Here is a 115,343-nt window from a genome sequence, read left to right as displayed (position 1 = left end):
GAAGCCTTCAAAACGCTGCTTGCCCTGGAGCAAGCGGCCCAACAAAGCGGACTTGAACACAAGCTGTACGAGATCATTAAGCTCCGGGCATCCCAGATCAACGGCTGCTCCTACTGCGTGGATATGCATTCCAAGGATCTGCTCTCCATGGGCGAAAGCGTGGATCGCCTCCTCCTGCTGCCGATGTGGCGGGAAGTCCCGATATATTCAGACGAGGAACGGGCCGTCATCGAATTGACGGAGTGCGTGACCAAGCTATCCGAGGCCGGTGTTCCTACAGAGATATACGAACGCGTGCGCAAGCATTTTGACGAGAAGCAATTCGTCGATCTGGTCATGGCGATCACAACGATTAATGCCTGGAACCGGATCGGTGTCGCTACTGGTCTGTTCCCGGGCTGTTTTGATTAAACAGCTGCAATTTATCCGGATTCACCACAAGAAATATCTGACTGATGCGGGATAAGTCGGGTTCCCACTCTACCGTCAGCACCATGGAGACCCTGCCGTCCCGCTTCAGCAATAAGCCGGGCTCTCCGTTTACGGAGACAGGCTCAAAGCCTTCCCGAAACGAGCCTTTGGCAGATAACCCCTCAAAGAAAGCACGTACCCGTTCCACGCCCAGTATCGGATTGATGGCTGCCCTCGCTTTGCCGCCCCCATCCGATAGCAGCGTAACCTCTTCCTTCAGAAATGACAGCAGCGGCTTAAAATTCCCCATATCGGACGCCCGCAGGAATGCTTCAACGAAGCGTTCCTGTGTTTCCGTCCGGGCGTTTTCTCCCTTAGGCCTCTCAGTGGCCTGTCCCATTTTCTGCTTGGCTCGGCTGAAGGTCTTGCGACAGCTGATCTCCGTCTTTCCAAGCATCTCCGCTATGACCTGATATTCAAGCCCCAGCGTATCCTTGGCGATATAAATGGCACGTTCCAGCGGCGTTAACCGTTGAAGCAGCACCAGGTAGGCATAACCAATCGTTTCGCGGCGTTCCGCAGGATCGGACCGCGTCAGCATGTCATAGTCCGGCATCGGCTCCGGCAGCCAAGGACCGGTATACGTTTCGCGCTGGCGTCTGGACGATTTCAACAGATTGATGCAGCGGTTCGTTGTCATTTTGGCCAAATATGCCTTCTCGTTCAGTACTTCTCCCCGATCCATCTGCACGAATTGGGAGAAAACATCCTGCACAATGTCCTCTGCATCCGCCACACTCCCCAGCATCCGATAGGCCAGGCTGAACATCATCGGCTTGTATTCGGTATAGATTTGATCCAATAACATCAGGCACACCTTCTTATTCTGTATATTCTCTAGCATGAAAGCTACACCACTTATAAGACAAACGGGATATACCACCTGTGACATCATGAAGACGTTATTGTCTACTCTACCCCATATGCCAAGATTTCCGTAAGGGTCAGTTGAAAGGAGAATTCAAAGGGTCAGTGGACATTAAATTCGTTATCCAATGTGTAGATTATGTCAACGTTCGATAAATCTATCGACATTTGGGTAATTTTTAAATAACATTGGAATGGCCTAACTACTGCGATAAAAGGTTTAAGAGATTAGAAAGTAGGTAAAACATGAAAAAGTCCACCCCTTTACGTCGCGTCGAACTCGGTTATTTTCTGCTGATTGCTCTCGCCATGGTCCAGCAGTTGTTCATATTCTGGAACATCTATGTAAACCAAAGTTTTACTTTCACGGAATTCCTGTTCAGCGTCGGTACACTGGGCGCCTTATTGATCGGCTTCTTTCTTCCGGTAGGCGTTTCGACGGTTACGGTGTTTGTGTATTTGGTCACTTATTTCGTATGGTTGTCCACTCTGGCCCCGGTCAATGCACTCACACTCTCCTGGATTCTGCTGCTGCCCGCCAATACCACCATTGCTATCTTCATCAAGCTGGCTCTGGTACGAAGCCGAAGGTTCATAAGGCGTCTCGAGCAATTGAGGAAAACCAACCCGGATATCGACATCGACACCTCTCTTGGCAGCAAGGATGCTTTCGAAGATACGCTGGTGAAACAAGCCAATCTGGCCAATCGCTATTCGGATCAGTACAGCTTCTGCATCATGATGTTTAAGCTCGATTTTCTCCCTCTGACCAGGGAGTCTGTCGGATCACACCGTTTTGCCAAGCTAATTATGGAGTTGTCGAGCACGATTCAGAAGCAGATTCGTTATGAGGACTATAAATTCTCCATTGGAGAAGGACGCTTTATCATTCTGTGCCCGCTCACCAAGCCGGAATATCTCAAAAGCCTTATGGAGCGTATCAAAGTCGCCATGATGAACGTCCCCTTCCGTGACAAGAAAGGCATGTCCCTCAAGCTTGTGGTCCGCGCCGGCGGCCTCGTATTTCAGAAGGAGCAATTTAGCCGATACGAAAATATCGATGACGTCATCTCTGCATTAGAACGGAATACCGAAACCGACCTTATCGGGGAATATATTTAACTAAGTTAAGTTACCATCATCAATCAAAAGGAGGCTTTCAGCCGATGTCGTATACCAACTGGTTTATCCCTCTGTGCATCGGGGTCAGCATCGTGTTCTCCATAGCCATCATTATTCTGACGATTGCCACCTTAAGCTTCCGTTCGAAGGTCAAAAGAAAATACGATCGGGGGAAGTTCAGTGACTGACTTTTTCCTGGTCATCTCCATTATCAGTATATGGATTGCCGTACTGGAATCGATCATTATTATGGCCGGGGCCATCGTGTTCATTCATAAACAAAGCCAGCAGAAGCTGGTGAATCCGAGCAATCTGGAGGATTTTCCTACCGTGTCGGTCATGGTGCCCGCGCATAACGAGGAATTGGTCATCCAGGCAACAATAGAGCACATTCTGCAGATGAATTACCCGCATCACAAAATGCAGGTGATTGTCATCGCCGACAATTGCAAGGATCATACGGCCGAGCGCTTAAGGGCGCTGAAAGCCAATGAACGTTACCGCGACCGCGACTTTCTTATTCTGGAGAGAACCGGAACCGGCGGCAAATCGGGTGCCCTGAACGATGCGCTCAAGCAGGCAACAGGCGAATGGATCTGTGTCTATGACGCGGATGCCGCACCTGAGAAAAACGCGCTGTTGTTCCTGACGCAGAAGGCAATGGAGCAGCCTGAACGCTACGGGGCTGTCTTCGGTCGCAACAAGGCCCGAAACCGTGGACAGAATTTTCTGTCCCGCTGCATCAATCTGGAGCTGGTGACCATACAGCGTGTACATCATACCGGACTATGGCAGCTATTTAAGCTGGGCACCATTCCGGGCACGAACTTTATCGTGAAAACCGCGCTTATTCAGGACATCGGCGGATGGGATGAGCATGCGATCACGGAAGATACCGCGATCTCGTTCGAGATCCTGACGAGAGGGCAGCTTATTGCGCTAGCTCCGCAAGCCGAAGCTTATCAGCAGGAGCCCGAGGATCTGAAGGTCTACATGAAACAGCGCGAACGCTGGGCTAAGGGGAACTACAGCGTCGTCACGGATAACCTTCATCATCTGTTTGACCGGACAAGCTGGCGCATCAAGCTGCATGTGCTGTATTACGCCGCCAGTTACTTCTGGTTTATGATTGCCATTATCATCTCGGATATTATATTTGTCGCCAACATCGTGTATCAGATCATCGCCCTGTTTAACCCGGCCGTCGTCTCCCCTTTCCGGTTTGAAGGCGATGTGTATATGTATCTCATCATTGCTTGGGCCTTAATGTATTACATTTACGTCCTGCAGATTAACCTGGCGCTCGCAACGGACATCGGTCAGAGCCACACACGCAACTTCATTCTCTCATGCGTGTCGTACTTCACCTACGCCCAGCTGTTCCTCGTCATATCCATTAAGGCCTTCTACTCCTTGATCGTAGATAAAATCACGGGCAGGGAATCCAAGTGGTACAAGACAGAGCGGTTTGGGTAGAGGCACCCTCAGGCAACTGTGTTTAATACAAAGAAGGGGTCACCATGACATGGCGATCCCTTCTTTGTATTATTATGCTCACCATACTGTGTAAAGTCGTTACACAGTCACGGCAGTTTACTATTCTCTCAGCTTCTTCTGCTCATGACGAAGTTTTTCAGGTGTCACGTCATTTCCGTCGGGATCCACGATGCTTAATCCCGAAAAGGTGCTTAGCACCTGTCCGCGAATTTCACGCAGATAGTCCGTGCGCAAAACTTGCTGTTCGGCTTTTTCCGCGGCAGTAAGTACACCCTCCCGCTGTTTTTTAGCCAGTTCGTTAATCCGGGTTAAGCTTTTGATCATGATATCCCTCTTTTCCATTTGATTTTCATTTATCTTAATTTAAAGATATAACAATATAAGATATTTGTCAACCCCGCCAACTTTCACTTCCAAAAGGCTCAATTTGTGATTTTTTCCCTACCCAAAGCCTCTTCATTTCCTTAAACTTGGTGTTTAAGGTTTATTTATTTACAAATCGTGGTTATTGTTAGTATTGAAACCTTTGTGTTCGCAGCATAATAAAAAAACAGGTCCTCATCCCTTAGGAAAAATTACTTATGCCTTTCCGGCAGAACATGAAATATAATAGAGGAACTTAACTTAATCAACTGGGGGAACATCTATGAAATCTCAGCTCAACAACCCAGCTTCAACGGGGAAAAATGATCGTTTTTCCTCTGCTGGATTTATTCTGGCCGCGATCGGGAGCTCTGTCGGCCTCGGAAACATGTGGAAGTTTCCTTACATTACGGGAGAACACGGCGGCGCAGCTTTCTTCCTGCTCTTTATTATCTGTCTCATCGTGATCGGTCTGCCCGTCCTGTTGGCCGAGCTTGCCATCGGACGAGCCGGCCGCGGGAGTGCTGCAACTTCCTTCGTTAAAGCAGGCGGACCGAAAGTCTTCGGTCATCTTGGATTGCTCCAGGTCATTGCACCGTTTCTCATTCTGACTTTCTATGTTATTGTGGCAGGCTGGACGCTACATTATGCGGTCATGTCGTTTAGCGGCAATCTGTACAACAATACCGATTTCGGTGGTCAATTTACTACGTTTACGGAAGGCTACATGCCGATTATATGGCAATTCGCCGCTATTATAATTACCGGATTGGTTGTAGCTAAAGGAATCTCCGGAGGGATCGAAAAATTCAACAAGGTTCTGATTCCGGGACTGATCATTCTGTTGATCGTGTTAATGATCCGTGCGGTAACCTTGCCAGGAGCCGGCGAGGGTGTATCCTTCTTCTTGAAACCTGACTTCTCGAAGCTGAGCCCGGAAGGGGCGCTGGTCGCGTTGGGACATGCCTTCTTCTCCCTCTCGCTGGGGATGGGGATTCTGCTGACCTACGGCGCTTATGTGGATAAGCGGCAATCTCTGGGGCCAGCAACTCTGGCCATCGGCGCTGGAGACCTGATTTATGCGTTTATTGCCGGGCTTATTATATTCCCGACAACCGCTTCCTTCGGGATTGAGCCCAATGCCGGACCTTCTCTTGTCTTCATTGCCTTGCCGGCTGCCTTCTCGGCCATGCCGCTGGGTTCTTTTTTCGGGGGATTGTTCTTCATTCTTCTAGCCATCGCGGCATTAACCTCCTCCGTCTCACTACTGGAGGTCCCAACCTCGTATGTCATGGACCGCTGGCATTGGGGACGTACAAAAGCCGTAATCGTCATTAGCGCGCTGGTTATGCTGATCGGTCTACCTTCGGCGTTGTCATTCGGTATCGTACCTGGCCTTTCCGATATCGGCGGCAAAAACTTCTTCGATTGGCTGGATTTCATCACATCCAATATTCTGCTTCCGGTCGGGGGTCTGATCACCACTCTCTTTGCAGGATACTTCTGGAAGAAGGCGGCAGATGCCGCTGGCCTGAAAGCCGGCTGGTTCCGGGTATGGCTGTTCATGCTTCGTTATATCGCGCCAGTACTCGTATTTTTGGTGCTGCTTCATACCACGGGTGTGATCAAGTTCGATTAATTGTAGCAAAGGCAAAGGCAATCTCATCGTCACACGGGACGAATGGGGTTGCCTTTTTTATCCGGATTTAAGAATTGGGAATATTCCGAAACAAGACTCTACTTGACGTAGATGAAACCTATACATACTATGGAATAGCCTTTTATACATAATGTTTTTTTATAGTCATGTTTTGAAAGAGGCACCATCCGCTGTTTTTTTCTCGAATTTTTACTTAAGTCTCTTGTTTCCGAGTTTTTGCGCTCCCGCATCACCATCTAGAAAAATTTCAGTAAAAAGGGTTGAGCAAGTAATGAGTTTTGAGTATGTATTTGGTGTTGGATTGACCTTCATTCAATGCCTCCTACTGTTCTTCTGGGCATACTGGATGATCATCAGTCTCTTTGGCTTTGGAAAACCAAAGAGACTCAAGGAATATAAACCTTTGAAAAGATTTCTTCTCATGATTCCTGCGCACAACGAAGAAGCGGTTATCGGACACCTTGTCGAGAATCTTCATAAAATGGACTACCCGAGGGAGCTCTATGAAGTGTGCGTTATTGCTGATGGATGTAAGGATAAAACAAGTGAAATCGCTAGAAAACTTGGTGCTACCGTTATTGAACATACCTACCTGCCAGGAGACCAAAAGGGGAAGCCTTATGGAATCAAATACGCCATTGAGCAGTATGGAGATAGGTTAATCGATGATTTTGACGGTATCGCCTTCTTCGATGCCGACAACCTGGTCTCGTTGAACTATTTAAGGGAAATGAATAACCACTTGTTGAACGGGGATCAGTTAATACAATGTTACCTGGATTCTAAAAATCCCAATGACAACTGGGTGACAATAGGTTACTCTGTAAGCTACATTTTCATGAACCGCTCTTGGCAGCTGGCTAAGTCCAGATTAGGCTTAGGAAACGCGATCGGTGGAACTGGGTTCTGCGTAGACACGACTCTGTTCAAAACCATCGGTTGGACCGCTCGTTCCTTAACAGAAGACCTTGAGTTTACGATGCAGTGTTTGCTTGAAGGTGTACCAGCTAAATGGTGTCACTTTGCGCGCGTGTACGACGAGAAGCCGGAAAGTTTCAAATCTTCCTGCATTCAACGTCTCCGATGGGCAAGAGGGCATTGGGATGTTTGCTTTAAATACGCTCACAGATTAATTTGGAGATTCATTAGCAAGCTAGACTTCAAAGCTTTTGATGGTTTTATGTACCTTATTAATCCTGGCAAGATTGTTTTAAGTGCTGCAACAGGTCTCCTTATTTTCATGTCCATGGCTACCGACTTATTAGAGGCTCATCATTTGATTCCTTGGCAAGTTTGGATTCTATGCTTGTTATTCCAATTCGTCTACGTAGGATACGCACAGTTTCTCGATTCGAAAAATAAAGTAAGTCTCTTCCGGAGCTATGTATACCTGTACTTCTTCAATCTAACTTATGTACCCCTTTTCCTTTGGTCACTCATTACAATGAAGAACGTAAATTGGAATCCTACAAAGCATACAAGAGCTATTCATTTGAGCGATATTGAAGTAGAAGACTAGAGTGGAATTATTTAGACGTAACTACTATTTATTTCGGCTATTTCGCCAACAGCTGCTATTTCCCGAGAAATAATGACATATGATTTAGACGAAAGCTTGAGATTTATATGGATAGTTCTGCAAAACAAAATAGTTTACGCGCAATTAAGTGGATAGTATAACCTACAGTCGTTTAATTCCTTTCAACCCTCTAGTTGATATGTCAATATATAAAATAATTTCAAATGTTATATCAGATTCCAGCGATCTCCACATCAGGTCTAATCCATCATTCATTCAGAAGAAGTACATACAAACCATGCACTCATCTATTCATGAGCGCATGGTTTGTATTTGTTCTTCCCCAAATCCGGTTCGATTCCGTGCTCGATCACGCATCGTCTTCGAAATCAAAATTCAATTCCGCGATATGGCGGTATCAGGTGGATTACGTTCGATCTTGCTATCCATGCGTATGTGGCTGCGCGTCACCGCACAGAAGTTTGCTGGTTTATTTCTTTACAGGCCCGGTAGAAGCTCCAACCACCAATTCCGCCGGCAATCTTTTCTCAACTGCTACATCATCATGATTCATGATGCCCAGCACCGTCTCAATGGCCAGCCTCCCCATCTCTTCCTCGTTCTGCCGCATATGAGTAAACAAATAGCCCTCCCCGATATTTAACTGCGGACTGTCGAAGCACACGATGGATACATCCTCCGGCACCCGCAGACCGAGGCGTTCTGCCGCAACCTTGGCGAGCAAAGCAATGTTATATTCGATTGCAAAAAAAGCGGTAATCGACGGATGATCCTGCAAGTGCTGCATGATCCGCTGAATTTCCCGTTCAATATTGCTTTCATGAAAGGCATTGGGCAAAGTGGCCGTTACGTCACTGATCCAAATTTCCTTATCAAACGCGATGCCCCGGGCGGCATGAGCCTGCACGAACCCTTCAATCCGTTCTTCAACCGCTGTCGTATCTCTCGGCGGAGGAGACAGCAGAGAAATATGACGGTGACCCAAATCGAATAAATGCTCCACCGCCTGCACGGCTGCCCCAAGATTATCTGTACTAATGGAAGCCGCTGCGACTCCCTTCAGCTTGCGATCAATCAGGACAAGCGGGAAACGGGCAATGACCATCTTTAATATTTCAGCATTGAAATATTCCCCCTGAGCGGGAAATACGATGAGTCCGTTCACGCCGAGATTACGCAGCTTCTGAATGGATAATTCCTCATTATCCTGGTCTCCAAACGTTCTGCGCAGCACCAGGAAGCAATCATTCTCCCTCGAATACTGCTCCATGCTATAGACCAGGCGTGTTCCGTAGCTTGAAGAAAAGTCCGTAATGACAAGACCGATCATCTTCTCCCGGCTGGCCGCTGCAGCATCTGTGCTCTCTGAGGAAAGAGGTTCCCTGTGTACCACAGGCTCATCCGGATCAGCTACAAATGATCCCTTGCCGGGCTTGCGTACAATCACGCCTTCGGCCGCCAGCAGATCCAATGCTTTTTTGCTTGTGATTCGACTAACTCCGTATTCATCCGCGAGTTCCTTCTCCGAAGGGACTTTATCGCCTATCCGAAAAATATGGATTGAGATCTTTCGCTTCATCTCATTAAAAATTTGTTCATACATCGGCTTCGTGGAAGCTGCATCTTTCAAATTGATATCCCTCCAACGGTACTCCAAAACCTGCTAATTTACATAACAATATAACATGATATATTTAAATTGTCCATGTTGAACGGATACCGCTTACAAATTAAATGCAATCTGAACATTCCCAACCATGACAAGACAGCGCCGCAGGATGGTCTTTCGCCGGAAAGACTCATACTAGAGGCGCTGTCTCTGTCGACTACCTATTTCATTTGCCGGTACTGGATGTACCCGCTCAAGCAGAGCACGCTAATAAGCCTGACCGGCTGAGCTGTTCTATTCCTTCACGGCCCCCAGAACGATTCCGTGGATTAAGTAACGCTGCAGAAACGGATAGATGAGCAGAATTGGAATCATGGAAACCAGAATTTTGGCTGAGTTCAGGGTCGTGTTGGAAATTTTATTGAACTGCTGCAGCTGTTCGACCGAGAGATTCTGCATCTGGTCGCGTGTCAGACTGAGCTGCTGCAGATAGGTTTGAAGCGGTATTTTTTCGCTGTCATTGATCAGGATGATTCCGTCAAAGAAGTTGTTCCAGTGACCGACGATGACAAACAGGGTAATGGTTGCCAGACTGGGCATGGAGATCGGGATGAAGATCTTGAGCAGAATTTTCAGCGGACCGGCACCGTCAATGAATGCGGCCTCCTCCAGCTCCTTCGGAATTCCCTTGAAGAAGTTCATCAGGAGAATTACGTTGAAGACAGGAACCGCACCCGGCAGAACCAGCGCCCAGATGCTGTTGATCAACCCCAGCTTGCTGATCACCATATACCAGGGAACGATCCCGCCGCTGAAGAGCATCGTAAACACGATAATCCACATGTATTTGTTTCTCGATCGGAACTGCGTGACGCTCCGCGACAACGGATAGGCCATGAGGATGGTCAGAATCATGTTGATCGCTCCCCCAAGCAGCACCCGTTCCACGGATATTAGAAACGCCTTCCAAAACTTCGTGTCATTCAGTATCTGCCCGTAGGATGAGAAGTTCAGCTCTACTGGAAAAAAGTAGACCCGGCCAGCATTAACAGCCGTGCTGCTGCTGACGGACACCATAATCGTATTGACGATGGGGGCCAGCGACACAAATGTAATCAGAACGAGCGCGAGCATAATCATCAGGCGGGATAGCCTTGAGCCCAGCGTTTTGGATTGAATCATGCTAACCCTCCTAGAAAATCCTGTACCCCGCATACCTCGAGGCCAGCCTGTAGGATATAACGATCAGAATAAAGCTGATGACCGATTTCATCAGTCCGATCGCCGTTGCGAACGAATACTGCATATTGATCAGACCCATGCGGTACACAAACGTATCGATAATATCACCCGTCTCATATACCAGCGGATTATACAGGTTGAACACCTGGTCAAATCCCGCATTCAGTACATTGCCGAGACTCAGCGTGCCCAGCAGGATGATTGTCGGAAACATGCCCGGCAGTGTGATATTCAGCGTCTGCTTCCAGCGGCTCGCGCCGTCCATTGCGGCGGATTCATACAAAGCCGGGTTAATCGCCGTCCATTCAGCCAAATACACAATCGTCCCGTAGCCGAATTCCTTCCAGGTATCCGTCACGATGAGCAGCGGCCTGAACCAGTCGTTGCTTGCCAGAAACATGATCCGATCCAGCCCCAGAAACTCAAGGAAATTGTTAATCATGCCGTCAAAGGAAAAGATCATGGTCAGCATCGTACCCAGGACCACCCATGACATAAAATGCGGCAAATACACAATGGTTTGAATCGTGCTTTTGAAGAGCTTCAGACGCACCTCATTAAGCAGCAGGGCGAACACGATCGGTACAATCAATCCGAGAACAATCTTCCCGACCGCGATGACCAGCGTATTCACAAAAATCTGTTTGGCATCCGGCAGTTGAAACATATACGTGAAATTGTCGAGCCCTGCCCATGCGGAACCGAATATCCCTTTTGCGGGGATGAACTTTTGAAAAGCCATGACCACCCCGAACATCGGCACAATCGAGAAAATGAACAGCATGACCATGCCGGGCAGCAGCATCGCATGATAGGTCATTTCGTCAAAGGTTCTTCGTTTCTTTTTCTTCCGGTATCGTACTTCCCGCTCTGGATTGACGGTTGTTTCCACTTGCGCCATCGTCCGCTCCACCTCCATCATGTCCCTGTTAGGACAGGCCTTATCGAATAAAAAGCCCGGGCGGATGACCACCATCAGCCCTCCGCGCCAAGGCCCATGCTTTCCTTATCTGCTGCTCATCTGGTTGACCTCTTCCGTAATCTCATCGCCCCCGGTACGCTTCCAGGTGTCCACGAACTTATCGAATTCATCCACGGGGGCTTGGCCCATGATGATTTTCAATATGGTCTCCTCTTCGAGCTTTTGGAGGTTGGCCCACTTCAACTTCATCATCTCGGTAGTTCCATAGAAGCCTGCAGGAATCACTTCCAGATTCGGATTGTTCGCTTCGCGCTGACCTTCGATACGGGAGAGGTATTCGCCATAGGTGTTCACATCGACGGCATTGCCTTTCTCCTTAAACTCCTGATACGCCTTGAAGGACACAACCCGGTCCTCCTGAACGGCCGAAGCATCCCCGGATTGATCCGCCTTCATCAGATCGTCGTAATAACGCTTCAACACGTCGTCATAATCCACTTGCATCGGAATTTGCGTCGGATCATTGTTCCAACGGCTAGCATCGGTCAGCATCTCGTCCGGATGCTCTTTCTTGTAGTTGATTGCATCATCCGTTAAGGAGTACAGGAAATCCGTTGTCAGATTGACCGACTTCATGATCGCTTCGGGATGGGCAAAATCCTTCTTCACCACAACGATGCCGCCGCCCACCGGATCCTGACGAATCGTCTTGAATTTGCCGTTCTCGTCTACCGGTGCCGATACGGCAACCCAGACAGCATCGGGATCTTGCTTGATCGAGTCCTTGTAGTTGGTGTAGCCGATCCACCATGGGTTAAACAGCATGCCTACCTGCCCGTTGATCACAAGCGCTTCCTTCTCTTCATTCGTTCGGACGGCGAACTGTTTATCAATCAAACCTTCCTTGTACATGGCGCTCAGCTCCGTCAGCGCCTGCTTCATCTCAGGCTGAACCGATCCATATACGACCTGGCCGTCCTTCTCGATCCAGTTCATCGGAAAGGCTCTATGCGCAGCGAAAACCGGCGTAAAGTTCATGGCATTGGAATCCATCACCATTCCAACCGTTTTACCTGTTCCCGAGACGTCCTTCTCTACGAATGTTCTGGCGAGGTTCCATACATCCTCGACGGATTCCGGCATCTTCGCGCCGACTTTATCCACCCAGTCCTTCCGAACCCACAACAGCTGGTGCTGGTTGCCGATGTTCGTCATCGGAAGGCCCATGATTTTCCCGTCGACCTTCACCTGGTTCAGCAACAAGTCGCCATAGGAAGCATAGATATTCTTGACCCCGTCGGATGCGGTTTTTTCGTACACCTCCGTCATATCGGCAATCAGGTCATTATCCACGAGCTGGTTGAAAATATCGCGGCTGACCAGCATAACGTCCGGCAGATCGCCCGTTGTCATCGATAACGAGAGCTTCTGATCCATATCATCCGTCTCCCAAGCCACCTTGGCTTTCACATTCACCCGGTCCTCCACGTATCGGGTAGCCAAATTGTCCTCAATCGTATCGCCTGGTGGCAGGTTGTTTACATGATTGGTATTCCGGCCGATCGTAAATTCCACCGGCGTCTCATATTTTCCGTAAGGCTCATAATCCTGCTCTGAAATTTCCGGCTGCGCGTTATCACTATTGCCCCCGCCACAGCCGCTGAATACGACCATCATCATGCAGCCGAGCAGCAGAGAAGCCATCTTTCTGCGTTTGTTCATCCTGTCATCCCCTTTTTTCTCGTTTTGGTTGATAATCAAATTGTATGCGGTTTCAAAATTGGCGTAAATGCAACATTTTTTGGATATGTATCACTTTTTTCATGACCTTCTTTGTCTCCACTTCAAACTACAAAAAAAAGCGGCTGCCTCAGCACACCGCTTTCATTACCAATGCTATGGACGGAATAACATACGCTGTTCAGGAGGCTGGAATGACCATCGATACTTCCGTTCCGCTGCCTGACTCACTATGAATATCGAGTCCGTAATCCTGTCCGTAATACAGCTTGATCCGGTCATTCACGTTCCGAACGCCGCAGCCCCCGCTCTCTCCGGCCAGCAGCCTCGCCGCCTGCACGGGAGTCATGCCCACCCCGTTATCGCTGACGATTAGTTTAATTCCCTCTTCGACCTGGCTGACCCCAATGTGGATCTGGTAATCTGCCCCTCCTGCCTCCACAAATCCGTGCTTGATGGCATTCTCCACAATCGGCTGCAGAATAAAATGGATGACCTCGGTATGTAATACTCTCTCATCAATATGATAATCCACGTCAAACCGGCCATCATTCATAATAAGCTGCAAATCCAGGTAAGCCTTGATGTGCTGCACCTCATCCTTGATCGTTGCCATATGCCTCCCCTGATTCAGCGTCGTTCTATAGAACCGGGCCAATGCCGATACCATATAACTCGTTTCGATATCCGCCTTCTTCTCGGCCCTCCACCGGATAAAGGAGAGAGTGTTGTATAGGAAGTGCGGATTAATCTGATTGATCAGCTTGTTATATTCGCTTTCCCTCTTGGCGATTTCGGCTTGATACACCTGGGAGATGAGGCTGTTGATCCGTTTCAGCATTTTGCCGATGCCGTTGGTCAGCTCACCGAATTCATCCCTGGACGAGCTTTGGATAATGACATCCAGATTGTTCTGCTCCACCTTGTCAACCTTGTTCTTGATATGGATAATTCGGCGTGTAAAGTTGTTGGAGATCACATAAATGAGCAGGAAGGTAATGATCAAGCTGAGGATAATGACAAACAACGTAATTTGAAATATACCAAGTGCGTTGGCGTACGCATTCGTGTTCAGCAAATGGTAGTGAACCGTCCAGCCATTGTTAGCGAGTGATCGGCTTAGGCTTAGCCCGCTCGGCTCCCCATCCTCCAAACCGGCAGATGCAGCCGGCGTCTTGCTTTCCTTGAATATCACCCGCTGCTCAGCATCCTCGATATGAACCGCCACATGCTCCGACAGCTTGTCCAGGTCTGCAAAGATACTGTCATGCTGAATGGAAATGACCATGAAATTACTGTCCTTCGGATTGCTGATCAGCTCCTGAACGAGATAAAGCTTCTCCCCGTCCACAATCCAGCGCCTGCCCCGAAATCCATCGTACCAAGATTTGCTCTTAAGATCCCCGATCGGCAAAATATTATCGCGAATCCCCAGCAGCTCTCCGGATGTATAAAAGGTAATGGCCTCAATATCATCATCCATTAGCCGAATGTTTGAGATCAATGGCTCCAGAATGTCCCGGAAATCCAGGTACATGTTAAAATAGTTCTCTTCATAGTCCTTAATGAAGATTTGCGATAACTCCCGGTTTAGTACCATGAACTCGCTCAGCGTATTGTACCGGTTGATCTTATAGTCCATTATGTTGGCCACCTGTTCCAGGCTGGCTTCTGCTTCGCTCCGTAATTCCTTCATCTGAATGCGGTAGGACTGAATGAAGGAGAGCAGTCCTAGCAATAGAATCGGAATGAGTGCAATGATGAGATGGGACAACAGCAGCTTGTTGCGGAACCGGATATCATTGAACTTGTTCTTGATCCATCCGATCATGGAGCACCCCGCACTCTCTGTATTGTAAGGGACTTACGCCGAACTTGCTCTTGAACAGCTTGGCAAAATAAGAGTGGTTGTCGATGCCAACCGCTCCTGCAATATCATTGACTTTCATATTCGAGTGTTTCAGCAGATGGCTTGCCCTCCGCAGGCGGTAGTCGGTCAAATACTTCGAGAAGTTCTCCCCGGTCTCTTTCTTGAACAAAATACTCAAATACCCCGGGGACAGATATACATCGTGGGCTGCATCCGACAACGAAATGTCCCGCTGATGATGATCCTTCACATAATCCTTGACCTGCCGGATGACCTTGGATTCCACCGTCTCCTGCTCAAGATCCCCACCATAAGGACTGATCTGCGTAATATCCTCCATCACCTCAAGGAACTCTTCCCTGACAAGCGGCTTCAGTAAGTAATTTACCACGCCCAGTCGGATGGCGCTGCGGGCATACTCAAATTCGTCATACCCGCTGCAGATGACAATTTTTAAATCCTGCTGCGTCTTTCGGGCTTGCTTGCTCAGTTCCAGTCCGTCCATCAGCGGCATTCTGACATCGGTGATGAGGATATCAATGGCGTTCTGAACCAGAATCCGTTCTGCGCTCATTCCGTTCTCGGCTTCCAGTACTTGAAAGGGAAAGCGGTACTGAGAGATCAAATCCTTAATGCCTTCTCTTTGAGTGGACTCATCGTCAACAACAAGAACATTAAACATCATGAAATCTCCTTTGCTTGTGAAAGTATAGGGCTGATATAGGAAAATATAGGTTGTTATAAATGGTATGCCTGTTATGTCGTAGTATATCACAGATTCAAGAAAGGGCTTTCAAAATCATGTTGAAGCCTTTGTAGCCGCTATGCCTTTTGATAACTTCGAATATGCATGATCACCACGACCATTGCCAATCCTATACTCATATTCTTAATTCTGCGGGGAGGGAAATGAGTTGGAGCGTTTTGACCCGGAACTCGTCTTTTTTGAATCGGATGCGTTGGAATATCCACTTGGGAAGAAGCTGCATGCTCGGTTTGAGGAGTTAGGCACCCCCATTAAAATGACGACTTCCCACAATAGGGTAACCGGCATTCCTGGGGAGACGGAAACCGAAAAATACCGCAACGCCAAGAGAACCCTCGTCGTCGGAATCCGCAAAACGTTGGATTTTGATACCTCCAAGCCGTCTGCGGAATATGCCATCCCTCTTACGACCGGATGCGCCGGTCACTGCCATTACTGCTACCTGCAAACGACGATGAGTTCGAAACCCTATGTGCGGATTTATGTGAACCTGGATCAAATCCTGGATAAGGCAAAGGCCTATATCGCAGATCGGGCCCCGGAGATTACGCGTTTCGAAGCTGCTTGCACGGGGGATCCCGTATCGCTTGAGCATTTGACCGGAGCACTGGCCTATTACATTGAATTTATGGCCAAGCAGGAATATGGCCGACTGCGGTTCGTGACGAAGTTCGCCAACATCGATTCCCTGCTAAATATCAATCACGGCGGTCATACCAGGGTACGCTTCTCCATCAATTCCGATTATGTGATCCGTTATTTCGAGCCGGGTACCTCTTCCTTCGAAGAACGGATTGAAGCCGCGGGCAAAATTGCCGAAGCCGGATATCCGTTAGGTTTCATCATTGCCCCGATCGTCAAATATGACGGATGGCAAGAGGGATACTGGCATTTGTTAGAGAAGCTTCATGAGCGATTGAGCCATGTAGAGGTAAATGATCTGACATTCGAACTCATTCAACACCGGTTTACCAAGACGGCCAAAAACACCATTTTGAAGCGATACCCTAAAACCAAGCTAGACATGGATGAGGAGGATCGGCAGTTAAAGTGGGGAAGGTACGGAAAATTCAAATATGTCTATAAGGCAGAAACCGTCGAGGAATTCCAGCAGTTGTTTGAGAAGGGAATCAAAGAATATTTCCCTCGCGCGGAAATTGCTTATTTTGTTTAATTGCAGAGGCTTGTGGGGTATCGGGTGGAGGCTTTTATGTCCTTCAAAAACATAACGGACACCTCACGGTGCCCGTTATTCGTATGCTCTGTATCTATTCCATCTACTTTTCATCAGAGGGTCTCGATCTCTTCGGTTTTGTGATTATGATCGTACATCCAGACCTTAATCTCATCGATATCCATCGGCTTTCCGTAATAATAACCTTGCATGACGTGGCAGCCAAGTCCGGTCAAAAAGTCGATATGCTCCTTGTTCTCGACACCTTCCGCAATTACATCCAGATTCAAATTCTCTGCCATAAGAACGATGGCGTTGACAATGGCGCGTTTGCTGGGCGTGTCCAAATCTTTTGTGAACTGGCGGTCCAGCTTTAAAGCATCAATCGGAATCCGGTCCAATAGCCCAATCGAGGAATAACCGGTTCCGAAATCATCCATGGAGACCTTAACCCCCAAGGACCTGATATTCCCAAGCTGGCGGATAATATCATTCACATCATGCAGCACCATGGACTCTGCTATCTCCAGTTCTAACAAGCGAGGTTCCAGATTCGCCTGATCCAGAACGTTTTGAATAAGCTCCAGCAGATTGTCACCGTGAAATAAACGAATCGATAAATTAACCGAAACCGGCTGGACAATCCCTCTCTCCTGCCAAATTCTGCACTGTTTGCATGCTTCCTCAAGCGTCCATCGGGTCATTGGTATAATCAGCCCCGTCTCTTCGGCAATCGGAATGAATTCAAGTGGCGATATCACGCCTAATCTGGGATGCTTCCAGCGGAGCAGCGCCTCGAATCCGACCAAGCGATCACTTTGCACATTCCATTTGGGCTGATATACAATGAAGAACTCCTTCAGCTCAAACGCTCGTTGCAGGTCCTTCTCCAATTCCATTTTGCGAACCTCTTGAAGACCCATCTCCTCGTCATAGAGGCATTGCTGATTCTTGCCCAGTCCCTTCGCTTTATACATAGCGGTATCCGCATTCTTCAGCAGCGTTATACGGTCAGAGCTATGGACGGAACCGATGCTGATTCCGATACTTGCTGTCACATACAACTCGTTACCGTCGATATAGTACACGTTTTTTATTTGTTGGAGTATATCATTAGCTAAATGCTGCGCATACACCGGGTCGCTTTGCTTCAGAATAACCAGAAATTCGTCCCCGCCAATCCGGAATACCTGCTGGCTGCTTCGAATGAACTGACGCAGTCGCTTGCCTACTTCCTGGACCAGCAAATCCCCAACATTATGACCCAGCGTATCGTTGATCGCCTTAAATTGGTCCAAATCCAGAAACAGGATCGTAATCTTCTCTGTCTCGGCATTCGTCTCAAAGAATCGGTTCATTTCATTGCGGTTAGGCAATCCCGTGATCGTATCCTGATAGGCCAGCTTTTCCAGCACATGCCGATCAAAGAACATCGCCCCCCAAGAAACCAGCAGGATAGCAAAAATCGTGACCGTCACACCATACAATAGAAGAAAATCGACAGACTGCGGCGGCTGTGTGATCATACCGGCATGCGCCTCAAACCGTGCAGCTTTCATGCCTGTATAATGCATCCCGCATACGGCAAATCCCATGACAACCGCCGAGCCCCACTTGAGAAAGCTGGACTTGGGATGATTCCGAAAACGGAGAAACAATAATAAAGCCGCATAGGAAGCAACCAATGCAATGATGGCGGACAGAACCCAAATGCCGGGATCATAACTAATTTCGGCATGGATGACCATGGCTTCCATTCCCATGTAATGCATGGTGACGATGCCGCTTCCCATAATGAAGCCGCCAATGGCGATTTTGGACCAGTTAATGTTTTTGGGCATCGTGATATAAAACGCAATGAAGGAGGAAACCACGCTGACGAGCATCGACATGATGGTCAGAAAGACATCGTATCTCACATTCATATTCATGTGCATGGCCAACATGCCGACAAAATGCATGGACCAAATGCCGCTTCCCATGACCATTGCACCGCCGATAAGCCAAAAAAACTTGGATTTGCCGTTCGCATCCGAAATTTTGGACGTAATATTTAAAGCCGAGTATGAAGCAAGTATAGCAATCGCAATTGAAAGCCCCACAATATAATAGTTATAATGGCCGTCCATCTGAGCTGTACACACCCCTTTTGTGAGTAATTCTTAAGTCCTATGAAGATCATACGTTTCCTAGCGAATAACGTTTCCATTAATTGACGGTGACTCGCCTTCGGTGCATATCGGAAAAAGAGCAATCCTTATTTTCACGGCTTCCCAGCCCTGTGCACCCTATCCATATTATATCTATAGTAACTATTCAATTTCTCGACAAACACAGAAAGGGTTCGAACCGCCCGAATTTTAATGAGTCTAAAGAACTAAAAAAGCTACAGACCCTTATTAGGTCAGCAGCTTTATTTTGTCTGTCCTCAAGGTGTAATTACCTTCGATTTCCCATTCAAGTACTTCTCGCCCCATTCACAGATTTGGTCAAGGATCGGTTGCAGCGAAACGCCCATTTCACTCAGCTCGTACACGACCTTAGGCGGCACTTGATTAAAGACCGTTCGCGTGATAATCCCATCCTCCTCCAGCTCCCGCAGCGTCTGGGTTAACATTTTCTGCGTAATATCCGGCATCTGCTTCTTAATTTCACTCGTTCGCTTGGGTCCATAACTTAAGTGGCACAGCACAATGACCTTCCACTTGCCGCCGATTACATCCATAGTTGCCTCAGACGGAATATTGTATTGTCGCTCCCCATTCATAAGGTCTTCTCTCCTTTTCGAACGTAAGTCGCATATGACGGATAACAGGCACCTTGGGGTACTAATGATACTTTTAGGTACCTATAGAACCATTAAGTGCGTACTTCCTTTCCGTCATTATATGTTACATAATCCCCTTATACCAGAGCTTCAGCATAAAAATTGGAGGTGAAATGGCATGCAGCGTATATACATTGCCGGAGGTTATGGCGTAATCGGGAGTGCCGTTGCCCGGCATATCCGAACGATCAATCAAGATGCCGAGATTATACTCGCCGGAAGGCATCCCGAGAAGGGGAGCTTACTAGTACAAGAGCTAGGAAACGCCCGTACCGCTTTTTTAGATATCCGCCAGGGTCTGTCTCCAACAGAGCTGGATCAAGCCGACCTTATTGTTTCTACCATCCAGGATCCGGCCGACCTCCTCATGCAAGAGGCCCTTGCAAAAGGAATTGCACATATCGGGATCACCAAGCTTGCCGACGAACTGACACCTATTCTATTCGCCATGCAAAGCCATCCCCCTCAAGCACCGATTGTGCCTCTGGGACATTCGCAAGCGGGAATCCTGACCTTGGTCGCGTATCAGGAGGCGAAGTGTTTCCGCAGCATCCAATCGATCGGCTTGGCGGGTCACTATGATGAACGCGATCCGATGGGGCCTATGACGCTGGAGGAAACCGAGGGGTTTATCAACCGTGCCCTCATCCGGGAAAACGGGATATGGAAGTGGGTTGAGGCTACGAAGTATCCGAGAAGCATAAGTCTTTCAAACGGTTCCCGGGTAGAAGGTCATCCCATGAGTTTATTGGATGTTCCAAGCCTCGCTGCAGTTACGGGAGCGCCTAATATTCGATTCGACTTCGCCATCCATGACTCTATCGGAACACGGGCTGGAGGCAAGGCCTCCCAAGACCTCTACATTGATCTTGAAGGTGTTCTTCTTGACGGCGGTTCCGCGAAACGGAGAATCACGTTGACCGATCCGAAGGGACAGGCGCATTTTACGGCTCTCGGTATTCTACTGTCCATTGAGCGCATTATGGGCTGGGACGGCTCACCTCCTGCTCCCGCAGGCTTCTATCTACCTGAAACGCTGGTTCCTCTTGAAACTGCAATGACACGTATTGAACAATTTGGCATTCAAATTCGAAGAGAAGAAAGAGACGGTGAGCCCTCATGAAGGTATTAACGGTTGCTACGCATCCACGCGAAAATTCCTTTACATTTGCAGTTACCGAGAAGTTTGTACAAGGGCTTAGGGACTCCGGGCATGAAGCGGAAATTCTGGACCTCCACCGCATCGGTTTCGATCCGGTCCTGCGGGAGGCAGACGAACCTGATTGGTCTAATCCTACCAAGATCTATTCTCCTGAAGTTGAAGCCGAAATCGCACGAATGAAGGAGCACGACGCGCTGGCCTATATCTTCCCGGTGTGGTGGTACGGAATCCCGGCCATGCTGAAAGGCTATATCGACCGTGTCTGGAATTATGGCTTCGCTTACGGCGGCGGCTCAAAGCTTCATCACCAACAGGTATTATGGCTGGCGCTCGCGGGAGCTTCGGAAGATCATTTTGCCAAGAGGGGCTATGATCAGATGTTATCCCTTTCCCTCAATATTGGAATGGCCGACTACTCCGGAATCAAGAATTCCCGTGTGGAATTCTTCTATGATACGTTGGAGGGTAGACCGGAGCATATGCAGAGTTTGCTCGAGCGTGCTTATCAGCTGGGATTGCATTATGCGGACTCTGGAGTAAGCGTGAAATGACTGATTCTTTAAGAGGAAGCGTCTTGAATATACGATAGGAATAAATCGACCTCGAAGGAGGTCGATTTATTCCTGCATGCAGCCTACGAAGAAAAGAACAGACATGGAGAGGCTGAACGTTATCCTTCCATTTCGCTGCGTGCAGATCGCCCAGGGCCACCATGTTTCCAAATTTTGAAACATTTCAATCCATTTTTCCGTACATATATACAATGAAAAAATAACGGACAGAGAGGAGTGCCGTCGATGATGCCGCAAGGAACGTCTTTTGGCGGAGGATTTGATTTTATGTTTACGCTGGTTCCCATCTTGATTGGAATTGTATTCGTGATTGTGATTGTGGGCTTCATCTCTAATGGCGCCCGTTATGTTAAGAACGCCAAGTCACCTCGCACGTCCGAGTTTGCCCGGGTTGTCTCCAAACGCATGGACGTCCGTCACCACTCTAATCATCACAACGGGGATAACGGCATGATGCATTCCAACAATTCATCCCGAACGTATTATTACATCACCCTCGAATTTGATAATGGAGACCGGAAAGAATTCCTCGATGTCAAAAATCTATATGGCCTTGTTGTGGAGGGAGACACCGGCTATGCCGCCATTCAGGGCGATTGGATCGTCGCTTTTGAGCGGGATGTACAGCCGCAGTCGTAATAACTAGACGCCATACGGCATATGGCGAAAATAGATGCAGCACGTACTCATAATATTGCATTGCATGGTCCCTTATGAACAGAACAGCCTTAGTCCGCGATGAATCCTGGACTAAGGCTGTTGTTGGATTGGCTTGAAAGATTAACACAGACGCTTACGAATTACGCATTGCTGCTCGTTTCGATGGGTTCATTCACTTCGGTCAGTTCAACAACGGCTTCACTCTTCAACGTATTGCCGATGGTGCAGGCGCGTTCTACGACAGATTTCAGCTTCTCCTTGTACGCTGCCTCCAGGGTTGGCGGCAGCGAGACAAACACGTTGAAGTGCGAGAATTTATTACTTTTATCTTCTGCCTTTACCGATGAAACTTCAATATGAATAGAGGATTTATCATAATCCACGCCGTCGTAATCCATTATTTTTTGGAGAGATATGGACACACATAGCGCCAAGGACGCTTCCAGCAGCTCTCTCGGAGATAAGCCGCCCTCCAGATTCGGGCCGTGGTTGCCTGCGATCTGAAACCCTGCCTCATTGAATATCCGATCCTGACCCTCTACGATTTTTAACGTTGTCATGTTCTTAGCCTCTTTTCTTCTATTCTTCGTTTCAGTATGAACGGCTCTCATCGACCAGATGGCAAGCTACCTTCTGGTTGGGCCGAACTTCTCTTAAAGCCGGAACTTCTGCCTTACAGACATCCGTTGCATAGGGACAGCGCGTATGAAAAACACAGCCGCTCGGCGGCGATAAGGGGGACGGGATTTCCCCCCGCAGCATAATCCGATCCTTTAATCGGCTGCGGGTAAAGTCGGGCACCGCCGAGAACAGCGCCTTCGTATAGGGATGCAGGGGCTCATGGAATAGATCATCCGTTAAAGCTTCTTCCACGATTTTTCCGAGATACATAATGCCGATCCGATCGGAAATATACCGAACCACGCTGATATCATGCGTAATAAATAATAGCGTTAATTTCAATTCCCGCTGCAGACGCTTGAGCATGTTCAAAATTTGCGACTGAATGGAGACGTCCAGTGCCGAGACCGGCTCGTCGCATACGATAATCTTCGGATTCATGATAAGCGCGCGCGCCAAGCCCAAACGCTGGCGCTGACCGCCCGAGAATTCATGGGGAAAACGGAAATAATGCTCCGGCTGCAGGCCCACGGTTTTCAAGATGTGAAAGACTTTTTCCTGACGCTCTGCCTTGTCTCCCATTTTATGAATAATCAGGGGCTCCTCCAGAATTCGGCCGATTCTTTTTCTCGGGTTAAGCGAAGAGAACGGATCTTGAAAAACAAGCTGTACGTCCTTGCGGAATTTCCGGATTTCCTCCCTCGACATCGTAGCCAAATCCCGGTCCCGGTATAGAACCTGACCTTGGCTTGTCGGGGTTAATCCTAAGATCGTACGCCCTGTGGTGGTTTTACCGGAACCGGATTCTCCAACAAGTCCGTATGTCTCCCCCTCTCTTAATTGAAAAGAAACATCCGTTACGGCTTTCACATATCCCTTGGCGCCCCATAACTTACCGAAAGATCCGTACACCGGAAACTGCTTGTGAAGGGAGCTCACTTTTAAAATCGAATGATCAGCTGCTTGTTCCAACGGTTTTCTCCCTCCCTTCCGGCTCACTTATGGCCTCGTAATGCCAGCACTTCACTCGATGGTCTGTATGAGCCGTTCGCATTGGCGGCTCTGAGCTACGGCATAACTCATCGGCATAAGGACATCGTGTAGAAAAGCCGCAGCCCTGAGGAATATCCGTCAGAGACGGCACCGTTCCCTCAATGACATGGAGTTCATCGCTTCTATCCCCTTCCAGCTTGGGGATGGATTGGATCAGCCCCTGCGTATATGGATGGAGCGGCTTATGAAACAGCTGTTCCGTGGGAGCTTCCTCCACGATTTGTCCTAAGTACATCACCTTCACACCTGTACAAATTTCCGATACGACACCCAGATCATGCGTTATGAACAGCACGCCCATACCCATTTTGCGATTCAAGTCGGCAATCAGCTCCAAAATCTGTGCCTGAATCGTTACATCGAGCGCGGTTGTCGGTTCATCCGCAATCAAGAGGTTGGGCTCACAGGAGAGCGCCATGGCAATCATCGCACGCTGCTGCATTCCTCCCGACAGCTGATGGGGATATTCATCCACCCTCACTTCCGGAGATGGAATACCCGTCATCCGTAGAATCTCGATGGCTTGCTGACGGGCCTCCTTCTTGGACTTCTTCTGATGGAGACGTATCGCTTCCCCGATTTGATTACCAATCGTATACACGGGACTTAGGGACGTAAGCGGGTCCTGAAAAACCATGGAGATTTTGTTGCCGCGGACCGCCCGTAATTTAGAAGGCGAGAGAGACAGCAAGTCCTGCTTCTCAAATAGAATCTCTCCCTCGTACTCGATCGCATCCGTATGATCCAGCAGCCTTATGATCGATTGGGACATTACGCTCTTTCCGCTGCCGGATTCTCCGACAATGCCGATGATGTCGCCTTTATTCATGGAAAAACTGACTCCGTTGACGGACGTCACTTTCCCCCGCTCGGTATGAAAATGCGTTTTTAGATTTTTCACTTCCAATAGAGGCTCGTTATTCATGAAAATACCTCCAGCATTATATTCATGACTTTCTCAACTTTTGCTTCACGCGGGGATCAAGCCAATCACGCAGTCCGTCGCCCAGCAAATTCAAGCTGAGGACAGACAGAACAAGCGTTGCTCCTGGAAATACAACCATCCACCATGCCTTGTAAATAACAAGCTTGCTCGCCTGCAGAATGTTCCCCCAGCTAGCTTCAGGAGCAGGAATGCCCGCTCCGAGAAAACTTAGCGCGGCCTCGGATATAATAGCTTCAGCAAACACAAAGGTAGCCTGTACCAGTAGGGGAGAGAGGGTGTTCGGCACGATGTGCTGCCATATGATGCGCGTGGAGTTTGCCCCCTGGACATGCATCGCCTCGATGTAGGTTTGCTCGCGTACCACCAGCGCGGCCGAGCGAACGACCCGGGCAATATTCGGCGTGAACACGATGGTCAGCGCCGTGATAACATTGATGGCTGATGCGCCGAGCGCAGCCATTAAGGCAATGGCTAGCAAGATACCCGGAATCGCAATCAACCCGTCACAAATGCGCATGAGAATATGATCCAACGTTTTGTAATACGTGGCATAAACGCCGATAATGAGTCCCAGAGCTGAGGACAGCAGCGCTACCGCGAGACCTACGCTAATCGACACTCTGGCCCCGTACAGAAGCCTCGTTAACAAATCCCGGCCAAATTCGTCGGTGCCCAGCCAGTGCTCAGCCCCCGGCGGCGTTAAACGGTCTACCACCTTCATGTCATACGGGCCGTAGGATGTAAATAAAGGCCCTAGCATGGCCAGCATCACCAGAACGATAAAGATGGTCGCTCCGATCAACAGCCCATAGTTCGACCTCAGTCGGCGATATCCTAGCGCACGCTGCTCTTTTTTCAGCTTTTTACTGACTTGAGCGACGTATTCTTTCTCCTGAACAGTTGCCATCAAATAACACCTCTTTTATTTGCGTTCCAAACGAACACGCGGATCAACCGCACCATATAGCAAGTCGATGATCAAGTTGATAGTGACATACATAAGTGTGACGACAAGCACCACGCCTTGGATCACCGCAAAATCTCTTCTGGCAATGGAATTCAAGATCAATTGACCCAATCCGGGAATATTGAATATCGCCTCCACGACCACAGCCCCTGTCACCAACGTGCCGAATGTTTGTCCAATAACCGTCAGGATAGGCAGAAATGCGCTGCGGAATGCATGCTTAAACAGCACCTTCATTTCATGTAAACCTTTGGATCTGGCCGTCTTGATGAAATTCAAATTCAGCACTTCCAGCATGGACGAACGGGTCATCCGCGTAATCAGGGCAGCTTGTATGGTTCCAAGCGAAATACCTGGAAGGATTAGATACTTCATATGTTCCCAAAGCCCGCTGCTGAGCGGCTCATATCCAGCCACTGGCAGCCACTGCAGCTTGACACCAACAAACAGCATAAGGAACAATCCCAGCAAAAAACTGGGCAAGGCCATGCCCAGCAAGGACATCCCCATCAGCGTATAATCTGCGATGGACCCTCGCTTGTAAGCAGCGATAATCCCGAAGGGAATCGCCAGGATAATCGCGATAACCTGCGCCAGAATGGCCAACGAAAGCGTCGGGGTAACATGCTCCGCAATGGCTTCGCTAACCGGCTGATTCATGAAGATCGAATCCCCCAGATCCCCCTTGAATACGTTCGCTACCCAGCTTGTATACTGTTCGAGGATCGGGCGATCCAAGCCAAGGTCCTGATTCAGCTTCTGTATTTCCTCCTGCGACGCCTCCATGCCCAATATCGCCGCCGCCGGATCCCCCGGCGTAATGTGGATGATCAGAAAAATAGCGATGGTGACAACGGCCAGTACGGGAATCAGCGACAAAAGTCTTTTCGTAATATAAGCCAGCACTTCAAATCCCTCATTTGTACATGGTCTATGAATCCAACTTCAAAAAAGGAAGGTGTTTTCGAAGTTACTTCGGTAACTTGTAACACCCTCCATATACGCCTTACTTCGCTACTTTCGCATTCCAGACCACCGGCGCTTCAAACAGCTCGAAACCTTCAAGCTTCTTTGTTGTGGCGACGACGCCATTATAATGGCCGATCACGGTGGAGGATGCAAATTCGTACAGGAAGCCCTGCAGCTTCTCCCATTCCTGCTTGGCGGCTTCCGGCGTGGCTGCGCCGCGAATATCGATCAGCGCCTGCTTGACCGTTTCATTGTCGAGCCCGGCCCAATCCGGATTGACGGCCAGCAGCTGCGGCGGCGTGATCTGATAGCCCGTGCTCGCAACGAAAATATCCCACTTGGAACGGTCGTTCTTCGTTTCCAGGAACGTCGGGAAATCGAAGTTCTCCACTTTGACATTCATGCCGATCTGACGAAGCTGCTCCTGAATGACCAATGTGGCCGTGTACATCTCGTTGTAATCCTTGGTCGTCAGCAGCGTGATTTCTTCACCGTTATACCCTGCTTCTTGCAGCAGCTGCTTGGCCTTCTCCGGGTTCGACTGGTTGTAATACTCCGCTCCGGCTTCGGTCGACCATTGGACTTGGTTCGTATTCAGGTAACCCGGCGCCAAGGAGTATAAATCCGGCTTGGCGAAGCTCGCCAACATGATCTCCTCATTATTAAACGCGGCAAGAATGGCCTGGCGAATCTTAACGTCCTTTAACAATCCCTCGCTGGTATTGAAAAACGCGGTCAGGGCACCACCAGGAAACGAGAGCAAACTGATGTTCTTGTCGGCAGCAAGCTCGTCATAGCTTTCGATCGGGATGCTGTCTGCCACATCATACTGTCCGGTCTTAACGCCTGCAATGCGCGTGGAGTGGTCGGTGACAAAATGGAAGTACAGATTTTTGGTGGGAGCTTCTTTTCGCCCGTCAAATCCGCTCGGCTCCGTATCCACCAATTGATGATAATCGTCATTTCGCACCAAATGTATGTACTGATCCTGTTTCCATTCCTGGAATTTATAAGGTCCTGTACCGATGTACTCCTTGATTCCGTCAGCCGGCGCCGCGTCTACAATCTCTTTTGGCATGATGGAAGGGAACTGCGCTTGCGATGCAATAAGAATCAAAACATCTGATGTAGGCGCCTCTACGGTCAGCTTCACAGTATACGTATCGACGGCTTCGAATTTAGCATTCGTCAGCAGCACCTTCGCACGGGACGAAGTCACCAGCCAGCGGTTCATCGAGGCTACAACATCCTCGGAAGTCATCTCTTTCCCGTTGTGGAATTTCACGCCTTGGCGAAGGGCGAACGTATACGTTAAACCATCCTCACTTCGTTCGACGAACTCTGCCAGAGCTGGTACGGGTTCATATTTTGCATTCAGTGTGTACAGCTGCTCGAAGATATTGCCTGCCGTATCCAGCGCAACCGCCGATACCGTCAAGGCTGTATCCAACGTAGGCGGCTGAGCCGTAAGAGCGATGTTCAGCTCGTCTTTATACTTTTTTTGTTCCGCTTGCTTCTCACTTCCTTTGATTTCAGCGTTGCCCTCTGCCGCCTGATCGGAACCGTTGCCGCATGCCGCGATCAACATCATCAGCACGATCGACGATAAGAGTAAACCTAGCTTTCTGGCTTTCATTGTAATCCCCCCATGTAATAGACATATGCATATGAAATGTATGCATCATGCTCTGTCAAAAACTCGCGAAACGAACGCACCCCTAAAATCTAAGTTATCTGGTAGGTTTAATAAGTTATGCAAATACTAATGGATTCGAAACAGGCTGTCAATGCAATAATTGATCGTGCTAGAATTAATTTCCTATTAAGAGGAACCCGCTGCGGCAGACCTTTACTCGTTAACTAAAAAAGCCCTGGTTCCGTCTCGAACCAAGGCTTTTTCGCTTATTCAATTGCTGGGAAACTTCGCAAAATCTTTTCCTTGCGTCCCCTCATATACCATTGCCCCCACGGATGGAGTTTATCAAGCTTCCCGCTACAAGCATGGAATAGCTTGATATAACGCCCCATTTCTCGCAGCTTCATGAAATACGGAATTTCTCGAAGCCACTTATCCTCCAGATGATGCTCCAGACGGTATCCTTCTAGAAACGGGGTCAGAAACTGATCCGGCTCCGCATCTGCCCCTTCGGTTAAACCCGAGAAAAACGCGGCGACCGCAATATCATCAATGAACCATGAATACCGGCTTGCATCAAAATCAATCAGACACAACGTATCCCCATTTACAAAAAAATTTCCGTAATGAAAATCCGCATGGATCAGTCCATAAGCGTCCGCAGCAATCGGAAGCTCCGAAATATAATGGAGCAAAACCTCGTAACGACGAGTGACGCCTTTCTCGGTTAGCGGTAAATCGATATGCCGAACCTTTCCCGCCTCATCCGACCAATCAGGACGTCTTGTAACGGGATCCAGATGGGTGTACCCTTTGGTGATGCGGTGCATGGAGCCCATGAATTGGCCCATTCGCTTGTATAAGCGCTCATTGGCATCGTTCTCTCCGACCGGACGCCCCTTGGCCTCCTCGTAACACACCGCCGTAAATTCACGGTCCTCCATCCGGATACGTTCCGTCAGATTCCCTTCCACTGAATAAAGCGGTCTCGAAACGCATACTCCCTTACTTCCAAGAAACTCGACCCACTGCACCTCGCCCTCAATTTTCGCATATGGTTTATGGGACTCATCAGTTATGCGCACATAAACGATCCTGGCATCAAGTCGATACGAGCGGATAAGGCTATGTTCGGAAACATGCGTCTGTACCTTATCCCGCTCCAAGAGTCCGAACTTGTTTGCAGCAACGGCCATAAGTTGGTCCCGTTGTTCCATTGCAGTGCCTCCCTTCATCATCCGGATGATCGAGCATGTACTGAGCATTGATTTCTGCATATGGATAGCCGGCTCCTGCATTTAATCACTACTACAAGAATCGAGATTTATCTTATTTCTCGATCCATGTATAATTGTTATAACAGTTGAATAATATAATAAAGGAGGCAGACTTTATATGAGCAGGGTGAACGAAATGGAACGGAAAGTCACTAAGTTCGGCAACAGCCTGGGAATTACAATGACGGATGCCCTCAAACAGATTGGTCTAGAACTAGGCGATACGGTACAAATTGATGTTAATCAAACAGATGGAGAGATCATCATTAAAAAAGCTAACAAAGTCTCCCTACCTGATGGCATCAGCCCTGATTTCTTAGATACTTTGTCTGAAATCATGAGCGAATACGACCAGACCTTAAAAGGGTTAAAAGATCGATGAGCCCTATACGTTATCTAACCTCTCAAGAGGTTATCGCCATTAACGTCGCTATGATACAGAAATATAGCGTCGGCGAGCATATCGGTGTAAAGAATCCGCATTTACTTGAGTCGGCCCTCCATCGGCCTCAATCGTCAGCTTTTGGAGAAGACGCCTATTTATCCATCTGGGAAAAGTCAGCTGCATTATTTGAATCACTGGGACAAAATCACCCATTTCAAAACGCCAATAAAAGAACCGCCTTCACGGCTCTTCTCCTGTTTTTACGCTATAACGGTTATCGATTTATCATGGAACAAAAACAAGCAGAGGATTTTACGGTCGATATGGTAAATCATAAATTCACCTTTCAAGAGCTTACGTCCCTCATCAAGGAATATTCCATTGAAATAACGTAATAAAAAGCGACCATTTACGGGTCGCTTTTTCTGCTGATGTATATGAACGCGGAACGGCCGATTTCCTGCATAGAGAAGCTGGAGCTGCTGTTCGACCACTTCATTTCCCTGCTGTCCCTCCAAAAAAAACATCCTGGTGGTCGAGCCGGATCTCGCGCCCGAGCAACAGCTGGCGATCCTCAAGCAGATCCTGCTCAATTATTTGCGAGCCTAAGGCTTTGGCCAAATAAAAAGAGTACGCAGTATCATGACTGCACACTCTTTTTTTGTTATAACCAAACCTACAGTCCCAGCTTCTGCCCCCGCTCCAAGCGCTGGATCTGCTGCTCGCCTGTTACCGCCAGCTCACTGAACTGATGGATCGTCTCACGCATCCGCGGGAGCGCCTCCTGCTTGTAAGTGCTGATGGAATCAAGTGCCGACAGCACATCCGTGAATGCTTGCTTCAAGGTATCGACGGAGATACTCGTTTCCAGCGACTGCTTGTGGATCGCTGCACCTTGATCCTTCAGCATTTTGGAGGTAGCGCTGATCAGATTGTTCGTGGTTTCGTTCAGCAGCTCGATTTTCTTCAGGACAATCTTCTGGTTGTACAGGGCACTAGCCACCGTGACCGAGATTTTCAGCGCCGTTACCGTTACGTTTCTCGCCCGATCTACGCCGCGAATTAATTCTTTGTTGTTCCGAATGACCACTTCAATGGCCATGATTCCCTGCTGGTTCACGACCAGCATCTGCTGCAGGTCCATCACGCGCTGGCGCAGCGGAAACAACACCTCTTCGGTGATAAACCGGATTTTATCCTCCGACTCCTGCCGTATTTTGGCCGCCTCGACCTGGGATTCGATCTCTGCGTCCATAAGCATCCCCAGCTGAATTTCCTTTTGCAGCTTTTTGGTCAGCTCGCGGAGGGTTTGCTGTTCAATCTCCAGCGTGGTGTTGTCATTCTTTAATACGGTTTTTCCTTTCTCCAGGGAAATAATGATATCTGAAATGACGGCGTCCGCCTTTTGAAACTTGGCAAAATATCGGCGCAGCGGGTTAAATACCATGCCCAGCAGCCCGCTCTTCGCAAAATCCACAACGCTCGGGTCCAAATCCTTCAGCTGCAGCTGCAGCTCCGTTAACCCTTTGGCCACTTGACCGCCTTCATCCCCGGTTTTCGATAATCTTCCCACCTGAACCTGCAGGAGCGCATTCTTCTCCGAGGAGGATCTCATCGAGCTGATGCCAAAGCTCTCAATGGATTGCAGCACCTGTCTTCGCTTCTCGAGCGATTCGATATCCAGCTCCATGATGGCCTGCACATTGTTAACCGCCAGCTCCTTCAACTGCGTAACTTCTTCCGGCTCTGGCTTCACCTGCTCTTCAATCGCCGTCTTAATCTCTTCGGGACTAATGACTTCCATCGTAAATGACAATATAACCCCTCCTACAAGTTTCTTGTGTGAACCACTTCGTTATATGTGAAAAACGCTTGTAATGCTGCTACATCTGCACATTCAGCAGCTGGCCGATTTTGTATACGACATCGTCGGTATCCGCGTTGATGCTGGCTGCTTCATTGATGCTGGATATGCTCTGGAGCGCCTGAATGTTGGCATTATAGCCGATCGTGTATACTGGGATTTTATACGCTTTGATCAGTTCCCGGATGTCATCCAGGGAGTGCCCAACGTTCGTCTCCCCGTCACTCAGCACAAAAATCAGAGGTTTCACGTCCGGATTCGCCGCCATCTCGTCCTGAAGCATCTTCATTGCCACCACAATGCCGTCAAAGGTCGCGGTATTCCCGCTGGCTTCAAGGCTGTTGATCGCCCCGACAAACATCGACTGCTGATTCAAGTCGTACTTGCCGATCGGAAGGTTGATCGTAACGTCCGTGGAATACGACACGAAGCCGATGCTGTTGTCCCGGCCCAAATATTTCTGCCCCGTCAACAGCGATTCCTTGAGGCGGTTTAACGGCTCGCCGTCCATGCTTCCCGACACGTCCGCTACAAACACAGCCGCAACCGGCTTGTTGCCATCTTTTTTCTCTTTCCAAAGCTTCTGCGCAGAAGGCAGCAGACTGCTGTCGACAACTTCAAGCTCGGATTGATAATCGTTAAGACCATTGAACCCTTTTTTGTCGGCTAACTTCTGGTATTTGTTCTGCTCAACAAACGCCGCGAATTTCTTAATGATGTCCAGCTTCTCCTTCGGCACTTTCCCGAGCGCATACAAAGGACTGTCGTGCCTTACGCCAAACGGGGTAAAGACGTAACCGCTCTTCATGTCCGCCGCGTTGACATAGGTCTGATACTCCAGGACAAAGGCATCCAGCATGCCGGACTTCGCCGCATCGCGCATCTGGATCGTGGTCGAAGCCGTGAAAGGGACGTTCGCCTGGAATTTCTCGAAGCCCTGTACCGCTTTTTCGCTAAGCAGATCGGAGCTGTCAAACGTTTCAAGGGCCGTGATCAGGAAGTTTAGACCCGTGGAGCTCGCAAAAGGATCTGTGTAACCCATCGCCAATTCGTTATTCGATATCGCATCCGTCAGCGTCTTGACGTTCAAGGAGCCGTACTTCTCCACCAGTTCATCGTATTTGGCCTTTCGGGTGACAACGCCGGTCACGTTCCCCGTGAGGCGCTTGGATACAAGCTCGGCCTTGACACCATATTCCTTGACCATCTCCCCCCACAGCTCATTAGAAGGCGTAAAAGCGTCCGGCACGTACTTTCCGGATGTTATGTAATCGGTTGCGGTTCCCGACGCGATATTACGGATCTTCACCGATACCGGCTTGCCGTTCACTACCGGCTTGGAGTTGTTGAACTCCTCTGCCACTTCATTCAACCAACCGTCAATGCCAGGCCCTGCCTTCTCGGGCGAGGAGAAGATCTCAACATACAAGTCCGTCGTATTCTCGACCGAGATCGGAAACTTGGATATATCGGGCAGGGAGTCGGCTACGGCAACCGGGTCCAGATCAACTTGACCTTTTATGGGATCCGCCGTCGTGACCACAATGTCCTTGTAGATTTTGTTGATTTTCTTAGCCGCGCCTTCCGAATCGACCTCAGACTGGCTCTTGCCCAGATTGGAGGTTAACGTGATCCCCGCATACACCAGAACAAACACGACCACTGCAATGGCCACTAATACGACAAAGGCACTCCCTTTGCTTCGCATAATCATCTCCCTCTCTTATTGCTTATATAGTTTGGTTTGCTTGATTAACGTATCGATTTCCTTCATGCATGGCATCTCCTCCACATCCCGGTAATCGGTGCTGCCAAGCAAGGAAATCTCCAGCAGCAGTTTATCGAGCTTGAGCATGATTTCTTCATTCGCTTCCAGATAACCGGTCACGTAAGCCAGATACTCTTGGTATAAGGCTGTTTTTTTCTGCGCCACCTTGCTGGATAGCTGGGATGCTTTGGGCTGATCGGCCATGCGGTTGAAATCGGATGCGGCGAAGACGCCCAGCTTGTTCAGAATCCCTCGGATATTGAGATAGAACAGCTTCTCAACCTCATCGATGACCGCCATGAATTTCTTGTAACTGAGCTCCGTTTGCTCAAAACGCTGACCCAGGACGTCCAGCAGCGCGTTTCTCTTTTTCTCAATTCGTTCCAATTGGTCCAGGGCAAGGGCGATATCATTCTTCAGCACTTTCACGTTGCGATAATGATGAAGCGCGTCTATATAATCCTCACGGGTCTGAATCGTTTGGATCGCCTTCACAGCCGGAGGCTTGAATAACAAAACATAACTGCCATAAAAGAGCACAAGAACACTAACAATCCATACGGTAATGACCGATGCCGACTGGAAGGCGCTATCGCCGCCAATATGGAATCCGAGCAGCCCGGGCGAAACCAGCACAATATTTACGATCGCGATAACCGCCATAAGCAGGAGCAGCTTTACGGATTTCGAGACATTCAAGAATTAACACCTCCCTTACTCCTATAGAGCGATGACTGATTCGACTTATAACCGCCTTTTAAAATATCCGTAAAACATAGGTAAATAAAGGATATAACACATACTACGTCTCATTTCGAAGTTAGATGCATTTTCCTCACGCGATTGGCCTGCCGATTCACAATTCATTCCATTTGGTATCAGATAACTCGCCTTGCTAATATGATACGGGCATGATCGTCCCGTGTCTGGAAAGCCATGGTGGAACGCAGAGAATTGTTGTAAGAATAGAGGCGCCAAGCCGAGGCAAGCAAGATCATAGAGGTAGGGTAACTATTTGAACCTCTCATCACTAAAGTGACGAGATTCCTAAGTACAGGGTTCTATCGAACCCTAATTAATTAGGCTATCCCCGTAATTTCCTACGGTTACTGCACAACGACTCACTACAACTGTGCAGACAGAAGTCTTTTTCCTTCATGGAGGATATTCTTACTTGCATTCCAATCTCGATCGTGATGAGAATGGCACACTGGGCAAGTCCATTCACGAAGCTTCAGGTTTTTAACTTCTTTGTTCTTAAACCCACAACAAGAGCATAGCTGTGAAGATGCGAACGTTTTGCATACAGGGACCACTGTGCGTCCATACCATTTCGCCTTGTACTCTAACATCGTTCTGAATTGCGTCCAAGATACTTCGCTAATTGCCTTAGCTAGTTTGCCGTTTTGCAGCATATTCTTTACTTGCAAGTCTTCAATCGCAATGTTGTCGTGGTTTTTGACAATATGCGTTGAAATCTTATGTAAGTAATCTGCTCTCGAATTGGCAATACGTTCATGGATTCTAGCTACCTTAAGCTTTTGCTTCTGATAGTTTCTCGATTCAGCAAGAGGTCGCTTTTGTATCAATGCTACTTCTTTCCTTCTTGATAGAATACGTTGTTCTTTAGCTAGTTTTGCTTCTAGCGCTCGAAAGAACTTAGGGTTTGGGAAGTTTTCCCCATTAGTCAGAACGGCAAATTCCTTCAATCCCACATCGATTCCAACTGAAGAGTTCGTCTCAGCCAATGCTTCCACTTCTACTTCTGCACGTATAGACACAAAATACTTACCCGTGGGGTTGCATCTGACTGTAGCATTCAAGATACGCCCTTCTATTTCTCTGGATTTTGCAAATTTAACTAAACCTAACTTTGGAAGTTTGATTTTGTTGTCTATTATAGCGATGTTGTTGTTGGTGAAGTTGGTTTGATAAGACTGAACAGGGCTCTTCTTGCTCTTGAATCTTGGAGCATCATTCTGCTTTTTGAAGAATCGAGAATACGAGTCTGCTAAATTCTTTAGTGCGTTCTGCAAAGAGAACTTATCGGGTTCTATGAGCCAATCCAGCTCCTTCTTAAGTTTGGTTAGTTCGGCTGAACATGTTCCGTAAGTAAGTCCCTTGCCCGTCTCTTTGTAAGTTGTATTCCACTTCCCCAGAAAGTGATTGAACACAAAGCGACTACAGCCAATCGTCTTAGAAATGAGGACAGCTTGTTCTGTGGTAGGATAAATGCGGAACTTGTACGCCTTATGTACTAGCATGGATATCACTTCACTTTCTGGTTTTGTATATACTGTCTAATTTGAGATTCTGTATTTTCGCTAACTGTTGCTACAAAGTAAGATGGGTTCCAAAGATTCCCTCCCCAAAGCTTCTTCTTTAGCTGAGGAAACTCTTTAAACAACAATCTTGCGGATACTCCCTTCAATGCTTTAATGATAGAAGGGATAGCGCGTTGTGGTGAGCATTCGACCAACAAGTGAACATGATCACTGTCACTTTTGATCTCAACTATTTCAAAGTTGTTGTCTGATGCTATCTGACAAAGCATCTCTTTAAGTCTTTTGTCTACACCGTTAAGCAACACCTTATGGCGATATTTCACACACCATACGATATGATACTGGATTGAGTATACGTAACCTCGTCCATGTTTAATTTCAGACATATATTACCACCTCTTGTTTTAGAGTAACATATGTCATTGCAAAAAAAACCATATTTTTATGTTTCATAGGCGTAAATGTTAATTAAACACCAAACATATGTCGGACAATCGAAGTATCATATGACACGCTTTGCCCGAAGCTTTCTAACGCACGGCTAATTTGCGAAAGCTGGCTCATCAAAATTACATAAATAATCCAATGGTTCTGCGACAAAAGAAACAAAAAAAGTCCTTCAGTGAAAGCCTGAAAGACTTCTATTTTTTAAGAGAAGAGCTCGATGTCTGGGTTCAAGACCCAGCCGAACTATTGATCATCCGAATCGACCGCTGATGTAATCCTGCGTACGGCAATCCGCGGTGGGCAAGGAATGCATACTTGCTATCTGTTAGGCGGATGAGTAAGGAAAAAAAGATAATGCTGTTCGTATGACGGTAAAAAGAGCCGCTGGAATCCTCCAGGGCTCTTCTTATTGATATTCCGTCGGATATTACTTCACTTGATTCAACAGATTGAGCACAGCCTGTGCGCTTTCAGCACGGGTGGTCTTGGCATTCGGCGTAAACGTGCTGTTGGCATGTCCCTTCATCAAGCCAAGGGACAAGGCTTCCTTCACCTCTTGGACTGCCCATGGAGAAATTTGCCCCTTATCCTTCAGATCCGGTGCTTCCGCCGAAGTGGTGGCATTCCCCTTGGCCCCGTATGCACGGTAGAGCATGACGGCCAGCTCTTCACGGGTGATAGCTGTGTTCGGTGCGAATGTATCCTTGCCTCTGCCGTTCACCAGCCCGTGCTGATGAGCTGCCGCAACCGCGGAAGCATACCAAACGTCGCTGTCCACATCCGTGAAGGTCGTGTCTTGCGTACTTTCAAGTCCCAAGGCCCGAACGAGCATAGCGGCAAATTGTGCACGTGTCAGTGGCTGATGTGGACTAAATTTCGTATCGCTGGTGCCATTTACAATATGCTTAGCGGAAAGCTCTTTTACCGCTTGCTCGGCCCAATGGCCGGTAAGGTCCACAAACGATTTATCATATTCCAATGCAGCATATGTGCTGAATTGGCTGACTTCGGCCGTCAGCAGCCCGTTTACCAGCTTGCCGCCAACATATTTCAGTTGGCCTTGATCTGAGATATGGTAGATACCGGCCAGCTTGCCGTGAATGGCGCTGTCGACTGCAAATCCAATCGTTACGGGTGCTATGAAACGCTCCAGCTTATATGCCTTGCCGTCTTTCGTACGGACGGAAAGCTGGAAATCATACATCTTGCTGCCTTGCTTCAGCTTAGTCTTCTGGGAAGCAGCTGCTTTGGCTATAAGAGAGGCAGCCGTCTGCGATCCAACCTCTTCCAGCTTAAACGAGATAACCGCATCCTTAGCCTGATCGGCCGGTACGAGCTGGCGCAGCGCTTTGAGCAGCGCGGATGGAAGCTGTACCATCACGCCGCCCTGCTTCAGCGCAAGCGGCTTCTCTCCCAGGATGTCCCCTGCCGTCAGCGGCAAGAGAACTTCGATATCCTCGGCACCCAGCTGAACCGTTACTTTCTCTTGTCCGCTGCGCAGCGACTCTTCGTTGATGATCCGCTGACCCTGATTTGGCTTCGTTCCCGGATCGGTCGACGGATTGCCGCCTCCCCCGCCTCCGTTTCCATTTCCATTTCCACTGCCAGGGTTGCTGCCGTTGCCACCGTCATCGATCTTAGCTTTCATTTTAATTACAACGGCCGTTAGAGGCTCAAGCGTAATCGAGCCGGAGGTTAACGTAAATCCGGACTTCGCCTTAACGCCGGTCGTGCCCGCTTCGTCGTTATCAACCACCACCGTGCCGGAGGTTAGATCCTCGCTAAGCGTCAACGATCTCGACTGGTTATCGGCATTAACGAATACATAATAAGTGCCGGTTCCGTCCGTGGCTTTATTTTTATAAGCAATAACCAGATCCTGCACTTTCACCTCGGGAATCTGCAGCAGGGTCACATTCGAATTCACTATGCACTGATCGCCAAGGCGGAAGGCGTCGGACGATTTTCTTAACTCGATCAATCCGGTCGTATATTCCTTCGTCTTGTTGTTCTCCGGATACTTGGTTTCATCCGTTGCCTTTTCCCAATCAAACATGTTGATGGCATCGGAGGAGTCGTAGGAGTCGTGGATGAAATAACCGAAACGGTTTCCCGCCTCGTCCTCTAATTCGTGATATTTTTGCTCGGGCACACCCTGACCCAGCCATTGCTTAGTCCGCCCGTATTCCTGTCCTGCATGGAGGAAAGCCGTTCCTTGCGAAGTCAAAGTAATCAGGTTGCCCAGACGAATGCGTTTATGAATCTCCAGATCATTCGTTGCTATCGAAGGGTCCTTCTTGATGGACTGCGCAATGATGTCGTACAGCGGCAGATTGTCATGGGCTTCAATGTATTGAACGATGTCGCCCGGGTCATCTTCCTTCGTGTTGCTAGGCTGGGCCTTGATATTGTTGAAAATCGTTTGGATGTCGCGTGCGCCGCCCGTAATGAATCTAGGCTCACCTTCATTGCCGAAGCCGGATTTCAGCTCGTTGCGGAACTCATCCGAGAAGACGCCGACGTCGTCCGTCTTATCCATCCAATTCTGGTCTGCCCCCTTGCCTGCCAGGGAAGGATCCGACAGATGTCCGCCGAAGGTGACCCAGCCCTCGCCGATAAACAGAGCGTTCGGGTTAATGGAGGCTGCGGCATCATAGGCGTTCTGTACAGCCTCATACGTGGCGTCGCCCATCATGTCCCAGCGCATGCCGTCGATTTTGTATTCGTCGAACCAGTATTTCACGGAGTCTACCATCAGCTTCTCGGCCATCTTATGGTTGGTTGCCAGGTTGTTGCCGAAGCCGCCGATGAAATTGCCGTTGGCGTCCTGGAAGGCATAATAGTTTGGCACGATATCATTCAGGAAGTCTGCCTTGGCCATATGGGTGTACACCACGTCCAATACGACGCCCATGTCCGCCTCGTGAATGGCGTTAATCATCGCTTTCAGTTCCTTGATTCGCAATTCCGGATCCGTAGGATCCTCAGAGTAAGCACCATCAGGCGAGAAATAACTGTGCGGATCATATCCCCAGTTGTACTCATTGTCTTTTGCCGAATATTCCAGCTCCCTGTTCTTCATGGCAGCTTCGTCCCCGTAATACCACGCCATCACGGGCAGCAGCTGAACATGGGTAACGCCTAGGGACTTGATGTATTCGAGCTTCTCTTTGAATGCGTCGTAGGATCCCCAAGTCGCGTTATGCAGATCGTTCTCAATTGTCGGATCCGACGTAAAATCCCGGACGTGAATCTCCCAGATGATGGCGTCTTCCCGCTGCTCATAACCAGGAATGTCCGCAAAACAGAAGCCGGCAGGATCCGTTTGACTCAAGTCGACGATAGCCGCTTTGCCGACGGTATCACCGTCCGGTCCTGCTTCACCTTTGGTGTTCACTCTGAATTGCGCCATGGATTTGGCATATGGATCCAGCACGGCTTTCGTCACACCGTTGTTGGTCACTTCGTATTGATAAAAATATCCTCTAAAATCTTGGATCCCGAGGTCCCCCGGCTTCAATTGAACCGACCATACCCCTTTATCACCTTTTTGCAGGGTTACATTGCCGATCAACTGCGTTGCATCATCCTTGCTGTACACATTCGCGGTGACCTCGGTTGCCGTCGGTGCCCACAGCTTGAGTTCGGCCCCACCGGACTGATAAGTCGCCCCGAGATCATCGCCGTCGTACGCGTATATCTCATCCAGCATTCTCCAGCCGGTCGAAGCCGATACGGTTTTTCCGGCGTAGGTTACCTTAAGCGGAGTCTGATCCAACTGGAATAATGCCGACACTTCGATGGTAGTGTTTCCGACAATCTTCACGTCTTGAATGGTAACCGTATTGTCGTCCTTATCCTTGATCTGCAGCTCATTCTTCAGCGTATCCGCTTCCAAACCATCGGTCATCGTAAATCCGAGCTGGAGCTTTCCGGGAGACAATACCTCTGCCGAGACTAACCCCGTAGGCACCTCCCCATGCGGGGATGTATAGACAGTATTGTCGCCTTCTTTAATGAACAGATGCTGGTATCGGTCTACCAGGGTAAAACCTTTGTCGCCGCCGTCTTTCCCGGCATCTCCCTTGGACGGATCCAGCACGAGTAAATTAATCTTCTGAGCCTCCGGCTTCATCAGTACGTCCACGTAAGCGCCGTAACGGTCGGTTTGGCCTGGAGGGAACATGGTGGCTCCTGTCGGCCAGTCTTTCGAAGGCGCAGCGACATCATCACCCCATATCCACAAACCGTACGGATCGTAGTTCTGATCCTGTCTTTGATAGTGGATACGCACGGTATCTGCCGGCAGGTCAACAGGCTCAAAGCTATATACCGTATCGGAGCCTTCCTTGAGCCATACTTCGTTCATGTCCGGCGAGGTTAAGGCAAATTTTTTGTCGCCGCCGTCTTTGTTGCCGCTAATGCGGTCGACAACGACGATCCCGACTTTTTGGGCGCCGTCCTTGAGCGGAATGTCGACGAAGGCGCCGTAGCCGTCCTGCTGCCCGCTCGGGAATGGCGTTGCCCCTGTCGGCCAGTTGGCTGACGGAACTGCAACTTCATCAAAAATCCACAGACCAATGCTGCCGTAATTCACGTCTGCCCGGTTGTAATGGACGCGCAGATGGTTAGCGGGAACCGGCGTTCCCGGATCTGCAGGCACCGTGAAACGAGCGGCAACACCATGATCGTTCGCATTATAGCTGAATGTAACCTTCACATCTTGCGGCAGCTGAAGCGCTTCCCGATTAGCGGGGTGAACCGCGCTTGCCGCATCGCTGCCCAAAGCGATTTGATACTCATGATCCCCTTCGTACACGTCGGCTGTCACCGTGTATACATTGTCATAATCGGAATCCTGCATAATTAATCTTGCATCCGCAGGCGACCAGTCGGCCGCTTCACCAATACCCGACTGGAAGCTGCCGATCACTCTTGGAAGCTTATCCGCTTCAATCGGAACGTAGTATGTAGAATCCGCAATCCGGTGGGTCCCGTGGTTGTAATAAAAAGTAACCTGAGAGTCCTGAGCGAGCGTTATTAGAATGTTGCCATCCTTGCTCGCTCCGCTTGGATTGGAATAATTGGCGGAACCGTAATTCTCATCCCACTTACCGTCAATCGCGATCTTGTACTCGTACGATCCCGCGGGCAAGTGGCCGGTAAAGCTGTATTCTCCGTTCCCCATATTCTTCATAGTTGTCGCGGCGGCGGCCGGGTCCCAATCTCCGCTATGGCCTAGTTCGGATTGCAGAGTCCCTACCAGCGTAACCTGGCTTGGCACGTTATTGGCATCGGCCGTTGATGGCGGAATGCCGAGCATGGAGAAAATCAGCGAAAAAATCATGATGATGGACCACGTTCGTTTGCTTAAAACAGTCATTCTCATGAACAAATAACCTCCTTCGGTTCTTGGATTAGGTGCAGTTGATGCTATTTTAATGCCAATCATTGCGCAAACGCTTGCATAAACAAGTTTGAGCTTCCATCAAGTAAAGTACGACAATAACTGACAATGGTTAGAGAAATGGTTCGAAATATAGAATGAAACAAAGATAGATGAAAGCGATTACAATGGGAGCGTTTGCATTCTTTATTGTAGTATCGAGGTTCCTTGCCGTCAACCACATTTTGGCCTGTTTTCAAGAACTATTTTGCGGCTCAAGTGAGACTCTCACCAGCAGATTTAGCTCTAACAAATAAAGGGAATCAACCATCGGAATGACTGATTCCCTTCCATGCGCGTTTCATCCGTTTAAGGTGTTACGTTGTTTCTAGTAAAATGAATTGGAAGCATACTTTCGCAAACTAATGATTGATTTCCCACGACGATTCCCATAACATTAAACATTATAATGATATAATGTTTAATGTTCGCAAAATCATGGATGCAGGGGGATTTCATATGAAATTTCGTTTTGAGGGCGCTGTTACGGATGTCATGCCCGGCATTCAGCTGCTGCTGGATGAGGTTGGCGTAGAGCTTGGGGAGGACGGAGTCCCCGTAGAGGTAGCCTTGTCGGATGGAGATCTGGAGGTCGGCAGGGACCGGACTCACGCCTATATTCGTTACGGACGAAAACATCAATTTTTCCGGGGACTCGGCTTGCTGGTTCAACATAGCCGCCAAAGCGATACGTTCCACCTTCACGAACGTCAGCAATTTGACCAGATCGGCCCGATGTTCGACCTGTCCCGCAACGCCGTGCTGACCGTGGACAGCTTCAAGCTCATGCTGAACAAGATGGCCCTGATGGGGATGAACAGCGTGATGTTATACATGGAGGATACCTACCAGATCGAAGGCGAGCCGTATTTCGGTTATATGCGCGGTCGCTATACACAAGCAGAACTGAAAGAAATAGACGATTATGCCGACCAATTCGGCATCGAGGCTTTTCCGAGCATCCAAACCTTGGCGCATCTGGAGGAGTTTCTGAAGTGGGAGCCCATCAAGCATTACCGTGATACCAAAGGGGCCCTTCTTGTCGGCAGCGAGCAGACAGATTCCCTGATTGAACGGATGATCGAGGCTGCCAGCGCTCCGTTCCGCAGCAACAAGATTCATATCGGGATGGACGAAGCGGAGGAGCTTGGACGGGGAAAATATTTGGATCACAACGGTTATGTGAGCCGTTTCGACATCATGATCACCCATCTGGACAAAGTCCTGGCTGCCGTCCGCAAACGCGGCCTGAAGCCGATGATGTGGAGCGACATGTTCCTGAAGCTCGCTGCCGGCGGAGGCGGCGATGCGGCGTATTACGACAAGGACACCTCGATTCCGGAGGATATGGCCCGCCGCATCCCGAAGGATGTAGACATGGTGTACTGGGACTACACCCACATGAAGCCGGAGGACTATAAGAAGCTGATTGCCAATCACCGTCCGCTGGGGTGCAACCTCGTGTTTGCAGGAGCCGTCTGGATTTTCAACACATTTGGCGTCAACTACGGTTTGTCCCTGAACGCTTCGGATGTTGCGCTTCAAGTGTGCAAGCAGGAGGGAATCCGCGAGGTATACGCCACGATGTGGGGCGATGACGGCAACGAAGGAAATCCGTTCGCGGCGCTGCTCGGTCTGCAGCTCTATGCCGAGCATGCCTACTCGGAACAGAAGCCGTCCCCGGCTCAGTTGGCGGAACGGGTTAAATTCTGTACGGGCATCGATATGGATACGTTCCTCCTGCTGAAGGACCTGGACGAAATCCCCGGCCAGGAGCCGAACAACGCCAAGCAGAGCAACCCGTCGAAATTCTTGCTGTATCAGGACGTGCTCCTCGGGATGTTCGACAAACAGATCGAAGGCCTGGACCTCTCGAACCACTATGCCGAGCTGGAGCAAAACCTGCGTGCGAAGCGCGATAGCAGCGCCGAGCTGGACTATCTGTTCGATATGCCGGAGAAGCTGAGCGCCGTCCTCAAACGCAAGAGCGAGATTGGCATTCTGCTGAAGAAAGCCTATGACACCAAGGACACCGATACCTTAAAACATATGGCCAGGGTCGTGCTCCCTGCCATTTCCAAAGCCGTTCAAGAACTGCGCATTGCCCACCGCACGCAGTGGCACCGGATGTTTAAGCCCTTCGGCTGGGAGGTCATCGACATCCGCTATGGCGGCGTCATTACTCGCCTGGATACCGCATCGTTCCGCATTCTGGAATACGTTGAGGGACGTACGGCAAGCATTGAAGAGCTTGAGCAGGAACGGCTGGTGTTCAGCACGACCAACCGCGACAACCACAAAGGGGTCGGCTGGTGCAGTCATTATTACCGCATGGCTTCGCCGAACGTGTTCTACCATGTGTTGAATCCTTTTTAAGGGTCCCAGCTACCGGAATCTGCTGATACCTGTCACCAACATATATGAAAAAGCCCCGATGCCGGGGCTTTTTTGCATAATCGCTAAGGCTTATATGATTCGCTCTAATCCACGCTTATGATCCGTTACTTTGCACTTCCTCGTACCAGGCTAGCACATCCCGGCTAAGCCGTTCCACGATCTCGGGGTAATGGTCCGCCAGGTTGGAGCGCTCCCTGGGATCCTTGGACAGATCGGACAGATGAACCTGATCCGGAACCACGCGGTCAAAATCGAGTTTCCCGTTCAGCACCAGCTTCCAATTCCCTTCCCGGACAGCCAGTTGGCCTTGATACTCCCAGAACAATTGCTTATGCGGCGACGGCTCGCCCATTCGTAGCATCCCCTTCAGGCTGCTTCCATCCAGTGCAACGCCTTGAAGCGGTCCCGCCGCCGGATCGACGCCCGCCAGATCCAGAAAGGTCGGTACGATGTCCATCATGGCCGCCACCTCATCACGTACTTGTCCGCCCTCTAATCCGTTCGGCCAGCTTAGTATGGCAGGTTCGCGGATTCCGCCTTCAAACAGACTTGCTTTATGCCCGCGAAAGATCCCCGCGCTCCCGCCGTAATAAACGTCTTCCGTCCCGTCCAGCCAGTTCCGGCTCTCGGAGGACGGTCCGTTATCGCTGGAGAAGAAGATGACCGTATCCTCATAACACCCCACTTCCTTCAGCGCCTTCACGATCTCCCCGACGCCGTCATCCACCGCTGCAATCATGGCGGCCATGACCTGCCGATCCCAAGGCAAATGCGCAAACCGGTCCATGTATTCCTGTGGTGCATGCATCGGATAATGCGGCGCATTGTATGACGTAAACAAGAAGAACGGAGCCTCCTGCTCCCGAGACCGCTTAATGAAATCAACCGATCGTTCCGTAATCAGTTCGGTCATATACCGGCCGTTCTCCCAAACCTCCGTTTCGTTTTCCCATAGATCATGAAGGGGATTGACGCCATGGGCTTGGCCCCAATAAAAAATGTGCGAGTAAAAATCGACGCAGCCCGCCTTAAATCCGAAAAACTCATCAAACCCGTGCGCGTTCGGACTGGTTTCCTCTGACAGACCCAGATGCCATTTTCCATACAATGCCGTTCTGTAGCCGGCGGGTTTAAGCGCCTTCGCCAACGTTACCTCGGTGGGAGGAAGGCCATGCGAACCGCGCTTCGCCCCCAGGATTTCACCGACTCCCGCTCTGACCGGATACTTGCCTGTCAATAAAGAGGCTCGTGACGGAGAGCAGACTGGAGAGTTGGAATACCAATTCGTAAAACGAATGCCTTCATCAGCCAATCCGTCCAGATGCGGGGTTTTCACGGTTTCCGATCCGTAACACCCAAGGTCCCCATACCCTAGATCATCGCAATATACGACGATAAAATTCGGTTGTTTCATATCTTAATTCACCTCTACTATGTTCGACTTGTTCCTCATCATCGTACCCTTTGATAGGCCTACACGGAATGCTCAATCCTTGCAATCGTTATACAATATGTTGCATAGTAGCAACAACAAGAAAAATGATCAGGAACAGCTGGCAGGAGGAGGCGTGACAGTGAACCCAAGACCATCCAGAGAAGAATACTTTAACAATCCGGCTTCATTTGAGACAAAAATGGGATTGTGGATATACAAATCCGGTACGCACCCTTTTTTCACCGAAAAAGTCGGTCCCCGGTCCGTCGGATTTTATAGTATACATTTCGTTGCCAGCGGCAAGGTGCGATTCGGATGGGACGGCAGCAGCGTCTCCCTCTCGGAAGGCGACCTGTTCTGCCTCTTCCCCGGCTCGGTCTATACCTATGTCAAGGACTGCGAGCAGCCATCTACCACGATCACCTGGACGGCTTTTATGGGCGAGTTGATGCCATCCATATTGAAGCATGTTGATTTATATCCGGAGCGGCCCTATCGACAAAATGCCTTCGGGGACGATACCCTGGCGATCATCAAGGAGATTCAGAGATTGCTCCGGCAGCCCCAGTTAGACCACAGCCTTCAGCTGATGTCATTGGGATTCCAATTGATCCACAGCATCAATTCGAACCGGCACCAATCTCCTTCTGCTGCTGCATCCGACTGGCTCGAATCCATCCCTGGGTATATGCAGCTTCACTGTACCGAGAACCTGTCCGTGGAGGAGCTTGCCGCGTGGGCCGGCGTGCATCGCAGTCACTTTACCCGCGCGTTTACCCGCCGATACGGCATCTCTCCGTCCCGCTACATGCAGCAGTTGATCATGGAGAAAGCGACCCGCCTATTATCCGCCGAGGGCATCAGCATCACGCAGACCGCTTTATCCCTGGGCTATTCGGATTTGTTTACGTTCTCCCGCGCCTTTACCCGGTATTTCGGAATGACGCCGAGTGCATTCGTGAAAGCGAATCGCCCTTCATCGACGGTACGCGAATAGCAAGGGACCACCATGGGATAAAGGGGGCGCTGTTTACGGCCCCGTATTCATGAAAAAAGGCTACCCATGTTGGATAGCCTCAAGCTTTAAAAGTCACTTTTTTCGAAAATCATGATCGATTTGACGACCTACTCCTCCATCAGATCCCATAGCATAGTGAACGCCTCGGCTTCCAATTGAAAGAACACCGGCGCGTTGGCATATCGCACATACTGGCCGCCCTTAAACAATCTCAACTGGACTTCCGTCCCATCCTGCAGCTGGATATACAGAAACTTCTGCTCGTCCGAACCGGTCTCGTAGATCCCTTGCTCAAACAAAGGCTCGGCCGCTACCGGCTTTGCTTCATATAACGCCTCAACGAAGGCTTGCACCGCCGCATCGCCGGAAAGCTCGTGTAACTTGTTCTCGCCCATATTCCAGCTGTCGAAATCCTGCCATTTAACCGAATTCATGTTCCCCATCAGATTCAGCTTGCCGATGATATCCTCGCCTTTCGCCACCGTAATCCCGTTGAGGTGCTCATACAATTCGGCGTAGACTTCCCCGTCGTGCTCCATGTAGGACATGATTCTAAAATCGGCGTCATATCCCTTAACCGAGAAAATGTCCATTTCGCCGATTGTAGAAGCAAGCTCCGTGTAATCATCGGAGGAGCTCCACTCCGTAATCCCCGATTTCGACCGACCGAGCTTGTCGCCCCGCAGTTGCTTGGCAATTTCCGGCGTGATTTGCGTACCGGTCTGGGTGTAGATATTGCCCTGGTATACAACCAAACCGATCATGTCGGCTTTGACGTTGCTCTCGCCCGGAAGCTCAATCTTCGGAATGGTTACCGGGTCATGGCCGGCCTGGGCGATCGGCGGCGTAGGCTCTCCAGTCCCTTGCGTTTCCGGAGTATAGGTAACAACGGGAACATCTTCACGATTCAACATTATTGAAACAACCAAGACTAGCCCCAACATGACAGCCATACTAACGCCAGCCATACCCCACCGATTCCTTCTTGTCGTCTGACTCTGATTTTGTTTCATTCCTTTCATCAGGCGCTCCTCCAATCCTTTATCAGGTTCTATTCGATCTATCAATGTTTTGTAGTCATTCCGATTCATCAATCGTCCTCTCCTTCCAAGTCCATGCGCAGCAGCTTCCTGCCGCGCTGAAGACGCATCTTGACCGCAGACTCATTAATCTGCAAGATCCCGGCGATTTCCTTAACGGAATAATCCTCGTAATAAAACAGATGGATCACCGACTTATACTTAAACGGCAAACTCATGACATTATCCATCAGGGTCCGTTCCGAGGGCTCCACAAAATAATCATTCATATGCTCCATTTTCGTTACCCGCTTGCGCCACAGGCTCCCTTGCATGTTCTTGCAATGGTTCGTAATCACCCGAATGAGCCAAGCTTTCTTATGCTCCTGATCGCTGAACTCAGGTGATTTATATATCAGCTTCATAAACGTCTCCTGAATAGCTTCTTCTACATCCTGTTTGTTTCCCAGGTACACCATCGCTATTTTAAAAAGCATATCGCCATATAATTCATAGGTTTCCGTAATATCTCCGCCCGGCCGGAGCGAATCGATCTGCATCGCCTTTAGACCTCCTTTTACCCTTAATACAATTATGGACGCGGATCGGTCACATTTTGTTTATAGTTTTTTCGGCATAAAAAAGAGGATGTCCCAAAAGATCTTAGATCTGGCGGGATCCCTCTTTCTGATAGGAGACGCTCCGTGTACGAATCGTTCCTCTCATCGCTGTTGTCCCCAAATTTCTTGGGTTGATTTTAAGCAAGGAAGAAATTCGGGGACAAAGCATATGCTTTCGATGCGAGCTTTCCGTTGGAAAGCTTTTAGGCGACCGCTGCCGCTTGTCCGGAATCGTTTCGTCCTCTCCGCTACCATGAGCAAGCACATCCTTTAGACATAGAAACAGAAACCACATCTTCACAAAATGGATGTGCGATCTACCACCCATTTACGAAAAGGACGGAACGGTGGCAACGAACCAAAAAAGCAAGAAATGGCGGTGCTAGGATCACATCCTTAGCACCGCCATATCTATTTTCCACTTTTTTGATCAATTGGAGCGTTCTTCGGCAGATTTGCTGTTGAGGCCCCCCTCTCGTTTATCACAAAGATGCAAATCCAATCTGCATCCAGCCGCTATACAATATGTTTATTTCGCATACGTCAAATCCTGCATCAAACGATGGAGCACAGCGGCGCTTTCCCCACGGGTGGCACTCGATTTAGGGTTGAAGCGCTGATTCTGGTCTCCGTTCAAAATATCAAGAGCTGCCAATTCATACACCGCTGTCTTGGACCAACCACCGATCGAGGTCGCATCGGCAAAATTTGCTTTTGCCGCGTCGGCTTGGTTGTATCCGGCATACTCCAGCGCGTTGTACGCCATCAACGCCATCTCTTCACGTGTGATAGTCCGGTTCGGCTTAAAGGTGCCGTCCGTGTAGCCGGTAATGATACCGGCATCGACGGCTGCCTGGACCGCTCCGGTATACCAGTCGGATGACGCCACATCCTGGAAGCTGCCTGACGCAGCGTCTGCAGAAAGGCCCAATGCCCCGACGACAAGCGCTGCGAACTCGGCTCGAGTGACCGATGCGTTGGGAACAAAGGTCTGCTCTGTGCGTCCGGTTACGATCATTTTGGCCGCAAGCGATTCAACGTCTGCCTTGGACCAATGCGTGGCAATATCCTGGAACGTTACCGGGTTCTGCAGCACCAGGTACGTGCTGTTGGTTCGGCTATAGATATCGATTCGTTGACCATTCACCTTGAATGGCACCGGTGTGTATTCATTGCCATTCCCGCCCACTCGAACAACCGCAATATCGGTCAAAGCATGCGCTTTGTCGACATTCAGGGACCGCTTCACATACGATTGGAATGAACCGAGCGTGATGGTCTTGCCATTACTGGACTTCGCTGTCACGGTGTAGCTCACAGCCTGCAGCGCATTATATCCTTTGGAAGCTGCTGATTTAAGAGCATCCGAATCCACTGCAAGCTGAATGACCAATTGAAGGCCGCTAATATCGGAGCCGGTTTGCGCAGCCAGAGCTTGGAGATTGATCTCCGTCTTCGGAAGCTCATAGCTTCCGTAAGGCGTCACTACCACCAGCACCTGTGCGCTTGTTTGATCAAGCCATGCCCGGAGCGCTTCATTCTCGATGGTAACGGAAGAAGACTGGATCGGCTGCGTGCTTGTTACCTCCACGGTGACTTTTCCGCCCGAAGGCTGTTTCAGGGCTTCCTTCATGGCCGCCCCAGTCACGCTGCCTGTTGCCACACCATTCTCCACCTTAACCGGAACCTTTACCTTGCCTGGTTCGGCTGGCGGTGTCGTGCCAGGATTCGAAGGATTCACGGGAGGCGTCGTCGGTCCTGGAGTTCCAGGGGTGCCCGGGTTCCCAGGGTTCCCCGGTCCAGGCTCTCCCGGTCCGCCCGGATCAGGTCCTCCTGGAAGCGGCGCTCCCTTCAAGTCCGTAATCCGTCCTTCGACGGCGGAGGTTTTGGCTGTGATGGTGCCTACTTTTTTCACATAGTTCGAGAATACTTCATAGTCAGGCTTATAGAGCAGGTTCACACGCCCTTCCAGATAAGCCTTCTCGAGCGAAGCATAGAAGTCGCCGCCTTTAGCGGTAAATGCGTTTGTTGCCACTTCGTACGATTTATTCATATTGATCGGTTCGTATCCGTTCTTGCCTTTGACCTCGATTCGCAGGACGCGTGATCCAACCGGCTTGGTGGAGTCATAGATAAACTTCATGCCCGCGATATGCGGGAAGCGCCCGTCCTGTGCCGGCGTCTTGGAAACCCCGTTCTCCATGGCTTCTTTAATCTCGGCGCCCGTTAACGTGATCGTGACCAGATCATTGTTAAACGGAAGCACCGTCATCACGTCACCCATTGTGACTTTGCCTGCCTCAATAGATTCGCGAATGCCGCCACCGTTCTGCAGGGCGATGACCGCTTTCGTGCCGGCCGCTTGCGCCGCATCCAGCATACCATCCGCAATCAGGTTGCCAAGATTCGTTTCCTTCGTCCGCACGTCGGCACGAACGCCGTTCAGCTTCACTTCGGTCAAACCGACTTCCGTTTGTTTCAGTTCCTCCACGCCCGGCTTATATTTGGTGTTCAGAATTTGCAAGGCTTCGGGATCCGGCTGTACCACGTATTGACCGGCACTATCCTTCTCGTCAACGGAAATGAGGTTGCTGTTCCACTCCTGCAGAACACCCTCGTCGTCAAATACGACCTCAAGCTGACCTAAGAATTGGCCTTTTTCCCCTGTCTGCACGATCAGCTTCGGTTCGCTGTCTGACCGGTCCACGACCGCTTGATCCAGCTTGGTATGACTGTGACCGCCCACGATAATGTCGATGCCTTCGACTTCCTTAGCCAGGTTAACGTCCACGTCATAACCGAGGTGAGACAGCACGACGATTTTGTTAATGCCTTCCTTCTGCAGCATCGCCACGGTGTCTCTTGTCTTTTGCACCGCATCATCGAAGGTGACGTCTCCAGGCGAAGCGATGTTCGCCGTGTCTTCGGTTGTAAGTCCAATGAGGCCAACCTGCTCCCCATCTACCTCCATAATGATAGCCGGGTAGATGGTTGCATCCTTGGCATCCCGGGCCACTTCATTCTTAAATTTCTGGGTCAATAAAGCATCGGCCGAAAAATTCACGTTCGAGGAAACAAACGGGAATTCCGCATGCTCGATGAAATCGTTCAGGACTTCGGATCCTTTATCGAACTCATGGTTACCGAAGGTCATGGCATCATATTGAACCAGGTTCATGAACTCCAGATCCGCCAGTCCCAAATATTGATTAAAATACAGCGTGCCGGAGAATACGTCCCCTGCATCCACGAGCAGAGGATTGACCGCGTTTGCTCTGGCTTCCTTGATCGCCGTCACCCGGCGCGCAATGTTATCCGGAGAGTTTACGGTGTCCAGATTGGCATGTGTGTCATTGGTATGCAAAATCGTCAGCGGGAAGCCGTTCACGGCTTCTCCCTTCAGATCGATCTGCGCGACAACCGGATCATGATCCGATACGCGGCCCTTGGAAACCGGGAAGTCGGCGTTCAGATGAACGACATCGGCTTGCGTTGAGCGGGTCAGATTCTTGCTGACGAGAATATGATCCAGCACCTGCGAGTTCCCGTCATACGTGTAGGTATACCGCTCCTCAAGCGGAAGCGTATCGATCAGATTGTCTAATTCGTTGCCTTTCAAAATGTTCGCCGACTCGGTAAATTGGAAATCATTCAAATCTCCCAGAACGACGACGTTGGCGTCAGGATTAGCGGACACAACGCCTTTCACAAATCCGTTCACGACCGCTGCAATCTGATGGCGCTGCGCTTCGCTGGAGAGAACCGGCGGCTGGGTATTGCCAAAAGGCCCTTGGTCTCCGGATTTCGAGTTAAAATGATTCGCGATGACGATCACTTTCTCGCCCTGGAATTCGAACTGTGCGGCCAAAGGCTTACGCGACGCGTTGAATGCCGCATTCAGCGGATCAATCCGGCCCGGATTCAGGGTTAACTGATCCTTTGCCGCATCATACGCAACGGATTCCGTCGAGGAGCCCTTTTTGCCTTGAACGCTGTCGGATAACTGAACACGATCCGCGTTGTAGAGGAACCCGACCCGAATGTTCGCTCCCGGCGCTCCTCCATCGTTATTATTCACCGGATCAATGTCGGTAAAGCTGTACGTGGGTCCTCCCGCTGCCTTGATGGCGTTAATCAAGGTCTGGTAGCTTTGATCTGCCGCGGTAGTTCCGTTGTTCTGCTCTCCGTTGTTATCCTGTACTTCTACAAGGCCGATAATATCCGGAGACTTGATGTTATTTACGATCGACTCCGCCAGCTTGTTGATTTTGGTGGAGCTTACGCCCGGATAAAAATTTTCAATATTATACGTCGCTACTCTGAGCTGTCCGTCATTCACGTCGATAGTGGATACCTCTTGCTTAAAAGAGCTGCTGTGGATTGCAGGCAACTCGCCTTTAGCCGGAATCACCTTGAAATTGCCACTGTTATATCCGATTACACCGATCACATCATCGGCAAACGTATCGCCGGTGCTTACTTCCTGCCCCGGATTGCCATAAGCAATGATAAGACGCTGCGGGTTGAAATTGCCTTGTTCTTTCAGAACGAGACCGCCGGCAGGAGTAATCACGTCGGCAATACCATTCTCGACCCGGGTCGCAATGTTGTAGGTTCCGCTGCTTGTCCAATACGGACTAATGATCGTTGGCTGCGGAAGTCTGACCAGCATGCCCTCCAGAGATTCGTAGAAGTCGATGGCATCTTCCTCCGGATCGAACGTTGTCATGCTGTCATTATCGATAATGGCGGCAGGAATCGTACGTCCGCCTTTACCTAAGGTAACCGGTTCGGGCAGCTGCTGAGCCTGATCAAGCTTCTTGAAGGATTGCAGCTCGATTTGGGTGGAGGTCAGGTTGCTGGAGCTTCCCTCGTTAAACTCGGCCACTTTTCCGGTTACGCTCACCAGATCTCCGATTTGAGGCGGGCTCGGATCTGTAGAATACACAAAAATCGCATCCGAAGTATTCGGATTGGAATCCGGCTTCGGGTCCTGGATATAGAATCCCTTGATATTGCCGTTAGAGAACGTATAACCATATTGGGTTACAACACCTTCAATACCGGTTACCGTCTGTCCTGTATACGGTGAAGTATGGTCCTCGCCTTGAATATCCGCGATGCGCGGCTGCTGAGTAGCTTTATAAACAAATTCGTATACCTTGCTCACATCTGCACCCGAGACAACAACCGCTTTGAGGGTCGTGTCACGGTCTATTTGAATCGGCGAGCTATATAGTGTACTTGCTTGCGTCGGGACTGACCCATCGAGCGTATAATAGATGCTCGCCCCTTGCGTAGGGCTAGATAGCGTCACCGTTCCCCCGATAATGATCGGTCCGGCACCCGGACTGGCGATCACGGAGAACATCTCCTCGATTAAGGCATTCTCACCAAGAGGGATCAGCTCATAGATGTTGCCGAACTGCTTCACCACGCCCGTGACGCGGCTGAAGCTTTTCACCGTCTTCAGCTTGGACAATCCGGAATAGATGATGAATTCATGCCCGCCTTGTTCGGCTGTATATTCACCAGGTCTGTTCTCAGATTTGATGGTCACATCATCCAAGTAGACAAGTCTTGCCTCATAAGTCTCCCCTGCAGCTTCGGATAGATCTGCTCCGGTAATTGGGAGAGCCTGCGGCACTCCTGCATTTGCACCCGTTACGTCATGCGGCAGCAAGGCGTGCGGTTTGATTTCCTGAAGATTGTTGTAAATCTCCATCACGCCGGCCACGCTCACCCGGTCGCCAACGCTGGCATTGAGGGGGTAGTCATAGAGAACAATACCTGCTGCGTCATCTTGAATGTAGGTTTCTTTGCCTTCGATATGCGTAATGATGCCTTCCGTCCACACATGCTCGCCTTTAGCCTTGCCGCGGGCTTCAGTGACGGACGTTTGCGTTAAAATATCGTATTGGAACGAGGAGACCGGCCCATCCGGTTGGCCATCTTGGACTGCATAGGCATCCACTCGCGTAGGCTCGTTTATGGTGATCGGGCCGTTGACGAGCTGGAAGCCGGAGCCGTTCCCGCCGGACAGATACACATCCGCATAGACGGAAGCCCCTACCGTAGGCGGATTCAGCGTAATCTTCGTACCGGCAGGCCAGGCATTAGGCTCCGGATTAGCCGTTACCGTTCCCAAGCCCGTGCCCGGAGTGACCGGCGTAGCTGGACTCGCGCTGTTCCGGGGTTCCGGTGAGGTAACGGTAAAATCCGCCGCATTGTTATCCGTATCGAGGCCGCGATCATTTTGACCAACGGTCAGCTCCTTGCGAATCGCTGCCGTGCTGTTGGAAAGAGCTGCTGTCGGGTTCTTTTCATATTCTGAAGCGGAGCCATAACCAATCAGATCGATGCGATCGCCAGCTGCGTTCACCAAGTCCACCTTGCCATTGGAGCCGCTCAAATTCAACGATCCTTGAACATTAGGCGCCGGTAGAATAGTACCTACCGAGCCACTACTCTGTTGTTGGATTAAATAATAAGAATAAGGCGCTATAATACCAGTTAAAGAGGTCGTGCCGTTAAATGTGCCTGCTGCGCTGGCATAACGCACCTTCCAGCCTGTTAGGTCAACCGGACTGCCCGTCGGATTGAACAATTCGATAAAATCATGCGTATACACTGCCCCGCCATTCCCGCCGCCGCCATACACTTGGCTGATTACAACCTGATCATGTTGGGGAGCAGCCTCCGCCACCTTCACGGGACTGAAAGGAACGATGAGACTCAGAAGCATCACAATAGCCATAAACATACTTAGCTGCTTTTGGCACCTATGTAATCGAATGCGCATTCAGGTTTTCACTCCTCTATTCTATTAAATTCTTTAGCCTTATTTACTATATATACCAGAGATGTTTTGGGAGTTCTAACCTAAAGTATGCTAAATGTAAAAAAACCTCCGATAGACCTAACCCTAAGTGGGCATAGGCATATCAGAGGTTCTAGATGTGTTACATCGACTTGCGCAATCCGTTACCGTTTACCTGAATCGAACGGCTCCCCTACGGCTTTCGGCGCATTCGAGGATTTGGAGAAAATCACGAGTGCGATCAGCGTAACAACATAAGGGAAAATCTTGAGAATGACCGGCGGGATCACCGCCAATGACGGGATTACCTGCGATACGTTGGCTACCGTCGTGGCAAATCCGAAGAACAAGGTGGCCAGCAGGATACCGAGCGGCTTCCATTGTCCGAAGATCAAGGACGCCAGAGCCAGGAACCCTAGTCCTGCAACGTTCCCCGTAAATTCACCGGAATACGTCAACAGAATGACAGCTCCCCCGAGTCCGGAAAAAGCACCCGAGATCATGACGCCGACATAGCGCATGGACTGCACCTTAATGCCGGCTGCTTCCGCTGCGTGCGGATGCTCGCCGCAGGACCGGAGACGCAAACCGAACGGTGTTCTGTACAATATTAGTGCACTGAGCACTAACACTAACAGAACAAGCCAGGTTGTTGCATAGGTTTTGGTAAAAAACAAATCCCCAATAACCGGGATCTTAGACAGCACAGGCACATCAAACGGTGCAAAACCATTTGTGATGCTGATCTTACCGCTCCCCGTAATGTTACGGGCAAGGAAAATCGTCAGGGCACCCGCGATCATGTTGATCGCCGTACCGCTTATGATCTGATTGGCACTGAGGTTTATGCTGGCAAAGGCATGCAATAGCGAGAATAGCGCACTCGCTGCCGCTGCTGCCAACAGGCCTACCCACAATACCCAAGATTGGCCGGGCCATTGGGCCTGCATTTTGAATATGACAAAGGCTCCGATGAAAGAACCGACAATCATCAAGCCGTCAAGGCCAATATTGACGACCCCGCTTCGTTCACTGAACAGCGCGCCCAAGGCGGTAATCAAAAGCGGGATCGTGTAAGCGATGGCATACGGAAAAATCTGTTCAATCGTTGTCCACATATGTCCTTACTCCCCCTGCTTTTTATTAGCCGCGCGACGCAGCTTCATTTTACGGTATAGTCGTTCGATCAAGATGCTGGTTGCCGCAAAATAGATAATGATGGCGATAATCGAATCGGCAATTTCCGGCGGAATCTCCGTCATGGCATTCATAAACCCTCTGCCCGAGTAGAGAATTCCGAAGAACAAGGCCGACACCAATACACCGATAGGTGCATTGATTCCGAGCAGAGCTACGGCAATCCCGTCAAACCCCTGGCTCGGCAGAATGCCGATCTGCATGCTGGAGGCATTCCCCGTATACTGTGCAACCCCCGCGAGGCCCGCGAGACCGCCGGAGATGAACATGGACAGCACGATACTGCGTTTGACAGCGATACCCGCATATTCGGAAGCGTGCCGGTTGAATCCGACCGCCTTCAATTCATATCCGAGCGTTGTCTTGTTAATAAGGAAAGCGACGACCAGAACAGCAATGACCGCGATAAAAAAGCCCAGATTGACATAAGAACCTTGGAACATATCGCTTAGCCACTGCTGATGCAGCATGGCTTCCGGCGGAAGCTGACGCGATTCCGTCTCCAGGCTCGCCCCTTTGAAATAACCCGGAATGACATAATAAACGGTCCAGTAGGCAGTCCAGTTCATCATGATCGTGGATACGACCTCATGCACGTTATATTTAGCCTTCAGGAAACCTGGGACAACCGCCCATAGCGCACCGCCGATAAACCCGACCAGTACCATAACCAACAGGAGCAGAGCCCGCGGCAGGTCGAGCGAGAGGCCAACAGCCGTCGCGCAAAAGCCACCGAACAGCATCTGGCCTGCAGCACCGATATTAAACAGCCCGGTACGGAAGGCAAAAGCCACGGACAAACCGGTCAAAATAAGCGGAGTCGCCGTCGCCAGCGTATTTCCGATCCTCTCCGGGTTCTTGAGTCCACCCTGGATGAGATACTTATACCCTTCTACCGGATTATGTCCGGTCAGCGCCATAAGCAGTGCCCCCGCGATGAGTCCGAACAGGACGGCAAGCAACGATTTTACGCTGTTATTCATGTGGTGCCTCCTCTTTTTGATACCCGGCCATCATCAGTCCGAGCTCTCTTTCGTTCGTTTCGGAGGTTTTAACGATACCTACCAGTTCACCGTTATTGATAACGGCAATGCGGTCCGACAAGTTCAGCACTTCATCAAGCTCCAGGGAAACCAGCAGAACGGCTTTCCCTTTGTCGCGCTGTTCGATCAGACGCCGGTGAATATATTCAATCGAGCCTACGTCAAGGCCCCGAGTCGGCTGGACGGCAATAAGCAGATCCGGATCGCGCTCTACCTCGCGGCCGATGATCGCTTTTTGCTGGTTACCGCCGGACATCGAACGCACGATCGACCGGCCGCCCGTTCCGGAACGCACATCAAAGCTCTGAATGATATGCTCCGCATGCTTGCGGATCGCTGCTGGCTGCAGCAGCCCGTTCTTGGAATACGGTGGGCGGTTATACACCTCGAGGATCAAATTCTCTTCAATCGTATAATCCAGTACGAGGCCCCTCTTTTGGCGGTCCTCCGGAATGTGGCCGATTCCGCTTTCATTTCGTTGACGGACAGATAGACCGTTGAGCGTTTTTCCATTTAAGCTCACCGTTCCGCTCTCCGCCTGCCGAAGTCCGGTAATGGCTTCTATCAGTTCCGATTGACCGTTACCATCCACGCCTGCAATACCCACAATCTCCCCGGCATGCAGGTCCAGACTAAAGCCTTTGAGCGCATCGACTTTCTTGCTGTTCTTTACCGTAAGCGATTTAATCTCGAGAACGGTCTTGCCCGGGTGACTCTCCTGCTTCTCCACCTTAAAGGAAACGCTGCGGCCCACCATCATTTCGGCCATTGCCTCACGGCTCGTGTCTGCCACTTCTACGGTGCCGATCGTCTTGCCACGGCGGATGACGGTACAGCGGTCCGCAACCGCTTTAATTTCTTTCAATTTGTGGGTGATCAGAATGATGGATTTACCTTCATTGACCAGGTTTTTCATAATGCCCTGCAGATCTTCGATTTCCTGAGGGGTCAGCACGGCGGTCGGCTCGTCGAATATGAGCACTTCTGCGTCGCGATACAGCATTTTGAGAATTTCCACTCTCTGCTGCATCCCGACCGAGATATCCTCGATTTTAGCATAAGGGTCCACGTTGAGGCCGTATCGTTTAGACAGCTCCTCAACCCGTTTGGCAGCCGATCTGACGTCCAAGCCGAAGAAGTACTTGCGCGTCTCGCTGCCCAGAATAATATTCTCGGTCACGGTAAACGGCTCGACCAATTTAAAATGCTGATGCACCATCCCGATTCCGAGTTTGTTCGCGACATTCGGATTCGAGATCCGCACGTCCTTGCCGTTGACTTTGATGACGCCACGGTCAGGTTGATACATGCCAAACAGGATACTCATCAGGGTGGATTTGCCCGCCCCGTTCTCACCGAGCAGCGCATGAATCTCGCCTTTTTTCAGCCTAATCGTGATATCGTCATTGGCCACGATCCCGGGAAATTCCTTGCGGATGCCCACCATCTCGACAACATAGTCCATGGTTTTGGGTCCTCTCCTTCTTTTGTGTTGGTATCTTCTTGTGCCTAAATTGCTTTTAAAAAAACACGGATCGACTCACTTCCAAACAGCCAGAACGCAGTTACATAGATCGATTCTACATTCAATATCAGGATGCAATCGCTTGCGCCGGTGATACGGTCTGATACCTTAAAATAGCCCCACAAAGTGGAGCCTATTGCTTCGATGCTTATTCCAACTACTTTGCGGGGACCCCAAAACATATAAATACGAATACAGAATTCTTTAATCTTAAAAAAAGACGGAGGGAATCCGTCTTTTTTCATGCGGTATCGCTGTTTTTCAAGTAAGTCTATCCACGCTTCTGAAGATGACCTTGGTGTCTTGGATTACTTAATCAAATCGCCTTGCTCTGCCGTTACTTTAACTTCGCCGGCTTTGATCTTGCCAAACACTTCGTCAACTTGCTTAAGGACGTCATCGCTCAGGTTCGGATTCTTCTCAGGAAGGCCGACACCGTCATTGGTCGCATCCAGCGTAAGCGTCTGTCCGCCTGGGAATTTACCTTCCATTTCAGCTTTGATCATATCGTAAGCCGCATGGTCGATTTTCTTCACGGCCGAAGTCAGGACAACGGATTTGTCGCCTTCGTAAACGCCATCTTGATACTGGTCAACGTCTACACCAACGATCCATACTTCGGATCCGTTCTGTACGCGAGTCTTCGCTTCGTTAATCGCACCAACGCCAACGCCGCCTGCTGCCGCGAAGATAACGTTTACGCCACGGTCATACATTTGAGCCGCCAATTGGCTGCCTGCTGCAACATCATCAAAAGATCCTTGGTAAACAACGTTTTCTTTGTTAATCACCAGTTTCGTGCCGAGATTCTCGTTGGCGTATGCTACACCCTGCTGGAAGCCCCAGTTGAACTTCTGTACAGGAGGGATTTCCATGCCGCCGATAAATCCAGCCTGTCCATCCTTCACATGAAGCGCAGTTGCTACGCCAGCCAGGAAACCGGACTCTTGCTCAGCGAAGAAGATGGATACGGTATTTTCCTTAACTACCGGATTGCTGTCGCCGGAATGAGGTGTTCCATCGATAATCACGAATTTAGCATCTGTATATTTGTCCTGTGCTTTGAACACGGCTGTTTCAAATTTGAAGCCTGGAGTTACAATGAACTTAAATCCGGCATCGTACAGGTTTCCGATCTCTTTCGAGTAGTCGGCTTCTGTCGTTCCGGCCGGCTTCAGGTATTTATACTCCATTTTGAAGTCCTTATTGGCCTTCTCGATACCTTCGTACGTTCCTTGGTTAAACGACTTGTCATCGATGGTTCCCGCGTCCGTAACCATCCCTACCTTGAAGTTTGCCTTAGGTGCATCGCCGCCTGCGCCGCCGCTTGGTTCTGACGCCGGTTTGTCGCCGCAACCTGCCAACATTGTGACAGATAACGCCAAACTGATTAAAGATATGACCCCTTTTTTCATTAAGGATAACCCTCCTAGGTATATATGCCCGAATACTAGATTCGTGCTATTTACAATATATTAATAAAACTGACCCTTTTCAACATAAATTTGGGTGAATCTGTCAAGCTGCATCTGTGTCGCGGTGAAACGTTTAAGACATGTTTTATTCCAATTTTAGCAGAGATAGGAAGCCGTAGTTAACGCGGTGTTGATATCACGGTTTTTATAGATAACACGGGGGGGTTACAATTGGTGTGGTACGTAAACTTGCAAGTGATCAGACCCTGCAATTTGGAAAAAAATAATAGCCCCTTATGAAAGAAAGCACCTCGGCAAGGTGCTTACAAACATGGTGTTCATTTCAATGGATGTTTTGAATGAATGATTATTCATTTGCGGCGGGACTTCATCATGCGATTATACGTAATTAATCCGGCAATAATCATGGCGACTACGCCCAAGCTGCTTGCCGACTCTGGCGTCATGCCAAATACCCCCGCCAAATTCGTAACCAAGCTGTTCGTAAGCAGCGCCACCGCAATCAACATAATCGGACGCCACACGCTATACCTTTTCATCCTCGCAACACCCCCAGGCCAGATTTGCAGCATTATAAGAACCCCAAATGACTAAGATTGCCTAATCTATTAGAAACATTATACCATGAATAAGTATGCGTTTACATTGTTCTCAACTTTCTCAGCATGAAATTTCCAGATAGCCCTTGATGTAGTTGGGGAGACTAGCAATCCTTTGCGACTTTGAATCAATTTAGCGGTTTTCTTCTTCCTTCATTATATTAAACGTGTTCATAAACATCGTTATACGCCACATATTTCCCATGTGCTCATCAAGACCGATTCGAAAGCAAAAGCCACGGGCCACAGCGTGGAAATAACGCTGCCTCCATGGCTTTTTTACGAAACATAAATTATCATGCATCATGCTCGGCAGAGTTTGCCATAAAATGCCCTCATCCTAAGTCAACTTCTCGGAAATCAGGCCATTATGCCATCGGAACCTGAGCTCGTGCTGGAAATAACTCATCAGTCCTTTTTATTGTACTCGAATGAAATCTTAACGGGATCCGACATTCCTTCCATAGACAGATAGGCGTCGCAAGTTCCCTTTAAGTTGCCGGTTAGCTTGATCATAAATTGGAAACTTCCCGTTTCCGTACTTGTCGTCTGGCCTTCATACCGAACTTTCCCTTTCGAATCGAGTATTTTCAAATTCACTTGGGACTGGCTGCCGTTCACGACCAGACCGTCGATTGTCAATTTCTTCGCAGCGGCATCCACCACAGCTCTTGCGTTGTCGATACACGTGTCACCCCCCGCCTGGTCGTCAATGCCAAGAACTTCGATTTCATCCAGGAAGACCCAGATATTGACCGGAAATTCAACTTTAACGTAGCGGGCAGACACTTTATCGGCTCCAGCTTTCCCCGGCACACCGTCTGTTATTCCGCTCCAACCCACGAACTCGGCCGAGGCAGCATCCTGTGCCGGTGGCGGAGAAACGGTTGCCAGCGTGCTCCAGGATTGGCCGTCAGATGAAACAGAAAATGTGACATTCTGAGGAAATTGGATGCCAGGCCCTTTATCCTGAAGAAAATGGGCTCTAATTGCCCCAATCGATTTGTTTCTGCCCAAATCAAATGTGATTGTGCGGCTTCGTTCTTCAGGGTAGTCGCTTCCCGCATGGGCCTGCCACTGCTCGGTGCGGTAATCCGTCCCGCCGAATCGGCCGTCCGTAAGTTCGTTCCCGGAATCGGGATAGTTGCTGTTAGGCTGCTGTGAAATTGTATAGCTTTGGCCAAGAACCAGATTGCTGAGTCCCCATCCGTCAGACCAGGTTTGAATGAGAACTTGGGCGTAGGAATCAAGCACCGTTGCGGCCGGGACCGAAATCAACCCTTGCGCTTGGACGGCCGGGTCGTGAATGTGCGCGAGGAAATCCTGCATATACGTCACAGCGTCCTTCGGCTTGTTTTCGTCCAGAAGAAGCTTGATGGTCTGCAATCGATACGTCAAATCATTACCAAAAGCCGAATTGATTTCGTTCGACTCGACATAACGCTGTACAAGCTCCGTCATCGTCTCCGGCGCCGGACTGCTGTCAGTGGCGTACATTCCGTTCAAATACTGATACAGCCAGTCATACATTAAACGCAAACTTGGATCCTTGCTTACCCCTAAGTTGTATACTGCATTATTGCCTTGATAGTGAGCTCTGAAGCCATTTTGCATCAGACCGGATCTGACGCCGCTGTCCAAGTATTCGATAAAACGCTCGCGAAGTACGGGATCTGTCAACATTCCGTCATCAAATTCAACTTCGTTCCCCATTCCGTACCGCTTTGCAGTATCTGTAGCATCGTCCAGACGGTCGGAATCCATTCCGCCGAAGAAATAGTTAGGCTGAAGCGCCGCGGCATCGAACCCTACGTCTTTCCACATAAACATTTTGTAAGCATATGAGTGTGGAATCCAGAAAACTTTCATGTTCATGGCGTGCACTTTATCCGACACCATGCGAGCTATGTCCGGTCCTGATTCGGATATGTCGATTTGTTCCGGCATCCAGTACATGCCGACAAGCTCAAGATTAGAGTAGTTGGCAGCCTGCCATCTTTGCTGGGTCTGGTCCAGCCACCACTGTACTGCTTTTCCTCTGTTTTCAGACGCTTTTTCTTTGCCTACGACGGAGTCGTTGAAATTTAAGGAACCGCTACCGTCAATGTCGCCAAAATCTGTTAAGGATTCCCCTGGATTCGGAATCATTAACACAACCTTGACTTGATGATCGGGCTGTTTCAGCTTGGCCCCAACTTCCTTGGCGGCCTCATTCAACTGCTGCATATCGCCCGTGGCTGCAAATGTTTTATCCAAATACCATTTCCAATCGTCCAGGTTCGTTTGTCCCTGACCGAAATCGCGACCAGCAGGCGAAGCAATCCCGAGATATAGAACGCCGTCATAAAGCCAATCGACCGGCTCGCCGTCTTTATTTACATAGCTGATATTAGGGATAATCCGTTCCTTCTTCCAATCGCCCAAACCATTCGCGTATTGCCCGTTATACAGCAAATTCAGATTCCGGATCCCGGCCGTAGCTTCCCCCGGCTCCAAAAAACGAGGCTGCTCGGCAGGAACCTTTACCGCCCCTTCAATCTTGCCGTCCATACCCATAATTTCGATTTCGTCAATGTATTCCCACTGTGTAGGATGCATATAAAAGATTACCTTCACATAACGGGCATAAGCCAACTTGCCATCCGTATTCCCGCCCTTGATTCCATCCCGGCTGCCATCCCATTCAAAAGTCTCCTGTCTAGGCGGTCCTGCTCCCCATAGCAGCTGCGTAGCGTTATGAGAAAGCAGCCCCCAATTTTCCTTATCGTCGGAGACATACATCGATACCGACAGCGGCACGAGGATCGAGTTCGTCGGATAATCCTGGAGAAAACGAGCGGTTATCTTCCCGACCGACTTTTCCTCCCCCAGATCAAATACGATTTCGCGCGCTTTTCCGCGCTGATGCCTTACCCATGCCGGGTCGTTCATATCCAATGCGCCGTATTTACCGTCTGTAAGCTTGTATCCGTCATCGGGATGCGAAGCTTCCGGAGCTTCAGACCATTCATACGGGAGGCCGGCCGCGAGATTGCGGAATTGCGTCTCCTCTACTTCCGAAGATGCTGCTGCTTGATTCTCGTCTCTTGCTAGTGGTGCCTGTTCCACTTCCGGTTCACCAGCTTTCGTCGGTTGATTGACTTCATTTGCCGCTTGCAGGTCCGTCACATCCGGAACAAGCGATTTCGCCTGAACCGCAGAGAGCGGTGCCAGTAGTAATACGGCTGCCATTAATCCGGATACCCATTTTTTATTCAAATTCATCAAGGCCAGCTCCTTTTTCTTATTCTCAAGTACAGAAATATCAAAGATTCTAAACTCTTATTTCTGTTCCGGGTGAACGCTAAATTTGGATCCCCCCTTTCGCGAAATCTGATATAAGCAAGCAGCAGCGTGTACAAGATCGGCTTCCTCCGAAAGAGGAAGCCGTCTTCACCACGTCGTGATTCTGATCTATTTCGCCTTTGCCGCCAGGAACTCATCGATTTGCTTTTGCAGCTCCTGCTGAATTTTTTGGAGGGCAGGCCCGGCTTCCGCTTCGAATTTCTTCAATGTCTCCTCCGGATCGATAACCCCGTTGAACAGCGCATTATAGTATTGTCCATCGACCGTATTGTACTGGCTGACTTCGTTCTGGACCGGAGTGCTGTCGAATTCGAAGCCGGCCAAAATATCAGTGGTGAACATGTCGGCATCGCGAAGCACGGCATCCAATTCATCATTCTTCGGATCGCCACCCACAACAGTGCGCTCATCGACCGGATTCCATAACCAGACATATCCGAATGCAGAGTAACCGGATGTATCCAGGCTTTTCAATTTGTCCTCTCCTGCCGCTTCCCAATGCTTCCCTTCAATTCCGTAAGAGAGCAGGTCGTAGTTTTCCTTCTCATTCGCCCAGTTCAGGAACATAATCGCCCGCTCCTTGTTTTTGCTTACCTTCGGAACAGCCAGGAAATTCCACTGCTTAAAATTGGTGAAATTCGCGCCTTTTTCCGGGTTGAAGAAGGTGACCGTTTCCAGCTCTCCGCCCGGTACATTGTTCTTAATCGTGTTCTTGAGGGAATCGCCGATACCGAACGCGCCGTTTGTGACGATGGCTACTTTGCCTGCTGAGATCGGCTGGTGAAAATCTTTCGTCGTCAAAATGTCCTTGAAAATCAGTCCGTCTTTAAACCATTTGTGCGTGTTCGCCAGCCACGTTCCGATCGGCTCCCGATCCTCCAGCAAATTGTATACTTTCCCGTCGTTGTTCTTATAGTAGAGCAACAAGCTGTTGCCGAGCGCGTGGGTCGGCCTGACATGAGTCTCGTAATCGTTCAGCGCATGATGGCCGACGAATGAATACGTGTAGGAGCCTGCGGTCATCGGGATGATGTCTTTTTCCTGCTCCTTCACCTTGTAAGCGAATTCGATCAGGTCATCATACGTCTTGATTGGGGGTACGCCCAGCTTCTCGCGAATGTCTTTGCGCACCATGTAAGAATTGCCGGACATGTAGCTGAGGCCGAGCGGTACGGCCATAATTTTGCCGCCGTACTTGTTGTAGTCCCACATTTGCTTCGGTCGTTTCTCCAGCACCGTTTGGCCGTACTGGGCCAACAGGTCATCCAGCGGTTCATAGAATCCGTTTGCGATCATCTGGTTGATGTGCAGCCATGGCGCATCGAAGATGAGATCGATGTTTTCGCCGGAAGCAAGCGTCACCTGTGTCTTTTGCGCCAGATCGGACCAGGGCACGAACACGACGTCGAGCTTGACATTGATCGTATCCTTCATTCGCTTCTCTGCTTCGGCGATGACTAAATCCATATCCGGCGGCCGGTCACCGGGAATCATGATTTTCAACGTCACTTCCTTAAGTTTGGTTTCACTGCTGGCGCTATTTCCGGTATGGCCCGACGGTTCGGGCGTCTTCCCTTCCCCTTCGTTCTTGCCCGAACAACCTGTAATCGCGAAAAGCACGATCAGTAACGCGAGCACGATGGGCAATCGTTTTTTCATGGTTCATTCCCCCTGTTTCAAATATAGAGCATATAGGCGGATGGGCCGGCTAAAACCGGCAGCGCTCGAAAGCTCGAACCGGTCAAACGCTTCCCGCTTGTCGATCTACCCTTTTACCGATCCGAGCGTCAAGCCTTTAATAAAGAAGCGCTGGATGAAGGGATAAACGAACACGATCGGGCCAATGGTAACGCAGACGATCGCCAGCTGCATCCCATAGGTCGGCACGACGACGTTGTACTGCGTTTGGCTCCCGCTCACATAAGCCATAACATTCAAATTGGACATAAGCTGGCGTATCATCATCTGCAGCGGCAGCATTTTGTAATTGTCGATGAACAGCAATGACAAATACCAGTCGTTCCAATATTGCAACGCGTAGAACAGGCTCACCGTGGCGATTACAGGCAGCGAAATCGGCCAGATGATCCGAAAGAAAATAAAGATATCATTGGCTCCGTCCACAGTCGCAGCTTCATTCAGTTCATACGGCAGCGTCCGATAGTAGGAGACAAGAATGAAGGCATAGAACGGATTAAGCAGATAGGGCAAAATGAGCGCCCACACCGAGTCTTTCAGGTGCAGCCAGTTGGCAATCAGCATGTAGAAGCCGACCAGCCCTGCACCGAACAGCATCGTCAGGAAGGTCAAAAACGATAAAATGTTGCGGTACTTCACTCTCCGGTGGCTCAGCGTGTACGCATAGGCAGCTGTCAAAAGGACGCCCAGCGCCGTGCCGGCGATCGTCACGATAATCGTAATGCCGTAGCTTAGAAACACCTGCTTGCCGGAGAGCAGAAATTTGTACGCATGGAGGCTGAATTTGCTCGGAAGCAACTGGTACCCCGCCGTCTGCAGAAGCGATTCATCAGCGAACGAGTTGATGAACACAATCCAGAACGGAATGAAGCAAAACAGCGCAAACGCGCACAGCACCGCATACATCAGAATAAGAAACAACCGTTCTCTCATGTCGATCACACCTTACATTGTCCGGCGAAAAGGCCGCATGGACCGGGCCATTGCCCGTTTCGCCGAACCCTTTTAGAATAGTCTTGAATCCGCGTCCACCTTGCGCGCGATCGCATTGAAGATGAGAATCGTGACGAGCCCCATGCAGGACTGGTACACGATGACGGCAGACGACATGCTGAAATTACCCAGCTGCCGTAGCGCACGAAATGCATACGTATCGATGACATCTGTCGTCGGAAAGAGTACGCCGTTATCTCCGATGATCGCGTAAATCATGCCAAAATCGCCGTAGAAAATACGGCCAATGCCAAGCAGCGCCAATACCATCACGGTCGGCCGCATCAACGGCAGCGTTATGTAGAGCATCTGCTGCATCCGGCTCGCGCCTTCAATTCGGGCGCTCTCGTAATATTCCGCGGAGATGCCCGTAATGACGGCCAAAAAAATAATGGAGTTATATCCGGCCATCTTCCAGGCACTAATCACGGTTAAGATATACGGCCATACGCCCGGCGACAAATACCAGTCCACTCCTTCGTAGCCAAGGGCGGCAAGCGCGCGGTTAATCAGCCCCTCCGATGTGCTGAATAGCGTCAACGCCATCATGCTGACGACAAGCCATGAAATAAAATACGGTAAAAAAATAAACGATTGCGTGATTCGCTTGAACAGCCTGTTTCGGATTTCGTTCAGGAAGATCGCCAGCACGACCGCGCTGCCGAGGCCGGATAGAAGAAACAGCGCATTCAGGAAAACGGTATTCAGCGTTACCCGCAGCCAGTCTTTCCCATTGAAGAAAAACTCGAAGTTTTTAAATCCGACCCATTCGCTCCCCCATATTCCATCCGATAGCCGGTAATTCTGGAAGGCGAGCAGATGCCCCAGCATGGGCATATACGCAAATACGACCAGAAACGCAATGCCGGGCAGCGCCAGCAAGTACAAATACCGGTTCCGCGACAGCTCACGCACAATCGGCCACCCGAACCTTTTCCGTCGCTCCAAAAAGCGTTCCTCCTTTCTTGTGGGCTTGCTGGATTCGAACGGAGCCATCGTAGCATTCACGGCTGCGGCTTGCCTAGTTCTCATTAGCCGGATTCGGTTCTCGCGTGGCGAAAATCACGAGCGTTCGCCGGTTGTTATTGGTCTGGCGAGTTCTCAATCGCCGCTCACCCGACTGCTAATTGGCAGAGTTCCCGGCTATCTGCCGCGTCGTCCGCTCCAGCCGCTCGCTCGCCTTGCTGTCGCGGTATTGGCTTGGCGTCATGCCGGTCGCTTTTTTAAATGCGGTGAAAAAGTGGCTTTTCGTCTGAAAACCGGACTGCTCTGCAATCTCGGTGATCTGCATGCTGGTCTGCTCCAGCAGCTCCTTAACCTTCCCGAGCCGCTCGTTCAAGATGAAATTCGATAGAGGCATGCCATATTGTTCGTGAAACAGCTGCCGGACGTATTTGGCCGACAAAGCGATATGGTCAGCGATATCGTCTACCGACAGCAACGGGTCATGAGTATGATAGCGGACATACTCGATGATTTCCCCAATCAGCTTTTCCTTGCGATTGAATCCCTTTTGGTCGCTAAGCTGCCGGATAATCCGCCCAGTCTCTTCCTTCAGCCATTCGCGGACCTCGGTAAGCGTGGCGAACTGCCTCAAGTGGCGCTCAATCCCTTCAACACTCTGAATAGACATCATTTTGCTGAACGACTTGACGATCGCAAACAGAAGCAGCTTCAGTTGGAACTGGCACCTCGGTATACTTCATCGTCTGCAGGCGCGTGAACACCTCCTCCAGCATGGCCAGCACCTTCTCCTCTTTGCCGCTGCGAATCGTCTGGATCAATCTTTCATGCACGGCGGAGTCGATCGGCGCTTGTAAATCGGCATACCGCTCAAAGTCTTGTTCAACGTAGATTTTGTCATCACCACTGACAAACTTGAATAATGTCAGCTCGTTCATATCGTCGTATACTTTGCGTAAATCATCATGCACGCGCCGCGCTGAGCTTTCGGCGATCGTCACGTCCAGCTTTACGTGACGGGTGACTTGACGACTAAGCTCCTTCAGCTCTTTAGTCAACTCGGGATCAGGGAGGGAGCTAACCGTGCCAACCAGCACGACCAGATGGTCGGTCCCAAAATCGACCACCTCGATCGGCCGTTCAGGTGTGCCCAGCAGCTCCTCTGCGATATTGCCGATTGCATACTTGAGCAGCTTGCGAGAGACGAAATCATACCGCTCGGATATCTCATAATAGGAGTCGATCTTGATAACAGCCAATCGAAGCCACTCATAGTCAAGCAGGCACGACTCGCGGACAATCGCCGCTCTGGCGCCGTCAGTCAGCCTGCCCTGCAGCAGCCATTGCCGTAAATATTCGGTCTTGATCAGCGGATAATGATCGCGAAGCATAACGACGCCCTGCTCGATGACGCCGTAATCGTTCTCCCCCTTCACGCCCAGCTTCCGCTGCAGTTGATCCGCCAGCCGGCGGAATGGCCCGACGAAACGGCGCGAATTCCAATAGGCGACCAGAAGCAGCGCGATGAGCAGCAGCAGCGAGCAGGCGATGATGACGGTTTTGAACGCCCCTGCCTTTTCGCGAAATTGCTTCATTTCAGTAACAGATATAATGGTCCACTCCGACGATTCCATTCGGGCATAGTTGACGAACGCTGCCCCTCCCGCTCTGTTCAACTCGAATGAACCTTCCTTCAGCCCCGGTTGGATGTTATCGATGGTCTCCTCGAGCCGCTCATCCTGTTCCCCCAGAATTAATCTTCCCCGATCATCCACGATAGAAAGCAGCGTATCCGCTCTTCCATCGCTTGAGATCAAATGCTTCTGGAGCTCCTTCTTGTCGAACAGGACAACAAGATACCCATCGCGGTTTTTCTGCACAGGAGTCGAGGGTAGCTGAAGAGCCAAATACGATTTATTTCCTATCTGGTGGTCAAAATAACGCAGGAAGGCCCCGGGAGTACGCTCAATTCGCTGCAGCATCGGCTGATCGGCAAATTCCTCGAACGGAATCAACCCAACTTTGGAGTCGATCACCTCACGTTTACGAAAGCTAAATAAGTAAGCGGTTTCAATATAAGGCTCATTAGATAAATATTTAGTCAACACCCCCATCGCGCTGGCATTCTGCAGCAGATCGTCGGGGGAAGCATACATCCAGTTTTGCACGGTACGATCTTCGTACATGGTCAGACCGTACCATTTCAACTTAGCCAGGATGTACTCGACCCGCTCTGCCATTTCGTTGATACGGTCCTGATTAAACGTCCCCATCTGGGAATAAGCGTAATGAGAAAATCGGTTGGCCAGAAACAACGAGAGCGGTATGATGGTGATTGCAAAAAAGATGCCGCTTATCACAAATATGCGCCAGGATGTCGATCTGAACATAATATCCCTCAGTCCCCCTTCGTCAATGGCAGTTCTCTTATGACTAATATGTCCTATCATAATGCACCCCTTTTCTGTTTGCCTAGTTCTCATTTGTCCGTCAAGTTCTATTTCTCCGGATTCGCCTGCGGCATACGTCCACGATCTGCAATTAAGTGCAGGAATATGCGGTGGGACTGGCCCCAGGGAATGAGACAAATAAAAACACCTTCAAGTAAATGCAACCATATCATCAGATATGGAAACAATCTTGAAGGTGTTTTGTCCGTGGCAACAAGAGTAAGTTACTCCGTGGTAATCAAGATGAGAGCGACAAAGCTTAAACTAGCGATTTGATCAGGCTAAGCGTGATATGAGAGTGGGATGAGCAAATTGATAACGTATCGTATGAAATCAACGCTCATTCCGCCGGATCGGGCACCGTTTGCTTCACATAAGTACCCTTTACGAATTGATACATAAAGTCATAATTCGAACGCACGGTCGGATCGCTGCTTCTTGAGCTGTCCAGAAGGGAAGTATTGCCTTGATAATAAGCTTTGAAGGCACGGGTCATATATCCGTAATCGACGCCGCCATTCAAATATTCGATGAATCGCTTGCGCATCTCCTGATCGGTGTTCATCCGTTCATCCGTTTCAAATTCAACGCCGATCCCATACTGGCGGGCAAGCCCGGCCGCATCCTCGAGACGCGTCGCTTCTGTTTCGTTGAAGAAATGATTCGGCTGCAGAGCCACGGCGTCAAAGCCAAGCTGTTCCTTAGCGAAGCTGCCGTTTGCGTAAAAATGCGGAATCCAGAAAAACTTCTGCTTGTGACTGCTATGGACTAGATCGCTCGTGTACCGGATCAACGGTTCATCAAATTGTTCACCGAGCCACGCGCTTTCGGCGAGCCAGTACATGCCAGACAATTCGAGATTGGAGTAGCCCGCCGCTGACCATCTTTGTTTAACTTGATCCATATACCAGCTTACTGCTTTTTGTCTGTTATGGAGAGCCGCTTCCGCGCCTACCTGGTCGGGATTGAAGTTCTCCGAAATGCCGTCGCCGTCAACGTCGCCAAAATCCGTCGTAGCGGTGTCCGGGTTAGGAATCATCAGCACGACTTTCGTACGGTGCTTCGGATCGCCGAGTTTTTGACCGACTTCTGCAGTCGCATCGTTCAAATGCTTCATGTCGCCGTCCGCGCCAAACGTGGTGTCCAAGTACCACTGCCAATCTTCAAACAAAGCCGTGCTGCCAAAGTTTCGTTCCCCGCCTGGGGTCAGCAAACCAAGGTAAAGAACGCCATCATAAAACCAATCGGTCGGTTCACCTTGCTGGTCGACATAACTAATGTACGGGATAATTTTATCTTTCGTCCAAATGCCTTCTCCGTTTGGATACCAGCCATTGTACAGCAACACAAGATCGCGGATGCCGTTCGTATCTTTGCCTGGTTCCAAATAAGCCGGCTCTTCAGGCTTGATCCGAACCGCATGCTTCGCTTTGCCGTCCGTGCCCCAAATTTCAATTTCATCGAGGAATGTCCACGTTTGCGTCGTAAACGTAATTTTTACAAAACGCGCATATGCCGATGAAGCGTTCTTGTTCGGATGCGGCAATCCGTCCGCGGGTGCGTCCCATACATAAAACTGTTCGGTTGCCGGTCCCGGCTGCCACAATGGAATTTGTGTATTCCGATGTGCCAGCGTCCCCCAGTTTTGGCCATCATCGGAGACGTACATCGAAACCGTTACGGGATAAAATATTCCCGCATTGCTGTCCTGCATAAAATGCGCTTTGATGGCGTTAATGGATTTGAAATCCTGCAAATCGAACACCACTTCTCTTGTGATACCGCGAAGATGTCCCTGCCAGCCGGGGTTCACATATTCCAAAGGCTCGTATACCCCATCGGTCAACTCGTTTCCGGAGTCAGGGTAACTTTCATTCGGAGCCGCTGAGTACTGATAGCTTGATTCAGCCGCTAGATTCCTTGGTGTTTCAGTTTCTTCTTGGGCCAGTGCACTTGGAGTAAGGGTAAACAGCATGACGGCAATGATCGTGAGTATAAATCCATTTTTTTTCGTAAACATCAGATTACCTCCCTATAAATACTGGACCCGACATTCAGAGCCGGAATACGGTGGGTGTATCCATCATGACATTCGATCAGCCGACGATGCCCGAGCGTTCGACTCCTTCGACGAAATGCTTCTGCAAGAACAAGTAGAAGATCATCAACGGAATGATCACCAGTACGGTGCCCGCATTCAACCGAATAGAGGTCAACATATATTCGGGCGAGCTCGCAGCCAGCAAACCGGGCAAAGACGCAAGCTGCATCGACAGCACCTTTGTATCCGTCAAATACATCGAAACGTAGAATGAATCGTTATACTGCCAGACGAATGAGAACAACACGACGGTGATGATCGCCGGCATCGCGTTCGGCAGCATAACCCGATAGAAAGTTTTGAATATACCTGCGCCGTCCACGAGAGCGGCCTCCTCTAGTTCTCCGGGAAGCGAGCGGAAAAATTGCTTGAAAATATAAATGTAAAGCCCGTTTTTTAGCCCCGTCGCCGTAATGGACGACAAGACAAACGGCCAATGGGTATCAAGCAGGCTGACACCCGGTCTGTCGGTAAACAGCTCTACAAGCCCCAACGGATCGAAATACCGAAAATGCATGTACGTCGGAATCATAATCGTCTGCGGCGGGACGATGATCGTGAAGACAACGAGCATAAATAGGAGGCCTTGCCCAGGATACTTCAAGCGCGCGAAGCCGTAACCCGCCAGGGCGCAGGAAGCCGTCTGCAGGACGGCAGCCATGGCCGAGATGCCGATCGTATTGAGCAGCGCATCCATGTAATTCATTTTGTCTAGCACGAACGCCAGATTGTCGAGGGTGGCATGCTTCGGAAACCAAATGATCGTTTGATCGTAAATGTCTTCTTTTCCCCGAAGGGCAAGTGAAATTTTCAACAGGATCGGATACAGGATGACATAGCCGATGCCCATCACGAGGACTGTGCGGAACAATGCCCATGACCAAGCCTTGATTTTGCCGGCGGCTGTTACAAGCATGATGCCCCTCCTCCAAATATAGTGTAGCTGCGCAAGCTCCCTTCAAGCACCGTTCAAGCTTCCACGCTGGCTAAAGCTCACAGCAGCTCCGATTCGGCAGCCAGCGCTATGAATCGTAATAAAACGCCCTGCGTGAAATGACGGCCGTGAACAAACCAAGCAGCAGCACGATGACGCCGAAATAAATCCAGGACATTGCAGCGCTCAAGCCGAAATCAAACAGCTTGAACGACGTTTCTTTCAGCAGGCTGGCCATCCGGCTGTTCAGGAACGAGTCGATGATCGTATAGATCACGTTGGTCAGGATGAGCGGCGCCATCATCGGAAATGTAATTTTCCAGAAATTCTCGTACCCTGTGGCGCCCTCGATTCGCGATGCCTCATAGAGAGACGGGGGGATCGACTGTAGTCCTGCCAAAAAAATGAGAATTTGCACGCCGGACGAGCTGATGATGTCATAGATTCGATCGACTGCGTCCGCCAAATAATTGACGAGCCCCCGGTTCATGCCCATATCGTACAAGATGCCTTTCAGCTCGAAGCTGCCGAGACTGCTGAAGCCGCCCTCTGCGAGCGTCTGCCCGATCGCCTGTGACATGTAATCAGCCCAGCCCAGGCTGGAGATGACGCCGGTGGACACGATAACCGGCAGGAAGAAAATCATGCGCGCGAGCGAGCGGCCCCTGAACCTCTGGTTCAGCACGGTGGCGATAAACAGGCTGAAAAAGATGATAAGCGGTACGTTCACAGCCATTCCGATGACCGACTCGGTCAGTATTCGGTTGAACGTCGCATGGACATAGAAGGCGTGCTTGTAGTTGTCCCAACCCAGATATTCAAGCTCCAGGCCGCTTTCCCCCAGCTTGAGCTCATGCAGGCTGAATTGAAAAGATTGGGCCAGCGGGACAGCAAAGAGGAAAATGAATCCGATCAGCCACGGCAGCGTAAACAGCATGCCCATCAGCGCCCTCTTGCGCTGAAGAGTGAAACGGACATGACGCATGTCACTTCCCTCCTATCCGATAGCTTAGCGCACCGACGGCATAGCCGCCCGGTGAAACCGGTTTGTCGTTGTAATTGACCGTAATTGCCGTGCCGTCCTCATACGTGGTCCGGTAGACTCCTTCAGACAGCTTCTCGTGCCGGGAGATTCGCAGGTGCCGGACCGGCTTCAGTGCCTCGTTCACTTCCTTGTAGGCTGCGGCTGCTTCCTCGACCCAGTCCGCATAGCCGGCCGCGTACAGTTCGCGGGCTGCGGGAGACTTCAGCTCGGACGGCATGCTGTACACCCAGCGATAGTAAACGTTTGAACCCGTCTCAATCGCCTTCAAAATATTTTTTCGGGCAGACTGGTCGTCCGCCTGGTTGAACGGCAGGCCGGCCAAATCCGCGTAACCGTGAAGAACCATCTGATAAAAAGGGACCGATTCGTCCTCCAGGTTAAATCCGCTCGAAGCCGCAGGCGCATTCACGATCGTCTGCGCATACGGCAGCAAATAAGCGTTACCGCCGCTCGCCATCAGATCCGGAAAGTCCGCGGACAGCTCAATCAGCTGAGATCCGACGATCACTGCGCTCTGCTGCCGGTCTGCCGGCTTCTTCTGGTCGAAGTCGGAATAGAGCGTGTCGCCCAAATCCCGCAGCGACAGCCCGCCGATGCCGAGCGGCTTCACTGCCTTGGTGAAGCTGCGGATAACCGCAGGAAGCCGGACAGGAGACAGCGGGTAGTGGGAGAAGGACTCCCCATCGAGGATGAAGCTTGGCCTGTCGACACGGTACACGCTCGCAGTCTTCTGCGACATGTATTTGATCGCATCGCGTCCAGCGCGGAATCCGTGACCGTCCGTATAGACGTTCAGGAAGGCCGCGTCCGGATAGAACCTGACGCCCTGTCCGTGCAGCTTCTGCGCGAACTCGGTAAATGTCGCCCGTCCGCCAATCTCTTCACCAACCACCACCCGCGACGGGTAACGATGTTGAGTCCCGCCGTTAAACCAACCCATATAACGCAGCTTGACGGCTGCCACCTGTTCCTTGCGCAAGGCGGCAAGCACCTCCAGCGCCTGATCGAGCGTCGTCAGCGGCGTGACCGCATCATACGGCACGCCCAGCATCGATTTGCGCGTTTCCATCCCGCCGACGAGCTCGAGCACGAACGGAGTGTCCGCCGCAGGTTCCAGCCTCCGCAGCCGGTTATGTTCGGCTAGATAGTCGCGATACAAAGCTGCCATCCCGGAGTAGTCTGCCTTGTCATCCGCCAGAAATCCGTAACGAACAACGATGTCCCCTCCGTACGGCGTTTTCTGGTGAACCGGATTCGTGCTTGTCGCCGAGTTTCCTGCGATGATCACCTTATCCCTGCTCGCTAGCGTGAATGACGGGGCGATATAGTTATAGCCGTTCAGCCTGCCGGCGATGTCAGCCTTGATGGATGCAATCGCGTCACCCTGCTCAATGATGCCAAGCCAAGCCGCGTCACCCGCCTTCATCCCAAATACAGGCAGTCGGACCGTCTCATGCTCCGCCAGCTTCTCATCCCTGGCGATCGCGCCGTCCTCTCCGTACACCGGAGCGAGGTATGGTGGTTCGACGGTCCGCCCGTTGTTCAGCCGTATAAGCGCTCCTGACCCATCGGGGACGAACATGTAACCGGACTGCAATGAATCGGCCGCTCCGAAAAACTCCAGCAGCGTTATGGTATGCAGCGGCATTGTCCCCGTTTTCTCAATCGCTCCTGCATCTATGCGCACGACAAACTGCTCCCCGTCGAGCCTGTATTCGACCGGAATCGAAAATCGCGGCCGTCCGGAGCCCGCTTCCGGCTCCAGACCATTCTCTTCATCATCGTAAGCCAGATCCTCCTCCCCGTATCCGACCTGATTTAAAATGTCGAGCACGGCAGACACCGCCAAACTGGGCAACTCCCGCCGCGTATACACATCGCGGTCTGCTTCATATTTGAACCGCTTTTTCATCTCGCTTACGGCCCGTTCGTCCGACAATCGGCTGATAATCCGCTCCTCGAAACGACTCCCGGTCATCACTCGCGGTATAGACTCAATCCCGCGGACGACCTGGCCGACCGTATACGTCACCTTCACCCCGTTCTCGATCGGCTCCGTTTCGAACTGTCCAAGCGCGACACTGTCCGCATAGCTGTCGTACTCTTGCTCCTGGCCCGTATCCAGCAAGTAGGACAGGAAAAACAGGGATGACAGCCGATCTTTATGCACTCCTGACGCGATTGGGTCCGATTCGCGGCTCGTGGGGTTGGAGTACCACAATCGGCCGCTTTCCTTGTGCCTGACGGCAAACGACGTCGTCTGCCGGTCCATGAACAGCGTCAGCCGGCCGTTTTCGGCCGCCTTCTCCATCCCATCCGGAACGGCGCCCTGATCCTGAATCCAGGGGAGCGCGGGCGCCGAAGCGGCTGCCGCCGTTCGGCTCGCCTCGAGCCGGGTTTCCGCTTCAGCAATTACGGCAGCCGGGTCGTCCGGCGCGGACAGCGAAGACAAGACAACGGCGGCCACAAGCGCAAGCGCCGAAACCCCGACCGTGATGATAACGAACCGTCGCCAAAGCATGCTCATTCGCATCAAGCGCATCTCCCCTCATATCCGTAATGATAATTCCTGGTAGACCGTCAAAATAAAGACGACCAGTTGCTGAATCAAGCTAAACACCAATAGGGCCAAAAAAACGATGATGGCAATAACGACGACCGTCAAAACCATCGTCACGACAGTCTTTAGCGGCGTGTACTGATGCACCGTCAGCGTGGCCACGAACAGCAGACCGGCAAACCACAGCACGCCGATCGTGCCAAATAACGAGTAGAAGCTCAACTCCTGCAAGGTAATCATCCAGCCGAAAGCCAGCTGCAGCGTGCTGGCCAGCAGCAACGGCAGCATGGCATAACCGCTCGCGATAACGATCTCCTTGAACGTCCCTTCTCCGTCCATAAGCGTCGTCAGCGACCAGTTGGCCACGCACCAGACCAGAAACGGTATAACGATGAAGGCGAATTCCTTCACACTGTTGATCCGTTCCCACTGCCCGCCCGAGACGAGATAGCCGGAGTAGAAGGCGCGCAGGACAAAGATGAAGCCGACTAGCGCGACGATAGTCAACGCGACCCAGAGCCTACCCTTCCCTTCATATTTCAATTCCCAGAACTGCTTGAACGGTCTGACGGTCGTAAGCAGCGCGGTGCGGACTGGTCCATACTCGTCATCCGATGATCGCTTTGGCGCGAAACGCTTGGCGAGGACAAAGACCGCGATGGTAGCGGCGAGGCAAGCAAACAGCCAGGCAAAGTTGTTCCACAGGAACGCTTTGCGGTAGCCGGCGAACGCCTTGGAAAAATACGGGCGCGAATCGCCGAACTTGAAACTCGCCATCGCCGCTTCGTAGTTCCCCTCCTCCAGTTGGGCCTTCCCTATGCCGATATGGGCAAGCTCAAGATTGCCGTTGAGCTTGCTCGCTTCGCGCCACAGCCTTGCCGCTTGCTCTTCCTTGCCATTGTAGTAAGCCGATGCCGCATCAAGCATAAGCGAGCCGTAGCGTGTCGGCTTGAACAACGTGAGCCTGTTCAGTGCGCGGTCGAGCACCAGAATGTCCCGTCCGAACCAGGCTACATCCGCCGGCCCGCGGAAATTGCCGACCTTATCGCCGATTTGGCCGAACTGGAACAGCAGATTCCCGTCATAATCGTAGGCAAATGTACGGCCTCGCTTGGAGTCCAGTACCAGGTAGATCTGGTCGGCGTCAACATCGATGGAGATCAGCGTAGAGCTGCCACCGAAGCTGCCGGAACGCGTCGAGCGTAAATCTCCCATAACCGGAATCATGCCATCCTGCCTTAGAACGTCGATACCCGATGGATTGAGTCGCTTCACCATATCAATCGTAGTTCGGTTCTCCGTTGCCGTCGCATAGACGAATTGTTCGGCGTCGATAGCCAGATTGTTAAATTCGATCGGGACGTACAGCGCCATTTGCCGGCGCTGCGCATCGGTCGCGAGCTGCTTCCAGAACAGGTCTGCCGCGTTGAAGCGGACCGGATTTTTGCCGAAAAAGCCGCTGAAAGCCCCATTCGCATCAAATTCTACGATGCCGTCGAACACACCCTGGCTGACTGCGAACAGCCGCCCCGCAGAGTCGAGTGCCAGTTTTGTTGGCAAAAATTTAAAATCCGCGCGAAGCGTCTCGGACTCAGGCGGCCCTATGATACGCACGAGCTTCCCTTCCCCGTCCAGCTCGACGATCCGCCCATTCTGCGTGTCTGCCACGTGAATATGATGCTCCTTGTCGACGAAGACGCCTTGCGGCTTATTGAACGCATCGGCCTTGCCTTCGCGCTGGAAGGAATCGATAATCCGGACGAGCCGCCAATTTTCGTCCACCACGACAACGCGGTCGTTGCCCGTATCCGCGATATAGACGCGCCTGTCCGGCCCGACAAACAGATCCTCCGGATTATTGAAGGCCTCCGCATCCACAGTCGAGCCATAGATGACCTTATCCGGCATATACGGCAGCGGAGCCGGAACGGCCTCTCCGTCAGAGGAGTAATGATAGCCATAATAGGGAGCCGCATCGGCTAGCGGGGGCGATGCCAAAGCAAGGACAAGCATAACGAGAAGCGGCAGCCATATCCGATTCATTCCTTTTGTCCCCCCCTCTCAATCTTTCATACCGGATGTCGACATCGTTTGGATAACGTTGCTTTGCGAGATAATGAAGATCGCAATCGGCACTGAGATCATGAGCAGCGTTGCAGCCATCGAGGGTCCCGTGCGCACGATGCCGCCCGCCAATATTTGCCCGAGCGCATGGTCGAGTGTCTTGAGCTGTTCGCTGTAGATGTAGATTTTGCCGGTGCCGCCCGCGCCCCACAACCCTTGGAAGGAGAAAATGATGAGCGTCATCCAGGCCGGTTTGACGATCGGCATCACGACCCGCCATAAGATCCGATACTCGCTGCAGCCGTCGATGCGGGCTGCCTCGAGCAGCGCGTCCGGTACCATTTGCTCCATAAACTGCTTCATCAGGAACAGTCCGAGCGAAGAGCCGAGCGCCGGAATGATGACCGCCCAGTAGCTATCCAGCAGGCCGAGCCACGACATCGTCATGTAGTTGGGAATGGCCGTCACATGCCCGGAAAACATGAGGGAAAGGACAACGATGGTAAAAAGCGCACCTCGCCCCCGGAAGCGGCGTTTGGCCAGCGGGTAAGCGGCCAAAGACGCCAGTATGACATGGCCCGCCGTGCCGACGACCGCGATAAATACAGTGTTGAATATATAGCGCGTATATGGCACCCAGAATGAGGACAGCAAATAATATAATTCCGTAAAGTTTCGCAGCGTCGGGTACCGGACGAAAAACCTCGGCGGGAACCGGAAGATCTCGTCGAGTGGCTTAAACGCGTTGCTGACGACAAACAGCAGCGGCAGCACCATAAAGGCGCCGACGCCAGCAAGCGCCAGAAACAGCAGAAGGTCGACGGCAAGCGAACGGTTCCATCTTCGATTACGTCGAATCCGTATCGTCGCCAACTTCATTCACCGACTTTCTTGAGCAGTCTTTGAACAAGCAAATTGGAGCCCAGCATCAAGACGAACAGCACGGTCGCGATCGCTGATGCATAACCCATCTCGTACCGGATACCGCCATAATCGTCCAGATGGGTGACAATGGTATGGCCTGCGTACTGCACGCTCGGAAACCCGGCGATCTGGGTCGAAACCTCGGCAATTGCGAATGAAGCTGTAATTTGGATAACCGCGCCAAACATAAGCTGCGGACGCATTGACGGGAGTGTGATATACCACAGCTCTTGCCAACGGTTACGGATGCCGTCGATTGCGCCGGCTTCGAACAGCGTTTTGTCCATCCCCTGCAGTCCTGCGATGAACGCCAGAAAACTTGTGCCCAGACTGAGCCAAAGCTGCACGATGATCAGAATCGGCAGGATGTAGTTGATGTCGGACAGCCACAATATGGGCTCCATAATGATACGGTTGCGCAGCAGGAAGGCGTTGATGAAGCCGTAGGAATCATTCGCAAACAGCAGCTTCCAGACGATAAAGGCGTTGCCCGACAAGGACGGGGCGTAGAACACAAGCGTGACGAAGGCGCGGATCTTCGGCGACAGTTCGTTGATCAGCCAGGCCAGGACAAAACAGGCCAGATAGCTGATCGGGCCGGTAATCGTCGCGAGCAGGATCGTATTCTTCACCGCAATGAGGAACACTTCGTCGTTAATAAACAAACGGGCATAGTTGTTAAGCCCGACCCAGTTCGGGAACGCCAGCATATTGAAATCCGTCAGGCTGAGCAGCATAGACATGAGAACAGGCAGGACCGTAAATGTGAAGAAGATGGCGAAGAACGGCGCCAGCATCATATAATCCTGCCGGCTCGCCTTCAACTCGAGCAGCAGCCTGCGGAATCGAGTCGGACGCTCCGTCCGAAACGGCGCCGCGCCTGCCTTCGTCTGTTTAGACAGTACGCTTATGATGCATCCTCCTCTCTAATCCGTTGGCAAATGAAATTCGCGACGTTTGACCGTAATTTCCTGGTTGATCGTCCGCGCGTAATCCTTCAGCGTCTCGCGCGGATTAGCCCCTTTGTTCAGCACCTCGAAAAACGCATTGTTCAGATGGCGCTTCGTGAAGTAGCCACCTGGCACGTCCGGAACACCGCGTACCCATTCCAGCTGCTCCATCAGCCGCTCAAAATCGTCAGCTGGCCAAGGCAGCTCCCGCAGCGCCTCCAGATTGGCCGTCGGATACCGCGATGCAGCGCCCATGAGCGCCTCCAGCTCCCGGCCGAACGTCAGTTGGGCTTCCTTGCCGGTCCACCAGTCGATGAACGCCCAGGCGTTCTCCTTATTCTTTGCACGCTTGAACATGACCGAGCCGAGCGTAACGGACGCGCTTTCGCGATGGATTGCGCCTTCGCTTTCCGATGTTCCCGGGACAGGAGCGAAAGCCCATAAGCCGCGGATTTCCGGAGCGAAGACGACCAGTGAATTGTAGGTTGTGTAGTCCGCGATGCCCACCGGCATCTCGCCGATGCGGAACCGGTTGATGAAATCGAATTGCTGCGGTGCCTTGTAATTGACATATAGATCCGTCCACCGCTTGAAAGCCAACAATGCTTCCTCTGCATCCAATCCCGACGCCTTGCCTCCGTCCTTGTAATACGAGCCGCCGTTCTGGTACAACAGAATGTCCATCGTCACATCCGGCGTCAATCCGATCGACAGCTGTCGCTTGTTCAGCACCGGGATAAGCGCATACATTTCCTCCCATGTCTGCGGCACCTCTGCGCCGATCTCCTCCAGCACGTCTTTTCGGTAGAACAGCATCGGAAACGTCTGCTGCTCCGGGATAGCGTACACCCCGCCCTCGTACTCGAACGGGACGAACGCGCTGGCTGCAAACCGCTGCTTCACATGCTGAAACGAGTCAAAGACCGACAGGTCCTGCAAAGCGCCGCGCATGGCGAAATCGACGACATTGCTAGACGCGAGCGCCACATCAGGCCCGGAGCCGGCCAGCGTCGCTGGAAGCAGCACCGCCGGGTCGACTAGCCGCAAATTGACGGGAATGCCGGTCTGCGGGGTGAATGAGGTGTCGATCATCGATTTGATCAGTTGGGCCTGATCCCGCCCCCCTGTAACCCATACGTCTACCGCCTCCGCCTCCTCGTCGGTCGCGCCGACTGCATCGTAATCGGTGAAAAACGACAGAAGGAACTGCCGGACGCCGTGTTCCGCATTAGCCAGCCACGATACGTCCGCTTGCGGAAGCCGGGCTTCTTCTGAAGCGACGATCAAATAATCAATTTCCAAAGGCAGTTCCTTCGCCGTCAACATCCACGTCCCCAAGGCGACGATATTGGATTTGAACGCATCCAGACGCTTGGCGATCGATTCCGGGTCTTCCGCCAGATCTTGCAGCTGAAAGGCGACCATATTCAACACCGCCATCCGCTCACCCTTGCCACCGTACAGCTGCTCCATGCTTCCGATCACGCCTTGAAGACGTCGGCCCTCCGCCTCGAATGTCTCGTGCAGCTCGGGAATCCGCTTCTGCAGCTCATAATCGCGGAACGGGTCAGGGGACCCGCCAGTAATCATAATGATTTTACGGTACAGCTGGTTCAGCTCCAGCACGGCTTGCTCGACGCTGCGGATATGCTGCGTCATTTCGCCCAATGTCACTTCGAGCGATAGCCTGTGCTTTCCTTTCGTCAAATAGAATAGATAAGGCTCTTCAGGATTGCTCAGCTGCATCATCTGCCACCCACCGCCCGGCTTGAAGCCGATACGGTTTGCTTCTGCGAAGGGAACCTGGCCGTCGATCTTGAGCCGCCGTGAAACTTCGAGGGACTGGACAAAATGCTGCCTATACTTCACGGCGATCTTGTACAGTCCATCCTGTGGCGCTTCGAACGTCCACGTAATGGATTGTCCCGGGATGCGCCAATTGTTGCCGCCAATCGTATTCAGCCGGATTTCCTTTGGATGAAACGGCTCGGTGGCGGGGCTGGACCGGTCAGCAAGCGGATACAAGGTCGGGCTCGATTTGACCGCAGCGTCTTCACCTTGCACGGAGATCAAGGTACCTTCCGCCGGTTTGCCGTATCCGAGCCGCTCGTACGATGCCCGCAGGTCGGCGTAAGCGGGTATTTCCTTGGCCGGGCGCAGTACCAAATAATCGACCAGCATCGGCTCCCGTACGGAGCGGAGTGTAATCCTGTGCTTTCCCTTGGCAAAATTAAACCGGTAAGGTTCCTCATAATAGCCGTCCGCATCGGAGAGCGCCACCTCCTCCCATGCCGGGATTTCCACCTGGGACGGCCTCATGTCGTTTCCGTTCGCATCCTGCCGGATGCGCTCCTCCTTGTTGCCCCAAGCACGTGGAAACAGCAACCGCTCTGCTTCGGTAAACGGAAGCTGACCGTCGATGAGCAGCGCCCTCTCAATCGCCTCGCTTCGGCCTTCCATTGGGTAATAGCGCACGTAGAGATGATAGAGGCCGCCCTCTTCGATGTCGACGTCCCAGCTGATCTCGCCGCTCTCTCCGGACAGAGCGGCGCTTCCTTCTGCCCCCTCGCGCTCCATGGCAACGACAGCGCCGGAACCACTGATCGGCTGCCGCTCTGCTTCAATCCGTATCTCGTCTGAGGGAAGACGCTCGTCTGCATGGTCCTGAAGATAGCGGGCGTACGAGCCCTCCTTCCCCTCGAAGGCTTCCTCTGGAGAGACAGTCTTAACTGCCGCGTCCGTTGCCGCTAGCGGCGCGGAGCTTCCATCAGGCAACAGCAGCAGTGTGGCCCAGCCAAGCACTCCGCATAGGACGGCTAACAAGCTTCGTTTCCAGATGGCTCGAACTCTCATCCGCCACTCCCCTCTTTGCTCGCGAACTTGTGCGGCATCCGGGAGACTTCCCGAAGCCCGGGCACCACGGAGTATCGCTATGATTACTGCGCTGCATCGAGCAGCCCTTCCAGCACCGGACGTACGCTCTTCATGCCCGTTTCCGGCGTTTCCTTGCCTGCACCGATATTATCCCAGACCTTGCGGATTTCCTGACCAAAGTTAGGGATTCCCTCCCAATCCTTCGGCTTCATAATTTTTCCCATCTCCATGTAGTTGTCGAGGCTCTTCTGATCGGCAAACAGCGATTCCGTCCAAGCGTCCAACTCCCCCTCCTTCGGCATGTAGCCGAGCAGGTACTCGGCGTAGATGCGGACAGCATCCGGATTCGCACCCTTCGGCACGAACCAGAGCGTCGGCTGCATCGCGTTGTGGTAAGCGGTCGCTTTCGGCCCTTTCGGAATGAAGATGAAGCCGTAATCATTCCCCAGGTTCGTCTGAATACCGCCTCCCTCCCAACCTTCTCCATACCGCATCGCGACGATGCCTTCGTTGAAGGCGTTGATGTAATCTTCCCAATTGTCAGTCTGGTTCGGCTTGACGACTTTGTGCACATTACTCAAATCGCTATAAAACCGGAGCGCTTCCATCGCATTTTCGTCGTCCCCGGTGAACGCCAGCTTACCGTCGACCACCTTTGTCACGTCTCCGTCATTCGACGCGATAAATGCCGGTACGAAGTTTACTGAGGTAAGCGCCAGCCCGTACTGGTCAATTTTCCCGTCACCGTTTGTATCCTTGGTCGACTTCTTCGCTATATCCAGAAACGTATCCCAATTCCACTCCCCTTTCTCATGCAACTCTTGTGGATCTGGTAAACCCTCCTTCTTCAATATCGCCTTGTTGTAATAAATGCCGCCCCCGCCGCCTACAGCCGTCGAGAAGCCGTACACTTTGCCATCGAAGCTGCCGGTCATCCGCATTTCAGCAGGCCACTTTTCGTTGTTAATATCCAGAATGCCATCAATCGGCTGCAGGAAATCCTTCTGCACCATCGCAGGGAATGCCCGATACCGCTCCAGCAGGAAGACATCCGCGATCGGCTCACCGGCTACGATGGACGCTGTAATCTTATCTTGGATATCACCCCAGGGAATCTGCTCGAATTGAAACTTTGTATTGTACTTCTTTTCCAATTCCTGCTCGAGGGCGATTCGCTGCTCGCCTGCTTCTGTGCCCTTCTCGCCTCCGGCATACCCCCACGATATGACGCGCACCGGTTTTCCCTGCATGTCAATCGTTTGCTCCTCCTCAGGCGCCTGCTGCTCTTCCCCGCTCTTTGGCTGCTCATCCTCCTGCTCTGTCACGGCCACCTGAGGTTCCGGCTTCGGCTCGTCGGCGGAATTCCCTCCGCCCCTTGTGCATCCCGTCAAGAGAACAACGAAAACAAGCACAACAACGAAAAGCCATTGCTTCCTGCTTTTAATACTCATTTCTTTAATACCTCCTTTTTGCTTATTCTTTCGCATGTGCCGGGCAGCGCCGGCAATTACGCATGCCAGCTCCGCGACAGCTCGACAAACGGCCCGCCGAACGTTCTCCGTTGCTCTTAAAGACATTCCTCCTTTTCTTGTGCGGATTGCAGGATTCGAACGGAGCCATCGTAGCATTCACCGCTGCAGCACGCCTAGTTCTCATTGGCCGGATTCGGTACTCGCGCGGCCGAATCAAACAGGTTCCACCGGTTGTTTTTGGCCCGGCGAGTTCTCAATCGCCCGCTGGACCAGCTTCATTAGGGATTTGATCGAATGGGTCGTAATCATTTTCATGTAGGAATCACATTTTCTGTGCAGGAGTTGGAACAGACAGAGAAGTGAATCTATATGAGAAGATAGGGTTGCAGAGCGCGAAGTAACGTGTTGGAGGAACGTGGAGAACGAAAGATAACTAAGAAGGTACAAACAGTATAGGTGGATACATAACTAGTTAAAGGAAACAGCGAACATAGAAAAACAGCACCCTCCGCTTTAAAAGCGAGGGGTGCTGTTTTGATAAGAGTTTTTACGTTCGCTCAACGCCACCACCATTTGCGTCATTCCAATGATGGCATCGAACTTTGTATCAAATCTTGTACATTTATTAGCGCGGCTAGTCACAAATTCAACTCAACTCAGCTTCTGCCCACAATTCGGACAGAAGTTCGCCCCTTCATTCTTCGCACCGCAGTTCGGGCAGAAGTTGGGCTTCTTGTTTCCTTCAGAAGAGGATGCGGCCGCGGGAGCGGATGGCTCCTTCGCAGCGGGAGGCTGTTGGCTTTGATTCTGGTTGTTCTGATTCGGATTGTTCTGGTTCTGGTTCTGATTCATATTTTTCATCATTTCATTAGCCATGTTCATCCCCATCATCATGCCGGCCATATCCGAAGCCGCACCGCCGCCTTGTACCTTGCCGGATGCAATCCCATCCGTCATGCTGACCTGCTGGTATTTCTGCAGATTGCCGATCATTTCATGGGAAGCCGTCTTGGTGATAATATCCTGAATTTCCTTCGGATAGTTGAAGCTCATCACCTGGAAGCCGGTGATCGTTATTCCGTTGTCCATCACTTCCATGTCCAGGTCTTCTCGAATCCCTCTCGCGATTTCGGAGGCGTTCGCCTGCAGGTTAAACATGTCCTTGCCTTCGCGACTGATCCATTTCATCAACAATTGATCGAGCACCGAAGTGATCCGGATCTTGACGTCGTCCACAAGATAGCTCTCTTTCATCCCGGCGATTTTGTCGATCAGCGTCACATAATCATTCACTTTAAAATTGAACGTGCCGTTGGCACGGATCGGCATACCGCCCGGAAGCTGCGGCGTCGGAATGAGGACCGGATTTTGCGTCCCCCATCTGACTGTGAATTCCTTCGTGTTTACGAACAGTACTTCCACGCGCATGCCACTGTTAAAGCCAAATTTAAATCCCTTTAAAGTAGAAAGGAACGGAATGATATCCGAATCGATGTTATATACGCCTTCATCCTCAAAAATCCCCTCGATCTTGCCGTTATTGACAAAAATCGCGTCCTGACCGGAGCGGATGACCAGCTTACTTCCTTTTTTAATCTCCCGGTTGCTCCATTTCCAGAAAATCATATCGTCCCTAAACTCTTCCCATTCCACGACATTAGAGAATTGGTTCTTGAAAAATCCCATCGATGTTATTCATCCCTTCCATTAAAATTTCCCGCTGCTGCTGCTATGCGAATGTCCGCCACTGCTGACGCCGCCACCGCCTCCGCCGCCCGAGCCGCTGCTCGTGTTGCGCTCGATCTTCTGCTTCGTTACCGTTGTTCTAACATAACGGTCCTGCTGGTTCAGTATCCCCGATGTGCTGGTATCCTCATAGGTACGAGGACTGACCGTCACCCGTCCGCCGGAACGGTAAGCCATGATACCTACGGCGATAGCGCCGATGGCAGCGGCAGATCCCAGTTGAAACCAAAGATTAAACAGAATATTATCCGGATTCATGTCGGGTTCAAAGCCCATATACCGATGAGCGGTTTTGATATATTTTTCAAAAGCCTTTTTATAATCGCCTCTGGACAAGTCCGGCGTAATTTTGCTGCGTATTTTGGTCAGCCTACCTGCGTCCAGATACTTCTCGGCCTTATAATAACCTTCCAAATGAACATCGTGTGTATCCAACACTATGGTCAAAATGACGGTATTGCCGTGCCGCCTGTCATACCCGGGGGCATACTCATCGTAAAAGTTTTCCGTCCATGTCTCATAATCGTCATTCGGAACGCTGTTAACCGTAAGTATCATAAAGTCTGTCTCACGTTCAGCACCATACTCATTCGCCATCGCATTCAGCTCTTCTCGTTCTTCCGGACTGAGCAGATTGGCTTCATCAAAGATCAATGGCTTATCATCCGCAGCTTTGACCATCAAGGCCGGAACCATCAGGTAGGCAACCAGGAAGAACAGAATAGCCCCTAATGCATATCGTCTTCTCACAGGAAACCTCCTCCCATCGCCCAGGAGATCAGCTTCAATGACAGTAACGAGACGCCCGAAATGCCTGCAAACCACGCAGCCACTTTCGCTTTGCTGATTGGCGGCTTGCCGACCACTTTTCCCGTCTGGCCGTTCATCGCAAAGGTATGCTCCGATTTATTGTAATCATAGTGCACCATCCATACCGGAAGGAGGACATAATCCGCCTGCTTTAAGGTGGTATCGATCTGCTTGTTGGTATAATTTACGGTTGTGTATCCTGACACGGCTGACGAAATATACGAATCAATGTAGGAGCTGATCTTATTTTTGGCACGCGGAAGAAGCTGCTGCTCATTATGGCTGTATTTTTCGGCAATGTACCCGGCGAGATAAGGCGTCTTGAATTCCTTCAGCTGCTGATAGGGAAAAGGCTCCAGCTTATCCATCAGCTCATCGTTCATTTTCTCCGAAGCATCGATCGGCACCTTCACATAGTTCAAGCGAATCTTCCGGTAGATGTCGAAGTGCTGGGTCTCCGTGTACTGGTAATCTCCTTGCGTGTAGGTTCTCACCTTGGTGCCGTGCCCATGAACTTCAACCCGATTATGTAACTCATATAGCCAAAAGGGTACATATATCCCGGTAATTTCCTTGATCCGGTTCGCTGTCATAAATCCGCTTGGTGTCAGGAGGCCATTTCTGCACCATTTTTTGAAAGCCTTCATCGCTTCTTCCTTGGTAATCGAAAAAGGGATAACCATGACCGGAGCCAGATCGCCGCTCAGTCGGTCGCTGAGTACAACGGCAGATCCGCAGAAGCTGCAGGTCGTGGCGCTGGTCTCGGGCTCCGTCACGATGACGGCCCCGCAGCTGTTGCAGTGATACTCCTTCACTTCGTTTTCGACGAAAACCTGCTTTTTCAGCGGGTCGGGAATTTCCTCGATATTATCTTTTCTTCCGCAGCTCAGGCAAGACAACATTCCTGTATCGCCGTCAAAAACCATGCTGCTGCCGCAGTTCGGGCATTTGTATTCGATAACCGGCATTTCCTCACCTCGATAACAATGAAATGATTATTCCTTCTCTTTCAGCTTTTCTTTGATTGCTTCCAGTTCATCCTGGGCAGGGAGAGTCTCCATTGGAGCAGCTCCGTCCTTCCCCATATTCTTCTCCAATTCAGCGATCAGATCGTCCAGATCGTCTTCCTTCGCTCCGGCGCGAAGCTCGGCCAGGGCCAGCGCTTCATCCAAGGCACGATTCGCCTTCTCTTCCATCGTGTTGAATGCCGCATTCGCACCGCCCGAGGATGCATGGCTGGCGTTTACATCCTGCTGGGCTTTGGCAGCCGCCATCTTCCCTTTCAACTCGGCATAGCGAACCTCCAGTTGGCTCATGTCCGACACCAGCTTATCCTGCATTTGTTTCATCCTGATGGCGTTTGCGGATGCCGATTCGTATGCCGCCTGCAGTTCGTTCAGCTTCTGGGCCTGGGTTGCTTTTCTCTCCAGAAACTTCAGGGCATTGTCCTCATTTCCCGCTTCTACGGCCTTCTCTGCATATCGCTGCAGCTTCTTGATCTCGGCACAACACTCATCAAGTGCCCGCTTCGCTCTTCGCTCATCCGAGAGCACGGAAGCCGTCTCCGCTTTCACCTGACCCAAGTCCGTATTCAAGCTACGCATATACGTGTCAACTGTTTTCTCCGGATCTTCCGTCCGATCTAACAGTGCGTTCACATTCACCTTCATAACATCCTTAAACCTCGATAAGATTCCCACCATGAGTTTCCCCCTCGAAAAGTTTACATTTAACCTATAATACCCTACATACCGCTAAAAGGTTTCAAATGCCGAAATTTGATGGAATATATGTAAATATATAACTAATACTACGCAAAAAAATCCCCCCGACCATATAGATCGGAGGGTACGTTTATTAGATATCATCCCGAATCTGGATGCGTTTCTTACCAGAGTCCGGCTGTTTCGGTATTTCAAGCTTGAGAACTCCATCCTTCAGGGAAGCGGCAATTTGGTCCTCCGCTATATTCTGAACGTAGAATCTGCGCACATACTCGCCATAACGACGTTCCTTCCGGACGATTTGCTGCTTCGTATCCTCCACGCTGTTATCTTCCTTGCGAACGGCTTTGATCGTTAAGTAAGGGTCAGCGTAGCTGATTTCGATGTCGTCTTTTTGAAAGCCTGGAAGCTCCGCCTCAACCAGATAAGCGCGCTCCGTCTCTTTAACGTCTGTTTTGAAAGACATCATCGAACCTTTGAATGGTGCAAACACCTCATCTTGAAAAGCATCATTAAAGACATCATGAAATGACTTCACCAACTGTCCGAAGGCATCCTCTCTACGCTTTCCAAATGGCATCAAATCAAACATCATAGATTTCCCCTTTCTTATTTGACCTTGTTTGACCTTACGCCTTTATTATATGCCTTGCACGCATAAATGCCAAAACCGATGACAAAGAAAACAGGACTAAATTAGCGCATTTTCAGCCGATTTTTCGAATAAATTGGTTTCGATCTTTTAATTTGACCTTTTTCGACCTTTTGACTGTTTCGTTTCCATCGCCTTTCAAAGTGACCAGGACTCTGGTCAAGCTTTTCATATATGGATCATTTCGGAGTATAGTACAAGTTATATTTCATAACACAAATAAATTTGGAAAACGGTTACTTTTATATTCTAAAAAAATAAATGTTAGAGTTATTGACATAAAAACCAATTTAATATAATTTATATACAGGTAAAATACAGGTATAAAAAGGTGGGGCTGTCGTGGGGAAATTGCTAACGAGAATGAATCGCGAGAAGTATATTTATCTATTGCTTCTTCCGGGTGTACTGTACTTCATTATCTATCGGTACGTGCCCATGGCCGGACTGGTGATTGCATTCAAGGATTTCAATCCTTTTACAGGATTTTGGAATAGCGATTGGGTGGGCTTTAAGCATTTTGCCCGCATGTTTGAGAGCAGTGAGGTCATTCAGGTGCTGGTCAATACCATCCAAATTTCACTTCTTCAAATATTTGTGGCCTTCCCTGTTTCGATTATATTGGCCTTAATGCTGAACGAACTTCAACATGCAACGCTTAAACGCTTCATTCAATCCTTGATCTACCTGCCCCACTTTCTGTCATGGGTCGTCGTCGTTGGCATCTTCGTTGTTTTCCTCCGCGGCGAAGGTTTAGTTAACTCCGTTTTGTCGAACATCGGTATGGAAGCGATTCCATTCTTAACCGATCCAGCTTACTTTAAGCCTATTATTATTCTCCAGGTCATTTGGAAGGAGGCTGGCTGGGGGACCATCATTTTCTTGGCGGCTTTGGCAGGCGTTAATCCGTCCCTCTATGAGGCCGCCGTCATTGACGGGGCTAATCGCTGGAGACAACTCTGGCATGTCACGCTGCCGGCCATTCGCGGCGTCATTATTATTTTGTTCATTCTTCGGCTCGGCAGCGTTCTGGATACAGGCTTCGAGCAAATCTTCCTGATGTTAAATCCATTTAACATGGACTCGGGAAATGTACTTGATACTTATGTTTACTTCAAAGGCATCCAGCAAGGCAATATCGGTTTTGCTACGGCCGTCGGAATGTTCAAGGGCATGATCGGTCTCATATTGGTGCTTTCGGCCAATCGCTTAGCGAAGCGGTTCGGCGAAGAAGGTTTGTATTGATGCTTCACACGACTCCTGATTAGGAAGAAGGCGATTTGTGCTTATGATCAAAAGAACATTAGGCGAGCGAGCGATTGACGGGCTAAATATGGTGCTGCTCATCATTACCGGAGGCGTCATGCTGCTGCCATTCATTCACATCTTCTCGGTTTCCTTCTCATCGCTGCAGGATGTACTCCAAAAAGAGTTCATCCTATGGCCGACGAACTGGGCTATCGACGCCTACAAAGCCATTTTTGCTTCAGACTCATTCATCCGCTCTCTCTTCGTTACGATCTATATCACGGTTGTTGGAACAGCCTTAAGCCTGATTCTGACATCCACGATGGCATACGGGCTTACGCGAAAAGTTCTGGGTCAACGGGTGATTCTGCTGATGGTCATCTTCACCATTTTGTTCAACGCAGGCATGATACCGGTTTATCTGGTCGTGAAGGAGACAGGTCTTATGAATTCGCTATGGGCATTAATCATTCCCAGCGCGATTAGTTCCTTCAATCTCATCGTTATCCGGCAATTTTTCCTTAGCATACCGAATGAGCTGTCTGAAGCTGCCCTGATTGATGGAGCAAGCGAGATTCGAACGTTCTGGTCCATTATAATCCCGCTGTCCAAACCGGCACTAGCCACATTCGGCTTATTCTACGCTGTGGGGCATTGGAACAAATACTTTGAAGGCATCCTCTATCTCAACGACGCTGCAAAATGGCCTATCCAAGTCGTTTTAAGACAAATTGTCATTATGAATGAGGCCACATCCACCTTGGGCTCTGACGTCATGTTACAGCTGGAAAACCAGCCACCGCCTGTTACGATTCAGATGGCTGCGATACTTGTAGCTACATTGCCGATCCTTCTCGTATACCCATTCCTGCAAAAGCACTTTGCCAAGGGGGTGATGATCGGTTCTGTTAAGGGTTAATAGCCGGAAGCGCCCGGTTAGATTGGCTATGTGATTGGCTATGTGATTGGCAATTCATAATGGAGGGGATCAGCTCAATGAATGTCAGCAAATCAATGATGCTATTTGTGGTATTGATTCTTGTATTCACAGCAGCTTGTTCAAACAATAATGGAACGGCAACGCCTACCCCAGGTGTCGACGGGAGCACCAATCAACCATCTGGAACGGGGAAATCGGAAGAAACCTACAAAATTACGGGAGCGACCTATATATTCGGGAATCCGCCGCCGAAAGACGGACGCGGCCAGCAAATGCTGAACGAGAAGTTCAATGTGGATTATTTTGCCGAAAAAATACCGAATGACAACTTTGTCGAAAAAATAACAGCGATGGTTGCCGGCGGGAACATGCCTGATCAAATCAGCTTCCGTTCCACCAATATGGACTTGTTCAATCGCTGGGCAGGCCAAAACGCCTTCCTTCCACTTAACGACTACATCGAAGAATTTGATTATTTGAAGGCAATACCCGAGGAGTTATGGCTTCCTTTCACCATTGACGGCAAAATCTACGGCATTCCGACCTGGTCTCCGGTGGAATCCCAATCGTTCATGGTGCGCAAGGATTGGCTCGACAACTTGGGACTCCCTGTGCCTACGAGTTACGAGGAGCTGAAGAACGTCGCCATTGCCTTCACGAAGAATGATCCTAACCAAAATAACAAGCAGGATACGTATGGTCTTGCCATCGGCCAAGATATTAACCCGACCTTTGCCATGGGGCCTTATTGGCAGCATGATACCTGGTATCACCAGAATGCGGAAGGAAACTATATTCCAGGCCTGATCTCCGAGGGCAGAAAAGAACTGATTCAGTTCTTCCACGACCTATATAAGGAAAAAGCAATTACCCCTGACTTCTCCGTGGTGAACTGGGCAGACACGAACAATGAATTCTATTCCGGCAAGGCAGGCGTCTTTCTAATCGCCCCTCGCGGCATGTCCCAAGACTACATGGAGGCATTGCTTGCTATTGATCCTGCTGCCGAATTCGTCGTGTTGGAACCATTCGCCGCGCCTGATGGATCGAAAGGATTTACTGCCGGTAATGGCTTTGCCAGATTCCTGACGCTAAACGCTAAACTGGCTGACCAACCCGACAAGGTGCGTAAGATGCTGGAGATCCACGGCTTCTCCCGCCAATACTACCAGGCATCGAAGGTGACGCCAGATAACGAGGATTTCGACTGGTTCTACGGCAATGAAGGCGTCGGCTATAAACTGGATGAGAATAACGTGCGGGTTCCTCTTACAGAGCCGGCCAGCGGCACGGAGCCATTCCTGTATTTCATTGATAGTACGGCTTGGATTGGTCCTGATGACGATGCGGAGTTCCCTCTGGCTTATTCAGATCCTAAACTGATTGAAGCCACCCAGCAGCTTGTCGATATTAACAAGCAGTATAAGCTCTACTATCCGCCACATGTTGGCATCATCTCAGCGAAGGAAACCGAGGTAGGCGCTGAATTAACGCAGCTGCTTATGAATGAACAGACCAAAATGATTACCGGGAATCGTCCGGTTTCGGACTGGGATGCCATGGTCCAGGAATACTTGAGCCGCGGCGGATCGAAGATTATCGAGGAGTATAACGTAGAAATTAAAGCGCGCGGTTATACCGATCGGCTGTGGAAGTAACCCTATTCGTAAACGATACCATGTTGGGCTTCACGAAGGCCCAACATCTTTTTTTCATCATCTTATAAAGGTTGTGACAACGATGCGAATAGCCCGAATTGGAGTATGGCTGGATCAAGAGTCCGTGAAGCGTAGACACCGTTATGGCGTCAATGTTTTTCAGCATTATATATTTGAAATTTTAGACCATGCAGGATTCACGTATCAGCGATTGGAGCAAGCGGAGCAAATCCATCCGGACACCATGGATATCGTCATCGCAGCCCTGCCGAGCGACCGGCAAGAAGATATGGAATCGTTATGGTCATTCATGATGAAAGGCGGCATTGTCATCTCTTACTCCGGTCTCGGCCCATTGGCTCCCAGACTGGGCTTCCGGCAATCAAGAGAGGTAGCCGTCAGCTATGCCGACTTCCCATCCGAATGGTATGACGATGTACCCATCCGCTCCTTCAACGCGCGTCCCTGGGAACCGGAAGATACCGCTCCTGAATTCCGCTGCATCCAGCGCGGCATGCTTCGACAGAACAGCCCGGAAGGTATAAACTGCGGGACGCTGCTGTACAGCTTCCAGATAGGGCAAGGCAGATTGGAGCGTTGGTCGGTCGATATACCAGCCACAATCGTCAGACTTCAACAAGGTAAAGAGCCCGTCGTAACCGACGGCCTGCCCGCTCCTGACGGTACCGCTTCGGTCGATGATTGGATATTGAAGGCCGATGACGACATTCAGCAGGATTGGGAATATGACCGATCCCAAACAGGGACCGGAATGGATTATTTCGCTCATCCTTACGCCGACCTCTGGAGGGAAGCCCTCGCCGGTCATCTATTACAGGTTACAGCCCAGCAAGGGCTCTCGCTTCCTTTTGTTGATTATTGGCCGAACGGTATCCAGCAAGTAGCCATGATCTCGCATGATAGCGATCTGAACATCGATGAAGCGGCAGAAGTTACCTTGCAGGTCTTGCGGGAACATCATGTACAAAGCACTTGGTGCATGATTGAGCCGGGGTATTCCCCCCACCTCTATAATCAAATAAAAGCGGCGGGCCACGAGCTTGCGCTTCATTATAATGCACTCGAGCTGGATGGAGGTTACTGGTCGGAGGATGAATTCGTGAGGCAGCTCAACTGGTTCAAATCCGCTACCGGGTCGGCCCGTGCTATCTCCAACAAGAATCATTACACCCGCTTTGAGGGTTGGGGAGAACTGTTCGACTGGTGCGAGAAATATGATATCGCATCTGATCAATCCCGGGGCCCGAGCAAAAAGGGGAATATCGGCTTTGTTTTCGGAACCTGCCATCCGTACTTTCCAATCGCTTGGTCCGATCAACACAACCGTATCTATCCGGTACTGGAAATTGGTTTTCTGACACAAGATCTAAACCATCATGCCCTTGCGGATAGCAGCGTTATCGGACCGTTTTTGGAAAGAGTCCGGCGGGTAGGCGGGGTGGCACATTTCCTGTTCCACCAGACCCATATCCTGCAACAACCTCATGTCCGGGAAGCAATCGCTGCCGTCATTCAAGAGGCGAGAAGCGCCGGCTTTGAGTTTTGGACCGGGAGCCAAATCAATGAGTGGGTACGTGCGAGACGTCAGATCCGGATAGAGGGCATAGATCCAAATGGAGTGCCCGTCGTGATCAACCCGGGGCAGGCCAAAGAGGCCGTAGTCTGGACCCCCCTACTCCGTGACGAGTCGACTGACTCCGAAGAAGTGCATCTCAAATATGGCATTCCGTGCAAAAAAACGATATTGGCATGATACTGGAGGGGTGAATCCATTATGAATCATAGGGTTAAGCTCGCCATACACGGCGGGGATCAAACCAAAACGACATCTTTTGGCACAGGCAAACGATTTGGCTTGGATGAGGCTAAGGAATTGCTCGAGGCCTTGGAGCAAAATACGCTGTTCTATCACTTCGGCCAAAAAGTAAAAACATTCCTATCCGATTTCAACCATATGTACCATGTCCCTTACAGTGTGGCCACTTCTTCGGGAACAGCCGCACTGCATGTAGCGCTTGGCGCCGCCGGTATCACGGTAGGGGATGAAGTTATCACTAGTCCCATTACGGATCAAGGCACCGTCATCGGCATTTTATATCAGAACGCGATTCCTGTATTTGCCGATTTGGATCCGCACACGTACAATCTTGACCCGGCTTCCATTGAATCACGCATAACATCAAGAACCAAAGCGATCCTGGTCGTTCATTTGGCGGGCAACCCCTGCGATATGGACCCCATCATGGAGATCGCCAACAAATATAAATTGAAGGTTATCGAAGATTGCGCGCAAGCCTACCTCACCAAATATAAAGGCAAGCTGGTTGGCACCATCGGCGATTACGGATGCTTCAGCACAAACGATTTCAAGCATATCTCAACCGGGGACGGCGGTATCGTAACCGTAAATTCCGGCCTTGAAGAGGATTACCATCGGACGCACGCCTTCTCGGATAAAAACTACCGGCGGATAGGGACCGATGTGGGCCGGGTGCCGGAGAGCCTCGCACCGAATTATCGCATGACCGAGCTGCAGGGAGCCGTAGGTATTGCCCAACTCCGGAAGCTGGAATGGATATGCGACCGAAGAACCGAAATCGGCATGACGCTGAATGCTGAACTTCAAGACTTGCCATCTATATCTGTAATGAAAATACCCGAAGCGAGTACTTGTACCTATTGGTTCTATATGTTCCGCCTCGTTTTGGAGTATCTGACTTGCAGCCGCGAGGAATTCTGTGCAGCGCTAAGCGCGGAAGGCATCACCAACAGGATGGGGTATATACCGGATGTCCTTTATATGCAACCGCTGTTCCAGCAGAAGCAGGCTTATCCGGGCAGTACATTTCCCTTTGAACTTTCGGATGTACACTATGCACGGGGCGATTGCCCCCATGCGGAAGCGATTTTAGAGACGGCCGTGCAAGTGCCGCTGAGCGAGTTTTATACGAACCAGGACGTCCAGGACATGATTGCGGCCATTCGCAAAATTGCTCTATATTATGAGAAGTAAATGGGCACTGGAGGTAACCAGAATGAGCTTTTCTGATTTAGGCATACCGGTCGATGCCGTCGAATCCAGAACCGCGGCCGTCTGCACCAACCGCTCGGGCGATAGCCGGGTGGTTATTGCAGCCAAAGGTTTCTTGATCGTCGTTGACCCGATAACCGGGGATTGCCGCCAAGTGAACTTCCCGAATGATGACGCCGAGTATCCCTACGATACGTTCAGCAGCAGAACCGGCATGTTTTACATGGGAGCCGGCAGCATGTTCTACGCCTTCAATCCGTTTCGCCTTGACTTTGTCGATGTCCTAAAGGCCGGAGCCAAAGATGAACTATGCGGGTTTAGTTATGCAGAGGATGAACAGGGCCATATCTATATGGCCTCGTATCCACAATGCCGTTTGTACCGTTATCGTCCGGCTGAACGCGATTTCGCCCCACTGGGGTCCGTGGATACGGAACAAAAATACCCTTCCCATATGGCGGTTGACAGCTATGGTTGGGTTTATATCGGTACGGGAACATCCAGGAAAAACATCATCGCTTATGACGCAAATAGCGGAACGTCTCATTCCCTGCTCGGGGGTGATCTGCGAACGATTGGAATTGGCCTGGTCAGACAAGGATACGGGGAGCCGCATGCCGCCCATTCCGAAGGGCACGATCAGGCATACCTGGCTTATGCGCAGATTGGCAAGCAATGGGTTCGCCTTGAGCGTGGAGCTATACTCGAGAAGATTGCCGATGAACAGGTTCCTGTATCAAGGTATACGGGAAAAAGCTTCGAGAAGCTGCATCGACAGCTTCCAGGGGACTGGGAGGTGATCCGGCATAGCCTGTCAGAGCGGCAGCTGATTCTAAAACATCGCCTGACTGGGCAGACGAGGAGCATTCATCTGCAATATACCTCGGAAGGCGCATCGCTCTCTCCTCTCTTCCTGGGGCCAGACAAGAACATCTACGGGACGTCAAACCACCCCTTGCACTTTTACACCTATGAGCCTGAGCATGCAAGATTACATAATTGGGGCCCTCATATAATCGAGAACGGGGCCGGCGGCAACCTGGCTGCCTATGCTGCTCAGGGCAGTCTGATTGCCGGAGCCGCATATCCGGGTGGAAGGCTTCATCTCTACGATGTTTCAAAGCCGATTCAAGTAGAGGAAGCGGCCGGAGAGCAGCGTAATCCAGTCTGCGTGACCGAGCATATCAACATTCACCGGCCAAGATGCGCTGTCGCGCTCAGCGGGGGCGAACATATCGCTTACGGGGGATTTCCCGGCTATGGCATGGTAGGTGGGGGCTTATGCATCTATCATCTCCCTTCAGGTGAGGATACGCTCATTCCTCATACCGAGCTTATCCCGAATCAGAGTACGATTGCCCTGGCCGAGACAAAAAAAGGGCATCTTGTGGGAGGAACGAGCATTGAAACTCCTGGAGGCGCCGATCCGGTAGGAAAGGCGGCTTGTCTTTACAGGATGGACTGGCGGACGCGTACACTGCTGAACCGCTGGCAGCCGCGGGCGGATATTCGCGAATATTCCTTGCTCCTTGTAGATTCAAGAGACTGGATCCATGCTCTTACATCCGACTCGGAATACGTCGTCTGGGATCCCTTGACCGAATCGTTCCTCTACCAGGAAAGTCTCTCGCAATGGGGGACGATCGTGCGACAAGGCTGGCAGCTCGATGAAACGGATGAATGCATCTACGGTGTGCTCAGCGAAGCCCTATTCCGCATCCCGCTTGAGAGTCTGAAGCCTGAGCGGATCGCCACCCCGCCGCATCCGATTACTTCCGGCTTCGTCAAGCGTGATCATACGTTGTTTTTCGCAATCTCCACGCATCTGTGGAGCTACTCCCTATCGAAGAGGTGAACGTTGAATGACTTATCCGTTATCGCGGTTAACTGAGGAATCCTTCCCCGGATTGCTGAATGACATTGCAGATCATCGGGATTGGGAAATGAAAAGGGATCGAATCGCAGCTGTATGGCAGCGTTATATCGGATGGATGCCTGCTCCAATCCCTCCCCGTTATGTCATTCTCTCGGAAGAGCATGAGCAAGATCATACCCGGATCCATCTGACCTATGCTACTGGCTACGGAGATGAGGTAACGGCTTACTTGCTCATTCCAGATCAGCCATTAGCCCCTGCGGTTGGCGAAATTCCTTACCCCGCCATGTTGGCGTTACATCCAACAGACCCGCATGGAAAGGATGACATCGCGACCAAAGCAGGCAGAGCGGGCCGCAGGTATGCGCTGGAGCTCGTCGCCAGGGGATATGTCGTGCTTGCCCCGGATACAATCACGGCAGGCGAGCGGATTTATGAGGGCACGGAACCTTTTCAGACAGCCCCATTTTATTCAGCCTACCCATTGTCTACCGCTGTCGGCAAAATGATTCACGATCATCAACAGGGCATCTCTTTGTTGCAATCCCTCCCTTATGTGAACGCCGATCGGGTCGGTGCTATTGGCCATTCGCTGGGCGGTTATAACGCCTACTTCCTTGCGGCAGTAGATGATCGGGTTAAAGCCGTCGTATCGAGCTGCGGGTTCTGCCCTTTCATGCAGGACCCTACCCCCGATCGCTGGGGACAGCGCGAGTGGTTCTCTCATATACCGAAGCTGACTGATGATCTGGACGATGGATTCGTTCCGTTCGAATTCCATGAAATTATGGCCCTCATGGCTCCGAGGCCGCTCTTCAATTGGTTCACCCAGAATGATGCCATCTTTCCTAATTGGCAGGCAGCGGCATTCGCCTCCCGGGATATTCATCGCTTATACCAATGGTTAGGCCGTGAGGAGCATTATACATCCTTGATGGGTCATGAAGGGCATAACTTCCCCGACCCCATCCGCAGCATAAGCTATCAGTTTCTGGATCGTTGGTTGAAAGAGGAATCTAGTATAAAATAGAAATACGCTAGTATATAATAGAAAGAAGCTGATATAACGTCATAGGAGCGGATTGTTGTGTTACGTAGAAAAGATGATTTCATGAAGCGGTATCAAAAATTCAAGGATGACCTCCGCGGTGAAATAATAAGCGGGCGTATTAAACCTAATGAATTTATATTGCCTGAGAATACGTTGAGCGAACAATATCAGCTTAGTCGCGTATCCATACGTAAAGTACTCGCAGAGCTTGTCGAGGAAGGACTCATTGAGAAAATATCCGGCAAAGGAAACCGGGTTCTCGCTCCGATTAACGGTCTTGCCGTCAGAGAAACGATCAAGCTGGCGTGGTTTTCGACTTCATACGAAATTGATATCGTACGTGAGATTGTCAATCGATATCAAGCATCGCAGCCCTTTGCCGACGTTGAGCTTTCAATCATACCGGAATCCGGCTATATGGAGACCCTCGTTCAACTCATCGAGAATGGTGAAGGACCGGACGTATTCATGGTATCCGACAGTCAATTCCGTCAATTGCTGGACCTGGAGAAGGCTCATCTTATTGAGCCATATATTTCACCTGAGTTGGAGCCTGAAACGGACAGTTATCCGAAAATTTACGAGTTGTTCCACTTGGCAGGTGAACCCATCATCACACCATTCCTGTTCTCGCCTGTAGTCATATGCTACAACGAGAGTCTGTTCGACCAAGCAGGCATTGGCAGAGACCATCCTATTCATAACTGGGATGCGCTGGTCCAAACAGCGAAGAAACTCACGGCCGATCTGGACGAGGATGACCGGATTGAGCATTACGGCTTCTGCTTCTCCTCATCCCCCCATCGATGGCCGGTGTTCATGCTGCAGAATGACGGGAGCTTGGCGTCATCCAATCAGACGCTTAATCTAGATAATGCCAACACCATCGAGGCTTTGCAATTTTGCCTGGATTTAATGTATAAAGAAAAGGTTTCCCCGATCTACTCCCATGGCAGTGAGTACTTGGCAGAGTCACTATTCGTAAAAGAACGGGTAGCTATGATCTTGAGTACGTACTATTTCATGAATGAATTTAGGGGAAGCACGCTGCGTTGGAACGTCCGTCCTGTTCCGAAGGAAAAATCCGAGGGGACACTGCTGCTTGGCGGAGGGCTGGCCATCAACAAAAATAGCCAGCGGCTTAAGCTGGCGCAAAGCTTCACCGATTATATGGTGGGAGCAGAGGCACAAACGCTGCTCAAAAGGCTGGGATGCACGATACCCGCACGGAGAGAAATCGCGGAAGACGACGCACTGCTCAATCCGCAGATCCATCCGAAGGACTACAATATCTTTAAAGATATACTGCCATATGCGAAAACGCTGCTGGAACTGAATTTATCCAGCAGCGAGGTTAATCTGCTGAGAGACGAGATGCAGCTTATGTGGATGAATATGGAGAGTCCTCAGGATGCTTGCAGCCGCATCGAAGATCTCATTCATCATCAGCGTAAGAAATAATGTGGAATGAACCTTACTCCTGCGGCCCTAAAATGATATGCACATACACCGCCCCCGGTCACATGGAGGGCGGTTTTTTTGGGGAAAGACTAAAAGAAGGCGAACGCCAAAAAAGGAGCGATGGGACATCGCTCCTTCAGTTGGTGATATATAGCTTCCGTTTCGTGATCGGCTCGAAAAATGAATCGATCGTAGTTATCGTTTTTTCACAATATGATCGATTTCACTCTTCAACAAAAGATATCGATGCACGCTTCTCATGATCGGAACTTTGGTCAGCTTATTCTGATCGACATATCTTTTCATTTGATCTTTGGACAGACCTAACAATTGACCTGCCTCAGAAACGGTTAATACTTCTTCATTACTGGTTGCATTAAACGTTTTTTTCACCTTTAAATTCCAATCTTCGAATACCTGCATGAGATCTCAACCTTTCTTTAACGCAACGACTAAAACAAAATGGTTAAGGAGCCGTGAGAGCAGCCCCTTACGATTTGGTGTCCTTGCGCTGATTCTTACGGTAAAGCTTGATTTGCTGATCCGACGAAACAAGGATCGGCAAGACTTTATTGCTGCTGACCATGGACGACGCGCACTGTGAACAAACGGGAACTTCCTTGAACGAGAAGCTATCTCGAATCCAACCGTTACACCCTTCCTTCGTACAAGACCAGATCGCAGTCATCTCTTCCGGCAGATTTTCCAGTGGTTTATTCCAAGAATAAGACAATGAACTTCCCCCTTAGCTACATTTTTAACGCCTTCATGCTGTTTTGAGCTCTATTATAAAAAAAACCCCAAACGGTACGTTTGGGGATCTTTTCAAAAATCTACAGTTTTACAACGTTCTCGGCTTGCTGTCCGCGGTTGCCTTGAACTACGTTAAATTCAACACGTTGTCCTTCATCAAGCGACTTGAAGCCGTCACCTGTGATTGCACTAAAGTGTACGAATACGTCTTCGCCACCTTCAACCTCGATGAAACCAAAGCCTTTTTCTGCGTTAAACCATTTCACTGTTCCTGTTTGCATAGAAACACCTCCTAAATTTATATGATTTTCTCATTTTTGGTTAAAAAACAAAAAATTCACATATTGCACAAGGTTCCTGATCAAAATTATAACCCTCTGCAATATGTGAATCTCAGGTCAAAATCCCAATGAACTTATTATACCCCAACCGTTCCAAAATAGCAAACGTCTTATTTCTTGAGTACAATTCATAAAAAGACATGGGTAAGCTGAATGTAAACAAATGGCCAGTAAAGGGGATGTTGATAAGGAGGCCTGGTGTAAGTATAATCTGCTAGCTAAAGAAATGCTTCCGCAAAAAAACGGCCATTTCCCGGTAAAATACCGGGAAATGGCCGTAGGGTTACAGCTTTAATCAACACGTCTTGCGTATACAGCAGTGTTAAGCGATCCAATCAATGGTTACATCTGTGCACCTGTCTGATAACTGAGCAGCTGCCGGAAAGTGCCTTTGTGATCCTGGGACAGCTGCTGATAACCCCCCTGCTGGATAATCCGCCCTTGCTCCATCACGATGACCTGATCGGCATGGCGAATAGTAGAAAGCCGGTGGGCGATCACGATGATCGTCATGCTCCCTTTCAGCTGTTCCAACGCTTCCTGTATCCGCTGCTCGTTCTCACTGTCGAGCGCGCTTGTCGCTTCGTCCAACACCAGAATCGAAGGCTTTTTCAAGATAGCTCTTGCCAGCACAATCCGCTGACGTTCTCCCCCGGACAGGCGGATACCGCGGTCACCAATGACGGTGTCGAGGCCTAGCGGAAGTCCGTGCACGAATTCATCGGAGGCTGAAAACCTCAGCGCTTCCCACAGCTCGTTATCCGAGGCATCGGGAGCAACCAGCTTCAGATTATCCCGGATGCTCTCATTGAAGAGAAAAGGATCCTGCGCCACATATCCGATACTCCCTCGGAGCGACATCAACTGACGTTCGTCTTCCATGGACACGCCGTCCACAAGAACTTGCCCGCTCTCCGGCTGGATCAGCCCCATAAGAAGATCGATCAGGGTGCTCTTGCCCGCCCCTGATTTGCCGACGATGGCCGTCATGCGATTGGCAGGAATATGTAGGTCGATATCTCGCAAAGCATAGACGGGGGCAGAGGTATCGTACCGATAGTCCACATGAGTACAATCGATTCCATGCTGCAGCTGAAGTCGCTCGCCACCTGTCATCGGAACCGAACCGGCGATCTCCCTGTCTTTCTCGTATTCCGCTTGCAGCTCGCGTATCGCTCGGAAGGCCGGAAAATTCGACACGAGCTGCTCCGTGCTCGATTGAATGCTGATAAATCTAGGCCATAGGCGCGAAAAGATAAGAACGATCATCAGCAGCTGTTCAGCAGGCGTACGCAGCACTTCCAGCGCCAAATACACAAATCCGGCAACCAGCAATACAGACGAGAGTCGATAGATCAGCTGGGACAAGGAATTGATTTTGCCAAATTGGATAAAGTTATGCTCCATTTTTCGCGACAGCCTGTCAAACCAGTTCATATGAAATGGCTCCAACCGGTTGCTCTTGATATCCTTGATGCCGTTGAAATGTTCGCTGATGCCCGCAAAATAATATTTCGAAAGCTCCGTCGTCTGCTCGCCAATCCGCTTCGACCGCCGGATGAATCTCCGTCCAAACAGGGCAAGGAGCCCACCGCTCATCAGAACGATGAGGGTCAGCATCGGGGCAAGCCATAGGGCAAGCCCAATCTGAATGATCGTGAACAAGAAAGACGAAACCATCTGCAAGAACAGAAACGTGCCTTGATTCACGCGCCCGAGTTCATTGGTCATGACATGGTTGAAATCCGACTTGCGGTGACGCAGGAAGAACTCCCACTTGGCATGCAGCAACCCCTGATATGTTTCCATACGCAGTTTACGAATTAATCGCTGCAATATTTTTGCATTCAATAGGCTCTGGCTGCGCTGCAGCAAGGCTTGCCCGCCCACAATCACAACATAGAGGGCCAGCACCATCGGCAAATTGAGCTGCAATGACCATGAACCAGCCAGGTCCATCAAGGTTGAGACAAGCGGCACCCCGCTCAAATCGGTCTGGAATACGCCAATGACACCGAGCAGGGGGACGATCAAATAGATGCCGATGCCGTCCAGAACACTGATGAACAGGATCATACCCATATTGAGGTAGAGCTTAAACCCGGCCATCCCATGCATTTTACGGATAAAATAAAAGAGATCCTTCAATGTAAAAACTCCTTATCGGATGACCGCTTCAAGTTCAAGCCTTCGGCCCCCATATCCTTACCGAATATCCCGACAACGGCATACCTTTCATGCCCTTCTCTTCCCGTTACAATATAAGAGCCGCAGCGGAGCCAGGCATGGGCAACCATCATTCCCTTGTCGTCACGACCGCTTCCCAGATAAAGCGTACTCGGAATCCCTCTTCGCTCCAGCATCTTCATCGCCGCGACGGCTTTAACCAGGCACTGGCTTTCCCACCATGTGATACGGCTCATGGTATGAACGGCTCTGGAGATTTGGCGGACAAGCGAAAGCTCCTCCTCCGTATAGCCTACATACGGCGTCTCCTTCATAGGTTCTCCCAGAGACGGAGATACCTTTTGAAAAGGAAACAGCTTAAACACCCTTCCCCAGGCCAGATAAACATAAGCTTCTGCCAACATAAGCTTCATGCTTACAGGAAAAGACATAAATCGGCGTGCTTTCCGGTACAGACTCATTGCTATTTATCCACCTGAACAAGGCCTTCTGTGGCTAACTGCTTGAGGAATAATCGTACCTGCTGCTCACAGAGCTCCGGCTCGATCTCATACTCCAATACCAATTGATCCACCATATTGGAGATCGTGACGGGAGACGAAATAAGTTCCCATATCCGCCCGCCAATCCGTCCTAGATTATAATACTTGCCGTTTTCGATGCTCAGCATGACCTTCTCGCCATCCATATCACTGACCAGGAAACCTTCGGATTGTACAACAAGAGCGTCTGTCGTGATTAATTCAGTAGTCATGGATAGAACCCCCTTTTTTTCAACTATATAAGCTGGCCTGAGAATATTCTGATGGTACCCGCTTCTACAAAATGGATTGTTATTGTGATCCAATGATAAAAGCGATGATGTATCTTAAATCGACGGTTGTTTCATACGCCGCCAGAACCAGAGAAATGGCCGGAGCGGATAATACAGAAAATGCAATGATTTGGGTAATGGCAGTACCGAAGCGTCCCGCGAATTGGGCAGAAACTTATTCCATATATACAAAACTTTCTGTTTTCCCGTCATTAGCGAGAAAAGGTAACGGTTATAACGCCATGCCACGCTTTTCTCCGGCACCGGGTTTAATTTGACGATCCTTTTAATATAGTAGAGTGCGCCTTGTGCAAGGCGATGGGCTTTGGAGTTCATCGTCAATACAGTCAAATCGTTCGGAATGTCGGTTGAGAACAGTCGTGATAGAAGAATGAGAGCCTGCCCTACATATTGCTGTCCCCCATATCGCTCAAAGTGGGCATTCATATCGTTGCTGTTTATCATGGGAAGCAGCCTTGCAATATCCATCAGCCAACGCAGCCGGAACCAACCATGCCTAGCGCCATGGTCGGCCAGATAGTTTAGCAAATCCTCATTGCCCAGATAATGATAAATCTGATGGGACAGCATCACATCATTCCTGCGCTCCCACAATAAATCAAAGGAAAATGACTTGTTATAATGAGGATTCAGACGCCAGTGAACTTCGATCTGCGCCAAATGCTTCTTATGCTCGTAGGACAAATGATGGCTTGTTTTCTTCCAATTTCCCAAGATACGTTCATCCTGCAATTCGTACCCAAGCTGTACCAGCACCCGTTCAACTCTTTCCACGTCATCCGCATCCACCAAGATATCCAAATCCTTCGAAGTCCTGTGTGCCAGATCCCCATAGAGCTGCGTAGCTAGTATAGGGCCTTTAAGCAAAAGTGTACGCACCCCAGTATCCTTGAGCGCCTCACAAAGCTGGCTCATTTCCCTGCTTAAATGCAGCATTTTCATCACGTTATTATGATAATGCTGCTGGAGAGACGCCATAACCTCGGATGGAATGAGGGATGCATCCACCCCTTTAAGTCGCAGATATACAAGCGGATAAACTCGGTGGTGCAGCGCGAGTTTCATGAACATATCCCAATCGATATCCGATGCATATCGCTTTATGAGAATTTCTTCATGCGTGTTATTACGGAGAAGATAGAGTAAAAAAGACAGCTCTTTGGAGATATCACTCAGGTCCAGCTTAACGGTATCTTCAATAATCAAGGTATCCACCCCAAAAAAATTGATCATAGCAAGAGTGCAGGGACTTGCTCTCTTACGCCTTTATTCATTCCTGGCCGACCGATCGAGTAATAGACAAGCTTCGTCTTTGCCAATTGTTCCTCATCGTATATATTACGACCATCGATCAGGTACGGCGATTTCAACCAACTCTCGATATCGGATAACGGAACCTGCTGGAATTCATTCCATTCCGTTAAAATACAAAGTGCATCCGCTTGCCAAACTGCTTCCCGGGCATTTCGGCAGTAAGTAACTCCGGCAATATCATAATTTCTCTTGAAATTATCCGTCGCAACTGGATCGTAAGCTTTCACTTTTGCCCCTCGTTCCATCAATTCCGATATAATCTCGTATGCAGGCGAATCACGAACATCGTCGGTTTCAGGCTTAAAAGCCAATCCCCAAACCCCAATCGTTCTACCCGTTAGATCACCCATCAAGGCTCCCAACTTGCGAATAATGTTGAGGCGTTGGTCTCGATTGACCTCAACGACGGATTTTAGAAGCTTGAAATCGTAATCCATCTGTCCGGCTATTTGAATAAGAGCTTGTGTGTCTTTAGGGAAGCAGGAACCGCCGTATCCGATACCCGCTTTCAGAAAAGAAGAGCCAATGCGCTTGTCATAACCCATACCATAGGCTACTTTCGTCACATCGGCTCCAACTCGCTCACATATATTCGCAATTTCATTAATAAAGGAAATCTTTGTAGCAAGAAAAGCATTAGAAGCATATTTAATCATTTCAGCACTGCGAACATCCGTTACGATCATATTTTCCGTCAAAGGTTTGTGCAACTCAACCAGTTGCTCCTTTGCCCTCTTGCTGTCCGTTCCAATAATGATTCGGTCTGGATTCATGGTGTCTTGAACCGCCGTGCCTTCCCGCAAGAATTCAGGCACCGAAGCGATATCAAAGGATTCAGGTGTATGCTGTGCAATGATTTCTTTGATTTTTTCGTTCGTTCCTACCGGAACGGTACTCTTCGTTACGATAATCTTATAACCGTTCATCGCCTGACCGATCTCTTGGGCTGCCATCTCAATATAACTCAAATTGGCTTGCCCATTCGGCATAGACGGTGTTCCCACCGCGATGATGATGATGTCCGATTGCTTGACTGAAGTGATCAAATCGGTGGTAAAACGAAGATTCCCTGCTTCCTTATTAACGGTGATCAACGACTGAAGACCAGGCTCGTAAATGGGAATCTCTCCACGTTGAAGCTGTTCAATCTTAGCCTCTATTTTATCTACGCAGATGACCTCGTTTCCAAGCTCGGAGAAGCATACGCCTGAGACCAGGCCAACGTAGCCGGTACCAATGACCGTGATTTTCATCCTTTTTCACTCCTCTTAGAGCGGATTTCGATATCCATTATGAAGTTAAAACACTAAATTTGATTTCATCCCAATTCATCGCCAATCTTACAATATCGTCCTCAATCAATTCGCTGCCCGTTTGCACCTCAATGATTTCAATATCGGTGATAGCGCGTAGACTATGCCTTGCTTCAGCCGAGATGACGATAACATCCCCCTTACCAATCATCCGAACGTCGCCGTCCAATATCATTTCGCCTTGACCGGATATCACCGTCCATACTTCGCTGCGCAGCAAATGATATTGGTAACTTAAATTCTTTCCTTCTAAAATGCATATCCGTTTTGTTAACACTTCATTGCCGTTTGGATACTTGGTATAATCCAGCACGCGATATCGTCCCCAGCGGCGCTCTTCATACATAGGCCGTTGGTCCCCGAATTGGAGCACTTCCTTTATCCTCATACTGGCGCTCTTCTCAGAGACCAGAATACCGTCGGGACTAGCGGCAACAATTAAATTAGGCGCTCCGATGACCGTTATGGGAATATCCAACTCATTGATGACATGCGTATTGGAGGAATCGTCGGTTAAGGTTCCTTTTCCAATCAAAGGGGTATGAATTTCTTCGGTCAATGCATCCCAAGTGCCTAAATCCTTCCACATTCCTTTATAAGGCATAACGACAATATTCTTCGCTTTCTCAACCACGGCATAATCAAAGCTTGTTTTGTTTATACGGCGATATTGCTGAAGCAATTCATCATATTGAATAGGAAGTGATTGCTCCATCAGATAATGAATGAGATACTCAAGCCGAAAAGCGAACACGCCGCAGTTCCAAAACGCTGTTTGTTCTATCAGCCGAAGCGCATGCTCTTTTTCAGGCTTCTCTACAAAGTGACTCACCTTGAAGAATTCCGTCCCATTCTCTAAACTCGATGCCGACTGAGGGACGATGTAACCAAACTTCGAGGATGGATGATCAGGCGATACCCCCATCAACCCAAGATCAGCGCCGCTTTCCAGCATTAACGCCTCTAATTCCTTTACCTTCTCGAAGAAATGATCCTCAACAAACGGATCAACCGGAAGTACGATCACAACCTCATTGAGGCTGATACCTTTAATGGAATATAAATATCCCGCTGATAAAGCAATCGCCGGAAAAGTATCTCTCCGTTCCGGTTCTACGATAATTTCCACCTCATAACCAAGCTGATTTTGGAGTAGTTCTACCTGGGATTTCCCGGTTGCCACAATCGTGGATTGCTGAAGGTCCATTTGTCCTAACTGATCCCATACTCTCTGAACCATCGACTGGCGTCGTCCTGACTCCCCGTCTAATATCTTCAGAAATTGCTTGGAACGTGTCTCATTGGACAATGGCCATAATCGGTTGCCGCTGCCCCCAGACAATAGAACAATATGCATGATTAATAGCTCCCTTCCACTTCCATAAGCTTAGCGTTAATCTCTCTTGCCCTGATCAGGCCATCGATGCTGGACTGCAGTCGTTTTACAAATACATCCTCACTAAATTTCTCAGCATGCTCCCGAATACATTCCGAATCCCAATCATATTGGTCAAAGCGCCTAATCGTTTCGGAAAGCGAGTCTATCGATTGTTTGTCGAAAAAGAGTCCGGTCTTTTCCGCTACGACCGTGTCCAAAGCTCCGCCTTCACGGTACGCAATGATCGGGCGACCGCATGCATTCACTTCAAGCGGTGTAATCCCAAAATCCTCAATCCCCGGAAAGATAAGCGCTTGGCAATGCTGCATATAACGGACAACCTCTTCATCACTTTTTCTGCCGAGAAAAGTAATGGTATCACCTGCTAACTGCTCAAGCCTCTGTCGATCCGGTCCATCTCCAACGACGAGCAGCCGCCGGCCCAGACGAGTGCAGGCCTCTACGGCGAGGTCAATTTTTTTGTAAGATACCATTCTGGAGACAACGAGGAAATAATCCTCCGGCTTCTCTTCATCGATGCTAAACCGACTAATTTCTACGGGGGGAAATATAATAGAGGCATTTATTCCATACCATTGCCCGATCCTCTGTTTCACGATGGTAGAGTTGGCAATAAGGTAATCCACCTGCTTGGAGTTGTTCTTATCCCATGCTTGAAGGGGGAAGGTGAACCATTTAGCAATTCGCTTCACGAGATTCGGCACTTGCACGCTATCCATATAGGCTTCAAAATTCCACGCAAAGCGCATGGGAGCATGGCAATAACATACGTGTATACTTTGATTTCCCTTCCGCACACCTTTCGCATAAGCACTGCTGGAGCTTAGAATAAGATCGTAGCCTTTTACGTTCATGGATCGAACAGCAAAAGGATACAGCCAGAAAAACAGTTTGAATTTGCTCAATATCCCAGGTATGCGCTGCATCCATGTGGTATAAATGACCGCATCCTTCAATTCGGGAAGCAGTTTATTCTCATCGACGATCGTCGTATAAATTGGAGCATCGGGAAACATCTTGTGGAATACAGCCACAACCCGTTCGGCTCCTCCCATCTGATTGAGGTAATCATGTACGATAGCCACTTTCAAATTCCGCATTATACAATCTCCTTTGCCCGCTGACGCTCTATCGATTCGACGCCGGGTCTCGCCAATAGCTCCTTATAGATCTGTTGCACGTTATGAGATGTCTGCTTAATGGAGAACATCTCCCTTACTCTTTCCTGCCCATTTTGACTAAGTAAAGACCATACAGCCTTATCATCGAGCACCTGACGGATATACTGTGCGAGTTCATCTGTATTTCCGATTTCATACATAAACCCGCTCACCCCATGATCAATAATCTCAGGTACACCACCGCCTCTGGTTCCCACAACCGGAGTGCCTTGTGACATGGCTTCAATGATGACTCTGCCGAAAGGTTCATGGTCCGAACATAATAAAAGGAGATCTGCAGCACAGCAGATCTCCAATACATCTTCCCGGAATCCGGTGAATATGACTTTGTCTTCAAGGCCAAAAGCTTTAACCATCTCTTGCAATCTGACCAGATAACGTTCGTTCTCTTGCCTGAACTTGGCTTCCCCAACGATCCATAAAACCGTATTCCGTTCTTCACGAATAAGACTTGCGAATGCTTCTATAGCATCTTCTTGTCTCTTCCAGGGAGCAATTTGACCAATGATAGCCAGCACCTGTGCTTCCTGTGGTGTTTGTAATTCCGAACGGATATGCTCTTTAATCCTTTGTTTCTCTTCGTCATGAAAGTTCTTTAGCTCCACACCGTTATGTACAAGGTGGCACCGCTTAGCTACGGAAGGATGCTCCATACTTTGCAAGACAGATTCTGAAATACAGATCAGTGCCTTAGCTGTACTCCCTGCGAGTCTTTTGATTAAATTGCCTATATAACCTTGGGGAGGCATGTCTCGAATATGCCACACAACGGGTAGACGATGGTACCATCTGAATAGTCCAGCCATAATACCTGCTCGGATGGAATTCGCATGGATGAGATCCACTTGGCTTTTTCTCATGAGTAGAGCAAGCTTCCACCCTGCCCACAGCATCCCCATCATATAGACAACAAGCAGAAATGGATTTCTGGTCATTCGCGCCCGATAACTGGGTAGAGCAACAACCTCGATTCCCTGATTGCGTGCCTTCTGCAGCAGTTCTCCTTCCGGAGCAAATATAATCGGATGTGCCTCCGTTACATATTTTGCAGTTAACAAGAGACTGATCTCCGCACCGCTTACCGTGCTTGTATGGTTATAAAAGGCGATTTTCATGTTCTGAATACCTTTCTTTTCTCAACTTCCTCCGTGAATACAGCGGTCACCGCTTCTGCCACTCGACTCCATGTGTACCGATTCAATACATGTTCCCTGCATGCTTCCCGTGAAGGAAGGAATGAATCTTTATTCAGCACATCAATGATTTTCTTGCTTATCGATTCAGCAGTACCGTCTTCAAACATCAACTCATCCGATACTTGGTGCAGGATTTCCTTCGTTCCCCCGTAAGGGGTTCCCAGTACCGGCGTGCCACAGGCAAGAGACTCAACGGTGATAAGACCGAACCCCTCTAACGTGAGTGTCGGTACTAAACTGATATCCGCAGCCTGATAGTACTCAACAAGCTCCTCATTTGAAATTCTGCCAAGCAGTTTCACATTGGGAGAAAGCCCGAGCCGAAGGATTAGCGCTTCATACTCCGCCCGCATCGGTCCGTCTCCACCGATGAACAATCGGACCTCAGGGAATACTCGAACCACATCTACCATGGCATAAATCAGTCGGTCGATCCCCATCCTGCGAACCAATCTCCTGATACAGAAGAGTATTGGTTGATAGGGGGCGATGCCTAATCGCAATCTTAATTCATTACGATCTGGATGCGGCCGAAAGCGATTATGATCCACCGCACCGGGTATGATATGTATTTTCCGCTCATCTACGCCGTAGGTTTCGGTCAATACATCACGAAAGTATTCACTAAGTACGATGAAACTATCGGAACGGCGGTAGGTCAATTGCTCGACTTGCTTTTTGATCCAGAACTTTGTATTTTTTATTGCACCCGCAGTTGACTTTTCTTCTATTCTGGATTCCATAGCCCACGGACCGTGGAAATGGGTGACAATGGGGATATGCGCAGGGATATGGTTTCTTGTAACCATGGTTGTGTAAAACGCAAAATGTGGATTAAATACATCCGGGCGAAAGCTTCGGACCGCTTGAACCGCATGCTTCTGCACCGATTTCATACGTGGAAGGAAGTGATTGAGGCGAAGCTCGTTAGTTGCGTTACTGATGTTCCGGTCTGAAGGCAGTTCCACTCCTTTAGGAGCGACGACAAAGCCCAGTTCAGAATGACCAAATTCTTTCATGGCTTTGGTGTAATCTGCAAAATAACGGTTTAAACCTCCATGCTGGATATCGATCCATCCCATTCCGGTTGAAAGCACATTCATGGTATCTCTCTTTTCTTAAAATGAATTAATAAAACGTTGGAGCTAAAGATATGGTAACAACTACACCACAGCTAAGCCTTATTTCTTTAAATGTTGAATTGCTTTCTGATAACATTCCAGCCGGTTTCTCGCTGCATTATCCCAAGTAAATACCTGTGCCGTACGGTATGCATTGTGGCGAAGGTGCCGCAATAATACCGGATCCTGAATCAACTTTTCCAGAGCAAGAATCATTTCGTCAACGTTTCGCTTCGGTATGACAAGGGCATCCATGCCATCCGTCACAATATCGGCCGGACCTGCCGTGTCCGTCGTGATCGGAGCAAGGCCGCATGCCATGCATTCGATCAACGTTTTCCCAAATCCTTCCGATAGCGTTGGAAATAGCTTAATGTGATATCCTTTTAACATGCTGGGTAACTCACTGTGTTTGTATGAGGGGATTACCTTAACCCTTTCCCTTACTCCCTCGTCGAAATCGGATAGCACGACTTCCTTCTCGCACCCTGTTCCCATAAAGGCCACCTCAACTTGAGGAAACTTGCCAAGAATAGCATTTAGGGCCTTGGTGCTGTAAGAAATACCCTTCCTATGAATGTAACTGCCTACCTGGGCAATTCGGATCACCGGCATGTTCTCTATCTCCATATCATCGAGCGGCAGATTTAACAAATAACTTGGTATCCCGTTAAAAATAGCGCTGATTTTGAACGTTTCTTTCCCCAGTTGATTCTGCACGAAAATTTTATCTTCGGAATTAAGAACAATCGAAAAGTCCGATCTTCTAAATGATTTCGATACCTCCCAAATCCGGTACCCGCCCCAGTAAATATAATATTTTTTGCTAAGCGACAAATTGCCCAGCCGATTCTCTTCCAGTATTTCTTTATGAGCCAAGTGTTCAAGTCCATGACTGCTTGAGACGATAACAGGGCGTTTTTTGAAATATGATAGTACCCAGCTGTCTCCGGAGGCAATATCCAGAAGGTCGTAATCTTTCCAGCTCGATAATTTCGACGCCAGCTTCCATGGAAAGATGATTTTATCCAGGATTCCGCCGTTAAACACTTTAAAGTCGTCCATGAAATAAGTATCTACGTGCACGCCTAGATTCCTTAAGGATTCCGCAATCGCCAATCTGGTTCCTGATACACCCGAGTTCATATTATGATTAGAATTTGCAATCATGGCTACTTTCACGGGATTCACTCCAATTATTCAATCGATTTTATTCCATTCCATTCATTTCTTCTCTCCGACTGCTCATTCGGTATTTGTCGCTCAGAAGATCCTCATAGATCTCTATCGTCTCTTTCGCTACACGATCCACTTTATAAAGCTCCAGCCCCTGCCCGGCAGATCTTTTGTATTTTTCACGGAGTTCCTCGTCGTTCAACATGTTCAAGATAGCCTCTGCCAGCTTATCCGGACTTTTTGGTGGTACCAGCATCCCCGAATTGCCGAAATCCAGCGCCTCAGGTATACCATCCACATCAGTTGCGATGATGGCGCAGCCCGATTCCCTAGCCTCAAGTAACACTAACGGAAACGGATCTTTATGGGAGGCCAAGACGAATACCTCAGACGAACTCATGTATTTTTTGGGGTCTGTCTGAAACCCCTCAAAGTGAATTCTATTCCGGCTCGATGATTGCGTAGCCATTGACTTGAATCGTTCTTTCTCCGGTCCGTCCCCCACAATATACAGTTCCGATTCCGGACATTGCCCGGAGACAATATTAAACGCCTCGATAAGATCGGCTATGCCTTTGCGTTCATTCAACCCGGCAACCGTAACAATGGCACGCCCCTTGAGCGAGACCCCTTCCATTCGTTGATTTCTCTTGCTTCCGATCGTACCGTTAAGAACAACTCGAAGTTTTCTTTCGTTGACCCCCCGATTGGCCATCGATTTGGCTACCGCCTGACTTACTGCGATAACCGTATCACCTACTTTCATGTAATCGGCGCTCTTCTGAAATTCATTATGAACATGCGTAACGATCTTGTATTTACGGAACCCTTTGGAATACCGTGAGAGCAAAGCCCCAGTCATCATGTGCGCGTGAATAATATCCGGCTGGAACCGTCTGACGATGTTCTGAAAATGAAAAAAAGCCTGCAGCATTTGCATCGGCTTTCTTGTCTGATCCAGGTTATAATGCTCTATGTTATGTTGCCGCAACAAAGCTAAATATTCGCCGCCCTCAGATGCCACAGCTACCTTATGTCCCAGCATGGACTGCTCGCATGCTACGTCGATCATAACATTCACAATTCCGTTCCCCGATTG

Annotated in this window: 89 protein-coding genes (2 of these 89 cut by a window edge); 23 read left to right on the top strand and 66 right to left on the bottom strand. The window is 50.0% G+C overall.

All coding sequences use genetic code 11. The features are described 5' to 3' along the window. Positions 1–411, top strand: the 3' portion of a protein-coding gene (locus CRG97_RS02200) for a carboxymuconolactone decarboxylase family protein (protein WP_098741541.1). It extends 36 nt beyond the left edge of the window; the window shows 411 of its 447 coding nt (coding positions 37–447); its start codon lies beyond the left edge, outside the window; its stop codon occupies positions 409–411. Here the strand turns inward: CRG97_RS02200 and CRG97_RS02195 are convergent. Next, on the bottom strand, positions 380–1,279 hold the full coding sequence (locus CRG97_RS02195; RefSeq protein WP_098741540.1) for a sigma-70 family RNA polymerase sigma factor: 900 nt from the start codon (positions 1,277–1,279) through the stop codon (positions 380–382). The genes CRG97_RS02200 and CRG97_RS02195 overlap by 32 nt on opposite strands. Positions 1,280–1,584: 305 nt before the next feature. Between CRG97_RS02195 and CRG97_RS02190 the strand changes: the two genes are divergently transcribed. The 3 genes from CRG97_RS02190 to CRG97_RS02185 are packed head-to-tail and all read left to right on the top strand — an operon-like array spanning position 1,585 to position 3,936. Next, complete coding sequence (locus CRG97_RS02190; protein ID WP_098741539.1) at positions 1,585–2,460, top strand: GGDEF domain-containing protein; 876 nt, start codon at positions 1,585–1,587, stop codon at positions 2,458–2,460. A 44-nt stretch (positions 2,461–2,504) separates the two neighbouring features. Further along, entirely contained in the window at positions 2,505–2,648 is a 144-nt protein-coding gene (locus CRG97_RS33150; RefSeq protein ID WP_202618850.1) for a hypothetical protein, read from the top strand. After that, positions 2,641–3,936: a glycosyltransferase family 2 protein gene (locus tag CRG97_RS02185; RefSeq protein WP_098741538.1), complete on the top strand. Its 1,296-nt coding sequence runs from the start codon at positions 2,641–2,643 to the stop codon at positions 3,934–3,936. The genes CRG97_RS33150 and CRG97_RS02185 overlap by 8 nt, the downstream gene beginning before the upstream one ends. A 120-nt stretch (positions 3,937–4,056) precedes the next feature. Here the strand turns inward: CRG97_RS02185 and CRG97_RS02180 are convergent, their stop codons facing one another. Continuing rightward, positions 4,057–4,281: a DUF896 domain-containing protein gene (locus CRG97_RS02180; protein WP_098741537.1), complete on the bottom strand. Its 225-nt coding sequence runs from the start codon at positions 4,279–4,281 to the stop codon at positions 4,057–4,059. Between the two features lie 322 nt (positions 4,282–4,603). Here CRG97_RS02180 and CRG97_RS02175 point away from each other — a divergent pair, with 322 nt between their 5' ends. Both CRG97_RS02175 and CRG97_RS02170 read left to right on the top strand, forming a co-directional pair. Next, complete coding sequence (locus tag CRG97_RS02175; protein WP_098741536.1) at positions 4,604–5,959, top strand: sodium-dependent transporter; 1,356 nt, start codon at positions 4,604–4,606, stop codon at positions 5,957–5,959. Between the two features lie 292 nt (positions 5,960–6,251). Next, complete coding sequence (locus tag CRG97_RS02170) at positions 6,252–7,499, top strand: glycosyltransferase family 2 protein (RefSeq protein WP_161952907.1); 1,248 nt, start codon at positions 6,252–6,254, stop codon at positions 7,497–7,499. A gap of 490 nt (positions 7,500–7,989) precedes the next feature. Here CRG97_RS02170 and CRG97_RS02165 read toward each other — a convergent pair whose 3' ends face one another. Next, positions 7,990–9,150, bottom strand: coding sequence for a GntR family transcriptional regulator (locus tag CRG97_RS02165; protein ID WP_098741534.1), 1,161 nt, complete (start codon positions 9,148–9,150; stop codon positions 7,990–7,992). Between the two features lie 69 nt (positions 9,151–9,219). Between CRG97_RS02165 and CRG97_RS33470 the strand changes: the two genes are divergently transcribed. After that, a complete protein-coding gene (locus tag CRG97_RS33470; RefSeq protein WP_237566255.1) occupies positions 9,220–9,417 on the top strand; it encodes a hypothetical protein in 198 nt (65 codons plus the stop codon). A 6-nt stretch (positions 9,418–9,423) separates the two neighbouring features. On the opposite strand, the gene CRG97_RS02160 is transcribed toward CRG97_RS33470, so the two are convergent. From CRG97_RS02160 to CRG97_RS02140, 5 genes are all read right to left on the bottom strand, one after another. Then, the gene (locus CRG97_RS02160) at positions 9,424–10,311 is read right to left on the bottom strand and encodes a carbohydrate ABC transporter permease (protein WP_098741533.1); all 888 of its coding nucleotides are present in this window, start codon (positions 10,309–10,311) and stop codon (positions 9,424–9,426) included. A gap of 10 nt (positions 10,312–10,321) precedes the next feature. Further along, the gene (locus CRG97_RS02155; RefSeq protein ID WP_098741574.1) at positions 10,322–11,272 is read right to left on the bottom strand and encodes an ABC transporter permease; all 951 of its coding nucleotides are present in this window, start codon (positions 11,270–11,272) and stop codon (positions 10,322–10,324) included. Between the two features lie 105 nt (positions 11,273–11,377). Beyond that, on the bottom strand, positions 11,378–13,015 hold the full coding sequence (locus CRG97_RS02150) for an extracellular solute-binding protein (protein WP_098741532.1): 1,638 nt from the start codon (positions 13,013–13,015) through the stop codon (positions 11,378–11,380). Between the two features lie 199 nt (positions 13,016–13,214). Then, positions 13,215–14,864, bottom strand: a complete 1,650-nt coding sequence (locus CRG97_RS02145) for a sensor histidine kinase (RefSeq protein WP_098741531.1) — start codon at positions 14,862–14,864, stop codon at positions 13,215–13,217. Further along, positions 14,833–15,588, bottom strand: coding sequence for a response regulator transcription factor (locus CRG97_RS02140; RefSeq protein WP_098741530.1), 756 nt, complete (start codon positions 15,586–15,588; stop codon positions 14,833–14,835). The genes CRG97_RS02145 and CRG97_RS02140 overlap by 32 nt, the downstream gene beginning before the upstream one ends. Before the next feature lie 229 nt (positions 15,589–15,817). Here CRG97_RS02140 and splB point away from each other — a divergent pair, with 229 nt between their 5' ends. Continuing rightward, a complete protein-coding gene (splB, locus tag CRG97_RS02135; protein WP_098741529.1) occupies positions 15,818–16,843 on the top strand; it encodes a spore photoproduct lyase in 1,026 nt (341 codons plus the stop codon). 113 nt (positions 16,844–16,956) lie between these two features. Here splB and CRG97_RS02130 read toward each other — a convergent pair whose 3' ends face one another. Continuing rightward, positions 16,957–18,972: a bifunctional diguanylate cyclase/phosphodiesterase gene (locus CRG97_RS02130; protein WP_098741528.1), complete on the bottom strand. Its 2,016-nt coding sequence runs from the start codon at positions 18,970–18,972 to the stop codon at positions 16,957–16,959. Positions 18,973–19,271: 299 nt separating this feature from the next. Then, positions 19,272–19,610: a winged helix-turn-helix transcriptional regulator gene (locus tag CRG97_RS02125; protein WP_076322498.1), complete on the bottom strand. Its 339-nt coding sequence runs from the start codon at positions 19,608–19,610 to the stop codon at positions 19,272–19,274. Positions 19,611–19,788: 178 nt separating this feature from the next. On the opposite strand from CRG97_RS02125, the gene CRG97_RS02120 reads away from it, so the two are divergent. The 3 genes from CRG97_RS02120 to CRG97_RS02110 all read left to right on the top strand — a co-directional run bounded on the left by CRG97_RS02120 (position 19,789) and on the right by CRG97_RS02110 (position 22,043). Further along, on the top strand, positions 19,789–20,793 hold the full coding sequence (locus tag CRG97_RS02120) for a Rossmann-fold NAD(P)-binding domain-containing protein (RefSeq protein ID WP_098741527.1): 1,005 nt from the start codon (positions 19,789–19,791) through the stop codon (positions 20,791–20,793). Then, complete coding sequence (locus CRG97_RS02115; RefSeq protein ID WP_098741526.1) at positions 20,790–21,383, top strand: NAD(P)H oxidoreductase; 594 nt, start codon at positions 20,790–20,792, stop codon at positions 21,381–21,383. The genes CRG97_RS02120 and CRG97_RS02115 overlap by 4 nt, the downstream gene beginning before the upstream one ends. 246 nt (positions 21,384–21,629) lie before the next feature. Then, positions 21,630–22,043, top strand: coding sequence for a DUF2500 domain-containing protein (locus CRG97_RS02110; RefSeq protein WP_098741525.1), 414 nt, complete (start codon positions 21,630–21,632; stop codon positions 22,041–22,043). Positions 22,044–22,204: 161 nt separating this feature from the next. Here the strand turns inward: CRG97_RS02110 and CRG97_RS02105 are convergent, their stop codons facing one another. From CRG97_RS02105 to CRG97_RS02075, 7 genes are all read right to left on the bottom strand, one after another. Further along, positions 22,205–22,624, bottom strand: a complete 420-nt coding sequence (locus tag CRG97_RS02105) for an OsmC family protein (protein WP_098741524.1) — start codon at positions 22,622–22,624, stop codon at positions 22,205–22,207. Positions 22,625–22,655: 31 nt separating this feature from the next. Then, positions 22,656–23,657: an ABC transporter ATP-binding protein gene (locus tag CRG97_RS02100; RefSeq protein ID WP_098741523.1), complete on the bottom strand. Its 1,002-nt coding sequence runs from the start codon at positions 23,655–23,657 to the stop codon at positions 22,656–22,658. Next, on the bottom strand, positions 23,641–24,663 hold the full coding sequence (locus CRG97_RS02095) for an ABC transporter ATP-binding protein (protein ID WP_098741522.1): 1,023 nt from the start codon (positions 24,661–24,663) through the stop codon (positions 23,641–23,643). Before CRG97_RS02095 ends, CRG97_RS02100 begins: the two co-directional genes overlap by 17 nt. A 22-nt stretch (positions 24,664–24,685) precedes the next feature. Further along, positions 24,686–25,591: an ABC transporter permease gene (locus tag CRG97_RS02090; protein ID WP_098741521.1), complete on the bottom strand. Its 906-nt coding sequence runs from the start codon at positions 25,589–25,591 to the stop codon at positions 24,686–24,688. Between the two features lie 15 nt (positions 25,592–25,606). Continuing rightward, entirely contained in the window at positions 25,607–26,557 is a 951-nt protein-coding gene (locus CRG97_RS02085) for an ABC transporter permease (RefSeq protein ID WP_098741520.1), read from the bottom strand. Between the two features lie 100 nt (positions 26,558–26,657). Beyond that, positions 26,658–28,256, bottom strand: coding sequence for an ABC transporter substrate-binding protein (locus CRG97_RS02080; protein WP_098741519.1), 1,599 nt, complete (start codon positions 28,254–28,256; stop codon positions 26,658–26,660). 266 nt (positions 28,257–28,522) lie between these two features. Further along, positions 28,523–29,533, bottom strand: coding sequence for a phosphotransferase enzyme family protein (locus CRG97_RS02075; protein WP_237566254.1), 1,011 nt, complete (start codon positions 29,531–29,533; stop codon positions 28,523–28,525). 118 nt (positions 29,534–29,651) lie between these two features. Between CRG97_RS02075 and CRG97_RS02070 the strand changes: the two genes are divergently transcribed. Next, positions 29,652–29,915: an AbrB/MazE/SpoVT family DNA-binding domain-containing protein gene (locus CRG97_RS02070; protein WP_098741518.1), complete on the top strand. Its 264-nt coding sequence runs from the start codon at positions 29,652–29,654 to the stop codon at positions 29,913–29,915. Then, a complete protein-coding gene (locus tag CRG97_RS02065; protein ID WP_098741517.1) occupies positions 29,912–30,313 on the top strand; it encodes a type II toxin-antitoxin system death-on-curing family toxin in 402 nt (133 codons plus the stop codon). The genes CRG97_RS02070 and CRG97_RS02065 overlap by 4 nt, the downstream gene beginning before the upstream one ends. Before the next feature lie 281 nt (positions 30,314–30,594). On the opposite strand, the gene CRG97_RS02055 is transcribed toward CRG97_RS02065, so the two are convergent. From CRG97_RS02055 to CRG97_RS02030, 6 genes are all read right to left on the bottom strand, one after another. Next, on the bottom strand, positions 30,595–31,734 hold the full coding sequence (locus CRG97_RS02055; protein ID WP_098741516.1) for a toxic anion resistance protein: 1,140 nt from the start codon (positions 31,732–31,734) through the stop codon (positions 30,595–30,597). A 67-nt stretch (positions 31,735–31,801) separates the two neighbouring features. Next, positions 31,802–33,490: a vWA domain-containing protein gene (locus CRG97_RS02050; RefSeq protein WP_098741515.1), complete on the bottom strand. Its 1,689-nt coding sequence runs from the start codon at positions 33,488–33,490 to the stop codon at positions 31,802–31,804. 15 nt (positions 33,491–33,505) lie between these two features. Continuing rightward, positions 33,506–34,249 carry a hypothetical protein gene (locus tag CRG97_RS02045; RefSeq protein ID WP_098741514.1) on the bottom strand — a complete coding sequence of 248 codons (744 nt, stop codon included), beginning with the start codon at positions 34,247–34,249 and terminating at the stop codon, positions 33,506–33,508. Positions 34,250–34,674: 425 nt separating this feature from the next. Further along, entirely contained in the window at positions 34,675–35,814 is a 1,140-nt protein-coding gene (gene tnpB, locus CRG97_RS02040) for an IS200/IS605 family element RNA-guided endonuclease TnpB (protein WP_098741513.1), read from the bottom strand. Positions 35,815–35,819: 5 nt separating this feature from the next. Further along, entirely contained in the window at positions 35,820–36,221 is a 402-nt protein-coding gene (gene tnpA, locus CRG97_RS02035) for an IS200/IS605 family transposase (protein ID WP_098741512.1), read from the bottom strand. A gap of 488 nt (positions 36,222–36,709) precedes the next feature. Then, entirely contained in the window at positions 36,710–41,671 is a 4,962-nt protein-coding gene (locus tag CRG97_RS02030) for a pullulanase (RefSeq protein ID WP_098741511.1), read from the bottom strand. A gap of 516 nt (positions 41,672–42,187) precedes the next feature. Between CRG97_RS02030 and CRG97_RS02025 the strand changes: the two genes are divergently transcribed. Then, positions 42,188–44,104 carry a beta-N-acetylhexosaminidase gene (locus tag CRG97_RS02025; protein ID WP_098741510.1) on the top strand — a complete coding sequence of 639 codons (1,917 nt, stop codon included), beginning with the start codon at positions 42,188–42,190 and terminating at the stop codon, positions 44,102–44,104. Between the two features lie 115 nt (positions 44,105–44,219). On the opposite strand, the gene CRG97_RS02020 is transcribed toward CRG97_RS02025, so the two are convergent. Continuing rightward, a complete protein-coding gene (locus CRG97_RS02020) occupies positions 44,220–45,539 on the bottom strand; it encodes a sulfatase-like hydrolase/transferase (RefSeq protein WP_098741509.1) in 1,320 nt (439 codons plus the stop codon). Between the two features lie 160 nt (positions 45,540–45,699). On the opposite strand from CRG97_RS02020, the gene CRG97_RS02015 reads away from it, so the two are divergent. Next, the gene (locus CRG97_RS02015) at positions 45,700–46,557 is read left to right on the top strand and encodes a helix-turn-helix domain-containing protein (protein ID WP_237566253.1); all 858 of its coding nucleotides are present in this window, start codon (positions 45,700–45,702) and stop codon (positions 46,555–46,557) included. Positions 46,558–46,685: 128 nt separating this feature from the next. Here the strand turns inward: CRG97_RS02015 and CRG97_RS02010 are convergent, their stop codons facing one another. The 28 genes from CRG97_RS02010 to CRG97_RS01875 form a co-directional block, all read right to left on the bottom strand. Then, positions 46,686–47,600, bottom strand: coding sequence for a hypothetical protein (locus CRG97_RS02010; protein ID WP_237566252.1), 915 nt, complete (start codon positions 47,598–47,600; stop codon positions 46,686–46,688). 68 nt (positions 47,601–47,668) lie between these two features. After that, positions 47,669–48,157 carry an RNA polymerase sigma factor gene (locus tag CRG97_RS02005; RefSeq protein WP_098741507.1) on the bottom strand — a complete coding sequence of 163 codons (489 nt, stop codon included), beginning with the start codon at positions 48,155–48,157 and terminating at the stop codon, positions 47,669–47,671. A gap of 589 nt (positions 48,158–48,746) precedes the next feature. Beyond that, entirely contained in the window at positions 48,747–55,019 is a 6,273-nt protein-coding gene (locus CRG97_RS02000) for a 5'-nucleotidase C-terminal domain-containing protein (RefSeq protein ID WP_098741506.1), read from the bottom strand. 182 nt (positions 55,020–55,201) lie between these two features. After that, positions 55,202–56,155 carry an ABC transporter permease gene (locus CRG97_RS01995; RefSeq protein WP_076322522.1) on the bottom strand — a complete coding sequence of 318 codons (954 nt, stop codon included), beginning with the start codon at positions 56,153–56,155 and terminating at the stop codon, positions 55,202–55,204. A 6-nt stretch (positions 56,156–56,161) separates the two neighbouring features. Beyond that, positions 56,162–57,217 (bottom strand): ABC transporter permease, encoded by a 1,056-nt coding sequence (locus CRG97_RS01990; protein ID WP_076322523.1) that lies wholly within the window; start codon positions 57,215–57,217, stop codon positions 56,162–56,164. After that, entirely contained in the window at positions 57,210–58,742 is a 1,533-nt protein-coding gene (locus CRG97_RS01985) for an ABC transporter ATP-binding protein (protein WP_098741505.1), read from the bottom strand. Before CRG97_RS01985 ends, CRG97_RS01990 begins: the two co-directional genes overlap by 8 nt. 368 nt (positions 58,743–59,110) lie before the next feature. Further along, positions 59,111–60,217, bottom strand: coding sequence for a BMP family lipoprotein (locus CRG97_RS01975; protein ID WP_098741503.1), 1,107 nt, complete (start codon positions 60,215–60,217; stop codon positions 59,111–59,113). Positions 60,218–60,588: 371 nt separating this feature from the next. Then, entirely contained in the window at positions 60,589–60,777 is a 189-nt protein-coding gene (locus CRG97_RS01970; protein ID WP_098741502.1) for a hypothetical protein, read from the bottom strand. A 468-nt stretch (positions 60,778–61,245) separates the two neighbouring features. Then, positions 61,246–64,101, bottom strand: coding sequence for a DUF4855 domain-containing protein (locus tag CRG97_RS01965; RefSeq protein ID WP_098741501.1), 2,856 nt, complete (start codon positions 64,099–64,101; stop codon positions 61,246–61,248). Positions 64,102–64,290: 189 nt separating this feature from the next. After that, positions 64,291–65,841, bottom strand: coding sequence for an extracellular solute-binding protein (locus CRG97_RS01960; RefSeq protein WP_098741500.1), 1,551 nt, complete (start codon positions 65,839–65,841; stop codon positions 64,291–64,293). Positions 65,842–65,946: 105 nt separating this feature from the next. Next, positions 65,947–66,813 (bottom strand): carbohydrate ABC transporter permease, encoded by an 867-nt coding sequence (locus tag CRG97_RS01955; RefSeq protein WP_098741499.1) that lies wholly within the window; start codon positions 66,811–66,813, stop codon positions 65,947–65,949. 72 nt (positions 66,814–66,885) lie between these two features. Beyond that, on the bottom strand, positions 66,886–67,821 hold the full coding sequence (locus tag CRG97_RS01950; RefSeq protein WP_098741498.1) for an ABC transporter permease: 936 nt from the start codon (positions 67,819–67,821) through the stop codon (positions 66,886–66,888). 175 nt (positions 67,822–67,996) lie between these two features. Further along, the gene (locus CRG97_RS33465; protein WP_237566251.1) at positions 67,997–68,470 is read right to left on the bottom strand and encodes a helix-turn-helix transcriptional regulator; all 474 of its coding nucleotides are present in this window, start codon (positions 68,468–68,470) and stop codon (positions 67,997–67,999) included. Between the two features lie 16 nt (positions 68,471–68,486). Next, positions 68,487–70,226: a cache domain-containing protein gene (locus tag CRG97_RS01945; RefSeq protein WP_237566250.1), complete on the bottom strand. Its 1,740-nt coding sequence runs from the start codon at positions 70,224–70,226 to the stop codon at positions 68,487–68,489. A 400-nt stretch (positions 70,227–70,626) separates the two neighbouring features. Further along, complete coding sequence (locus CRG97_RS01940) at positions 70,627–72,306, bottom strand: DUF4855 domain-containing protein (RefSeq protein WP_098741497.1); 1,680 nt, start codon at positions 72,304–72,306, stop codon at positions 70,627–70,629. Positions 72,307–72,382: 76 nt separating this feature from the next. Beyond that, positions 72,383–73,303 (bottom strand): carbohydrate ABC transporter permease, encoded by a 921-nt coding sequence (locus CRG97_RS01935; RefSeq protein WP_098741496.1) that lies wholly within the window; start codon positions 73,301–73,303, stop codon positions 72,383–72,385. A gap of 106 nt (positions 73,304–73,409) precedes the next feature. Further along, positions 73,410–74,306 carry a carbohydrate ABC transporter permease gene (locus CRG97_RS01930; RefSeq protein ID WP_076322535.1) on the bottom strand — a complete coding sequence of 299 codons (897 nt, stop codon included), beginning with the start codon at positions 74,304–74,306 and terminating at the stop codon, positions 73,410–73,412. Between the two features lies 1 nt (position 74,307). Beyond that, positions 74,308–76,899, bottom strand: coding sequence for a DUF5696 domain-containing protein (locus tag CRG97_RS01925; protein ID WP_098741495.1), 2,592 nt, complete (start codon positions 76,897–76,899; stop codon positions 74,308–74,310). Positions 76,900–76,914: 15 nt separating this feature from the next. Then, positions 76,915–78,969 (bottom strand): YIP1 family protein, encoded by a 2,055-nt coding sequence (locus CRG97_RS01920; RefSeq protein ID WP_098741494.1) that lies wholly within the window; start codon positions 78,967–78,969, stop codon positions 76,915–76,917. Positions 78,970–78,987: 18 nt separating this feature from the next. Continuing rightward, positions 78,988–79,869: a carbohydrate ABC transporter permease gene (locus CRG97_RS01915; protein WP_098741493.1), complete on the bottom strand. Its 882-nt coding sequence runs from the start codon at positions 79,867–79,869 to the stop codon at positions 78,988–78,990. Further along, positions 79,866–80,816: a carbohydrate ABC transporter permease gene (locus tag CRG97_RS01910; protein WP_237566261.1), complete on the bottom strand. Its 951-nt coding sequence runs from the start codon at positions 80,814–80,816 to the stop codon at positions 79,866–79,868. Before CRG97_RS01910 ends, CRG97_RS01915 begins: the two co-directional genes overlap by 4 nt. A 24-nt stretch (positions 80,817–80,840) precedes the next feature. After that, positions 80,841–83,717, bottom strand: a complete 2,877-nt coding sequence (locus tag CRG97_RS01905; protein ID WP_098741492.1) for an extracellular solute-binding protein — start codon at positions 83,715–83,717, stop codon at positions 80,841–80,843. An 83-nt stretch (positions 83,718–83,800) separates the two neighbouring features. After that, entirely contained in the window at positions 83,801–85,189 is a 1,389-nt protein-coding gene (locus CRG97_RS01900; RefSeq protein ID WP_161952906.1) for an ABC transporter substrate-binding protein, read from the bottom strand. A 672-nt stretch (positions 85,190–85,861) separates the two neighbouring features. Beyond that, positions 85,862–86,896, bottom strand: coding sequence for an SPFH domain-containing protein (locus CRG97_RS01895; RefSeq protein ID WP_098741490.1), 1,035 nt, complete (start codon positions 86,894–86,896; stop codon positions 85,862–85,864). Between the two features lie 21 nt (positions 86,897–86,917). Beyond that, a complete protein-coding gene (locus CRG97_RS01890; protein ID WP_098741489.1) occupies positions 86,918–87,706 on the bottom strand; it encodes a TPM domain-containing protein in 789 nt (262 codons plus the stop codon). Beyond that, a complete protein-coding gene (locus CRG97_RS01885) occupies positions 87,703–88,734 on the bottom strand; it encodes a TFIIB-type zinc ribbon-containing protein (protein ID WP_098741488.1) in 1,032 nt (343 codons plus the stop codon). The genes CRG97_RS01890 and CRG97_RS01885 overlap by 4 nt, the downstream gene beginning before the upstream one ends. Before the next feature lie 27 nt (positions 88,735–88,761). Then, positions 88,762–89,466 carry a PspA/IM30 family protein gene (locus CRG97_RS01880; RefSeq protein WP_202618852.1) on the bottom strand — a complete coding sequence of 235 codons (705 nt, stop codon included), beginning with the start codon at positions 89,464–89,466 and terminating at the stop codon, positions 88,762–88,764. A 157-nt stretch (positions 89,467–89,623) separates the two neighbouring features. Then, positions 89,624–90,082 (bottom strand): Hsp20/alpha crystallin family protein, encoded by a 459-nt coding sequence (locus tag CRG97_RS01875; protein WP_098741486.1) that lies wholly within the window; start codon positions 90,080–90,082, stop codon positions 89,624–89,626. A gap of 423 nt (positions 90,083–90,505) precedes the next feature. Between CRG97_RS01875 and CRG97_RS01870 the strand changes: the two genes are divergently transcribed. The 8 genes from CRG97_RS01870 (at position 90,506) to CRG97_RS01835 (ending at position 101,428) form a co-directional block, all read left to right on the top strand. Then, a complete protein-coding gene (locus tag CRG97_RS01870; RefSeq protein ID WP_098741570.1) occupies positions 90,506–91,387 on the top strand; it encodes an ABC transporter permease in 882 nt (293 codons plus the stop codon). Positions 91,388–91,430: 43 nt separating this feature from the next. Further along, on the top strand, positions 91,431–92,309 hold the full coding sequence (locus CRG97_RS01865) for a carbohydrate ABC transporter permease (protein WP_098741485.1): 879 nt from the start codon (positions 91,431–91,433) through the stop codon (positions 92,307–92,309). A 77-nt stretch (positions 92,310–92,386) separates the two neighbouring features. Continuing rightward, positions 92,387–93,988 (top strand): extracellular solute-binding protein, encoded by a 1,602-nt coding sequence (locus CRG97_RS01860; RefSeq protein ID WP_161952905.1) that lies wholly within the window; start codon positions 92,387–92,389, stop codon positions 93,986–93,988. 82 nt (positions 93,989–94,070) lie between these two features. Continuing rightward, complete coding sequence (locus tag CRG97_RS01855; RefSeq protein WP_098741483.1) at positions 94,071–95,762, top strand: polysaccharide deacetylase family protein; 1,692 nt, start codon at positions 94,071–94,073, stop codon at positions 95,760–95,762. A gap of 21 nt (positions 95,763–95,783) precedes the next feature. After that, complete coding sequence (locus CRG97_RS01850; RefSeq protein ID WP_098741482.1) at positions 95,784–97,022, top strand: DegT/DnrJ/EryC1/StrS family aminotransferase; 1,239 nt, start codon at positions 95,784–95,786, stop codon at positions 97,020–97,022. A 22-nt stretch (positions 97,023–97,044) separates the two neighbouring features. Further along, positions 97,045–98,895, top strand: coding sequence for a hypothetical protein (locus tag CRG97_RS01845; protein ID WP_098741481.1), 1,851 nt, complete (start codon positions 97,045–97,047; stop codon positions 98,893–98,895). 7 nt (positions 98,896–98,902) lie between these two features. Continuing rightward, positions 98,903–99,946, top strand: a complete 1,044-nt coding sequence (locus tag CRG97_RS01840) for an alpha/beta hydrolase family protein (protein WP_098741480.1) — start codon at positions 98,903–98,905, stop codon at positions 99,944–99,946. Positions 99,947–100,003: 57 nt separating this feature from the next. Continuing rightward, the gene (locus CRG97_RS01835) at positions 100,004–101,428 is read left to right on the top strand and encodes an extracellular solute-binding protein (RefSeq protein ID WP_098741479.1); all 1,425 of its coding nucleotides are present in this window, start codon (positions 100,004–100,006) and stop codon (positions 101,426–101,428) included. 195 nt (positions 101,429–101,623) lie between these two features. On the opposite strand, the gene CRG97_RS01830 is transcribed toward CRG97_RS01835, so the two are convergent. From CRG97_RS01830 to CRG97_RS01765, 14 genes are all read right to left on the bottom strand, one after another. Next, the gene (locus CRG97_RS01830; RefSeq protein WP_098741478.1) at positions 101,624–101,851 is read right to left on the bottom strand and encodes a helix-turn-helix domain-containing protein; all 228 of its coding nucleotides are present in this window, start codon (positions 101,849–101,851) and stop codon (positions 101,624–101,626) included. Positions 101,852–101,918: 67 nt separating this feature from the next. After that, positions 101,919–102,161 (bottom strand): cold-shock protein, encoded by a 243-nt coding sequence (locus tag CRG97_RS01825; protein ID WP_076322548.1) that lies wholly within the window; start codon positions 102,159–102,161, stop codon positions 101,919–101,921. 100 nt (positions 102,162–102,261) lie between these two features. Next, positions 102,262–102,462, bottom strand: coding sequence for a cold-shock protein (locus tag CRG97_RS01820; protein WP_006207692.1), 201 nt, complete (start codon positions 102,460–102,462; stop codon positions 102,262–102,264). A 402-nt stretch (positions 102,463–102,864) separates the two neighbouring features. Further along, positions 102,865–104,670, bottom strand: coding sequence for an ABC transporter ATP-binding protein (locus CRG97_RS01815; protein ID WP_098741477.1), 1,806 nt, complete (start codon positions 104,668–104,670; stop codon positions 102,865–102,867). Next, on the bottom strand, positions 104,667–105,170 hold the full coding sequence (locus tag CRG97_RS01810) for a lasso peptide biosynthesis B2 protein (protein WP_098741476.1): 504 nt from the start codon (positions 105,168–105,170) through the stop codon (positions 104,667–104,669). Before CRG97_RS01810 ends, CRG97_RS01815 begins: the two co-directional genes overlap by 4 nt. A gap of 2 nt (positions 105,171–105,172) precedes the next feature. Next, complete coding sequence (locus CRG97_RS01805) at positions 105,173–105,463, bottom strand: lasso peptide biosynthesis PqqD family chaperone (RefSeq protein WP_076322552.1); 291 nt, start codon at positions 105,461–105,463, stop codon at positions 105,173–105,175. Positions 105,464–105,577: 114 nt separating this feature from the next. Next, positions 105,578–106,750: a nucleotidyltransferase domain-containing protein gene (locus CRG97_RS01800; RefSeq protein WP_161952904.1), complete on the bottom strand. Its 1,173-nt coding sequence runs from the start codon at positions 106,748–106,750 to the stop codon at positions 105,578–105,580. A 23-nt stretch (positions 106,751–106,773) separates the two neighbouring features. Further along, positions 106,774–108,111, bottom strand: a complete 1,338-nt coding sequence (locus CRG97_RS01795; protein ID WP_098741474.1) for a UDP-glucose dehydrogenase family protein — start codon at positions 108,109–108,111, stop codon at positions 106,774–106,776. Positions 108,112–108,148: 37 nt separating this feature from the next. After that, the gene (locus tag CRG97_RS01790) at positions 108,149–109,528 is read right to left on the bottom strand and encodes a sugar phosphate nucleotidyltransferase (RefSeq protein WP_098741473.1); all 1,380 of its coding nucleotides are present in this window, start codon (positions 109,526–109,528) and stop codon (positions 108,149–108,151) included. Positions 109,529–109,530: 2 nt separating this feature from the next. Beyond that, entirely contained in the window at positions 109,531–110,670 is a 1,140-nt protein-coding gene (locus CRG97_RS01785; RefSeq protein WP_098741472.1) for a glycosyltransferase, read from the bottom strand. Next, positions 110,670–111,866: a glycosyltransferase family 4 protein gene (locus CRG97_RS01780; protein WP_098741471.1), complete on the bottom strand. Its 1,197-nt coding sequence runs from the start codon at positions 111,864–111,866 to the stop codon at positions 110,670–110,672. The genes CRG97_RS01785 and CRG97_RS01780 overlap by 1 nt, the downstream gene beginning before the upstream one ends. After that, positions 111,863–113,050 (bottom strand): glycosyltransferase family 4 protein, encoded by a 1,188-nt coding sequence (locus CRG97_RS01775; protein WP_098741470.1) that lies wholly within the window; start codon positions 113,048–113,050, stop codon positions 111,863–111,865. The genes CRG97_RS01780 and CRG97_RS01775 overlap by 4 nt, the downstream gene beginning before the upstream one ends. Before the next feature lie 78 nt (positions 113,051–113,128). After that, entirely contained in the window at positions 113,129–114,250 is a 1,122-nt protein-coding gene (locus CRG97_RS01770; protein WP_098741469.1) for a glycosyltransferase family 4 protein, read from the bottom strand. A 28-nt stretch (positions 114,251–114,278) separates the two neighbouring features. Next, positions 114,279–115,343 carry the 3' portion of a glycosyltransferase family 4 protein gene (locus tag CRG97_RS01765; RefSeq protein ID WP_098741468.1) on the bottom strand. 33 nt of this gene lie beyond the right edge of the window, so 1,065 of the gene's 1,098 nt are visible here — the last part of the coding sequence; its start codon lies off the right edge, out of view; its stop codon occupies positions 114,279–114,281.

This window comes from Paenibacillus sp. EZ-K15 (genome assembly GCF_002573715.1).
GTDB lineage: Bacteria > Bacillota > Bacilli > Paenibacillales > Paenibacillaceae > Paenibacillus_AQ.
Note: the sequence above shows the minus strand (reverse complement) of the source record. Positions and strands in the feature narration are given on the sequence as shown.

Coding starts and splice junctions, on each gene's coding strand:
- CRG97_RS02195 (WP_098741540.1), bottom strand. CDS start 1,279: ATGTTATTGGATCAAATCTATACCGAATACAAGCCGATGATGTTCAGC.
- CRG97_RS02190 (WP_098741539.1), top strand. CDS start 1,585: ATGAAAAAGTCCACCCCTTTACGTCGCGTCGAACTCGGTTATTTTCTG.
- CRG97_RS33150 (WP_202618850.1), top strand. CDS start 2,505: ATGTCGTATACCAACTGGTTTATCCCTCTGTGCATCGGGGTCAGCATC.
- CRG97_RS02180 (WP_098741537.1), bottom strand. CDS start 4,281: ATGATCAAAAGCTTAACCCGGATTAACGAACTGGCTAAAAAACAGCGG.
- CRG97_RS02175 (WP_098741536.1), top strand. CDS start 4,604: ATGAAATCTCAGCTCAACAACCCAGCTTCAACGGGGAAAAATGATCGT.
- CRG97_RS02170 (WP_161952907.1), top strand. CDS start 6,252: ATGAGTTTTGAGTATGTATTTGGTGTTGGATTGACCTTCATTCAATGC.
- CRG97_RS02160 (WP_098741533.1), bottom strand. CDS start 10,311: ATGATTCAATCCAAAACGCTGGGCTCAAGGCTATCCCGCCTGATGATT.
- CRG97_RS02155 (WP_098741574.1), bottom strand. CDS start 11,272: ATGGCGCAAGTGGAAACAACCGTCAATCCAGAGCGGGAAGTACGATAC.
- CRG97_RS02150 (WP_098741532.1), bottom strand. CDS start 13,015: ATGAACAAACGCAGAAAGATGGCTTCTCTGCTGCTCGGCTGCATGATG.
- CRG97_RS02145 (WP_098741531.1), bottom strand. CDS start 14,864: ATGATCGGATGGATCAAGAACAAGTTCAATGATATCCGGTTCCGCAAC.
- CRG97_RS02140 (WP_098741530.1), bottom strand. CDS start 15,588: ATGATGTTTAATGTTCTTGTTGTTGACGATGAGTCCACTCAAAGAGAA.
- CRG97_RS02130 (WP_098741528.1), bottom strand. CDS start 18,972: ATGGACGGCCATTATAACTATTATATTGTGGGGCTTTCAATTGCGATT.
- CRG97_RS02125 (WP_076322498.1), bottom strand. CDS start 19,610: ATGAATGGGGAGCGACAATACAATATTCCGTCTGAGGCAACTATGGAT.
- CRG97_RS02120 (WP_098741527.1), top strand. CDS start 19,789: ATGCAGCGTATATACATTGCCGGAGGTTATGGCGTAATCGGGAGTGCC.
- CRG97_RS02115 (WP_098741526.1), top strand. CDS start 20,790: ATGAAGGTATTAACGGTTGCTACGCATCCACGCGAAAATTCCTTTACA.
- CRG97_RS02110 (WP_098741525.1), top strand. CDS start 21,630: ATGATGCCGCAAGGAACGTCTTTTGGCGGAGGATTTGATTTTATGTTT.
- CRG97_RS02105 (WP_098741524.1), bottom strand. CDS start 22,624: ATGACAACGTTAAAAATCGTAGAGGGTCAGGATCGGATATTCAATGAG.
- CRG97_RS02095 (WP_098741522.1), bottom strand. CDS start 24,663: ATGAATAACGAGCCTCTATTGGAAGTGAAAAATCTAAAAACGCATTTT.
- CRG97_RS02090 (WP_098741521.1), bottom strand. CDS start 25,591: ATGGCAACTGTTCAGGAGAAAGAATACGTCGCTCAAGTCAGTAAAAAG.
- CRG97_RS02080 (WP_098741519.1), bottom strand. CDS start 28,256: ATGAAAGCCAGAAAGCTAGGTTTACTCTTATCGTCGATCGTGCTGATG.
- CRG97_RS02075 (WP_237566254.1), bottom strand. CDS start 29,533: ATGCAGAAATCAATGCTCAGTACATGCTCGATCATCCGGATGATGAAG.
- CRG97_RS02070 (WP_098741518.1), top strand. CDS start 29,652: ATGAGCAGGGTGAACGAAATGGAACGGAAAGTCACTAAGTTCGGCAAC.
- CRG97_RS02065 (WP_098741517.1), top strand. CDS start 29,912: ATGAGCCCTATACGTTATCTAACCTCTCAAGAGGTTATCGCCATTAAC.
- CRG97_RS02050 (WP_098741515.1), bottom strand. CDS start 33,490: ATGCGAAGCAAAGGGAGTGCCTTTGTCGTATTAGTGGCCATTGCAGTG.
- tnpB (WP_098741513.1), bottom strand. CDS start 35,814: ATGCTAGTACATAAGGCGTACAAGTTCCGCATTTATCCTACCACAGAA.
- tnpA (WP_098741512.1), bottom strand. CDS start 36,221: ATGTCTGAAATTAAACATGGACGAGGTTACGTATACTCAATCCAGTAT.
- CRG97_RS02030 (WP_098741511.1), bottom strand. CDS start 41,671: ATGAGAATGACTGTTTTAAGCAAACGAACGTGGTCCATCATCATGATT.
- CRG97_RS02025 (WP_098741510.1), top strand. CDS start 42,188: ATGAAATTTCGTTTTGAGGGCGCTGTTACGGATGTCATGCCCGGCATT.
- CRG97_RS02020 (WP_098741509.1), bottom strand. CDS start 45,539: ATGAAACAACCGAATTTTATCGTCGTATATTGCGATGATCTAGGGTAT.
- CRG97_RS02010 (WP_237566252.1), bottom strand. CDS start 47,600: ATGAAAGGAATGAAACAAAATCAGAGTCAGACGACAAGAAGGAATCGG.
- CRG97_RS02005 (WP_098741507.1), bottom strand. CDS start 48,157: ATGCAGATCGATTCGCTCCGGCCGGGCGGAGATATTACGGAAACCTAT.
- CRG97_RS02000 (WP_098741506.1), bottom strand. CDS start 55,019: ATGCGCATTCGATTACATAGGTGCCAAAAGCAGCTAAGTATGTTTATG.
- CRG97_RS01995 (WP_076322522.1), bottom strand. CDS start 56,155: ATGTGGACAACGATTGAACAGATTTTTCCGTATGCCATCGCTTACACG.
- CRG97_RS01990 (WP_076322523.1), bottom strand. CDS start 57,217: ATGAATAACAGCGTAAAATCGTTGCTTGCCGTCCTGTTCGGACTCATC.
- CRG97_RS01985 (WP_098741505.1), bottom strand. CDS start 58,742: ATGGACTATGTTGTCGAGATGGTGGGCATCCGCAAGGAATTTCCCGGG.
- CRG97_RS01975 (WP_098741503.1), bottom strand. CDS start 60,217: ATGAAAAAAGGGGTCATATCTTTAATCAGTTTGGCGTTATCTGTCACA.
- CRG97_RS01970 (WP_098741502.1), bottom strand. CDS start 60,777: ATGAAAAGGTATAGCGTGTGGCGTCCGATTATGTTGATTGCGGTGGCG.
- CRG97_RS01965 (WP_098741501.1), bottom strand. CDS start 64,101: ATGAATTTGAATAAAAAATGGGTATCCGGATTAATGGCAGCCGTATTA.
- CRG97_RS01960 (WP_098741500.1), bottom strand. CDS start 65,841: ATGAAAAAACGATTGCCCATCGTGCTCGCGTTACTGATCGTGCTTTTC.
- CRG97_RS01955 (WP_098741499.1), bottom strand. CDS start 66,813: ATGAGAGAACGGTTGTTTCTTATTCTGATGTATGCGGTGCTGTGCGCG.
- CRG97_RS01945 (WP_237566250.1), bottom strand. CDS start 70,226: ATGTTCAGATCGACATCCTGGCGCATATTTGTGATAAGCGGCATCTTT.
- CRG97_RS01940 (WP_098741497.1), bottom strand. CDS start 72,306: ATGTTTACGAAAAAAAATGGATTTATACTCACGATCATTGCCGTCATG.
- CRG97_RS01935 (WP_098741496.1), bottom strand. CDS start 73,303: ATGCTTGTAACAGCCGCCGGCAAAATCAAGGCTTGGTCATGGGCATTG.
- CRG97_RS01930 (WP_076322535.1), bottom strand. CDS start 74,306: ATGCGTCATGTCCGTTTCACTCTTCAGCGCAAGAGGGCGCTGATGGGC.
- CRG97_RS01925 (WP_098741495.1), bottom strand. CDS start 76,899: ATGCGAATGAGCATGCTTTGGCGACGGTTCGTTATCATCACGGTCGGG.
- CRG97_RS01920 (WP_098741494.1), bottom strand. CDS start 78,969: ATGAATCGGATATGGCTGCCGCTTCTCGTTATGCTTGTCCTTGCTTTG.
- CRG97_RS01915 (WP_098741493.1), bottom strand. CDS start 79,869: ATGAAGTTGGCGACGATACGGATTCGACGTAATCGAAGATGGAACCGT.
- CRG97_RS01905 (WP_098741492.1), bottom strand. CDS start 83,717: ATGAGAGTTCGAGCCATCTGGAAACGAAGCTTGTTAGCCGTCCTATGC.
- CRG97_RS01900 (WP_161952906.1), bottom strand. CDS start 85,189: ATGAGTATTAAAAGCAGGAAGCAATGGCTTTTCGTTGTTGTGCTTGTT.
- CRG97_RS01895 (WP_098741490.1), bottom strand. CDS start 86,896: ATGGGATTTTTCAAGAACCAATTCTCTAATGTCGTGGAATGGGAAGAG.
- CRG97_RS01885 (WP_098741488.1), bottom strand. CDS start 88,734: ATGCCGGTTATCGAATACAAATGCCCGAACTGCGGCAGCAGCATGGTT.
- CRG97_RS01875 (WP_098741486.1), bottom strand. CDS start 90,082: ATGTTTGATTTGATGCCATTTGGAAAGCGTAGAGAGGATGCCTTCGGA.
- CRG97_RS01870 (WP_098741570.1), top strand. CDS start 90,506: ATGAATCGCGAGAAGTATATTTATCTATTGCTTCTTCCGGGTGTACTG.
- CRG97_RS01865 (WP_098741485.1), top strand. CDS start 91,431: ATGATCAAAAGAACATTAGGCGAGCGAGCGATTGACGGGCTAAATATG.
- CRG97_RS01860 (WP_161952905.1), top strand. CDS start 92,387: ATGAATGTCAGCAAATCAATGATGCTATTTGTGGTATTGATTCTTGTA.
- CRG97_RS01855 (WP_098741483.1), top strand. CDS start 94,071: ATGCGAATAGCCCGAATTGGAGTATGGCTGGATCAAGAGTCCGTGAAG.
- CRG97_RS01850 (WP_098741482.1), top strand. CDS start 95,784: ATGAATCATAGGGTTAAGCTCGCCATACACGGCGGGGATCAAACCAAA.
- CRG97_RS01845 (WP_098741481.1), top strand. CDS start 97,045: ATGAGCTTTTCTGATTTAGGCATACCGGTCGATGCCGTCGAATCCAGA.
- CRG97_RS01840 (WP_098741480.1), top strand. CDS start 98,903: ATGACTTATCCGTTATCGCGGTTAACTGAGGAATCCTTCCCCGGATTG.
- CRG97_RS01830 (WP_098741478.1), bottom strand. CDS start 101,851: ATGCAGGTATTCGAAGATTGGAATTTAAAGGTGAAAAAAACGTTTAAT.
- CRG97_RS01820 (WP_006207692.1), bottom strand. CDS start 102,462: ATGCAAACAGGAACAGTGAAATGGTTTAACGCAGAAAAAGGCTTTGGT.
- CRG97_RS01810 (WP_098741476.1), bottom strand. CDS start 105,170: ATGAGTCTGTACCGGAAAGCACGCCGATTTATGTCTTTTCCTGTAAGC.
- CRG97_RS01805 (WP_076322552.1), bottom strand. CDS start 105,463: ATGACTACTGAATTAATCACGACAGACGCTCTTGTTGTACAATCCGAA.
- CRG97_RS01795 (WP_098741474.1), bottom strand. CDS start 108,111: ATGAAAATCACGGTCATTGGTACCGGCTACGTTGGCCTGGTCTCAGGC.
- CRG97_RS01790 (WP_098741473.1), bottom strand. CDS start 109,528: ATGCATATTGTTCTATTGTCTGGGGGCAGCGGCAACCGATTATGGCCA.
- CRG97_RS01785 (WP_098741472.1), bottom strand. CDS start 110,670: ATGCGGAATTTGAAAGTGGCTATCGTACATGATTACCTCAATCAGATG.
- CRG97_RS01780 (WP_098741471.1), bottom strand. CDS start 111,866: ATGAAAATCGCCTTTTATAACCATACAAGCACGGTAAGCGGTGCGGAG.
- CRG97_RS01775 (WP_098741470.1), bottom strand. CDS start 113,050: ATGAATGTGCTTTCAACCGGAATGGGATGGATCGATATCCAGCATGGA.